Genomic DNA, 112,725 nt, shown 5'->3' with positions numbered 1-112,725 from the left:
CATAACCCCGGTATTCGTCGATGAACTCGCGGCGGTTGATACGAGCCTGGTCGGCCAGCTTCACCATCGCGCTGTCGATCTGCATGATCTTGCGGTTGATGCCATACAGCTGGTCGATCAGCGCCTCGATCCGGTTGTTGTGCAGGTGCAGCTCGTTCACCAGCTCGACGATTTCGCTGCGCAGCTGCTGATAGGCGGTTTCTTCCTTGGCGGTGAAACTGTCGTCTTCGTTCAGCGTGGCCGACATCCGCAGATCCTGCATCTCGGCCAGTTCGACGTAATCACGGGCGATGCGGTCCAGCGTTTCCAGCACGCGCGGCTTCAGCGCGGCCTCCATCGCGGCCAGCGACATGTTCGCCTGCTCGTCGTCATCCTCGTCATCGTCGTCGTCCGAACGGATCGGGTTGCCGTCGGCGTCCAGCTCGGGCTCGTCGCTTTTGCTGGCCGCGGCGCTGTTGGTGGCAGAGCTGTCAACACTCAGCCCGTCGACGACCGGATCCTCGTCCTCGTCATCCTCCATCGAGCGGCCGAAGGTGGTTTCAAGGTCGATCACATCGCGCAGCAGGATGTCTTCGTTCAGCAGTTCGTCGCGCCAGATGGTGATGGCCTGAAAAGTCAGCGGGCTTTCGCAGAGGCCCGCGATCATGGTGTTGCGGCCGGCCTCGATGCGCTTGGCGATGGCGATCTCGCCTTCGCGCGACAGCAGCTCGACGCTGCCCATTTCGCGCAGATACATGCGCACGGGGTCGTCGGTGCGGTCAAGTTTTTCGGTCTCGGTGGTGGAAACCGCCACCTCGCGCGAGGTCGAGGCCTGGGCCACCTGGGTGCCGGATTTCTGGTCGTCGTCCTCGGCCTCGTCCTCTTCGATGATGTTGATGCCCATCTCGCTGAGCATCGACATCACGTCCTCGATCTGTTCCGAGCTGACCTGATCGGGGGGCAGAACCTGGTTGAGCTGCTCATAGGTGATGAACCCACGTTCGCGCGCCTCGGCGATCATCTTCTTGACCGCGGTCTGGCTCATGTCCAGCGAGATCTCCTGATCCTGATCGTCCTGTTGCTTGCTGTCGTCGGTATCTTTGGCGGCCATTCTCTGCTCCTTGCGGCGGGGTGCTGATTCGTCCCACTCCGGAAACGAATCAATAGCGCGAATCACGCGGATGCACACCCGTGTAGCGGTGATTCTTTCATCATTTCTGCTATCGGCGTCACGGTCATCGTTGCCCCGGCTTGCCAAAACCGATCTTGGTCAGCAGCGCGTCAAAGGCGTTTCGCTCGTCCCGGCTGAGACGGGCGCCGTTGGGGGCGAGGTCGTATTCTCCCTTGTCTTCGGTGTCACCGCGACCGGCACGGTGGCGCGCCTCGGCCACCTGGCCCAGGCGCCATGTCAGGCCCTCATCGACCAGCCCCTGCATGTCATGCACCGCCTCTTCGATCTCTCGCGCGGCGCCGCGTTCGGCATCCAGCTTGGCCAATTCCTCGGCCAGGCACATCACGGCCTTTTCGGTATTGGCGGGATCCTGCATCGGGGGCGCAATCCGCACATGGCTAAGCGACATCAGCTTTTCAAGGGGGGCCGGGCCCAGTGTGGCGTCGATGGCCTGTCTCAGCCGCTCGGGGTCGGTCTCGCCGACATGGGTCAGCAGAGCGGTTTGAATGCGCCGATGATCGGGCGTGAGGCATTCCATGCGCTCGAGCTCGCCCAGGAAATCCTCCATCAGCGCCGGATGGGTGATCAACGTCGCCAGGATCACCGCCTCGCGCAATTCCTGGGTAAAGGCTTCGTTCGCGGCCACAAGGGCCGAATGCTTGGTCGAGGGCATTGCTCTCGCGGGGTCGGCCTTTGCGCCTCGCCGCCCCGGGCGCGTCCCGGGCTTGCGCTGTCCGAACAGTTCCCACCGCAGTTGCTTGATTTCGTCGGCGTAGTGGCCGCGGATCGAGGCATCGCTGATCCGTTTCAGCGCGGCGCGCAGATCCTTGTCGAGTGCGGCCTTGCGTTCGGGGCTGTCGAACACGCGGCCTTCGGTTTCCCGCTGCCACAGCAGGCGCACCATCGGTTGGGCGGCGTCCAACAGTTTCTGCATCGCCCCTGCCCCGCCGGCGCGGATCACATCATCGGGGTCTTGGCCCGCGGGCATGATGGCAAAACGCAGGCTTTGCCCGGCCTCCAGCAGCGGCAGCGCAAGGTCCATCGCGCGCATCGCGGCGTTGGTCCCGGCCTTGTCGCCGTCCAGCGCCACGATCGGTTCGGGCGCGACGCGCCACAGCATGTGCAGGTGGTGGTCGGTGATCGCGGTGCCCAGCCCGGCCACGGTGGCGCCAAACCCCGCCTCGGACAGGGCGATCACGTCCATATAGCCCTCGGCCACGATCAGCGGCTGACCCTTGCCGGCGGCCTCGCGCGCGGGGCCGTAATTGAACAGGGTGCGGGACTTGTCGAACAGGTCTGTTTCGGGGCTGTTGAGGTATTTGGCGTTGTCGTTGGGGTCCATCGCGCGGCCGCCAAAGGCGATGGCGCGCCCGCGCGGGTCGCGGATGGGGAACATGATCCGGTCGCGGAACACGTCATAGGGGTTGCGGCCCTTATCGGACGGTTTCGCCAGCCCGGCGGCCAGGATCAGGTCGGGCGCGACGCCCTTGCCGGTCAGGTGATCCCACAGGTTTTGCCAGCCCGGCGGCGCAAAACCGATTTCCCAGCGATCAAGTGCGGCATCCGACAGGCCCCGGCGTTGCAGATAGGCGCGCGCCTCGGCCCCGGCGGCGGTTTTCAGTTGCAGGCGAAAGAATTTGACCGCCTGTTCCGTCACCTCGATCAGCTGGCTGCGGCGGTCGGCCTTTTCGGCGGCACGCGGGTCGCGCGCGGGCATCTGCATCCCGGCCTCGCCGGCCAGGATCTCGATCGCCTCCATGAACTCGACGTTCTCGGTCTCGCGGACAAAGCTGATCGCGTCGCCCTTGGCGTGGCAGCCAAAGCAATAGTAATAGCCCTTGCGGTCATCGACGTGAAAGCTGGCGGTCTTTTCCTGGTGAAAGGGGCACGGCGCCCACATGTCGCCCTTGCCGGGGTTCGACTTGCGCTGATCCCACATGACCTTGCGGCCCACGACCTGAGACAGGGACGTGCGCGTACGCAGTTCATCAAGGAATCCGGGGGGCAGGCTCATGCCGCATTATATCGGTGCAGCGGCCGCCAAAGTCCAGTGGATCGGCGGCCGCGGCGGGTGCTAAAGCCCCTTGGCGCGATAGCTGCTGGCAACCCGGCTGATGCCCACGATATAGGCCGCCGTGCGCAGGTCGGGCACGTCATCACGGCCATGCCAGACCTCGCGCATCGACTGATAGGCGGTGCGCATCGTGTCATCCAGACCCGAGCGCACCAGCTCCAGCTCGTCGGCGCCGCGCAGGTATTTCTCTTTGAAATGCGGGGTCAGGGACCAGGCATCGTTCAGGTAGCGGTCAAGCCGTTCCAGCTCGTCCACAAGCAGTTGGTGGCGCGCCTCTTCCTGGCGTCGCTGCATGCGGCCGAAACGAATGTGGCTGAGGTTCTTGACCCATTCGAAATACGACACGGTCACGCCGCCCGCATTGGCGTAGAGGTCGGGGATGATCACCGTGCCCCGTTTGCGCAGCACCTGGTCGGCGCCATAGGTGATCGGGCCGTTGGCGGCCTCGATGATCAGCTGCGCCCTGATGCCGTCGACATTGTCCAGGTTGATCACGCCCTCGATCGCAGCGGGGATCAGGATGTCGCACTCCATATGAAACAGCGACGCGCCATCGGCGATGAACTCGCCCGCGGGGCAGCCCGAGATACCGCCATGCTGGCGGATCCATTGCGACACCATGTCGACATCCAAACCGTCAGGATTGATCAACCCGCCGTCATGTTCGATCACCGCGATGATGCGGGCGCCATCCTCTTGCGACAGGAACTTGGCAGCGTGATAGCCGACATTGCCCAGCCCCTGCACGATGACGGTTTTACCGTCCAGCGTTCCGGTCAGGCCGGCGATCGCCTTGTCCTCGGGGTGGCGGAAGAATTCGCGCAGGGCGTATTGGACGCCGCGGCCGGTGGCCTCGACCCGGCCCTGGATGCCGCCGGCATTGGCGGGCTTGCCGGTGACACAGGCATTGGCGTTGATATCGGTGGTGTTCATGCGTTTGTACTGATCGGCGATCCAGGCCATTTCGCGCTCGCCCGTGCCCATGTCGGGGGCGGGCACGTTCTGGCTGGGATTGATCAGGTCGCGCTTGGCCAGCTCATAGGCGAAACGGCGGGTGATCTGTTCCAGCTCATGCTCTTCCCAGGCGCGGGGATCGATGCAGAGGCCGCCCTTTGACCCGCCAAAGGGCGCCTCGACCAGCGCGCATTTATAGGTCATCAGCGCGGCCAGGGCCTCGACCTCGTCCTGGTTGACGGCGGTGGCGTAGCGGATGCCGCCCTTGACCGGTTCCATATGTTCGGAATGAACCGATCGGTAGCCGGTGAAGGTGAAGATTTGACCGCGCAACCGCACCCCGAAGCGCACGGTATAGGTGGCGTTGCAGACCCTGATCTTTTCCTCCAGCCCCGGCGGCAGGCGCATCAGCGCCACGGCGTGGTTGAACATCAGGTCGACGGATTCCCGGAAACTGGGCTCTTTATGTACTGCCACGATCATCTCTCCCTAATCTGGTGAACACAGACTCACCCGATGAGCCTAACCAAAAAACGTTAATGTCTAAGCCTTTTCGTAGCTGGCTTTGCGGCCCAACTGTTTCCGCCAGGGCGTCAATGGCCGCCGATCCCCCTCGCTGATGCCACCCCGAAAGCATCGGCGCAGTTTCTGCACTGGCGCGCCCCAATTTGGTCACATGTTCCATGAATATCATGCGGAGCAGGCCAAGTGTCTGTTGTGGGGTTGTCGCCACCAGTTACCGAGGAACAGCGAAATGTCTGGAAAATTCGAACGCAAACTCATTTCCGCAAGGAATATGCGACGGCAAATCGACGCCTTCAGGCAAGACGAAGGCGGTTCGATCCTGCTGTTCGCCCTGTGCATGCTCATCCTGATGTTGTGGGGTGGCGGCATGGCGGTGGACATGATGCGCCTTGAGTCGCAGCGCACCCACCTGCAAAACACATTGGACCGCGCCGTTCTGGCCGCGGCCGACCTGACCCAGGACGAAGACGCCAAGGCGGTCGTGACCGACTATTTCGACAAGGCGGGCCTGTCGGGCTATCTGACCGACGTATCCGTCACCACACCGAACGTCAGCGGCAGCGCTAAATCCCTGTCCTATCGCAAGGTGACGGCCTCGGCGACGATCCCGGTCAACAGCTTCTTCATGGACATGCTGGGCTATGACACCCTCTTCGCCGCCGCGGGTGGCGCGGCCGAACAGGGTATCGAGAAACTGGAAATCTCGCTGGTCGTGGACGTGTCGGGCTCGATGGGCGATCCGTCGACCGCATCCGGCAAGACCAAGCTCTTTGACCTGCAAGAGGCGGCCAAGCAGTTTGGCTTCCACATGCTGTGCAACCCCCACGCCCCGGTCAGCAGCAGCGGTAACTGCAACGTCGAACAAGGCACCGTGTCGATCTCGCTGGTGCCCTACGCCGAGCAGGTGACCGTGCATAACGACGTGTTCGATGCCGTGAACGAGGCAGAAAACTCGCGTTATGACATCAGCCGCGAACACCGCTATTCGGCCTGTGCCACCTTCGATTCCGAAGACTTCGGCACCGCCGTGCTGTCGGTTTCGGACGACATCAAACGCACCGGCCACTTCGACCCGTGGAACAATGCCGACGAGCCTGTCGAAGATCTGGTCTGCAAGACCGACGACTGGCGCATCGTGCGCCCGATGGTCGCGCACCATTCTGACCTGAACCACCTGATCAACAACCTGCGTGCAGGCGGCAACACCTCGATCGACCTGGGCATGAAATGGGGCGCCGGCCTGCTGGACCCCGACCTGCGCCCGGCTATGCAGCTGATCGCTGACCCGGCGCGCGCTGGCGGCGCGGTCTCGGTCGACCCCGAATTCACCGACCGGCCCTACAACTATGAAACGCCCGGCTCGATGAAGATCGTCGTGCTGATGACCGATGGTGCCAACACCACCCAGCACCAGCTGAAACAAAACTATCGCTACGGCGACTCGCCGGTGTGGCGCTATGTCGACAACTCGAACAAGTCGTCCTACTCGATCTACAACGCCGAAATTGACAAGTATTACTACACCGGCGACGGCGAATGGTATGACGATGCCTATGGCAAGGGCACCGAATACAGCGTTGTCACCGTGACCTGCACGGGCAACTGGTGGCGCGGACGCACCTGCAAAGAGACCACCAGCTCGGGCACCGTCACCAACGGCAGTATCGCGGTGCAAATGACCTACCCCGAGGTCTGGGAAACCTTCCCGATCGACTGGTACACCGGCTGGAGCTGGCTGGAAGATCCGCTGGATTATGTCTATCGCACCGAAAAGGACGAGCGCCTGCTGAACGTCTGCGCCGCGGCCAAGCGTGAGGGTGTGCATATCTACACCATCGGCTTCGAGACCACCTCGGCCACCAACACCCTGCTGGCCCAATGCGCCAGCACGCCGGGCCACCACTTCTCGTCTGACGGGGTGGATATCTATCAGACCTTTGCCGTGATCGCGAGCTCGATCAACAAACTGAGGCTGACCCAATGATGGACGCAAAACATATCCTGCGAAAGGTGTGCGCACCTTTCCGGCGGCTTGTCCGCAACCGGGAAGGGTCTGCCACAGTAGAGTTCGTCGTCTTCGTGCCGGTGTTTGTGTTCATGTTCGTCAGCTCGTTCGAGGTGGCCGTGATCAACATCCGCCAGGGCATGCTGGACCAGGCGCTGGACAAGACGGTACGAGAGTTGCGGCTGGGCACCTGGCCCAACCCGACCCCCGCCATCATCAAGGCCGACCTGTGCGGCCGCACCGCGGGCATCATCGCCAATTGCGAAAGCCAGCTGATGCTGGAGCTGACCCCGGTTCCGCGCGACAGCTGGACCGTTCCCGCCGCCGGCGCCAACTGCGTTGATCGTGGCAGCACCGTCGAACCGACCGTCTCGTTCAATCAGGGCGGCGAGAACGAGATGATGATCGTGCGGGCCTGCCTGCTGATCGACCCGTTCTTCCCCGGCACCAAGCTGGCCTTGATGCTGGAAGAGAACGAGGGCGACGGCATCGCGCTGATCGCAACCTCGGGCTTCGTCAACGAGCCCATTCTGGGAGAACTGTAAGCCATGTGGACCGGAATCAAATATGAGCTGACGAGGTTTTGGCGCGAAGAAGACGCGAGCATGATCGCCGAGGGCGTGATGACCCTGCCGATCCTGGCCTGGTGGTATGTCGGCAGCTTGACCTTCTTTCAGGCCTACGAGGCCAAGAACGTCAACATCAAGGCCGCCTACACGATCAGCGACATGCTGAGCCGCGAGGACAAGTTTGTCGACGACAGCTATATGGATGGCCTCTACAAGGTCTTCAAATACCTCACCGACGACGAGGGTTTCGACCAGGCCATTCGCGTAACTCAGGTTTATTGCTCGAAGAACTGCAACACCAGCGGCGACAGCCGTGAACTGAGCGTGGATTGGTCCTATGGCACCACGGGCCGCGCCGTCGTCACGGCCGAGGGCGTAATGTCCTTTAACAAGTATGTGCCGATCATGACCCTGGGCGACCGTGCGGTCATCGTCGAGACCTGGTCCAGCTACTCGCCGCCGTTCAACGTGGGCCTCAGCGACGAGGATTTTCAGAATATCGTCGTCACCCGCCCGCGTTTCGTGCCGACCATCTGCTATCTGGGCGTCAACTGCGAAGACCTCGGTCTGGTCAACACGATGTAATAACTAGCCACCCGCGCGCAGCATGGCCTCGATCGTTTCGGCCAGCGCGCGGGTCTGCGCCGGGGCGGTCACGCCGCCAACCCCTACCCTGTTCCCCAGCCGCCACCACATCCCCGGAGCCCAGCGCCGGGGCATCGGCTGTTTGAGAACCAGAACAAACCCGTTCGACGGCTTGGCGGCAAATGTGCCGCGGCTGACCTTGTCGATCTGGTTCAGCGCCGCGATCACATTGCCGTCGCCATCACGCAGCCCGTCTTCGGTCAGCTCGATCCGGCCGGCGGTGGCGCGGCGCATGAATTCGCCCATCATCACACAGACCAGCCCAAAGACGATCAGGAACATCTGCCAGCCTGGCGCGGCATGACCCCGCCCCAGCCCGACGGCCAGCAGCAAACCGCCCAGCAGCATCAGGCAACCCACGCCGAACCAGCGGCGCATGGGCGAAACGGACAGGGTGGCAATCGGGGTGTCGCTCATCAGAGTCTCCTGCAATTCAGACCCGTTTAGCAGAGATCTCAGCCGCCGCCCACGTGAAAGCGATGCTGCTGATCCGATGGGATCGGCAGGCGGATCCAGATCGGCATGTGGTCCGAGAGATCATGCTCGAACCGGGGATAATCGGGGCTGCCATCGGGGGATTTTCCCGGTCCGGCATCAACGAAGAGAGCAGAAAAATCGAACATTCCAAAGTCGAACTGATCCGGGCCCAGCGTTCCGGCCAGATCGTTATGACGCCCGCGCGGCAGCCGCGTGTCCTCGGCCACCCATGCGATATGGTCGAATGTTTCGTCCTTGCGGGCGTTGGTTTGATAACCCCGGTCAAGGAAAGGGAAATTCACCTTGGCGTCCAGCCCCCTCTCGGCGTTCAGATCGGTGACATAGGTCTCGATTCCGCGCTTGCGCTTGTCGATGCTGGACTCGAAATCGAGGTTCAGGTCGGCCAGCAGCAGGTAGATCTTGCCCCGTTCGACCACCGTTTTCGGGCTGTCCAGCAATAACCATTCCAACAATGCAAAGAATTCCTGTGATCTTTCGCGCTTGCTTTCGCCCGACACCAGATGCGCGTTGACGCAATAGATCTCATAGGCCCCGCCGGGGCCGTCGATGATGAATTCGGCCACATGCGGCGCGCGGATGAATTGCACAAAAGACTTGATCCGCGCCCCCGCCAGCCGCGTCGTGCCCGAGATCCACTGGATCGCCTTTTCCAGAAAGCCGGGGTCGTCTTGCGGCGGCAGTTCCTTGGCGATCGAGGCGGCCATGGCGGCATTCACGCGATCCACCACCGCCGAGCGGTCATAGGACAGATCCGACGCCATCTCGCCCCGCCGCACCCGCGCGGTGTTGTAGAGAAAGGCAAAGCGTTCCGACATGCCGTCATAGCCCGGCACCCGGCCCGTGACGTCGGAATAGAGGATCTCATACACCCCGCCGCCGGCGTTCAACCGGTCGCGCAGCGCCTCGATCGAGGCGGTGTCGGCCTGCACCTCCTGGATCGCCACCAGGTCGCAGGCCGCGCAGAGCCGTTCGATCATGGCAAAGGCGCCGGCGCTTTTCTTGGGGCCGTCCTGATCTGCCAGCGCGCCGAACTTGCGGATGTTCCACGACGCGATCACCACCGACCCGGCGCGGCGTTCGGGCATGCCATAACCGGCAGGGTTGGCATCAAGATGGGCGTTGATCTGCTGCCATTCGGCGGGCGAAAACTGTTGGGCCACGGGATATTCCTGCTCAAGACAGGCCCAGCATGCCCCAAGCGGCGATTCCCGAAAAGGTTGTGTGCGTCAGGCGGCGACGGCCTTGCGCACCATGTTCCAATAGATCCGCTCTACCCGATCGCGGCTCAGGCGGCCATCGTCGCGATACCAGGTCGTCACGCCGGTCAGCATGGCGATCACTGCCAGCGTGGCCAATTTCGTGTCGGGCAAGGTGAACTCGCCCGCCTCTTTCCCGGCGCGCAGGATGTCTTCCAGCGTGGTTTCATAGGTTTTGCGCAGCCCCTCGATCACCGCGAAATTGTCGGGTTCAAGGTTGCGCAGTTCCATATAGGCGATGAACACCGCGTCGGGCCGGTCAAGGTGATACGAGATGTGGAACCGGCAAAAGGCCTCTAGCCGATCCGTGGCGGTGTCGCCTTTCGGGGTCTCTTCCCAGGCGGCAAGCAGCTCATCCAGATGGGTCTTCATCAGGTCGAACAGCAGGCTTTGCTTGTCGGCGGTGTAATTATACAGCGCCCCGGCCTGCACCCCGACCTCGGCCGCGATCTGGCGCATCGAGACGGCCGCAAAGCCATGGCGCGCAAACAGCTTTTCCGCCGCGCGCTGAACCGCCGGGCCAGTGATCTCGGAATGCGAACCAGTCTTTCGTGCCATGCCCCCAGACTATATGAACGTGCGTTCAGTTCAATCCCCCGCGCAGCGCTTGCCGAGGATTGCGCCCGGGTCTAGGGTGCGGCCATGCAAAAGGGGAACATGATGCGCGCGGCCGGGTTGGTTTTGATAGTTGCGATGCTGGCGGGCTGTGCCGATTTTCCGCAGGTCGATGCCGCCATGCGCGATACCGGCACCACCGGCCCCTACCCCGAATTGATCCCGATCGAGCATGTCATGGGCGACCTGCACGACCCCCGGCTTGACGAGGACTCGGGCAGCGATCTGCAGCGGCGCGCGGCCGGGCTGCGGGCGCGGGCGGCGGCACTGCGCAAGATCAGCCCGGAATAAGCGCCGCGACACGTTGCAAGCTTGCGCATGACAGGGTAACAGACGCGCGGAATTCTGTTGATCTGGAGCCCTCCATGACCACCCCTCTGCGCCTTGGCATTGCCGGGCTTGGCACTGTCGGCATCGGCGTCGTGAAAATCATTCAGGCCCATGGCGATCTGCTGGCCGCCCGTTCGGGCCGCCCCGTGGTGATCACGGCGGTCTCGGCGCGGTCGCGCGACAAGGATCGCGGCGCCGATCTGTCGGCCTATGCGTGGGAGGACGACCCCGTCGCCCTGGCCACCCGCGATGATGTGGACGTGTTCGTCGAGCTGATGGGCGGCGCCGAGGGCCCCGCCAAAGACGCCACCCAGGCCGCCATCGCCGCCGGCAAGGATGTGGTCACCGCCAACAAGGCGATGCTGGCGCTGCACGGGCAGGACCTGGCCGAACAGGCCGAGGCCGCCGATGTGGTCATCCGGTTCGAGGCCGCCGTCGCTGGCGGCATCCCGGTGGTCAAGGCCCTGACCGAAGGCCTGGCCGGCAATGCCATCCGCCGCGTGATGGGCGTGATGAATGGCACCTGCAACTATATCCTGACCCGGATGGAAAGCTCGGGCCTGCCTTATGCGGACGTTTTTGAGGAGGCCAATCAGCTGGGCTATCTCGAGGCCGACCCCACGCTGGACGTGGGCGGGATCGACGCCGGGCACAAGCTGTCGCTGCTGGCCTCGGTGGCCTTTGGCACCCGCGTGGCCTTTGACGCGGTCGAGCTGGAGGGGATCGAGCGGATCTCGATCCAGGATATCCGCCACGCCGCCGACATGGGCTTTAAGATCAAGCTGCTGGGCGTGGCCCAGATGACCGGGCGCGGCCTGGAACAGCGCATGTCGCCCTGCCTGGTGCCCGACACCAGCCCGCTGGGCCAGCTGGACGGCGGCACCAACATGGTCGTTCTCGAAGGTGACAGCGTCGGCCAAATCGTGCTGCGCGGCGCCGGAGCCGGCGAAGGCCCGACCGCCAGCGCGGTGATGTCCGATGTGATCGACATTGCCCGAGGCATCCGCGTGCCCACCTTTGGCGTGCCCGCCGCGCAACTGGAACCCGCGCCCCCCGCCAAGGCCGCCGTGCCCGCGCCCTATTACCTGCGGATGCGCCTGTTCGACAAACCCGGCGCTCTGGCCAAGGTCGCCGCCGCCCTGGGCGAGGCCGGGATCTCGATCGACCGGATGCGCCAGTATGGCCACTCGAACGAGACCGCCCCCGTGCTGATCGTCACCCATAAAACCACGCGCGACGCGCTGGATCATGCCATGGCCGGCTTTGCCGCCACCGGCGTGGTCGAGGGCGAACCCGTGGCCATCCGCATCGAAGAGGTCTGAGCCTCGCCGCCTTGTGTCACCGGCCCGACACGGGCTAGGAATACTTAACGATTTATCAAACCGACCCAGACAGGATTTTCCCATGCCCGATACCGCCGCCTTTAACGACCGCATGCTTTCGCTGGGTCTGGCCCGTGTTTCCGAGGCGGCCGCGATGGCCTCGGCCAAGCTGGTGGGCCGCGGTGACGAGAAAGCCGCCGACCAGGCCGCCGTCAACGCCATGCGCGACCAGCTGAACCTGCTGGATATCTCGGGCGTCGTCGTCATCGGCGAGGGCGAGCGCGACGAGGCGCCGATGCTCTATATCGGCGAAGAGGTCGGCACCGGTTACGGCCCCGCGGTCGATATCGCGCTGGACCCGCTGGAAGGCACCACCCTGACCGCCAAGGACATGCCGAACGCGCTGACCGTCATCGCGATGGCGCCGCGCGGCACCCTGCTGCACGCGCCCGACACCTATATGGAAAAGCTGGCCATCGGGCCGGGCTATCCCACCGATGTGGTCAGCCTGGACATGAGCCCCTCTGAGCGCGTGCGCGCCCTGGCCAAGGCCCGCGGCTGTGACGACAGCGACATCACCGTCTGCGTGCTGGAACGTCCGCGCCACGAAGACATGATCGCCGAGATCCGCGAAACCGGCGCCGCGATCCGCCTGATCACCGATGGCGACGTGGCCGGCGTGATCCACTGCGCCGAGGCCGACATCACCGGCATCGACATGTATATGGGCACCGGCGGCGCGCCCGAGGGCGTGCTGGCGGCCTCGGCCCTGAAATGCATGGGCGGCCAGATGTGGGGCAAGCTGGTCTTCCGCAACGAAGACGAGGTCGCCCGCGCCCGCCGCGCCGGCATCCAGGATCTCGACAAGGTCTATGCCCGCGACGAGCTGGTCACCCAGGACGTGATCTTTGCCGCCACCGGCGTGACCGACGGCTCGGTCGTGCGCGGCATCAAGCGCGAGCCCGGCTATCTGACCACCGAAACCATCCTGATGCGTTCGAAAACCGGATCGGTGCGGCGCATGGTCTACCGCAACCCGGTGAAGTGACGGCCAAACCCGCCTTTCTGGGGGTCGAGGCTTCGGCCACGGGGCGGCGCTGGGTCGGCCCCGATGCCGAACAGGACCGCCAGGCCGAGGCCATGGCCCAGATCACCCGCCTGCCCGCCCCGGTCTGCCGGGTGCTGGCACAGCGTGGCGTCGCGCCCGACGCGGCCGAGGCCTATCTGGCCCCTGCCCTGCGCGACCTGCTGCCCGACCCGCTGACCCTGCGCGACATGGGCAAGGCGGCGGAACGGTTCGTGGCCGCGCTCAAGGCCCGCGAACGCATCGCCGTCTTTGCCGATTACGATGTCGATGGCGGCGCCTCGGCGGCGCTGATCCTGACCTGGCTGCGCGAGATGGGCCACCGCGCAACCCTCTACATTCCCGACCGCATCGACGAGGGCTATGGCCCCAACGTGCCCGCCATGCAGGCGCTGGCGCGCGATCACGACCTGATCATCTGTGTCGATTGCGGCACGCTAAGCCACGAGCCCATCGCCGCCGCCGAAGGCGCCGACGTGGTGGTGCTGGATCACCACCTGGGCGCCGAAACCCTGCCGCCCGCGCTGGCAGTCGTGAACCCCAACCGTCAGGACGAAAGCGGCGATCTGGGCCATCTCTGCGCGGCGGGCGTGGTATTCCTGATGCTGGTCGAGGCCGGGCGGCAGCTGCGTGCCGACGGCACGACCGGGCCGAATATGCTGGGCTATCTCGACCTTGTGGCGCTGGCCACCGTGGCCGACGTGGCGCCTCTGATCGGAGTAAACCGCGCGCTGGTGCGCCAGGGGCTGACGGTGATGGCACGTCGCGCGCGACCGGGGCTGGTGGCGCTGGCGGATGTGGCACGAATGGACACCGCGCCCACGCCCTATCACCTGGGGTTTCTGCTGGGGCCGCGCGTCAACGCGGGCGGGCGGATCGGCCAGGCCGATCTGGGTGCGCGGCTGCTGTCCACCGCCGACCCGCACGAGGCCGCTGCGCTGGCCGAACGGCTGGACCAGCTCAACACCGAACGCCGCGAGATCGAAAACGCCGTGCGCGACGCCGCCCTGGCCCAGGCCGAGGCACGCGGGCTTGATGCGCCGCTGGTCTGGGCGGCGGGCGAAGGCTGGCATCCGGGCGTCGTGGGCATCGTCGCCAGCCGCCTGAAAGAGGCCACCAACCGTCCCGCCGTGGTCATCGGGCTGGACGGGGACGAGGGCAAAGGCTCGGGCCGGTCGATCTCGGGCGTCGATCTGGGCGCATCGGTGCATCGGCTGACAGCCGAGGGGTTGTTGCTCAAGGGCGGCGGGCATCGCATGGCGGCCGGCCTGACCGTGGCGCGCGATCAGCTGGAACCGGCGATGGCGCGGCTGGCCGAACTGTTGGAAAAACAGGGCGCGGGCGACGCGGGCCCGGCGGATCTGCGCCTGTCGGGGATGCTGATGCCGGGGGCCGCCACGATCGAGCTGATCGAACAGATCGAGGCCGCCGGACCCTTTGGCGCCAGCGCCCCCGCCCCGCGCTTTGCCTTTGCCGACATGCAGATCGGCTTTGCCAAGCAAGTCGGTGAAACCCATCTGAAAATCGCCTTTGGCGACGGGATGGGGCCGCGGCTGGATGCGATTGCCTTTGGCGCCTTCGACAGCGGGCTGGGACCGATGCTGATGGGCCATGGCGGCGCACGATTCCACCTGGCCGGGCGGCTGGAAATCAACAGCTGGGGCGGCCGGCAGCGGGTGCAACTGCGGCTGGAAGACGCCGCGCCCGCCCAGTGACCAACCCCCGCGAATTTTTCCCAGAATCCTCTTGCGCTGCTGCGGCAATTTCCCTAATTACCGCGTCACGCCTTGATATGGCCCGTTCGTCTATCGGTTAGGACGCCAGGTTTTCAACCTGGAAAGAGGGGTTCGATTCCCCTACGGGCTGCCACCTTTCACAAGGTTTTCCGGGCATAGGATGTGGCCCGTTCGTCTATCGGTTAGGACGCCAGGTTTTCAACCTGGAAAGAGGGGTTCGATTCCCCTACGGGCTGCCACTCCCCTGTATTACCCCAAAGTACCCCAGCCGGCCGTCGCCTGTTCCTGCCCATTTGCCATGCTCAGCCGCGCGCGACCGGCACGTTTCGACGCGTAAAGCGCCATATCGGCGTCATGCAGCAGTTGCTCGGGTTCCGGGTGGTCGTAATCCGACGACAGGGCCGCGCCGATGCTGGCCGAGATGCGGCACAGGTTTCCCTCGAACGGGATCGGTTCCTGGAGCCTTTCGATGATCCGTTGGGCGATGGCGCGCATTCTGGCCATGGTCATCGGCCCGTCGAGCAGCAGCACGAATTCGTCGCCCCCAAGCCGGATAACCGTATCGCTCGCGCGCGTTTCCTGCTGCAGGATCTGCGCCGCCTGTTGCAGCACGTGATCGCCGGCCGCGTGGCCATGGGTGTCGTTCACCTCTTTGAAATAATCCAGGTCGACATGCATCACGCCAAAGGCGGCGGGCTGTTCCAGCAGCCGCGCCATGACCGGCTGCAGCGCGCGGCGGTTTTTCAGCCCGGTCAGCGTGTCGGTATAGGCCTGTTCCTCTGCCGCGATCCGGGCCAGTTGCAGGCGCTGCGTCAGGCGGCGGGTTTCGGCCTCGACCGCGGTTTTCGCCTCGACCAGATAGAGCATCTCGACCGCCAGGTCGGTTGCGGCAAAGTCACCCAGCGTCAGCCCGAACTGCGCCACGGCGTCGACCACCGAGATGCCGAAAGACAGGTTGATCAGCACGCCCCGCCCCTTGCCCAGCCCGATCGCCAGCCCCTTGAGCGCTGTGCCCGACGTGCCGCGAAAGGCCAGTTGCACCCGCATCGTGGCCCCGTCGCCCAGCCGCCAGATCGGACCCGCATCGCGCGGGCGGCGCAGGTCGAACAGATCGTCGAACTCGCCCCCCGGCATCTCGATCCCGGGGCGCAGCTTTTGCAATGTCGGCCCGACCTGGCGGATCATGCCATCAGGCGTCAACCACAGATGCAGCGGCATCAGCCGCGCCACGGCATCGGGGTGCAGAATCAGGCGATCAGGCATTGGCAGCCCCCGTCTTGCGGGCCAGATCGAACTGGCGGCCTTCGGCATAGGCGCCATCCAGCAGCTCGATCCGGACATAGGGGCGATAGCCGTATTCGACATCCAGGACCACCAGCGCGCCGTAGTCATCGGCCATGGCCCGCAGGATGCCGCTCATCAGGTTGCAGGCGCCCGGAAAGCGCCAGTTGCAGACCAACCGAAAGCACGATGCGCCATCTTCGCGCACCTCAAGCTCGGGCAGTTCGAGGTCGGGCACGGCAAGTCGGGCGCGGCCGGGCAGATCCTCGAGTGAATGCAGGAATTCAAGAAAATCCTCACCCCCGAACCGTAGCAGGCGGCGCGTGGCCTCGAGCCGGGGATTGGCGACAAGATAGGTTCCCAGATCCTCAAGCAGCACATCCAGCGGCTTGGACAGCCGCTCGGACAGGCATTCCAGCATGTTTGTGGTCACCACATCGTCATAGCGCAGCATCGCCTCAAACCCGTCGGGCGACACCTCGGCCGCCTCGGCGACCTGCTGCCAGGCCTGCGCGCCATAGGTATCCTGCACAAAACACTGGATGGACCTGTTGATCAGACCGTGCATCCCAAACCTCGAAACCGTACTGGATCAGCCTAGGGACGAGGCGTTAACAAATGTTAAAGATCAGCGGCCAAAGAACAGATCCGTCCCATCAAGGCGCAGCATTCGGGCCGGAACCGGGGCCAGCTCGAACTGACCTTCGAACAACAGGTCCAGCGCATCCGGGTTTTTGATGGAGTTGTGGCCATGTGTGTCGAAACCGCCCGCGCCATTGGGATAAAGCGCCCGAACCAACAGTTCGCCGGGCCTGCCGATATAGGCCAACACGATCTCGTCGCCCTCATGCGTATCCGTCAGATCAAGGAAGATCGCCAGACAGCCCGGATTGCCGGCAGGCGTGGGCTTGGCGCAGCTTTCGACGATGTTATTCACATCCCATCGGTTCAGCGTCAGCAGGGCCTCGTCCGGCAGGCTGAGACCCTCGGGCAGAACAGGGATCAGCTCGTGCAGGGCCAGGGCGGCCTTTTCGTTCTTCGGCTGGGCCTCGGCATCGTGAAAGGCGTATTTGTTGTCGGCCTCGGCCAGGGCGGTCAGGCGCTGTTTCAGCTGATCGGCATCCGAACCCTCAAGTGCAGCCAGACGATCCAGCCCGGCCTCGCCGGCGCGACCCCATTCGCGGCCGATGCTCCACAGGTCGATATCTTCGGCACTGACCTTGCCGGCCTCGTAGCGGGCGATCTGGCTGTTGGTGGCAATGCGTTCGGGGTTCATCACCGGGCTCAGCCACAGCACCGCCACCGCGACCAGCACCAGCGCCATCCAGGTATTGGCGGCACGAATCCGGGCGCCCCAGTTGCGGCGCAGCGCCACCGCCAGCGCGTAGGACAGGCCATAGCCCATGACCAGCGCCGCGCTCGTGGCCGCCAACAGCCGGGTCGGCGTCCAGCCGTATTGGGCCACGCGCATCCAGATCGCCGCGACCGCCAGCGCCCCGAGCGCCGGAATAACCAGCGCGGTCAGCTGTGTCATGGCACGCATCGCGGGTGACCGCACGGCATGGGTCTCGTCTCTATCCAGCGCCGTGGTCACCAGGGTCGCCGCGCCCATCGCCATGGCCATCAGCGTGCCCGCCGCCGAAAAGGCGCCAAAGAGCTGTGACAGGCCACGGATCGGCAATGCGATCAGAAAGACCACGCTGACCACCAGCACCACCGGCAGCAGCAGCCGCAACAGGCGCAGCACCAGGAAGGGCGACACGTAATCCGACAGCTCGTTCACCACGGCCAGGCCAAGGCCCAGGATTGCGCCAGTCAGCATGAAGGGCACCGGGTCCAGGTCGAGCAGTTGCTCGATCGCGTCGATGCCGATGAGCTGAAACAACGCGTCCGACAACATGATCACGCCCCAGACCACGCCAACGAACACCCAGGACGCCGCATAGCGCACGACGATGTTCCAGCTGTGATTGAACAGGCCGGAGTAGTCGAGCCAGCGGCCTTCGACCCGGCGGGTGATGATGAAGGGCAGCGGTATCAGCGCGATGATGGCGGAAGCGGCCAGTGCGTAGGGCGTTTGCAGAAAATCATCGAGCTGTTCAAAGCGCAGGCTGGCCCAGGTCAGCAACCCCGCAACCGCCAGCGCCTGCCATGTCGACCACAGCGCCGCCGGGCCGATGCGCAACGGGCCGATCAACGCCAGAAGCGACACGAAGAACACACCGTAATTTGCTGTAATAAACAACAAAAGCGTCAAGTTGTCCGACAACAGATCGGTCAGTATGTCGATCAGATACCACTGGCACAAACCGGCCAGCGCGCCGATCGTTGCCATGGTGATACGCCCCTCGGCGACCTTGTCGGACATGGGCCTGCTCCTTCTTGCTGCTCGTTGTCAGCAAGTTAAGGGCGCGCCCTTGGGGATTCCAGACAGGAAACCCCGCCCCGTCGCGTCACATCGCGCGGTGTCTCAGGCTGCCATGGCGAAGAGGTGCTCGGGCAGATGGCCGATATCGGGCAGGACCAGATCGGCATAGGGCCGCAGTTCGGCCTCGGTGGCCAGGCCGGTCAGCACGCCCACGGTGCGCATGCCCGCCGCGTGGCCCGCCGCCAGATCATGGCGGCTGTCGCCCACCATCAGCACCTGCGCGGGGGGCAGGCCCATATAGGCGGCGCAGGCCAGCAAGGGGCCGGGCGCGGGCTTGGCGCCATAGCCGCTGTCGCAACCGGCGATGAAATCGAACCGGTCGGTGATGCCGGTGGCGCCCAGATGCGCGCGGGCGGGGCCTTCGGCATCGTTGGTGACCACACCCAGACGCAGCCCCTGCCCGGCCAGCCGATCCAACAGCGCCGCCAGCGGCACCGCCTCTTGCATCGGCGCCTCGGCCGCGGCCACGTTCATCCGCATGATCAGCGCCGCGGGCGTTGCGCCGGGCACATGGGGCAGCAGGCATTCGGCAACCTCGTGCGGGGTGCCGGCGATTGCGGGGCTGTCGGGGGCAAAGGCGCGGGCCTCGGTGTCGAACCCGATCGCGCCGCCCAGAACCTGCGCGCGGGCCGGATCGCCGCAGGCCAGCTCTGTCAGAAACGTCACGGCCCAGGCTGTCCAGGTCGCGTTGAAATCGAAAAGCGTCCCGTCCTTGTCGAAAATGATTCCGCCGACATCATGCATTGTTGATCCTCCCCACTATTGGGTATGCGGGATGAAACGCACCGGGGTCAACGAATTCCAACCGACAGATTGACACATCCGCCGTCACGGCGGAAATTCGCCCAATGACTGCGCATTCCAAGTACCGCCTGCACCACTCGATCGGCTATCACTTGTCCCTTGCGGCCCGCCTGCAAGAACGGCGGCTGGATGGCTGGATGCGACCCATGGGCCTGACCCGCACCACTTGGTGCATCCTGCTGGCCGTGGCGAATGAGAATCTGACCCGCCCCTCCGAGATTGCCGACTTTGTCGGCATCGACCGCACCGCCACCTCGCGCGCGCTGCGCCAGATGGAGGCCGAGGGGCTGATCTCACGCAAGTCGGCCTCGACCGACCGGCGGATGACCGAAGTGTCGCTCAGCCCCAAGGCGCAGCAGCTGGTGATCGAGGGCACGCCGCTGGCCGAGGAGAACAACAGCCTGATCACCGACAGCCTGGATGAGACCGAACGGGCGGAGCTTTACCGTTTGCTGCGGAAATCGGTGGAGGGCAAAGAACGCGGCCTGACGCAGATCTGATCTAGGTCCAGTTGATCTGTGCGCCGCCCGGCAGCGCCTGCCGCGCCATCATCGGAGCCTCGTATTTCAGGCCATGCGCATCGCAGAACGCGATCACCCAGGCGTCGTCCATCGTCAGGAAATCCAGCACCGCGCCCTGAAATTCGGCCGAGGCCGCCTGGGCTGCCAGATCACCCACCGATGCACCGCTGGCGCCCAGGAACACGCCCAGCAGATCGTCCTGCCCGGCCAGCCAGGCCAGGGCCTGCAACGCGATGGTTTCCGCCTCGATCCGCTGCATTCGTTTCAACTCCGCTGTAAACGCTAAAGGGTTTGTTAAGACTTCTTGGCCATATCTGAACTGGATACGAGCACCAGAAATCAGAGGCAAGGAGTGACCTCAATGCCGGGGAGAATCCTCGTCGCAGACGATATCGCGACAAACCGCATCGTGATGAAGGTCCGGCTGAGCGAGGCGTGCTATGAGGTGCTGCAAGCCAGCGGCGGGCAGGATGCGCTGGCGGTGGCGCGGCGCGAGCGGCCCGATCTGATTCTGCTGGATATGATCATGGCCGATATGGATGGAATCGAGGTCTGCCGCCGCCTTCGCGCCGATGCCGAGACCGCCGATATCCCGATCATCATCTTCTCGGCCGATCGCAACCCGGGCCAGAAGATGCGCGCGCTACAGGCCGGCGCGGATGAGTTTCTGCCCAAGCCGCTGGATGAAACCACCCTGCTGGCGCGTGTGCGCAGCCTGCTTCGGGCGCGCGAGACCACCCAGGAACTGGCCCTGCGCGACAGCACCCGCCGGGTGCTGGGCTTTGCCGAACCGCCCGAAACCTTTGCCCGGCAGGGGCGCGTCGCCCTGGTTGCGGCGCGGCGGGAACAGGCGCTGGCCTGGAAGACCGCGCTGCGTTCACAGGTGCATGCGACGCTAGAGGTAATGACGCGCGCACAGGCCCTGGGCGATGCCGGGGCCGCGCCCGATCTGTTCGTGATCGCCGCCGATCTGGACCGGCCGGGCGATGGTCTGCGGCTGTTGACCGACCTGCGGGCCCGCGCCGCGACGCGCCACAGCGCGGTTCTGATCGTGGTGCCCGAGACCGCCCATGACACCGCCGCCATGGCGCTGGATCTGGGCGCGAATGACCTGCTGGCCACCCCGTTCGACCCGGCCGAGCTGGCGCATCGGCTAGAGGTGCAACTGCGCCGCAAGCATCAGGCTGACAGGCTGCGCGCCTCGGTCAAGGACGGGCTGCGCATGGCGGTGACCGACCCGCTGACTGGGCTGTTCAACCGCCGTTACGCGCTGCCGCATCTGCAACAGATGGGTGATCGGGCGGCGCAGACGGACCGCAGTTTCGCGGTGATGCTGCTGGATATCGACCATTTCAAGGCCGTGAATGACCGCCACGGTCATGCCGCCGGCGACACGGTGCTGGAACGGGTGGCGCGGCAGATCACCGCCAATCTGCGGCCCTCGGACCTGGTGGCGCGGATCGGGGGCGAGGAATTCCTGGTGGCCATGCCCGACACCGCGCCCGATCTCGCCCGGCGCATGGCCGAACGGCTGCGCCAGACCATCGGCACCCTGCCGATCCTGCTGCCCGAGGGGCGTGGCTCGATCACTGTGTCGGTCAGCATCGGCATGGCCATCAGCCCGACCGGGCTGGAGCGCGACGTGGATCGCCTGCTGGCGCTGGCGGACGGCGCGCTTTACCGGGCGAAATCCGAGGGTCGCAACAAGGTGCGCAGCGCCCCCAACGCCGCCTAGTCGTCGTCGCGGTCGTGACCGTGGCGCGCACCCCGGCGCAGCATCCGTTCCAGACGTTCCGCGAATTCATGCCGGTCGTGGTCATCCATGGCGGCGATCTGGGCCAGCATCTCGGCGCGGATCTGGCGGGCATGGGCATCGACGCGGGCCTGCTGAGCCTCAAGCGCGGCCTCAAGCGCGGCCGCATCATAGGGGCGCGCGCGCAGGGCCGTCAGGATCAGCTGGAAATCACGGCGCACGGCGGCGCGGTTCTCGCGCCAGGTGTCGGCGCTCTGGCCCAGCCGGTCACGCAGATGTTCGCGCTGTTCGTGATCCAGCGCGCGCGCATAGGGGCCGCTATAGCCCAGGAAATCGACCTGCCCCGCAGCGCGTGATGGCGGGCCGCCATGTTTCAGGATCGCGCCGCCGATCAGCCCGAACACCAGCAGGTTCAGCCCCAGCGACAGCACCAGAACCACCCGCCCCCAGCGGAACTTGCCTGCCGGTTTTCCGCCTTCGCCGCTCATACGCCACCCTCCGTCAGGTATCCGTCCAGCGACGGGATCATTTCCACCAAGTCATAGCCGGCCGCATCACCCTGCCAGACCGTATCGGTCAGCCCGTCCAGCCCGGCGGGCTGGGCATAGCCGATCCAGACCCCGGCCAGCGTGGCCGTGGCCAGCCCCGCCAGGGCGGGCCAGCCGCCGATCTGGCGCATGGCGCGGGCCAGCAGCCCGCCTTCGGGGCGTATGAGCGCGGGTGCGGGGCGGGCCTGTTCGGCCTCGGCATCCGCCAGAACGCGGGCCAACAGCCCGTCCGACGGCACCGGCGCCGCGTCGCGCGCAGCGGCGAACAAGAGCTCCAGCTCGTCCGTATCGGTCATCCGTTCATCAGCCATCGTCATACCCCAACTCTTCGCGCCGCCCGGCCAAGGCCGCGGCCAGCGCCCGTTTGCCCCGGGCAGTCAGACTTTCCACCGCCTCGACGCTTATCTCAAGTATTTCGGCAATCTCGGGGTTTGCCAGCCCCTCGATATGCCGCAAAACCACGGCCTGCCGCTGTCGTTCTGGCAGCTCTGCCAGCGCCCCGTCCAGTGCCGCCAGCCGCGCCGCCTGTTGCAGCTGCGCCTCGGCGCCGGGGCTGTCATCGGCGGGCTCGGTCACGGCGTCGATATCGGCCATCCGCCCCTTGCGCAGCCGGTCGGTGCACAGGTTGGCCACCACGCGATAGAGCCAGGTCGACACCTTGGCCTCGCCCTGCCGCCACTCGGGCGCGATGCGCCACAGCCGCAACATGGCCTCTTGCGCGACGTCCTCGGCCTCGGCCGGATCGCGCAGCACCCGCGTGGCATAGGACAGAACCCGGGGCAGCAGCCGGGCCGCCAACGCACGCGCCGCCCTGTCATCGCCGTTGCCATAGAGCACCAGCAATGCCTCGTCGGAAAACTCGCTTTGCGCGTCCAGAGCCATGTTCATCGTGCCCAAAGGCCTAGCCTGTCCTGCGGGGTTTCACAATCGGCCCGCCCGTGGGGTCGGGCCGATCGCTGTTTTCGTTACTGGGCGGCGGGGCGCTTGGCGGCCTTGAATTCCTCAAGCGTCACATTGCCGTCGCCATCGGCATCGAGCCGCGAAAAGGCGCGTTCGGCATTGGGGCCGGCGGACAGTTCCTCGGCGCTGAGGGCGCCGTCACCGTCGGCATCCATCATCGCGATCATGCGCTGCGCCCGATCGGCACGGTCCTCGGGGGTCATGCGGGCATGGTCGCGCATGTGCTTCATGTGCTTGCGGCCATAATCGTCGTCATCGTCGTCATAGCCACGACCCATGCGCTCGCCGCGCTCGCATTCCATATCACCGCCCTGCATGCCCATCGGGCGGGCAGAGGCCAGTTCTTCGGCGCTCAGCACGCCATCGCCATCAGAGTCAGAGGCGGCAAAGCGGTCCTGCATCGGGGTCAGGAATTCCTCGCGGGTGATCTTGCCGTCATTGTCGGCGTCAAAGCGCTGCATCATCATGGCGCCCATCTGGCCGCCTTTGGGGCCGCTGGCCATGGCCGGCAGGGCCGTCACGGCCGCCGCGCCACCAAGGGCCAGAACCGACAGGGTGGTGAGAATCGTCTTGCGGGTCATGTCTTGTATCTCCTGTATGATCACCGGGCCGGGCTGCCCGTCTTCACAGGTATCAACGCGCCACTGCGCGGGTTCCGTCGCCGCAACCGCGAATATTTTGCGACATCGCGCCGCAATCGTCCCGCCCCCCCTGTAACAGATGGCCGGAATGTATATTATGGCCGGGTTGCGCATGGAGGGATGCGCAGAAAACGGGAAACACACATGACGACGCAAACCACCCAAGACCGGCCCGTGGGCCCCGCCCTGATGCGCGGATGGAAACGCCGCTGCCCCAGCTGCGGCTCTGGCCCGCTGCTGCGTGGCTATCTGAAAGTGCGCGAAAGCTGCCCGGTCTGCCACGAAGAGCTGCACCACCAGCGCGCCGATGACGGCCCGGCCTATATGACGATCCTGGTCGTCGGGCACCTGATGGCGCCGCTGATCCTGTGGGTGTTCACGGCCTACCGGCCCGATCCGCTGATCCTGGCGACCGTGTTCTCGGTCGGTTGCGTGGCGCTGTCGCTGTATCTGCTGCCGCGCTTCAAGGGCGCCTTTGTCGCCCTGCAATGGGCCAAGCGGATGCATGGGTTCAGCAGTGTGAGATCGTGACCGTGACCATCGACAAGACCGCCATCCGCGACGCGTCCAGCGTCATCCTGCTGCGCGATGCCGAGACCAACCCGCGTGTTCTGATGGGCCAGCGCGGGGCCAGCGCGGCGTTCATGCCCAACAAGTTCGTCTTTCCCGGCGGGGCCGTTGATCCGGCCGATGCCGCGATTCCGGTCGAGCCGCCCTTGCCCGCCGCCTGTTCGCAGCGGCTGGACATGCATGCCGATACCGGCCGCGCCCGCGCGCTGGTGGCCGGGGCGATCCGCGAGGTCTGGGAAGAAACCGGCCTGATCCTGGGCACGCCCGGCACCTGGCCCGGCGAGCCGCCGCAAGACTGGCACGACTTTGCCCAGACCGGCCACCTGCCCAGCGCCGAGGGCTTTCACTTCATCTTTCGCGCCATCACCCCGCCGGGACGCCCGCGCCGGTTTGACGCGCGGTTCTTCCTGGTCGAGGCCGATCGCGTCGTCGGCGATCTGGATGATTTCAGCCGCGCCGAGGATGAGCTGAGCCACCTGCAATGGATCCCCCTTCCCGAGGTCCGCAGCTACAACCTGCCCTTCATCACCGAGGTGGTGCTGGCCGAGGTGACCGGGCTGGTCAGCAAGGGCTTGCCGCCGCCCAGCGTGCCGTTCTTCGACAATTCGGGCGAGCGGTCGCAATTCATGCGGCTGGTTTAAGCCCGTCAGAAAAATGAGGCGGGCGCGGTTTTTCCTCTTGCGGCCCCGCGCCGCTGCCGCTAAATCACCGCTCACCCAAAGGATGCGGGCGTAGCTCAGGGGTAGAGCATAACCTTGCCAAGGTTAGGGTCGTGAGTTCGAATCTCATCGCCCGCTCCAATTTCTCCCTCACGGGAGCTTTCGAAAAACGCGGGCCTGGCCCGCGTTTTTTCGTTTTCGCCTCGCAGATCCGCCCCCGGAAATTTTTCGCGTACCCCCTCTTGCACCCCCCGGCGCGGGGCGCTAAATCACCGCTCACCCACGGACGCGGGCGTAGCTCAGGGGTAGAGCATAACCTTGCCAAGGTTAGGGTCGTGAGTTCGAATCTCATCGCCCGCTCCAATTTCACCACCATCACCGGCTTGCGGTGCCCCTTCGGGGCGCCTACACCTTTGGGACGACCTCAAGGAGATCCCATGACCGAGCAGCCCCCCAAAGACCTGCAACCCGTGATCCGCACCATCGCCATGCCCGCGGATACCAACGCCCAGGGTGATATCTTCGGCGGCTGGCTGATGTCGCAGATGGACCTTGCGGCCGGGTCGGTCGCGCTGCGCACCTCGCGCGGGCGCGCGGCGACCATCGCGGTCGATGCGATGCAGTTTCACCGCCCCGTCAAGGTCGGCGACGAGGTCACGCTTTATGCGCGGCTCTTGTCGGTCGGGCGCACCTCGATGAAGGTCGAGGTCCGGGCCTGGCGCCGGCTGGCCTCTGACGAGGTCAGCGAACAGGTCACATCCGGCATTTTCACCTTTGTCGCCATCGACGAGCACGGCAACCCGCGCCCGGTTCAGCAACAGGCCGGCTAAAAACGCCGCCGCCCTCTTGGCCGAACCGGACACGCGGCGTATAAGCCGCTGAAACCACAAGCGGAGGCCCCCATGCGGACGGCAAAGATCACGCGCAAGACGGCAGAGACCGAGATCACCGTCGAGATCAATCTCGACGGCACCGGTGCCTATGACAACCAGACCGGCGTGGGGTTCTTTGACCACATGCTGGACCAGTTGTCGCGCCACTCGCTGATCGATTTCACCATCCGCGCCAAGGGCGACTATCACATCGACGACCACCACACCGTCGAAGACACCGGCATCGCGCTGGGTCAGGCGCTGGTGCAGGCGCTGGGCGACAAGAAAGGCATCCGCCGCTATGGCAGCTGCCTGTTGCCGATGGATGACGCGCTGGTGCGCGCCGCGCTCGACCTGTCGGGCCGGCCCTATCTGGTGTGGAATGTCGATCTGCCCACTGCCAAGATCGGCACGTTTGACACCGAGCTGGTGCGCGAATTCTTCCAGGCGCTCAGCACCCATGGCGGCATCACGCTGCATGTCGACGCGCTGCACGGCATCAACAGCCACCACATCGCCGAGGCGGCCTTCAAATCCGTGGCCCGCGCCCTGCGCGACGCGGTCGAGACCGACCCGCGCAAGGCCGACGCCATCCCGTCGACCAAGGGGGCGCTGTAACCGGCATGCTGACCGCGATTGTCGATTACGAGTCAGGCAACCTGCACTCGGCGCAAAAGGCTTTTGAGCGCGTCGCCCGCGAGCTGAACGCGGGCGACGTGATCGTCACCTCGGAACCCGACACCATCCGCAAGGCCGACCGCGTGGTCCTGCCCGGCGACGGCGCCTTCCCGGCCTGCCGCAAGGAACTCTTTGACCATCGCGGCGTGTTCGAAGCCATCGAAGAGGTGGTGATCCGAAACGGCCAGCCCTTCATGGGCATCTGCATCGGCATGCAGATGCTGGCCACGCGCGGGCTGGAATATGAACCGACCCCCGGTTTCGACTGGATCGGCGGCGAGGTGGTGAAAATCACCCCCAGCGACGACACGCTGAAAGTGCCGCATATGGGCTGGAACGATCTGGTGATCGACAACCCGCACCCGGTGCTGGATGGCGTATCGACGGGCGACCACGCCTATTTCGTGCATTCCTACCACTTCAAGGTGGCCGACCCCGCCCATCTGGTCGCTCATTGCGATTACGGCGGCAAGATCACCGCCATCGTCGGCCGCGACAACATGGTCGGCGCCCAGTTCCACCCCGAGAAAAGCCAGGCCGTCGGCCTGCGCATCCTCGGCAATTTCCTGACCTGGCGCCCGTGAGCGCGCCCCGCGCGGCCCTGTCCTGGTCATCGGGCAAGGATTGCGCCTTTGCCTTGCATGAGACGCGCCGCCAGGGCCTGGCCGATGTGGTGGCCGCGCTGACCACCACCCATGACGCCACCGGCACCGTCGCCATGCACGGCACCCGCAACGAATTGCTGACCCGGCAGGTGGCCGCGATGGGGCTGGAACAGATCACCGTGCCCCTGCCCTGGCCGTGCAGCAACGCCGACTATGAGGCGCGGATGGAAACCGCCGTGGCCCAGCTGAAATCGCACGGCATCACCCATATGATCTTTGGCGATCTCTTTCTCGAAGACGTGCGCCAGTATCGCGAGGCCAAACTGGCCGGCACCGGCATCACCCCGCTCTTTCCGCTCTGGGGCCGCGACACGGCCGCTCTTGCCCGCGAGATGATCGCCCAGGGCTTTGACACCCGCATCGTCACTGTCGACCTCGCCAAGCTCGACGCCTCATTCGCGGGCCGCAAATTCGACGAAAGCTTCCTGGCCGACCTGCCCCCCGGCATCGACCCCTGCGGCGAAAACGGCGAATTCCACACCGCCGTCGTGGCCGGCCCGATCTTTGACGCCCCCATCCCGGTGCAAACCGGCGAAACCACCACCCGCGACGGTTTCGCCTATGCCGACCTCATCCCCTGCTAGGCCCGCATTGCATTCCGCGCCCCAAGATGCATAACGACGCCCAAGCAACCATCGGAGACCGACCATGATCCTCTACCCCGCCATCGACCTCAAAGACGGCAATTGCGTGCGCCTCTACAAAGGCGAAATGGATCAGGCCACGGTGTTCAACGACAACCCCGCCGCCCAGGCCAAGGCGTTCCAGGACGCGGGCTGCGAATGGCTGCACTTGGTTGACCTCAACGGCGCCTTCGCGGGCGAACCCGTCAACGCCGCCGCGGTCGAGGCGATCCTCAAAACCGTCAGCGTCCCCGCCCAGCTGGGCGGCGGCATCCGCGACATGGCCACAATCGAAATGTGGCTCTCCAAGGGCCTGACCCGCGTCATCCTTGGCACCGTCGCCGTCGAAAACCCCGACCTTGTGCGCCAGGCCTGCCGCACCTTCCCCGGCCATGTCGCCGTGGGCATCGACGCCCGCAACGGCATGGTCGCCACCAAGGGCTGGGCCGAAGCAACCAACGTCACCGCCACCGACCTCGCCAAATCGTTCGAGGACGCCGGCGTCTCGGCCATCATCTATACCGACATCAACCGCGACGGCGCGATGCAGGGCCCCAACGTGGCCGAAACCGCCGCGCTGGCCCATGCGGTCTCGATTCCCGTGATCGCCTCGGGCGGCGTCAGCTCGCTGGATGACCTGCGCGCACTGAAAGCCTGCGGCGCGCCGCTAGACGGTGCCATCTCGGGCCGCGCCCTTTACGACGGCGCCATCGACCTGGCCGAGGCCCTGGCGATCCTGAAAGGCTGACCCTTTCATCTTGGCACCAATACCTCGGGGGAGTCGCCCCAGGCGACGGGGGCAGCGCCCCCTTGCGCCACGGCACGTATCAAAGGTAACACGCTTCTATGCTGAAAATCCGCATCATCCCCTGCCTTGATGTCGCCGATGGCCGCGTGGTCAAGGGCGTGAACTTCGTCGACCTGATCGACGCCGGCGACCCGGTCGAGGCCGCCAAGGCCTATGACGCCGCCGGCGCGGACGAGCTGTGCTTTCTCGACATCCACGCCACCCATGAAAACCGTGGCACGATGTTCGATCTCGTCACCCGCACGGCCGAGCAATGCTATATCCCGCTGACCGTGGGCGGTGGCGTGCGCACTGTGGACGATGTGCGCGCCCTGCTGCTGGCGGGCGCCGACAAGGTGTCGTTCAACTCGGCCGCCGTCGCCAATCCCGACGTGATCGCCGAGGCCGCCGACCAGTTCGGCAGCCAATGCATCGTCTGCGCCATCGACGCCAAGACCGTGGCCCCCGGCAAATGGGAAATCTTCACCCATGGCGGGCGCAAGCCCACCGGCATCGACGCGGTGGAATTCGCGAAACTGGTCGTCTCCAAGGGCGCGGGCGAGATCCTGCTGACCAGCATGGATCGCGACGGCACCAAGGCCGGGTTCAACCTGCCCTTGACCCGCGCGATTGCCGATGCGGTCGATGTGCCGGTCATTGCCTCTGGCGGCGTGGGCACGCTTGATCACCTGGTCGAAGGCGTGACCGAGGGCCATGCCAGCGCTGTGCTGGCCGCCTCGATCTTCCATTTCGGCACCTACACCATCGGCGAGGCCAAGCAACACATGGCCGCCGCCGGCATCCCCGTGAGGCTGACATGAGCATTCTCGACCAACTGGCCGCCACGATAGAGGCCCGCAAAGCCGCCGACCCCGACAGCAGCTGGACTGCCAAGCTGCTGGCCAAGGGTCCGGAAAAATGCGCCGAGAAATTCGGGGAAGAGGCGATCGAGGCGATCATCGCCGCCGTCAAGGATGATCGCGAGAACCTGACCTACGAGGCCGCGGATGTGCTCTATCACCTGCTGGTGATGCTGGCTGCGCGCGACGTGCCGCTGTCGGATGTGCTGGCCGAGCTGGAACGCCGCCAGGGCACCTCGGGCATTGCCGAGAAAGCCGCGCGTTAGCGGCTGGTGCGGGCCAGGAACAGCACCGCGACCAACCCCACCCCGATCACCAGCAGCGCCGCAGGCGAGGCGTCGGACAGGTTTTCCAGCGACGCCTTGTCATAGACCCGCGTCGCCAGTGTGTTGAACCCGAAGGGCCGCAGCAGCAGCGTGGCGGGCAGTTCCTTGACGCAATCGACAAAGACCAGCAACAGCGCCGTGCCGACCGATCCCCGGATCAGCGGCAGGTAAACAGCACGCAGCGTGCCCCGCGCCGTACGGCCCAGCGAGCGCGCCGCCATCGGCAGGCTGGGCGTGACGCGGCCCATGGCCCCATCCGCCGCGCCCTGGGCAATGGCAAAAAAGCGCACGCAATAGGCAAAGATCACCGCAAAGGCCGAGCCGGTCATGATCAGCCCGATATCGGCCCCGGTGGCGGCCTCGATCATGTCGGCCAGCGCGTTGTCGGCCGCCGCCATCGGGATCAGCAGCCCCACCGCCAGCACCGCGCCGGGCGCGGCATAGCCGATCGTGGTCGCGGGCATCAGCAGACGCGGCAGCGCGTGGCCGCTGAGGCGCACGCCATAGACCAGGAACAGCGCCGCCAGCACCGTGGCCAGCGCCGCGATCCCGCCGACCATCACCGTATTGCCCAGCGCCGCCAGCAGACCCGGCGCCAGCCAGCCGTCCGAGGCATCCAGCGCATGGCTCAGGATCACGCCCACCGGCAGGGCAAAGCCGATCAGGAACGGGATGACACAGGCCAGCACCGCCAGCACCGCCGGCAGGCCGGTCAGTCTGATGCGCGTCACGGGGCGGCTGTGGCGCGAGGGGTTGTAGAACCTCATCCGCCGCCGGCTGATCTTTTCCAGCACCACCAGCGCAAGGATCAGCACCAGGATCACCACCGCGATCTGCGCCGCGCCGCCGGCGTTGCCGCCCTCTAGCCAGACGCTGAAGATACCGGTGGTCAGGGTCTGCACGGCGAAATAATCGACCACGCCGAAATCATTGACGGTTTCCATCATCACGATGGCCGCGCCTGCCGCGATGGCCGGGCGCGCCAGCGGCAGGCCCACGCGAAAGAACCGCCCGAACGGCCCGGCGCCCAGCGCGCGGGCAACCTCGTACACGCCGCCCGACTGTTCGCGGAACGCGGCGCGGGTCAGCAGGTAGACATAAGGGTACATCGCCGCCGACAGCACCAGCACCGCAGCCCCGCGCGACCGGATCTCGGGGAACCAATAGTCGCGCGCCGATTGCCAGCCAAAGAGCTCGCGCAGCGCGGTTTGCACCGGCCCCGCATATTCCAGGAAATCGACCAGCGCATAGGCGCCCACATAGGCCGGGATCGCCAGCGGCAAGAGCAGCAGCCATTCCAGCACCCGCACGCCCGGAAAGCGATACATCGTCACCAGCCAGGCCGCGCCCGTGCCCATCGAGGCCGACAACAGCGCCACCGCCGCCATCATCACCCCGGTATTTTCCAGGTAACGCGGCAAGGTGGTCGACACGAGATGCGGCCAGATATTGGCCTCGGGCGTGGCGGCCATCCAGACCACCGACAGGATCGGCATCAGAACCAGCGCGGCGATCACCACCGCCCCCACCGACCACGGGTTGGCCAGCTGGCGCAGCAGGCGGGGCATGGCCGGGGCGCCCGGTATCTGAGTGTTTTGCTCGGTCATGAGGCCGGGTTACAGCAAAGCCGTTTTACTGTCCAGAAATCCTCGTATATCCATGGGGAAAGACCGATAGGGGGAAAACGGGGCGAATGCAGGTCGTCTATCATCTTGGGGCGCATTTCACAGACGAGGATCGGCTGCTGAAATGCCTGCTCAAGAATCGCGACACACTGGCGCATCAGGGCATCGTGGTGCCCGGTCCGGGGCGCTATCGGGCGCTTTTGCGCGAGGCGCGGAACAAGCTGCGCGGCCAGCCCGCGCCGCTGGCGCTGCAAGAGGAAATGCTGGATCGCATCCTCGACGATACCGATGCCGGGCGGGTCGTGTTTTCCAACCAGACCTTCCTGTGCATCCCGCCACGGGTGTTGCGCGGCGGTCGGCTTTATGCCGATGCGGGGCAAAAAGCCCTGGCCCTGGCGCAGCTGTTTCCGCAGGCCCAGATCGAGTTCTTCCTGGCGGTCCGCAACCCCGCGACTTTTGTGCCGACCGTGTTCCACAATTCGGGCGAAACCTCGCTCGAGACCTTCATGGATGGCGCCGACCCGCGCGAGTTGCGCTGGTCAGAGGTCGTACGCGACCTGCGCGAGGCCAATCCCGAGGCCGAGATCACCGTCTGGAGCAACGAGGACACGCCGCTGATCTGGGGGCAGTTGCTCGCCGATCTGGCCGGGCACGAGCCGCAGACGATGCTGGATGGCATCGACGATTTCGTCGCCTCGCTGATGGCGCCAGAGGGGTTCAAGCGGATGCAGGCCTATCTGGCCGGCCACCCGCCCGAGAATGAGATCCAGCGCCGTCGCGTCATCGCGGCCTTTCTGGACAAATACGCCCTGACCGACGAGATCGAGATGGAGCTGGACATGCCCGGCTGGACCGAAGACCTGGTCGAGGACATCACCGAGCTTTACGAGGAAGACCTGTTCGAGATCGAGCGGATGCCGGGCGTGACCTTCATCACGCCCTGACCGTTCAGCCGTCGAACCGATAGCTGGATGCGGTGACCCCGCCAAACAGGCCCTCGTCATGATAGACCTGCGTGGCGCGTGCGCCCTCGGCGGCGCCCAGTGCGGCGAACAGCGGCACCAGGTGGTCTTCTTCGCGGTGGCAGACCCGCGCATAGGGGGCCTCTTCCCAGTTCAACAGGGCCTGTGTGCGGGCCTCGGGGTCGCGGGCCAGAACCTCTTGCAGCCACGTATCAAACGCGGTCGAGGGATCCTTGGCACCGGGGCCGAACAGGCGCAGGTTGTGATAGCTCAGCCCCGATCCGACAATCAGCACGCCCTCGTCCCGCAACGGCGCCAGCGCCCGGCCCAGCGCGAAATGCGCCTGCGGGTCATAGCCGTGCTGCAACGACACCTGGTAGACCGGCACATTGGCCTCGGGATACATGATATAGGCTGGCACAAAGGTGCCGTGGTCAAAGCCCTGCGCCGCGTCCAGCCGCGTGGGCAGCCCCGCCTGCGCCAACAGATCGGCGGTGCGTTGCGCCAGATCGGGCGCGCCGGGCGCGGGATAGGTGATGTCATAGGTATGGGCCGGAAAGCCGGAATAGTCATAGACCATCGGCGGTTTCGGGCTGCTCATTACCGCGAATTCGGGGGCCTCCCAGTGACCCGATACCATCAGAATGGCCTTGGGGATTTCGCCGATCTCTTCAGGCATCCGCGCCAGCGAGGCCTCGAGGTTGACGAACATCTTGCGCATATCGGGAATCCAGGGCCACGGCCCGCCCCCGTGCGAGATGAAATAGGTCGGCAATCTGGACATGATGGGTCTCCGGTTTTGTTGCCCGGAATGTGCGCCTTGCCGCGGTTTCGGTCAACGCGCGGGCGTGAACAGCATATGTGCGAAAATCAAAGATGTCATGGCATGACTGCGCAATGACGCACAAGGAACAGCATCAACCCGCCTGCCACGCTGCGCCAACCTCGGCCCGGATGATCCGCGCGATCAAGGCGCAGTCCTCCGCGGAAAATGTCAGCGGCAACCGCATGTCGATCAGCCCCGCCAGCACCCGGTCGGTCTGCGGCAACTCGGGCGGCGCGGCATAGCGCCAATGCGCATAGCGCGAGGTGAACCCGACCGGATCTTCGGCCCCGAACCATTTCAGTTCGACCCCGCGCGCGGCACAGCGCGCCAACAGATCGCGCACCCGCCCCGCAGGCCAGTCTGGCAGCAAAAACTGAAACGACGACCCCACGAATGCCTCGGCACCAGGCCGCGCGATCAGGCGCAGACCGGGCAGATCGCGCAACCCCTCCTCGACCACCGCATAAAGCGCATTCCACCGTGCCACCTGGCCCGGCAACGCCCGCAACTGCGGCCGCAGGATGGCCGCGCGCAGATTGTCCATCCGCCCCGATATGTTCGGCACATCCAGCCGCAACCCCTCGAACGCCTCGGGGCCCGGCGCGGCCAGATGCCGGTCATACAGCATGTAAGACCCCGACAGCAGAATGGCCCGCGCCATCACCTCGGCATCATCCGACACCAGCAGCCCGCCCTCGCCCGAGTTCATATGCTTGTAGGTCTGGGTCGAATAACAGCCGATCACCCCGTGCCGCCCCGATGGCACATCCCCCCAGCGAGCCCCCATCGTGTGGGCGCAATCCTCGATCACTCGCACGCCCGCGCCATCGCACAGCGCCATCAGCGCCTCCATGTCGCAGATATGCCCGCGCATGTGGCTCAGCAGCAGAACCCGCGCCCCGCTCTGCGCGATCGCGCGCTCCAGATGCGCCAGATCGATCACCAGATCCTCGGTCACCTCGACGAACACCGGCACGGCGCCGACACTGGCGATCGCCCCCGGCACCGGCGCCAGGGTGAACGCGTTGGTCAACACCCTGTCGCCGGCACCAACCCCAAGCGCCCGCAAGGCGCAGCCCAAAGCATAACCGCCCGACGCCACCGCCAGGCAATAGCGCGCCCCGGTGAACGCCGCGAATTCGCACTCCAACAGCGCGACCTCGCCCGCCTCTCCATCGGCCAGGTTATAGCGATGCAACCGCCCGTGCCGCATGACCTCCAGCGCCGCCGCGATCCCCTCGTCGGGGATCGGCTCCTGCTGTGTGAAACTGCCTGTGAACCGCTCGCTCATGCGCCCACCTTGTCCGATCCGCCAACCCGCGCGCAAGCGTGAACTGCCCCCTTCATCTTGGTACAAATACCTCCGCCGGAGGCGCCTGAGCGGCCCCCCGGGGCCGCGAGGACCAGACCGCGCCGCAGGCGCTCATCCTGCTCAGGGTAACAGCAGGCCCACAACCCGCCCCAGATCGTCGTAGTGATCCAACAGCGCCTCAGGCGCCAGATCGGCCACCGCGCGCCCCTCGGGGCCAAAGGTGACCAGCACACAAGGCACCCCCGCATTGCGTGCGGTGTCGCGGTCGGTGACCGTGTCTCCAATCAGCACCGAGCGCTCAAAGATCCCGCCCGCGCGCTCGACCGCCGCGCGATAGGGCGTCGGGTCGGGCTTGCGCTGCGGCAGGGTATCGGCCCCCACCAGCGAGGCGAACACATCCCGCACCCCCAGCCGCTGCAACAGCTTTTCGGCCAGGTATTCGGGCTTGTTGGTGCAGATACCAACCGCCGTGCCCTCGCGCCGCAGGGCCTCGATCGCGTCCATCACCCCCGGATACAGAACCGTGTGCCGGTCGATCTCGGCGTCATAGGCGTCCAGCAGCAGCGGAAACTGCCGGTCGATATCGGCCTCGCCATAGCCGGGACCGATGCGGTCGAACCCCAGGCGCAGCATCGCCCGCCCGCCGTGAAAGGCCGTGGACTGATCCCGCACCGGGTCCAGCGGCGTGCCCAGACCCAGCCCCTGGAAACAGGCATTGGCGGCGGCGATCAGGTCGCCACTGGTGTCGGCCAGCGTGCCGTCGAGATCGAAGATTACCGTGCGCATGGCACCCTTTCCCGGCAACACTTTGCCGACAGGTTGAAATCTGGCGTAACGCCTTTTGATCGGCTTTCCCTTGCGAATGCCCATATCCCCGATAAAAGGTGCAAAGCCAAAGGAAAAGGGGCTGCACGCATGTCGACCGCGCTGATCGTTCTGGCCGCGGGCCAGGGAACCCGGATGAATTCGGACCTGCCCAAGGTGCTGCACCCGCTGGGGGGCGCACCGCTTTTCGCCCATGCGCTGGCCGCTGGTGCCGCGCTGGACCCCGCGCGCGCGGTGCTGGTGGTGGGCCATGGGGCCGACGCGGTGCGCGCGGCCGCTGCTGACTATGACGACACAATCGCCATCGCCGAGCAATCCGAACAGCTGGGCACCGCCCATGCCGTGGCCCAGGCGCGCGCGGCGCTGGACGGGTTTGCGGGCGATGTGTTCGTTCTTTATGGCGACACGCCCTTTATCCGGGCTGAGACGCTGATGGCCATGGCCGAGGCCCGGCGCGATCACGCGGTGGTGGTGCTGGGGTTTGAGGCCGGCGATCCGGGCCGCTATGGGCGGCTTGTGATGGATGGCGCGCGGCTTGACCGGATCGTGGAATTCAAGGACGCCTCTCCCGAAGAACGGGCGATAACACTTTGTAATTCAGGCGTTATCTGTGCTGACGCCGATACACTCTTCAGCCTGATCGACGCGGTCGGCAACGACAATGCCTCGGGCGAATATTACCTCACCGACATCGTCGGTCTGGCCAATGCGCGCGGGCTGTCGGCCACCGCCGTCACCTGCCCCGAGGCCGAGACCTTGGGCATCAACACCCGCACTGAACTGGCCGCGGCCGAAGCCATCTTTCAGGCTTTCAAACGCGCCGAGGCGCTGGACAACGGCGTCACGCTGATCGCCCCCGAGACCGTGCATTTCAGCCATGACACCTATATCGGCCGCGACTCGGTGATCGAGCAGAACGTCGTCTTCGGCCCGGAGGTCACCGTGGAAAGCGGCGCGCGCATCCGGGCGTTTTCGCATCTGGAGGGCTGTCACGTCTCGCGCGGGGCGACCGTCGGCCCCTATGCCCGCCTGCGCCCCGGTGCCGAGTTGTCGGAAAACGTGCATGTCGGCAATTTCGTCGAGATCAAGAACGCCACGCTGGACCAGGGCGCCAAGGTCAACCACCTCAGCTATATTGGCGACGCATCGGTGGGCGAGGCCACCAATATCGGCGCGGGTACGATCACCTGCAATTATGACGGGGTGTTCAAGCACCACACCGCCATCGGGGCGCGGGCCTTTATCGGCTCGAACACCATGCTGGTGGCGCCCGTGACGGTGGGGGACGAGGCGATGACGGCCTCGGGCTCGGTCATCACCAGCGACGTGCCCGAGGGCGCGCTGGCGGTGGCCCGGACGCGACAGGATAATAAACCGGGGCTTGCCCGGAAAATGTTTGATAGGCTGCGGGCACAGAAGGCGCGCAAGCAGAAAGAGGCAAAGTAGTTCATGTGCGGTATTGTCGGTGTTCTGGGCGATCACGAGGTTGCGCCCATTCTGGTCGAGGCGCTGAAGCGGCTGGAATATCGCGGTTATGACAGCGCTGGCATCGCGACGGTGAACAATGGCACGCTGGATCGGCGGCGCGCGGTGGGCAAGCTGGTCAATCTCAGCGACCTGCTGGTGCATGACCCGCTGGCCGGCAAATCCGGCATCGGCCATACCCGCTGGGCCACCCATGGTGCGCCCTCTGTCGGCAACGCGCATCCGCATCGCTCGGGTCCGGTGGCGGTGGTGCATAACGGCATTATCGAGAATTTCCGCGAACTGCGCGAGGAACTGGCCGAGGTTGGTCTGACCTGCGAGACCGAGACCGACACCGAAACCGTGGCCCTGCTGGCGCGGCATTACCTCGATCAGGGCCTGGCCCCGCGCGATGCAGCCGCCAAGACGCTGACCCGGCTTGAGGGCGCCTTTGCGCTGTGTTTCCTCTTTGATGGCGAAGAGGATCTGCTGATCGCCGCCCGCAAGGGCAGCCCGTTGGCCATCGGCTGGGGCGTGGGCGAGATGTTCGTGGGGTCGGATGCCATTGCACTGGCGCCGCTGACCGATCAGATCACCTATCTGGAAGAGGGCGACCGGGCCGAGATCACGCGCGAAGGCGCCCAGATCTTTGACGCCGAAGGCCGCCCCGCCAACCGCGAGATCCGCCGCATCCAGATGGCCGAGGCCCGGATCGAAAAGGCCGGTCACAAGCATTTCATGGCCAAGGAAATCGCCGAGCAGCCCGCCGTTCTGGGCGACGCGATCCAGCATTACCTGGGTTCTGACCTATCGCTGAAACTGCCCGAGGGGCTGGATTTCACCCGGTTTGACCGGATCACCATGGTGGCCTGCGGCACGGCCTATTTGGCCTGCTACACCGCGAAATACTGGTTCGAGCAACTGGCTGGCCTGCCCGTCGATCTGGATGTCGCGTCCGAGTTCCGTTACCGCGAGCCACCCCTGCCCGGCCGCACCCTGGCGGTGTTCGTCAGCCAGTCGGGCGAAACCGCCGACACGCTGGCGGCGCTGCGCTATTGCGCGGGTAAGGCCGATGCGATCCTGTCGATCGTGAACGTGTCGGAAAGCTCGATCGCGCGTGAAAGCGACATTGCCCTGCCGATCCTGGCGGGGGTCGAGGTCGGTGTGGCCTCGACCAAGGCGTTCACCTGCCAGTTGGCGGTTCTGGCGCTGCTGGCGATCAAGGCGGCGGGCGATCTGGGCCGGATGGATGCCACCGCCCGCACCGCCCATCTGAACGATCTGCGCGCCCTGCCCGGGCTGATGAGCGGCGCGCTGGCGCTGGAGGATGAGATCCACGGCGTGGCGCGCAAGCTGTCCGAGGCCCGCGACGTGCTGTTCCTGGGCCGCGGCGCGATGTATCCGCTGGCGCTGGAAGGCGCGCTGAAGCTTAAGGAAATCAGCTACATCCATGCCGAAGGCTATGCCTCGGGCGAGCTGAAGCACGGGCCGATCGCGCTGGTCGACGAACATGTGCCGGTGGTGGTGTTGGCACCCCATGACCGGCTGTTCGACAAGACCGTTTCGAACATGCAAGAGGTTCTGGCGCGCGGCGGTCAGGTGCTGCTGATCACCGATGCCAAGGGCGCCCAGGCGGCCGGCGACGGGGTGTGGCACGTGCTGCAGATGCCCGATGTGCCCGACCTCTTTGCGCCGCTGCTTTATGCCCTGCCCGCGCAGCTGCTGGCCTATCACACGGCCGTGGCCAAGGGCACCGATGTCGACCAGCCGCGCAACCTGGCAAAATCCGTCACAGTGGAGTGAGTTATGGCCAAACAGTTTGACGCCTTCGAAGACCACCACATCGCATTCATCGAGAAACAGCACATGTTTTTCGTGGGCAGCGCCGCGCCCGAGGGGCGGGTGAATGTCTCGCCCAAGGGGATGGACAGCCTGCGCATTCTGGGCCCCAATCGCCTGTTGTGGCTGAACCTGACCGGCAGCGGCAATGAGACCGCGGGCCATCTGTTGCAGGCCAACCGGATGACGGTGATGTGGTGCTCGTTCACGACCCAACCGATGATCATGCGGGCCTATGGCACCGCGCGCACCGTGCATGTGGATGACGCGGGTTTTGCCGAACTGGCCGCGCATTTTCCGGGTTTCATCGGCACCCGGCAGATTTTCGACATGTCGGTCGAGATGGTGCAGACCTCTTGCGGGTTCGGGGTGCCGTTCTTCGACCATGTGGGCGAGCGCGACACGCTGCAAATCTGGGCCGAAAAACGCGGCCCCGAGGGCGTCCGCGCCTATTGGGAAAAAAATCGCGAAACCCTCGACGGCGCGCCGACGGGCATTCCGGTTCCCGAATGACGCTGGACGAGGCGCTGGACGCGCTGCACCAGCATATCGAGCCGGGCCGCGCCGATGGGGCGGCCGCCTATCACAAGGCGACGCGCGTCTATCTGGGCGTGCCCAACCCGGCGCTGAATGATCTGACCAAGGACTGGCGGCAGGCGCTGTCTGTCGATCAGCGCGTGGCGCTGGCCGAGGCGCTGTGGGGCACCGATATCTTCGAGGCCCGCATCGCCGCCGCCAAGCTGCTGACCCAGGCGCGCATACGGCCCGATGATGCGGTGTGGGATCTGATCACCCGATGGGTGCCCGATTTCGACAGCTGGGCGATAGCCGATCATGTCTGCATGGCCGGGCAGAAACGCCTGCTGGCCGACCCGGCGCGGGTGGACCAGGTTGCGGACTGGACGACCTCGGACCACCTGTGGACCCGCCGCGCCGCGCTGGTGATCACCCTGCCCTGGGCCAAGATGAACACGCCCAAGCCCGCCGATCTGGCGATCCGCGAGCGGGTGCTGGGCTGGGCCGCCACCTATGTGGATGACCGGCAGTGGTTCATCCAGAAAGCCGTGGCCTGGTGGCTGCGCGACCTGTCCAAGCATGACGCCGATCGGGTGCGCGCTTTTATCGCGGCCCATGGCGACCGGATGAAACCCTTTGCCCGCAAGGAAGCGGCGAAATACCTGTAGGCCGCCGCTTGCCGTTCCGCGCGCGCGGGCTTACCTTTGTCCTATGACTCCACAGCTGATTGATCCCTTTCAACGCGCGGTCACCTACCTGCGGGTATCGGTCACCGACCGGTGCGATTTTCGCTGCGTCTATTGCATGTCGGAAAACATGACCTTCCTGCCCAAGGCGGAACTCTTGACGCTGGAAGAGCTGGACCGCATGTGCAGCGCCTTTATCGGGCTGGGCGTGGAAAAGCTGCGCATCACCGGGGGCGAGCCTTTGGTGCGCAAGGGGATCATGACGTTCTTTGACGCCATGTCGCGGCATCTGGACAGCGGCGCGTTGAAAGAGCTGACGCTGACCACCAACGGATCACAGCTGGAACGCTATGCGGCCGATCTTTATGCCGCCGGGGTGCGGCGGGTGAACGTGTCGCTGGATACGCTGGATGACGAGAAATTCGCCCGTATCACCCGCTGGGGCCGCCTGCCGCAGGTGCTGCGCGGGATTGATGCGGCCCAAGCGGCGGGTCTGCGGGTCAAGATCAACGTCGTGGCGCTGAAGGATTTCAACGAGGACGAGCTGTTCCGCATCGCCGAATGGTGCGCCGAGCGCGACATGGACCTGACCTTTATCGAGGTCATGCCGATGGGCGATCTGGGCAACGAGGACCGCGTGGGCCAGTACTGGTCACTGGCGGATGTGCGGGCGGAACTGGCGGGGCGCTATACGCTGACCGATCTGGCCGAGCGCACCGGCGGCCCGGCCCGCTATGTGCGCCTTGAGGAAACCGGGCAAAAGATCGGGTTCATCACGCCGCTGTCGCATAATTTCTGCGAAAGCTGCAACCGCGTGCGCATGACCTGCACCGGGCAGCTATACCTGTGCCTGGGCCAGGAAGACATGGCCGACCTGCGCGCGCCCCTGCGCATCAGCGAAGACGACAGCGCGCTGATCGAGGCCATTCACAAGGCGATCGGGCTGAAACCCAAGGGCCATGACTTCGACTATTCCCGCCAACAGGCCGACGGCCAGGTCAGCCGCCACATGAGCCACACCGGCGGGTAGTCCGGTCAGGTTGCGAAACTGCTCTTGCCCAGAACGAGGTCGAATTCGTAATCCGGGCCCGCTTGCAGATTGATCGGTTTGCAGGTTGCCAGCACCAGTCTCGGGTGGTCGCGGGCAGTGATGCGAGTGAAAAAATTGATGTCGTTCGCAACTGGCCTGCCATTGGCCGTCAGACGTATGTTGCGCAACAGCTCACGCTTGATGCCTGCATCAAGGTTCGAGCTGATCTTGCTGACGCCGCACAGCTCTAACTGACCGTCGAACTCGACGACCTTGTAAAGTGCAAGATACGCTTCGCGGTCGGTGGAAGAGGCTAGCCCGAAGGAGGTGAATGTCTCATCCCACGGCACCTGCCGCTTGGCCTGCTGTCCGCCACCTGTTGCCGTATCCTGCATGCAGCCAGCAACGCCGAAAACGCACAATGCGACGGTCAAGCTTTTTATCAAACGCATAAGTTCCCACTCCCGTTAATCCACAAGGCGATATTTTATCACCACGCTCAACTAATGGTATTTTTTCCTGCGGGGCAACAGCCGAAGCCGCACGGCGTCAGTTCTCGTATCGCGTATAGTCAAAGCCCACATCGACCCTGCCCCTTCGCCGCGACATGGGTGGGGCGGCAGGCGGCGTCAGAGGCCTGGCGGCTCTGCCAGTTGGGGATGGGGGCGAAATGACCATTGCCAGAAACAGAGATCACCCTCCACGGGCCGGAACACTCCCCGGGCAAGCCGCACCTCAGGCGGTGACGTATCGTTTCACGAAATTGCGCAGGATCAGCTCGGGCACATGCACGTCAGCGGCCCGGCACATGGCGATCAGGCTGTCGGCCTCTTCGGGCGGGAAATAGCCCTTGTGCTTGTAGATGCGGATCCGGGTTTCGAACCCGTCGCCATCGGCCTCGGGGTGAAACTGGGTGGCATAGACGTTCTGGCCGTAGCGGATCATCTGATAGGGGCATGTGGGCGAGGACAGCAGGTGCACCGCGCCTTCGGGCAGGTTTTGCACCGCCTCTTTATGGCCCACGAAAGCATCGAACCGGCCCGGCAAACCGGCCAGCAGCGGGTCATCGCGGCCGGCATCCGTGACACTGCAATCGGCGGTGCCGACCGGTTCGCCATATTGGGTCTTACTCACCTCTGCGCCCAGATGGTGGGCCAGCACGCCAATGCCATAGCAACAGCCCATGAAGGGGATGTCGCGCGCAGTGATCTGCGGCATCAGCGCCAGGATCTCGGCCTCGATCTTGGCCTCTTCGGGGGTTTTCTTGGCCGGGTCATCCGACACGCAGCCCGGACCGCCGCCGACAATCACGCCGGAATAGTCGTCGAGGTTCAGATCGGCGGGGATATCCTCGCGCTCTAGCCGGATGCGATGGGTGTCGGCCTCGGCCAGCCCGCCCTTGCGCAGGAAGGCCTGGTATTCGTCATCCGAGGCCTCGGCCTCGGGGCGCAATTGCAGGATCAGAAACGGTTTCATGGCGCTGTCTTAGCGGCGCGCGGGCACGGGATAAAGCCCCAGATTGCGTGGCCCGATGTCGCGTCAGCCCAGCGGCATGCGCTGCTCGATCAGACTGGCGAACCAGCTGCACCCATAGGGAATGGCCTCATCGGCGAAATCATATTCGGGATGGTGCAGCATCGCGCTGTCGCCATTGCCCAGGAAGATATAGGCGCCGGGCCGCGCGTTCAGCATATAGCTGAAATCCTCGGCGGCCATCATCGGGTCGGCCTCGGTGTCGATCTCACCAGCCACCCCGCGTGCCACCTCGGCGGCGAATTCGGTCTGCTCAGACGCGTTCACCGTGACCGGATAGCCGTAGTTGTAACTCACCTCGGCACGGGCGCCGAAACTGGCGGCGATGCCCTGGGCGACCTCATGCAGGCGCTTGACGATCAGGTCGCGGGTGGTCTCGTCCATGCTGCGGACGGTGCCGCGCAAGACCGCGGTTTGCGGGATGACGTTATAGGCGGTGCTGTCGGTGTGAAAGGCGCTGACCGTCAGGACGGCCTCGCGCAGGGGGTCGGTGTTGCGGCTGACGATGGATTGCAGCGCCACCACGATATGGCTGGCCACCAGCGTGGTATCGACCGTCGCCTGCGGCTTGGCGGCATGGCCGCCCCGTCCGGTGACGGTGATGTGGAATTCATCCGCCGCGGCCATGATCGCGCCGGGGCGAATGGCGAACTGCCCCACGGGCAGGCCCGGCAGGTTGTGCAGGGCATAGACCTCGTCGATGCCGAACCGGTCCATCAGCCCGTCCTCGACCATCTCGCGTCCGCCGCCGCCGCCCTCTTCGGCGGGCTGAAAGATCACCACGGCGGTGCCGTCGAAATTACGGGTTTCGGCCAGGTATTTCGCCGCGCCCAGCAGCATCGAGCTATGGCCGTCATGGCCGCAGGCATGCATCTTGCCCGGCTCGGACGAGGCATAGGCCGCGCCGGTGGCCTCGGTGATGGGCAACGCATCCATGTCGGCACGCAGGCCGATCACCTTGCCCGAGGCGCCATTGCGCCCGTGGATCACCCCCACGACGCCGGTGCGCCCGATGCCGGTGGCCACTTCGTCACATCCCATCGCCGTCAACAGCGCGGCCACGCGGGCCGCCGTACGGTGAGTGTCGAACATCAGTTCGGGATGGGTGTGGAAATCATGCCTCCAGGCGGTGATTTCATCGTGCAGCTCGGCAAAGCGGTTCCTGACCGGCATTTGGGGGGTATTCCTTGACGTGTTCCGCCGCACAGGGTGATCGCCCGCGCCCGCAAGGTCAAGCACCATCGGATTGGCCTGTTCGGCGCCTCCTGGCGCGGATCGCGCTAATAAGGACGGCCCGACGCCGTGGCGGGAAATTCGACCACCAGCGTTGCCCCCAGCCCCCGGAGGGCAAGACACGAGACCACGCCAACCGGTTATGGCAGGAAATCGTTCTGCTCGAGGCGCCCAATACGCATTCGCATAACTTGATTCATCCGCGATTCGGCCCCAGATGGGACAAAATTCTTTCGCGCGCGAGGACGCTGCCATGTTCGAGACCCTTGGCTTTGAAAATCTGACTGCCCCGCAGGCCGCCATCTGGCTGGGCCTGCTGCTGGGGTTGGCCTTTGGCCTGCTGGCCGAGGTCACGGGGTTTTGTTTCCGTCGCGCCGTGACCGGTCCCGTGGCCGAGCGCAAGCGCGCCGGCGGTATCTGGCTGGCCGCGCTGGTGACGGCGTTGATCGGCACCCAAGGCGCCGTGGCGGCCGGGCTGATCGCGTTTGACGACCACCGCTTTCTGGCGGGCGATCTGCCGGGTCTGGCCATCGTGGCGGGCGGGCTGCTGTTTGGCGCCGGCATGGTGCTGACGCGCGGCTGTGCCTCGCGGCTGACGGTTCTGGCCGGGTCGGGCAACCTGCGTGCCGTGCTGGTGCTGATCGTGTTCGCGCTGGCCGCTCATGCGACGATGAAGGGCGTTCTGGCCCCTGCCCGCGTGGCGCTGGCAGAGGTGACCCTGCCGCTAGGTGATGTGACGTCGCTGGCCGCCCTGCCCGGTGGCGCGGTGTTCTGGACGGCTATCGTGGCGGCGCTGGCGCTGGCTGGTATCGCCGGGTCGGGTGCCGCGCGCGGCAAGCTGGCCCTGGCCGCGGCCCTGGGCCTGCTGGTTCCGCTGGGCTGGGTCGGCACCGGGTTTGTCCTCTATGACGATTTCGACCCGATCGCCTTTGAAAGCCTGGCCTTCACCGCCCCCGCCGCCGATACGCTGTTCTGGAGCGTGGCCGCGACCTCGATCAGTGCCAAGTTCGGCACCGGCCTTTTCGGCGGCGTGCTGGGTGGCGCGCTGGTGTCGTCGCTGCTGGGCCGCCGGTTCAAGTGGCAGAGCTTTGAAAGCCCCGCTCAGACCGGCCGTTACCTGGCGGGTGCCGTGCTGATGGGTGTGGGCGGCGTGATGGCCGGTGGCTGCACCGTGGGCGCGGGCCTGTCGGGCGTGCCGACGCTGGGCCTGTCGGCCATTCTGGCGCTGGCTGCAATCGGCCTGGGCGGCTGGGCCACCGACCGCGCGCTTAATGCACGCCTTTCCGGATCCGCCGCACCATCATCCACACAAGCAGCACAACAACCGGTGTGATTATCGCCGTCATCAACCCCTTGCTGAGCCCAAGCGGCTCGGCCAGGGGATAGGCGGCATAGCCGACCAGGCTGACGGCGTAATAGCTGATCGCCACCACCGAGAGCCCCTCGACGGTTTCCTGCAACCGCAGTTGCAGATCGGCGCGGCGGTCCATGCTTTCCAGCAGTTTCTGGTTCTGGGCCGAGCGCGCCACGTCGACCTGCGTGCGCAGCAGCTCGGCCGCGCGGGCGGCGCGTTCGGTCATGGCACGCAGCTGGCGCTCGGTCGATTTGACGGTGCGCATGGCCGGGTCATAGCGGCGCATCATGAATTCGCGGAAGGTCTGGCGCCCGCCGAACCGTTCCTCGCGCAAGACCTCGATCCGTTGCGTGACCAGCGCCTCGTAGGCGCCCGTGGCCCCAAAGCGAAAGGCCGATTGAGCCTGCAGATGCTCCAGCTCGGCCGAGATGCTCAGCAGCTCGTGCAGGGCCTCTTCGGGGCTGTGATCGCCGGTGGTGAGGTTCTCGACCAGGCGGGTCAGCTTGGGGTCGATCCGGCCCATCTTGCGCGACAGATCTCGCGCCCGCGGCAGGCCCAGCATGGCCATGGTCTTGTAGGTCTCGATCTCGGTCAGGCGCTGGACAATGCGGCCCACGCGCTGCGGCCCGGTCCCCTGCGGCACGAACAGCGCGAACCGCACATGGCCAGCCGCATCGATGCGGAAATCGCTGGCAATCAGGGCGTTGCGGTCCAGCACCTCGGAACAGGCCAGGCTTTCCGGTACGAACCAGTCCGCCAGTTTGCGAATGACCACATCCTGCTGGCCGGGCAGCTGTTCGACCCGGATCAGGGCCGAGGTGACGCGCACGCCGGGCGCCTCGGCCAGCCATTCCTGGGGAAAGACATCAAAGGCCGAATGATCGAACGGCCGCTCGGCCACCCCATCGGCAAAGATCGTGTAGGTCACGAATTCGGTGTGGCTTTCCCATTTGAGCCGATAGCGGCCGATCTGGCCAAAGTAATGCGTGGCGTCCGGTTGCGGGTGCTGTGCCCCGAACCGGTCGAGCAGCGCAATCAGATGCGCGCGGTCGGCCTGACGATCGCGGCTGGCGGCGTTTTCCGCCCGTTTGATGGCCACGAAGGCCGCCCGGCAGGGCGGCGTCAGCGACGGGAACGGACGGGCGTGCAGCTCGTTCGAGAGGTCATAACGCAGCGGATGGTCTGTCAAAGCGGTCATGGGTGGCCCTGTGAGTGTGATTCCGCGGTATTAATCCAGTTTTACCCAAATGCAAAAGAAAAAATTCAATGAATTCCATAGCTTAGCGGTATACCGTTGTGCACAAGGTCGCGCAGTCGCTTAAAAACCCCTGTGTTCTCAACACCAACGCAAACAAAAAGCCCCGCCAAGATGGCGGGGCTTGATGTGATGTTTTTTGGCCAGATCAGGTGATCTTGGTCAACAGGGTGTCGAGGCTGGCCTTGGCGTCGCCGTAGAACATGCGCGTGTTCTCTTTGTAGAACAGCGGGTTCTCGATGCCCGAATAGCCGGTGCCCTGGCCGCGTTTCGACACGAACACCTGTTTCGCCTTCCAGCATTCCAGAACCGGCATGCCGGCGATGGGGCTGTTGGGGTCTTCCTGCGCGGCCGGGTTCACGATGTCGTTCGAGCCGATGACGATCGCCACGTCGGTATCCGGGAAATCGTCGTTGATCTCGTCCATCTCCATCACGATGTCATAGGGCACCTTGGCCTCGGCCAGCAGCACGTTCATGTGGCCCGGCAGACGACCCGCAACGGGGTGAATGGCGAAACGCACGTTCTTGCCCTTGGCGCGCAGGCGGCGGGTCAGTTCAGCCACGTTCTGCTGAGCCTGAGCCACGGCCATGCCATAGCCGGGGATGATGATGACGCTGTCGGCCTCGTCCAGAGCCTGGGCCACGCCGTCGGCGTCGATCGCGATCTGTTCGCCCTCGACCTCCATCGCGGGGCCCGTGGTGCCGCCAAAGCCGCCCAGGATCACGCTGACGAACGAGCGGTTCATCGCCTTACACATGATGTAGGACAGGATCGCACCCGACGAACCCACCAGCGCACCGACCACGATCAGCAGGTCGTTGCCCAGCGAGAAACCGATCGCCGCCGCGGCCCAACCCGAATACGAGTTCAGCATCGACACCACGACCGGCATGTCGGCGCCGCCGATACCCATGATCAGGTGATAGCCGATGAACAGCGCGGCGAGGGTCAGGATCAGCAGCGGGAAGATACCGCCGCTGTTGAGATACCAGATCAGGCAGAGCAGCGAGAGACCCGCCGCGCCCGCGTTCAGCATGTGGCCACCCGGCAGCTTTTGCGCCGCCGAGGTCACCTTGCCCGACAGTTTGCCATAGGCGATGACCGAACCGGTAAAGGTCACGGCACCGATCCAGACGCCCAGGCTAAGCTCGACCAGCAGGATGTTGATCTCGACCGGGGTCTTCTTGGCGATGAGCTTGCCAAAGCTGCCCAGTTCCTTGACGGCGTCGCCACCCATGGCCACGGCCTCGGCCGCGTTGCCGATCTCGAAATGGGCGTTAAAGCCGACGAAGACCGCCGCCAGACCGACCAGCGCGTGCATCCCGGCGACCAGTTCCGGCATCTGGGTCATTTCGACCTTCGATGCCAGCTGATAGCCGATCACGCCACCGCCGAGGATCAGCGGAACCGACAGCCACCACAGGCCCGAACCGGGGCCGATCAGCGTGGCGGCAACCGCCAGGCCCATGCCAACAATGCCGTACCAGACGGCGCGTTTCGCGCTCTCCTGCCCCGAAAGGCCACCGAGCGAGAGAATGAACAGAACAGCCGCAACAACATAGGCGGCAATCGTGAAGCCAAATTCCATTGTCCCGGCCTCCTTAAGATTTCTGGAACATGGCGAGCATGCGCCGGGTTACGAGGAAGCCGCCGAAGATGTTGATCCCGGCCATGAAGACAGACAGTGCAGCCAGCAGGATCACGATGAACGAGCCGGACCCGATCTGCATCAGGGCGCCAAGGATGATGATCGACGAAATGGCGTTGGTCACGGCCATCAGCGGGGTGTGCAGCGAATGCGACACGTTCCAGATCACCTGGAAGCCGACAAAGACCGCCAGCACGAACACGATGAAGTGCTGCATGAAGCTGGCCGGCGCATAGAGCCCCACCAACAGCAACAGCGCCCCACCGATCGCCAGCAGGCTGACCTGTTGCTTGGTCTGCGCCTTGAACGCGGCCACTTCCTGGGCGCGTTTTTCCTCGGGGGTCAGTTCCTTGGGTTTTTCCTTCGACTTGGCCGCGATCGCCTGCACTTTCGGCGGCGGCGGCGGGAAGGTGATCTCGCCCGCATAGGTCACGGTGGCGCCACGAATGACGTCGTCTTCCATGTCGTGGTTGATCTGACCGTCCTTTTCGGGGGTCAGGTCGGTCATCATGTGGCGAATGTTGGTGGCATAAAGCGTCGACGACTGCGCCGCCATGCGCGACGGGAAGTCGGTATAGCCGATGATGGTCACGCCATTGTCGGTGACGACCTTCTCGTCCTTGACGGTGCCTTCGACGTTACCGCCCTTTTCGGCCGCAAGGTCAACGATGACCGAACCCGGCTTCATCGCCGCAACCATATCGGCAAGCCACAGCTTGGGCGCCTCGCGGTTGGGGATCAGGGCGGTGGTGATGACGATATCCATCTCGGGGGCCAGCTCGCGGAACTTGGCCAGCTGGGCCTCGCGGAATTCCGGCGAGGAAACAGAGGCATAGCCACCGGTGGCGGCGCCGTCGGTCTGCTCTTCCTCGAAATCCAGATAGACGAACTGGGCGCCCATGGATTCGACCTGCTCTGCCACTTCGGGGCGCACGTCGAAGGCATAGGTGATCGCACCCAGCGAGGTCGAGGTGCCGATGGCGGCCAGACCCGCCACACCGGCGCCCACGATCAGAACCTTGGCCGGGGGAACCTTGCCCGCGGCGGTGATCTGACCGGTGAAGAAACGGCCAAAGTTGTTGCCCGCCTCGATCACGGCGCGATAGCCGGCGATGTTGGCCATCGACGACAGCGCGTCCATCTTCTGGGCGCGCGAGATGCGCGGCACCATTTCCATGGCGATGACATTGGCGCCGGCCTTCTTGGCCGCTTCCATGCCCTCTTCGTTGCCCGCCGGGTTGAAGAAGCTGATCAGCGTCTTGTCGGCGGTCAGGCGCTTCATCTCGGTCGCGTTCGGCTGACGGACCTTGGCGATGATGTCGACCTCTTTCCACAGCGCGGCGGCGGTCTTGATGATCTCGACGCCAGCGGCCTCATAGGCCGCGTCCGAGAACCCGGCAGCAGCACCTGCCCCGGTTTCGACCGCACATTGATAGCCCAGCTTTTGCAGCTGAAGCGCACTGTCGGGTGTCATCGCGACGCGCGCTTCACCCTCGAATATCTCTTTCGGTGCCCCGATTTTCACGTTCCATTTCCCCTTTCTCTCCGGCCTGCCCCATTACTTCACCCTGGCAGGTTTGGACCACATATCACTGCGCAAGATTATTTCGCAAGAACCCACGCAAACTTTTCATTTAATGCTCATGTGACGCTTTGCCTCACAGCCAGCGTCGCACGCGTGCAGCGTAATCATCGAAAGCCGCCCCGAACTCTGCCCGGTTGCGGGCTTCTTCGCCCAGAATGAACCGTTTTTGAATCATCAGGACGAACACCGGAACCAACAGCAGCGTTAGAAACGCATCCCAGCGCAGGATCAACCCAATTAGCACCAAAGTATCGCCCAGGTAGATGGGATTTCGGCTTATTCCAAAGGCGCCAGAGGTCAGCAGGCGGCTGGGACGCTGGCGCGGCACGAAGGTGGTGCGGCTGGTGACCATCTGTGCCAATGCCACCACCATCAGCGCCAGCCCGATCACCACCAGCCCGTTGCCGGCCCACAAGGTGCCGGTGCCGCCGGGCGGGCTGGGCAGCCAGCGCGACTGGGCCCAAGCAATGGCGACAAACCCCGCCAGCCACACGGGCGGCAGGTCGATCTGTCGGATCAGGCTGGGCGAGTTGTCACTCATTGGGGCCTCGGATCGTTTTCGGGCGAGAGTTGAGCGCGATTGCGGCCCGTCTGCAAGTCGATAGTATGCAAGTGCGACATAGCTGAAACACTTGCCCCGATGATTGCCTCTCTAATAGCCCGAAAAGACCGTTTCCCGACCCTTCGGCCAGGCCGCCCCGGCGACGGCGCAAGCTGTTACGCCGTGTTTTACAAGGCGGTTCACCAGGGCGCCGGGGGCGCCTATTCGACCGAGGAATGCGCCGCCTGGGCCCCGTCCGAAACTCCGCCCGCGGGCTGGGAGGCGCGGGTTCTGGCCGGGCACTGCCTGGTCGCGCAAGACCGTTCGGGCGTGATCGTGGGTTTCATGACACTGGGCGATGACGGCTTTCTGGACTTTGCCTATGTCGCCCCCGACTGGATGGGTCGGGGCGTGGCAGCGGCGCTTTACGAGGCGATCGAGGCCACCGCCCGGGCGCGGGGCATTCCCCTGCTCAGCACCGAGGCCAGCCACCTTGCCCGCGCCTTTCTGGCGCGGCGCGGCTGGCAGGTCGAAGCCCGCCAATCGGTCATCCGCAACCGCGTGGCCCTGACAAACTTTCGCATGAACAAGGTTTTCTGAACTCGCCTCATGCCCCATTTTGGCCTGAAATCAGCCACCTAGCTGTCGTTGGCGGCTCATAACCGAGCCTTAATCAATCTCTATCAAGAATGGAAACAATGCTGCGCGCACGCCTGGTGCGTCGTGGCTGTTGCGTGACGCGAACAGGAATTAGTGAAAGATGGCGACGTATCAGGTTCGATTTTACGACTTTGACCCCGATACCCAGATCCCCACGGGAACCGGGAACAGCTTTGTCTGGGAGGGCCCCGCCACGCCCGACGGCAAGGCCACGGTCTATGACACCGAAGCCGGCGTTCAGGGCCTTACGCTGGATGACGACAATGCCGGCGGCGAAACCGCCACCGCCGATGTCACCATCGACGGGCTGACCTCGACCGGCACCAGCGTCGATGCCGAGGCCGTGTGGACGGTGCGCGATACCGTCACCGGCGAGACCTTCCAGATTGCCTCCTTCGATGTCGAGTTCGGCGATGCGCGTGGCGACTATACCCTGTCGGAACAGCCGCTGATCCCCGGTCGCACCTACGAGATCGTCAATTACGATAGCAACCCCGATGTAACCATCGGCGACCCGGCGTTTTCCTCGGTCGATTACGAATCGGCCGACAACATCGTTTCGGGCACCGCGGGCGACGACACGATCGACGCCAGCTATACCGGCGACCCCGAGGGCGACATGGTCGACAGCGGGTTCGGCACCGGCACCGACGGCAATGATGACGTGATCTACGCGGGCGCCGGCAATGACACGATCAGCGCCGGCGCGGGCGATGACACCATCACCGGCGGCGCGGGCCAGGATACGATCGACGGCGGCACCGGCAATGACACGATCTATGGCGACGCGCCCGAGGTGACCGCCCAGACCGAGAACCTGTCATGGGCCGCAGCCGGCAATGACAACCAGTCGCTGGCGGGCGGGTTCAGCCAGGATACCGGCGACATGACCGTGTCGGTGTCGTTCACCAATGACGGTAACAACGCCCCGCTCTACCAGGCCGAGAGCACCGACACGACCTATGTCGGCGGCGGCGAGAGCTTTGACCCCAATTCGAACCTCTACCTTTACGGCACGGGCCAGGGCGACACCTCGACCACGACGATCAACTTTGCCACCAACAGCGACAGCCTGACCGGCGAGGCCAGCAGCGTTTCGTTCCGCATCAACGATATCGACGCCTTCCTCGGCAACCACCAGGACGTCGTGACCGTGCTGGCCTATGACGCCGAAGGCAACGCGGTGCCGGTCACGATCACGGTCAACGGCAATGACAGCCTGTCGCCCGATGGCAGCACGATCACCGCCGCCATGACGCTGGACACCCAAGACAGCATCAACGGTTCGGCCCTGGTGGAAATCGCCGGGCCGGTGGCGCGGATCGAGATCAGCTATTCCAACGCGCTGACGCCCTCGGGCACCTATACCGGCACCCACGCGATCTATGTCAGCGATGTCTATTTCGACACGATCCCGATCACCGGCGATGATGACGTGATCAATGGCGGTACCGGCGATGACATGATCTATGCCGGTGACGGCGCCGATACGATCGTGTTCGAAGACGGGTTCGGCAACGATACGGTCGAGGGCGGCGAAGGCGCGGGCGAAACCGGTATCGACGACGACACGCTGGATTTCTCGGCGCTGAGCACGGCCATCACCGGCAGCTATAGCGCAGACGAGGCCGGCACGCTGGACGACGGGGTCAACAGCGTCGACTTCTCGGAAATCGAGAACCTGATCCTGACCGACTATGATGACGAGGTCGATGCCTCGGCCACCACGTCAGGCGTCAATATTTCAGGCGGCGGCGGAGCCGACGTCCTGACCGGCGGGTCGGGCGACGATGTGCTGGACGGCGGCACCGGCAACGATACCCTCTCGGGTGGCGCGGGCAGCGATACGCTGACGGGTGGCGCGGGCGATGACACGATCACCGTGGCCGAGGGCGACACCGCCACCGGCGGCGACGGCGACGATACCTTTTACGTTCAGGATCTGGCCGAGGCCGGCACCGGCTCGATCACCATCACCGGTGGCGAGGGCAGCGAAACCCTGGGCGACACGCTGAATTTCCAGGGCCTCGCCAAGGCCGCCGACATTACCTACACCAATACAGACGATGCCTCGGGCGGGCTGTCGGGCTATGTCACACTGTCGAACGGCTCGGTGGTCAACTTCTCGGAAATCGAGAATGTGGTGATCTGTTTCGCCGCCGGCACCCGCATCCTGACCCCGCGCGGCGAACGCCCGGTCGAGAATCTGGAGCCGGGCGATCTGGTGATCACCGCCGATCACGGGCTGCAACCGATCCGCTGGATCGGCAAGCGCAGCGTCGCGGCGCAGGATGACCTGGCCCCGGTGCGTATCCGCAAGGGCACGCTGGGCAATACGCGCGACCTGCTTGTGTCGCCCCAGCACCGGATGCTGCTGAGCGGCTATCGCGCCGAACTGTTGTTCGGCGAGACCGAGGTGCTGGCCCCCGCGATCCACCTGATCGACGACCACGCCGTCACCCGCCAGCGGCAAGACAGCGTCACCTATGTGCACCTGCTGTTCGACAGGCACGAGGTGATCTATGCCGAAGGCACCCCAAGCGAAAGCTTCCACCCCGGCCATGTCGGGCTGCGCGCGATCCTTGACCCGGCGCGCGAAGAGCTATTCAAGATCTTTCCCGAATTGCGCGATGGCGCCAATGCCTATGGGCCCACCTCGCGCCTGTGCCTGCGCAAGCACGAGGCGCGGGCGCTGATGACCTATTAAATACCGTTGGCGCGCTGGATCTCGCGGATATAGGTGATGACCTCACCGACCTCGGCGGGGGTGACGCCTTCGACGGGCGGCATGTCACCAAAGCGCCAATGATGCGCCTTTACCCCGTATTGCACCGCCCGCAGAAAGGCGATGTCGCCGTGATGGCCGGGCTCGTAGATCTTGTGGATCAGCGGGGGCGCTTTGCCGTCGCGGCCAACGCCGCTGTCACCATGACAGACCGCGCATTTCGCGGCAAAGATCCGCGCGCCGATCTGCGCCTCGGCGCTGACCTCGGGCACGGTGATCTGCACCAGGGCATCGGTCTGGGGGGCGGGCACGGCCGCGGTTTCGGCGGCGGGCGGCGTGGATTCGGGCGCTAGGGTCAAATAGGCTGCGCCACCCAGCAGGGCGGCGGCTGCGGCGATATAGAGAATCTTCATGAGTGCTTACCTGTTTTTTTGCCCTGCTAGCGGTTCCAGCGGGGGGAAGGTCAAGCGCTTTGCCGCACCGGAACAGGACGGCGCGCATCGGCCCATTCGCGCACGGCCGCGCCAAAGGCCTGGAACAGCGGGCGCGAGACCGGATCGCAGGCGGCGTTGTATTCGGGGTGCCACTGCACCGACAGGGTAAAGCCCGGCGCATCCTTGATATAGATCGCCTCGGGCGTGCCATCGGGGGCATAGCCGTCAATGGCCACGCGGGCGCCGGGGGTCTTGATCCCCTGCCCGTGCAGCGTGTTGGTCATCACCTCGGCCGCGCCGAACAGCCGCGCGAACGGCCCGCCGGGGGTAAAGGTCACCGCATGGCGCAGGGCGAACTTTTCCTCAAGCGTGCCATCGGGCGGCATGCGGTGGTTCATCCGCCCCGGCAGATCGCGGATTTCAGGGTAGAGCGTGCCGCCCATCGCCACGTTCACCTCTTGAAAGCCGCGGCAGATGCCCAAAAAGGGCTGGCCGCGCTCGACCAGCGCCCGGATCAGCGGCAAGGTGATCGCATCGCGCGCCCGGTCAAAGGCGCCGTGGGCCTCGGTGGCCTCTTCGCCGTATTCCTCGGGGTGGACATTGGGCCGCCCACCGGTCAGCAGAAAGCCGTCGCAGATCTCTAGCAGTTCGGGCACCGAGACAAAGCGCGGATCGGCCGGAATCAGCATCGGCAGCGCCTCGGCCACGCCCGACACGGCCTCGGAATTCATCGTTCCGCCGGCATGGGCCGGGTAGTGGTCGTTGATCAGATACTGGTTGCCGATGATACCGACGATGGGGCGCGTCATGGCCTTCCTCTTTTCCTGTCTCCCAAGGATATAGGCGAAATTCCCGCCCGTGAAGAGGCGCCCGGCGCAGATGTGATGTGCGTGTGCGCTCAGGGCTCGCCATGCAGGCCGGCGGCCTCGATCCCCGCCATCCCGGCCAGCGCGTCATTGTCCGAGGCATCCCCCGTCACGCCGACACCGCCCACCACCCGGCCGCGCCCGTCGCGCACCAGAATTCCGCCCGGCACCGGCACCAGCCGCCCGCCATAGGCCCCGTTGAGCGCGGTCATGAAATAGCCCTGCGCCTCAGCCCGGGCCATCATCGCGCTGCCGGGCATCCCGGTCAGAACCACGCCCGCGGCCTTGCCGTTGGCAATCGCGAACCGGCCCGGAGGCGCGCCATCCTCGCGTTCAAACGCGATGACGTGGCCGCCATCGTCGACCACCACCACCGACAGCGGTTTCAGCCCCATCTCGTGGCCCTTTTGCAGGGTCTTGCGGATGATCGTGCGGGCCTTGCGCAGTGAAATGCTTGCCATGTCTTGTCCTCAGCTATGGGCCTTGAGTTCGCGGCGCCGCGAATGCAGCACCGGTTCGGTATAGCCCGAAGGCTGTTCGCGCCCCCGGAACACCAGGTCGCAGGCCGCCTGGAAGGCGATACCGTCGTAACCGGGAGCCATAGGGCGATAGGCGGGGTCGCCCGCGTTCTGGGCATCGACCACCTTGGCCATGCGGCGCATCGCCATCAGCACGGTCTGTTCGTCCACCACGCCGTGATGCAGCCAGTTCGCCAGGGCCTGACTGCTGATCCGGCAGGTGGCGCGGTCCTCCATCAGGCCGACATCGTGGATATCGGGCACTTTGGAACAGCCCACGCCCTGATCGACCCAGCGCACCACGTAGCCCAGAATGCCCTGGGCGTTGTTCTCGATTTCCTCGCGGATCTCATCATCGGACCAGTTGACCCCATGCGCCACCGGGATGGTCAGCAGGTCATCCAGCCGCGCCGGGCGGGCCAGCTTTGCGATTTCGTCCTGACGCGCCAGCACATCAACCTGATGATAATGGGCTGCGTGCAAAGTGGCCGCCGTCGGGCTGGGCACCCAGGCGCAGGTGGCCCCGGCCATCGGGTGGCCGATCTTGGCCGCCAGCATCTCGGCCATGCGGTCGGGCATGGCCCACATGCCCTTGCCGATCTGCGCCCTGCCCTTCAACCCGCAGGCCAGGCCGATGTCGACGTTGCGATCCTCATAGGCCGAAATCCAGGGCTGGGCCTTCATGTCGCCCTTGCGCACCATCGGTCCGGCCTCCATCGCGGTGTGGATTTCATCGCCGGTGCGGTCGAGAAAGCCGGTATTGATGAACGCCACGCGGTGGGTCGCGGCGCGGATGCATTCTGCGAGGTTCACGCTGGTGCGGCGTTCCTCGTCCATGATGCCCAGTTTGACGGTATATTGCGGCAGGCCCAGCGCCGCCTCGACGGCCGAAAAGACCTGATCGGCAAAGGCCACCTCTTCGGGGCCGTGCATCTTGGGTTTAACCACATAGACCGAGCCCGTGACCGAATTGCGTGCACCGCCCTCTTTGCGCAGGTCATGCATGGCGATCAGCGTCGTGACCATCGCGTCGATCAGCCCCTCGGGCAGTTCGGCCCCGTCGGCATCCAGAATCGCGGGGTTGGTCATCAGGTGGCCCACATTGCGCACCAGCATCAGCGCACGGCCCTTAAGCGCAGCCGCGCTGCCATCGGCGGCGGTATAGGCGATGTCAGCGTTCAGCGCGCGGGTAAAGCTTGTGCCGCCCTTGGACACCTCTTCGGTCAGGTCGCCGCGCATCAGGCCCAGCCAGTTGGCATAAGCGATGACCTTATCCTCGGCATCGACGGCGGCTACGGAATCCTCACAGTCCATGATGCTGGACAGGGCCGATTCCAGCACGACATCACTGATATGCGCCGGATCGGTCGCGCCGACGGGGTGGTCGCGGTCGATGACGATGCGGATATGCAGGCCGTTGTTGCGCAGGATCACCTCGCGCGGGTGATGCGGGTCGCCCACATGGCCGACGAACTGGTCGGGGTCGGCAAGCGCCGCGCCATGCAGCGCACCCATCGCCACGCCCAGCCCAGCCACATCGGCCCAATGGCCCGCGGCCAGCGGCACGGCCTGATCCAGAAACGCCTTGGCCCATGCCACCACACGGGCACCCCGCGCCGGGTCATAGCCCCCGCCCGCCGGCAGATCGCCCAGGGCGTCGGTGCCGTAAAGCGCGTCATAAAGGCTGCCCCAGCGGGCATTGGCGGCGTTCAGCGCATAGCGCGCGTTCATGATCGGCACGACCAGCTGCGGGCCGGGCTGCGCAGCGATCTCGGGATCGGTGGGGCCGGTCTGGATCGTGAAATCGGGGCCTTGGGGCAGCAGATAGCCGATCTCTTGCAGGAATACCTTATAGGCGGCGGCGTCAAAGGCCCGGCCGCGATGGGTGCTGTGCCAGGCATCGATCTGTTCCTGCAACGCGTCGCGTCGCGCCAAAAGCGCCGCATTCTGCGAGGCAAAACGGTCGATCAGATCGGCAAAGCCCTGCCAGAACGCATCTGCATCGATGCCGGTTCCGGGCAGGGCCTGCTCTTCGATGAACTCGGCCAGGCGGGTGTCCACCCGCAATCCGGCCCGCTGTGTTCGCTGTTCCATCGCCCTCTCCTTGCCGTGATACGCGCAGGCATGTTGCGGAATGCCCGGCGCCATGTAAAGGGATTGGACACCTTGTTTTACCAATTTGGCCAAAAACACCTTCGCCCCTGCCCAAACAATCGGCTCTGACACCGCTTGCGGCCAGCCCGGCCCCGCCCTAGGTTTCGCCCATTGGCAAGCAGGAGATCCCGATGACCGACGGCGCGCAACAGCCCATCTATCTGGCCGACTACACCCCGTTTGGCTGGCTGATCGACCAGGTCGAGCTGACCTTTCGCCTGTCGCCTGATGCCACCCGCGTGACCTCGCGCATCCGGTTCCGGCCCAATCCCGATGCGCCGGGGCAAGAGTTCTTTCTGCATGGCGAACAGCTGCGCCTGATCCGCGCGGCGATTGATGGGGCCGAGGTGACGCCGGCGCTGTCCGACACCGGCCTGACATGCGCCGTGCCCGATGGCCCTTTCACATGGGAGGCCGAGGTCGAGATTGCCCCGAACGCCAACACCGCGCTCGAGGGGCTGTATATGTCGAACGGCATGTATTGCACCCAGTGCGAGGCCGAGGGCTTTCGCAAAATCACCTATTACCCCGACCGCCCCGACGTGATGGCGCCCTTTACGGTGCGGGTGGAAAGCGATCTGCCGGTGCTGCTGTCGAATGGCAACCCAGCAGGCGCTGAAGCGGGCTGGGCCGAATGGCATGACCCGTGGCCAAAACCGGCCTATCTGTTCGCGCTGGTCGCGGGCGATCTGGTAGCGAAAAGTGGTGACTTTACAACCGCCTCTGGGAAAAACGTAAAGCTGAACATTTGGGTGCGCCCAGGGGATGAGGATAAATGTGATTACGCGCTGGATGCGCTGATCCGCTCGATGCGCTGGGACGAAGAGGTTTACGCCCGCGAATACGATCTGGACGTGTTCAACATCGTCGCCGTCGATGATTTCAACATGGGCGCGATGGAAAACAAGGGCCTGAACATCTTCAACTCGAAATACGTTCTGGCCAGCCCCGAAACCGCAACCGACGACGATTTCGCCCGGATCGAGGCCATCATCGCGCATGAATATTTCCACAACTGGACCGGCAACCGCATCACCTGCCGCGACTGGTTTCAGCTGTGCCTGAAAGAGGGGCTGACCGTGTTCCGCGATCAGCAGTTCTCGGGCGACATGCGCAGCCACGCGGTGAAACGGATCGAGGATGTGTTGATGCTGCGCGCCCGCCAGTTCCGCGAAGATAACGGCCCGCTGGCGCATCCGGTGCGGCCCGAAAGCTATGTCGAGATCAACAACTTCTATACCGCGACGGTCTATGAAAAAGGTGCCGAGGTCATCGGGATGCTGAAGCGGCTGGTGGGCGATGAGGGCTATGCCCGCGCGCTGGATCTCTATTTCGACCGCCATGATGGCGATGCCGCCACGATCGAGGATTGGCTGAAGGTGTTCGAGGATGCCACCGGCCGCGATCTGGGCCAGTTCAAGCGCTGGTATTCCCAGCCGGGCAGCCCGCGCCTTAGCTATACGGATCACTTCAATAGTGGACGTTATGAAATTCATTTCAAACAGGAAAATCAAGATACTAAATCGCACCCAAACAAGCAGCCGCAGGTGATTCCGATCGCGATCGGCCTGTTGGGGCCAAATGGCGACGAGGTGCTGCCGACGACCGTGCTGGAAATGACCGAGGCCCGCCAAAGCTTTGCCTTTGACGGGCTGGCGGCGCGACCGGTGCCGTCGATCCTGCGCGGGTTCTCAGCGCCGGTGATCCTTGATCATGACACGACGGCCCAGGAACGCGCGTTCCTGCTGGCCCATGACACCGACCCTTTCAACCGGTGGGAGGCCGGCCGCGCGCTGGCCAAGGATGTGCTGATCCGCATGGTGGCCGACGGGGCCGCGCCCGACGCGACGCTGCTGCACGGGATCGGTCGGGTGCTGACCGATGACGACCTTGATCCCGCCTATCGCGCGCTGGTGCTGCGCCTGCCGTCCGAGGATGACATCGCCCAGGCGCTGTTCGATCAGGGCCGCACGCCCGACCCGCTGACCATTCACCGCGCCAGCGGCGCGCTGAAAGACGCCATCGCCAGCCATCTGCGCCACGATCTGGGCGCGGCCTATGAGGCCATGACCTGCCCCGGCCCCTATTCGCCCGAGGCGGTGGATGCCGGGCGGCGGGCGCTGCGGCTTGCTGCGCTGGGGCTGCTGACGCGGCTGGATGGCGGCGCGCTGGCCACCACGCATTTCACGGATGCCGACAACATGACCGATCAACAGGGCGCGCTGACGGCCTTGCTGGCCGTGGGCGCGGGCGAGGATCAGGCGGCGGCCTTCTACGACCAGTGGCGTCATGACCGGCTGGTGCTGGACAAGTGGTTCATGCTGCGGGCCGCGCTGGCCGGGCCGGACAATGCCGCAGAGGTTCTGACCACCCTGACCCGACACGCTGATTTCGATTGGAAAAACCCCAACCGCTTCCGCTCGGTCATCGGGGCCTATTCGGGCAATGCGGCCGGGTTCCACCTGGCCGATGGCAGCGGCTATGCGCTGGTGGCCGACTGGCTGATCCGCATGGATGGCGTCAACCCGCAGACCGCGGCGCGCATGTCCACGGCCTTTGACACCTGGCGCCGCTATGACGCCGACCGGCAGGGCCAGATGCGCGAGGCGCTGGAACGCATCCAGGCCCATTCGGGGCTGTCGCGCGACATGTCCGAGATGGTGGCGCGGATGCTGGGCGACTGACGGGAATAATCTTGAAATTCCCGTGCTGCACCTGCATAACGGCGGCTCATGCGAACAGGCTCTGAGGGGGATGCCGCCATGAAGAAATTCGTTACCGCCAAGCTGCACGGCATCACCGTGACAGAGGCCGACCTGCACTATCACGGCTCGATCACGCTGGACCCCGACCATTGCGAGGCCGCCGGCATCCTGCCGATGGAATTCGTCGAGATCTGGAACAAGCAATCGGGCGCGCGGCTGAGCACCTATGTGATCTATGGCGAGCGCGGCGCGCGTCAGTGCGTGCTGAACGGCGCGGCGGCCCGCACCTGCCAAAAGGGCGATCAGCTGATCATCTGCACCAGCGAATACCTGGTCGCCAGCGAGGTCACCCGGATCAAGCCCAAGGTGCTGACCTTTACCCCCGAGAACGAAGTGTCGGAAATTCTGACCTACAGCGCCCATCCCGACGATCAGGGGCGTCTGACCTTCGACATCCTCAAGGATGACGAACCGCAAGACATCCCCTATCGCGAAGAGACCTTTTAGGGCCTAGCCCGGCTGGCAATAGCTTTGCGCGCGGGTCCATTCGGCGATATCCGCGCGCTTGGCCGACGAATGGAACGGCCCCCAATCGGCGGCGATGCCGCGCCCTCCGGCCGACACGACACCGTCGCGCGCCACGGTATGGGCGGCGATGCGCACTGCGCAGCTCAGGTTCTTTTCGCCCTGTTTCAGGTCTTCGCCAGTCTTGGCCGCGCAGCCATAGCCGCGTGCGGTGGCAGGTGCGATCTGCACCAGCCCAAACCACAGCCCGCCGCCGCCGACGGCCTGCGGGTTCCAGGTGCTTTCATGTTTCGCCAGCGACGAAAACAGCCCCGCCCAAAAGGCACGGCGGTCAGCCTCGCTGGCCTCGGGATAAGCCGGGCAATAATTCGCGATGTCGGCCGGCACGATCGTCACCAGATCGGCGCCGTGGCTGTCGAGCGCGGCCAGGGTGGCGCGGGTCCAGCGTTCGGCCTGTTCGGCGGGGCGGTGCGCGTCCCAGCGCATGGTCGGCAGTTCGGCGGCCCGGCTGGCCACGTCATCGCCCGATCCGCAGGCCATCGGCAACAGCAACAGAGCAAGAGCAAGGGCGCGTGTGCGCATCTTTGACATCCACGATTTCACCGGGTCAGGCCCCGGAACCGCGGGCGAGTATCTTTGCGGACGCAGCATTAGGCAATCGTCCTGATTCAGCACCGGCAAAAGATCGCCGGTGACGCGGCTCTTGCCCACCTGCCGGACCTGCCTTAGAACCGCTGCAACCCGCCACAGGACCGGATCAGATGCTCGACCTCACCTATACCGCCCCCGCCCCGAAAGTCATCGCAGGCGCCAAAGACGACTGGGAACTTGTGATCGGCATGGAAATCCATGCGCAGGTCTCGTCGAACGCCAAGCTGTTTTCGGGCGCCTCGACCACATTCGGCGCCGAGCCGAACAGCAACGTGGCCTTCGTGGATGCGGCCATGCCGGGCATGCTGCCGGTGATCAACGAGTATTGCGTTGAACAGGCGGTGCGCACCGGGCTGGGCCTCAAGGCCGAGATCAACCTGTTCTCGGCCTTTGACCGCAAGAACTATTTCTACCCCGACCTGCCGCAGGGCTATCAGATTTCGCAGCTGTATCACCCGATCGTGGGCGAAGGCGAAGTACTGGTGGAAATGGGGCCGGGCGTGGCGCGTCTGGTGCGGATTGAACGCATCCACCTGGAGCAGGACGCGGGCAAGTCGATCCATGACATGGATCCGAACATGTCGTTCGTTGACCTGAACCGCACCGGCGTCGCGTTGATGGAGATCGTCAGCCGCCCCGACATTCGCGGCCCCGAAGAGGCCGCCGCCTATGTGACCAAGCTGCGCCAGATCCTGCGCTATCTGGGCACCTGCGACGGCAACATGCAAAACGGCAACCTGCGCGCCGACGTGAACGTGTCGGTCTGCCGCCCCGGCGCCTATGAGAAATACCAGGCAACCCAGGATTTCGGCCATCTGGGCACCCGCTGCGAGATCAAGAACATGAACTCGATGCGGTTCATCCAGCAGGCGATCGAGTACGAGGCCCGCCGCCAGATCGCGATTCTGGAAGACGGCGGCTCGGTGGTGCAGGAAACCCGGCTTTATGACCCGGACAAGGGCGAAACCCGGTCGATGCGCAGCAAGGAAGAGGCGCATGACTATCGCTATTTCCCCTGCCCCGACCTGCTGCCGCTGGAGATCGAACAGGGCTGGGTCGATGACATCGCCGCCAGCCTGCCCGAGCTGCCCGACGAGAAAAAGGCCCGCTTCATGGGCGATTTCGGCCTGACCGATTATGACGCCAGCGTGCTGACCGCCGACACCGCCAATGCCGCCTATTTCGAGGCCGTGGCCGAGGGCCGCGACGGCAAGCTGGCCGCCAACTGGGTCATCAACGAGCTGTTCGGCCGCCTCAAGAAAGAGGACCACGACATTTCGGAAAGCCCGGTCAGCCCGGCGCAGCTGGGCGGGATCATCGACCTGATCACCAAGGGCGACATTTCCGGCAAGATCGCCAAGGACCTGTTCGAGATCGTCTATACCGAAGGCGGCGACCCCGCGCAGATCGTCGAAGCCCGCGGCATGAAGCAGGTCACCGACACCGGCGCGATCGAGGCTGCGGTGGATGACATCATCGCCGCCAACCCCGCGCAGGTGGAAAAGGCCAAAGCCAACCCGAAACTGGCCGGCTGGTTCGTCGGACAGGTGATGAAAGCCACCGGCGGCAAGGCCAACCCCAAGGCGGTGAATGATATCGTATCGGCCAAGCTGGGGCTCTGACGCCCCGGCCCCATCAGGGGACGTGTGATGAGTCATTACGAGTATAAAGTGATCGCGGCGCCCAACCACGCCGAACGGGTTCGGGGCGCCAAGACGACGGCGGATCGCTTTGCCCAGACGCTGGGCGCGGTGCTGAACGAGATGGGGGCCGAGGGCTGGGAATATCAGCGCGCCGAATCCCTGCCCTGCGAGGAACGCAAGGGTCTGACCGGCAAGGCCACGCATACCCAACACGTTCTGATCTTTCGCCGGGCGGTGCAGCCGGTGCCGGTCTGGGCCGAAACGGTCGTCGATGACGAAGGCGCCGACGAGGCATAACACCGAATGCAAGCGGAATATTGCCGCGTGGGGGCAGAAAATCTGCAAGAAACCCCTTCATTCCCCGGACCAAAGCTCTAAACTCTCACGTCCGAGTCGAAGAGGTGGCAACCAATGTCAAAGAGTGATCCTTTCGGGTTTGATATCTCCGTATCGGCGGACAAGAAGAAACGCACGCGCGGCCGGCGGGGCATGTCGGGTGCGTTCGAGACATCAACCCGTATCTGCGAACATCCCGGCTGTCAGGAGACGGGCCAGTATCGTGCGCCCAAATCGCCCGATCACCTGGACGAATACCTGTGGTTCTGCAAGGACCACGTGCGCGAATACAATCTGAAATGGAACTTCTTCAACGGCGCCACCGAGGAAGAGCTGAACGCCCAGTTCGACAAGGACCGCGTGTGGGAGCGCGAGACCAAGCCCTTTGGCCGCACCGCCGAGGAACAGCGCGCCTGGGCGCGTCTGGGCGTCGATGACCCGCATCAGGTGCTGGGCGACAATGCGACGCGCAATCCCGGCCGTTCGGGCGGCACCACCACGCGCCGCCTGCCTCCGACCGAGCGCAAGGCGCTGGAGATCCTCGAGGCCAAGGACCACTGGACCAAGGCCGAGATCCGCAAGCAATACAAATCGCTGGTCAAGGATCTGCATCCGGACATGAACGGCGGCAACCGCGCCGACGAGGACCGCCTGCAAGAGGTCGTCTGGGCCTGGGACCAGATCAAGGACAGCCGCAACTTTACCGCCTGAGCCCCGAAACGGGCCGGCACGCGCGAAAACGCCCCCGCCAGTCACAGGCGGGGGCGTTTCGGTCTTGCGGGTGGGGGATCAGGCGGTTGCGGGTTTGAACACCAGGCTGACACCGTTCAGGCAGTGCCGTTTGCCGGTGGGCTGCGGCCCGTCGTCGAAGATGTGGCCCAGGTGGCTGCCGCAGCGGCGGCAATGCACCTCGGTGCGAACCGTAAACAGTTTGCGGTCGGGCTTGGTGTCGACCGCGTTCGGCAGCGCCTGCCAAAAGCTGGGCCAGCCGGTGCCGCTGTCATATTTTGTGGCGGCGTCATACAGGGCCAGGTCACAGCCGCGGCAGTGGAACACGCCCTCGCGTTTCTCGTCATTCAGCGGGCTGGTAAAGGCGCGTTCGGTGCCTTCCTTGCGCATGACCTTGTATTCAAGATCGCTCAGCATGGCGCGCCATTCGGCATCGCTGTGCGTCACCTCGAAGGCCTGCGCGGCGGGGGCCACGGCGATCAGCGACAGGGCAGCACCCCCTAGCATCAGTTCACGACGGTTCATTCCCTGGTCTCCTTTGTCGGTTGACCAAGACTATGCCGCCACGAGGCGAAATGTCATTTCACGATCGCTTGGGCAGGTTGTGATCGCTCGGACGAAGGCGTGTCATCGGCGATCTGCCCCAGCAGGTACAGCCCCACCCCGGCGGCCAGCACCATGCCCGCGATCACCCGGCGCGCCGACTGGCCCTTGTCGAACTCGCGCACCGGCGCCCCGAACAGCCGGGTTTCCAGCCTCCGCACGCCCGATGTGCGGGGCGCGCGCGCCGGGCAGAGCGCGGCCAGATCGGCCAGGTCGTATTCCCATCCCAGAACCTCGTCGCGCAGGGCGGCGCTGGTGTCCAGTTCGGCCTCGAACGCGCGGCGGCTGGCGGCATCGCCCAGCCCCAACACGTATTCTGCGGCGCCAAGCGCGTGCTCTTGCGATATCTGCGGCACCAGCGTCATTGCGCCAAGGCCTCGCGCAGGCGCAGCAGGCTGACCCGCAGGGCCGGGCGCAGCTGCGATTTACGCAAGCCCATCCGGGCCGACAGCGTGTCATAGCCCTCGCCATAGACATAGGCGCGGGCGATCAACTGGCCATGGCCGCGCGGCAACAGCGACAGCGCGTCGCCCAGCGGGCCTTCGGGCAGGGTCAGGTCGGGGCCGTCGGGGTCATAGTCGCCGCCCTCTGCCTCGATCGCGCGGCGCAGGTCCAGCGCATGATGGCGGGCGATCGAGCGCAACCACGCGCGTGGCGCATAGCGCGACTGCGCCTGCCCGGCAGCATTGTGCCAGATCTTGACAAAAACATCCTCAAGCGCGGCCTCGGCGGCCTCTTGATCGGCAAGGATCACGTCGCAGATACCCAGCAGCTCTGCCCCGACTGCCGCCCATAGCGGGCGCAGCGCGTCGCGTTCGCCTGCCGCGAGGCGGGCGATCAGCGTGGCGATCTCGGCGTCCGATGCGGTTTCCATAGGGCCCCATGCGCATTCCCGCGCGACAGAGTAGCGTTTTGCCAGACAAATAGAAGAAAAATCCCGTAACGGCGATTTTCGCCGCAAAGCCTTCCCCTTGAACCCCGGCGGGATATGTTCCACTAAAAGCCCGACGCTCAGCAAAACGGACAGCCCGATGGAAACCACAGCCAAGCCCACCGAAGAGATCTCTGTCCGCGAGGTCTTCGGCATCGACAGCGACATGGTGGTCAAAGGTTTCGCCGACCGCACCAACCGCGTGCCCGAGATCGACAGCACCTACAAGTTCGACCCCGACACCACGCTGGCCATCCTGGCGGGGTTCAGCCACAACCGCCGGGTGATGATCCAGGGCTATCACGGCACCGGCAAATCGACCCATATCGAACAGGTCGCCGCCCGGCTGAACTGGCCCGCCGTGCGCGTCAACCTCGACAGCCATATCAGCCGGATCGACCTGATCGGCAAGGATGCGATCAAGCTGCGCGAGGGCAAGCAGGTGACCGAGTTCCAGGAAGGCATCCTGCCCTGGGCGCTGCGCAACCCGACCGCGATCGTGTTCGACGAATATGACGCCGGCCGCGCCGACGTGATGTTCGTGATCCAGCGCGTGCTGGAACATGACGGCAAGCTGACCCTCTTGGACCAGAATGAGGTCATCACGCCCCACCCCTATTTCCGCCTCTTTGCCACGGCCAACACCGTGGGCCTAGGCGACACCACGGGCCTTTATCACGGCACCCAGCAGATCAACCAGGCCCAGATGGACCGTTGGTCGCTGGTGGCGACGCTGAACTATCTGTCGCATGACGCCGAGGCCGCGATCGTTCTGGCCAAGAACCCGCATTACAACACCGAAAAGGGCCGCAAGACCGTCAGCCAGATGGTGACCGTCGCCGACCTGACCCGCACCGCGTTCATGAATGGTGACCTGTCGACCGTCATGAGCCCGCGCACGGTGATCACCTGGGCGCAAAACGCCGCGATCTTCCGCAATGTGGGCTATGCCTTCCGCCTGTCGTTCCTCAATAAATGCGACGAGCTGGAACGCCAGACCGTGGCCGAGTTCTACCAGCGCTGCTTTGACGAAGAACTGCCCGAAAGCGCCGCCAGCATGAGCTTGGGGTGAGAGGCAATCTCTCTTGGCCCCTGTCGGCGGGGCTATCGGTTCTGCTGATGATTGGGGCGTGCGCACCTATCAGGCCACCGGCAGTGGCCTACTTGCCTACGCGCGAAGACCCGGTTTGCGTCATCACAGAGGTCGTGGATGGGGACACAGTAAAGTTGCACTGCGAAAGCCCGCCGCCGATTTCGGCCAGATTGACGGGGTTTGACACGCCCGAAACCCATCGCCCGCGCTGTCGCGCCGAAGCTCGATTGGGTCATGAGGCAACACGCTATCTCGAAACACGTCTGCGCGGCGCACGCACCATTCTGCCCAAACTGCATGGCACCGATAAATATCGGCGGGCGCTGGTGGAGCTGACCGTGGACGGAGCGCCGCTCGCCGACATCATGATCGACGCGGGGCTAGCGGTCCGATACGATGGCGGAAAGCGGATCAACTGGTGCGCAAGGCTAAGCCGATAGGGCGCACTCACCACGTTTGACCTCAAACCTCGGGCTGACATCTGGTCATCAAGACCGCTTCATCCTAGGGTGAGTTACATCAGAACCCACGACATGATCCCATGACCAAACCCAGCGACAACCCTGCCGATCCGTTCAAAAAGGCCCTGGCCGAGGCGACCAAGGTCATGGCCAACGATCCCGACCTGTCTGTCAGCTATACGGTTGATCCCTCGGGCGTATCGGGCGACACGATGCGCCTGCCGCAGGTCAGCCGCCGGATGACCCGCGAAGAGGTCCTGCTGGCGCGCGGCACGGCCGATGCCCTGGCGCTGCGGCACAAGTTTCACGATGACGCGACACACGCGAAATACGCTCCTCCGGGCGAGATGGCGCGCGATCTGTTCGAGGCGATGGAAACCGCCCGCTGCGAGGCCGTGGGCGCGCGCGTCATGCCCGGCACCGCCAGTAATATCGACGTGATGATCGCCGATCAGGCCGCGCGCCTGGGCTATGACCGTATCACCACCGCCGCGGATGCGCCGCTGGCGGTTGCGGCGGGTTATCTGGTGCGTCACCTAGCCACCGGCCGCCCCCTGCCCGCCGGTGCACAGAACGTGCTGGACCTGTGGCGCGGCTTTATCGAGGAACAGGCCAGCGGCACGCTTGACGACTTGTCGGATGTTCTGGCCGACCAAGAGGCGTTTTCGAAACTGGCGCGCAAGGTCATCGCCGATCTGGGCTATGCCGATCAGCTGGGCGACGATCCCGATACCAGCGACGACGACCAGGACGATCAATCCGAAGAGGCGCAGGACGAGGAACAGCCCGAATCCGAAGGCAGCGAAGAGCAAGAGGATGACCAGGCCGACGCCGATCCCGAGCGCGACCAGGATCGCAGCCCCGACATGGCCGAGGCGCAGGTCAGCATGGACGATCTGGCCGATGACGAGATGTCGGACGAGACCGAGCTGCCCCAGGGCGAGGCCCCGCTGGAACCGCCCCCGCCGCCGCCCCATTCCGAGGCCGATCCCGACTACCGGGTCTTTACCACGGCCTATGACGAGGAAATCGCCGCCGAGGATCTGGCAGAACCCGCCGAGCTGGAACGCCTGCGCGCCTATCTCGACCAGCAGCTCGAGCCGCTGAAAGGCGCGGTCAGCCGTCTGGCCAACAAGTTGCAGCGCCGCCTTCAGGCCCAGCAGAACCGCAGCTGGGAATTCGACCTCGAAGAGGGCATCCTGGATGCCGGGCGTCTGGCCCGCGTGGTCGCCAACCCCACCACGCCGCTGTCGTTCAAGGTGGAAAAGGATACCGAGTTCCGCGACACGGTGGTGACGCTGCTGCTGGACAATTCGGGCAGCATGCGCGGGCGGCCGATTTCCATCGCCGCCATCTGCGCCGATATTCTGGCGCGCACGCTGGAACGCTGCAACGTCAAGGTCGAGGTTCTGGGCTTTACCACCCGCGCCTGGAAAGGTGGGCAATGCCGCGAGCAATGGCTGGCCGATGGCCGGATGCAGCTGCCCGGCCGCCTGAATGACCTGCGCCACATCATCTACAAATCGGCCGACGCGCCGATGCGCCGCACACGGGTCAACCTGGGCCTGATGATGAAAGAGGGCCTGCTGAAAGAAAACATCGACGGCGAGGCGCTGGAATGGGCGTATCGGCGAATGCTGGGCCGGCCCGAGGCGCGCAAAATTTTGATGGTGATTTCCGACGGGGCGCCGGTCGATGATTCAACTTTGTCGGTCAACCCCGCGAATTACCTGGAAAAACACCTGCGCGATGTGATCGCCCTGGTCGAGAAACGCAAGCAGGTCGAACTGATCGCGATCGGCATCGGCCATGACGTGACGCGCTATTACGAACGCGCGGTCACGATCACCGATGTGGAACAGCTGGCCGGCGCGATGACCGAACAGCTGGCCAGCCTGTTTGACAGCGACCCGCGCGCGCGGGCGCGATTCTCGGGCCTGAAAAAGGCGATGTAAGCAGGCCTAATTCCCGGGCACCATCTTGCCCGGGTTCATCAGGTTGCCCGGATCCAGCGCGCGCTTGATCTCGCCCATCACGTCCCAGGCGGCCCCATGTTCGGCGCGCATGTAGGGCAGTTTGCCCATGCCCACGCCGTGTTCACCGGTGATCGTCCCACCCATTTCCAGCGCGCGGTCCACCATGCGGGCCGCGATTGCCTTGGCCTCGGCCAGCTCTTCGGGGCTGTCGGGGTCGACCAGCAGCAGCGAATGGAAATTACCGTCGCCCACATGGCCCAGGATCGGACCGGGGATCGAGGCGCGGGCGATGTCCTCATGGGCGGCGGTCACGGCCTCGGCCAGGCGCGAGATCGGCACGCACAGGTCGGTGACCAGCCCCATCGCGCCGGGACGCGAGGACAAAACCGCCCAATAGGCCTTGTGCCGGGCCTCCCACAGGGCCGTGCGTTCTTCGGGTTTCGACGACCATTTGAACCCCTTGCCGCCCATCTCGTCGGCGATCTCGCCAAAGCGTTCGGCCTGTTCGGCGACGCCCGCGGTTGAGCCGTGGAACTCGACCATCAGATGCGGGGTTTCGGGCAGGCCCAGCTTCGACATGGCGTTGACGGCGGCAACGGATGCGCCGTCAAGGAATTCGATCCGCGCCATGGGAATGCCCATCTGGATGGTGGCGATCACGGTTTCCACCGCCGCGCCGATATCGTCAAAGGCACAGACGGCGGCGCTGATGGCCTCGGGCTGGCCATGCAGGCGCAGGGTCAGTTCGGTGATCAGGCCCAGCGTGCCCTCGGCGCCTACGAACAGGCCGGTCAGGTCAAAGCCCGCGCTGGATTTGCGGGCGCGGGTGCCGGTGCGGATGATGCGGCCATCGGCCAGCACGACCTCTAGCCCCAGAACGTTGTCACGCATCGTGCCATAGCGCACCGCCGTTGTCCCGCTGGCCCGGGTCGAGGCCATGCCGCCGATGCTGGCATTGGCACCCGGATCGACCGGAAAGAACAGCCCCGTCGCGCGCAGATCGGTGTTCAGCGCCTCGCGGGTGATGCCCGGTTGCACCCGCGCATCCATGTCCTGGGCGTTGACCTCGATCACCCGGTTCATGCGGGCGAAATCGACCACCACCCCGCCCTGAACCGCCAGCGCATGCGCCTCTAGCGAGGTGCCCGCCCCATAGCCCACCACCGGGCAGCCATGGGCCGAGCAGATCCGCATGATCTGCGACACCTCGGCCGTGTCTTGCGGATAGGCGACCGCATCGGGCGGGGTGACGGGGAAATGGGCCTCGTTCTGGCCATGGGCGTCCAGATCGGCCTTGGACAGGCTCAACCGATCGCCTAAGACTTGGGACAGTTCCTGAATGGCCGAAGCGATGGACATGGATGATCCTTTCGGTCTGAGGGGTCTTTGCGGCACCCTAAGCCAGTTGGGCAGCGCGGGGAATGTCGAAATTATATTTGCCCTGCAACGGGATGTCGCGGGTGAGCGAGCCGCTGAAACGCCTTTTGAACCGCCAGTTCGCCGATGGTCGCGCCGAGCTGCGCCGCGCCTGGTCGGTGCTGCGCACCAAGGGGCCGTCGCAGATCCAGTTCTGGTTCATCGCGCTGGCGGTCGGCATCGGGGCGGGCTTTGCCACGGTGGGGTTTCGCCTGGCGATCAACGCACTGCAGACCCGGCTATACGGCGTGGCCGACCCGCGGATGCTGCACAGTTTTGCCGAGACATTGCCCTGGCAATGGATCCTGGTGATCCCGATCTGCGGCGGGCTGGTTGTGGGGCTTATCCTGCATGTCTTTACCGATGACGGCCGGGTGCGCACCGTCGCCGACGTGATCGAGGGCGCGGCCCTGCATGACGGGCGGGTCGACAAGAAGGCCGGGATCGCCTCGGCGGTGTCGTCGCTGATCACGCTCAGCTCGGGCGGGTCATCGGGGCGCGAAGGCCCGGTGGTGCATCTGGCGGCGATCATATCCAGCTGGGTCTCGACCCGGATCAACGCCAGCGGCATCGTCGGGCGTGACCTCTTGGGCTGTGCGGTGGCGGCGGCGGTGTCGGCCTCGTTCAACGCGCCGATCGCGGGGGCTTTGTTCGCGCTTGAGGTGGTGCTGCGCCATTTCGCGGTGCACGCCCTGGCCCCGATCGTGATCGCCAGCGCGGCGGGCACGGTGATCAGCCGGGTGTTTTTCGGAGATATCACCGAGTTCATGCTGCCGGTCGACAATTCGCTGGTGATCTATTTCGAGCTGCCGGCCTTTCTGCTGCTGGGCCTGACCTGCGGGCTGGTGGCGACGGCGCTGATGCGGGCGATATTCTGGGCCGATGACATCGGCAACGCGTTGCAAGCCACGCTGCGCATTCCACGCTGGCTGCGCCCGGCGGTGGCGGGGGCGATGTTGGGCGGCATCGCGATCTTCTTCCCGCATATCATCGGCGTGGGCTATGAAACCACCTCTGCCGCGCTGACGGGCAGCCTGATCCTGCGCGAGGCGGTGGTCTTTGCCATCCTCAAGGCCGTGGCCGTGTCGATCACCATGGCGGGGCGGATGGGCGGTGGGATCTTTTCGCCCTCGCTGATGATGGGGGCGCTGACGGGGTTGGCCTTTGGGCTGGTCGCGACATCCATCTTCGACGGGGTCAGCGGCGACGAGACATTATATGCACTGGCGGGCATGGGCGCGGTGGCGGCGGCTGTGCTGGGCGCGCCGATCTCGACCACGCTGATCGTGTTCGAGCTGACCGGCGACTGGCAGACCGGGCTGGCGGTGATGGTGGCGGTATCGATGTCCAGCGCGCTGTCCAGCCGGCTAGTGCACCGGTCGTTCTTCCTGACCATGCTGGAACGCGCGGGCAAGCGCGTGGCCGCCGGGCCGCAGGCCTATCTGTTGTCGCTGTACAAGGCCAGCGTGGTAATGCGCGGCAAGGACAGCCCCGGCGCCGCCTCGCGCGAGGCCTGTGAGGCGCTGATGGAAACCGGCATGTTCCTAACCCCCGACGCCACGCTGGAAACCGCACTGCCGCTGTTTGAAAGCACCGGCCACAGTTTCATCCCCGTGGTGCAACCCGCCAGTGACAAGGGCGAGGCCACGCTTTTGGGCGCGCTCTTTCATGTCGATGCGCTAAACGCCTATAACCGGGCGCTGGCCGCGACGGCGGCCGAGGAACATTCCTGAACGAAAAAGCCCCGGACGATGCCGGGGCCTGTCGCGGGTAGAGGCCTGTGTTACAGGCGCTCGACCGTCACCGTATCGCTGACGCGAAACGCCAGATAGCCCTTGAGGCGGTCCAGCTCGGCATTGGGCGAGGTCAGGCGATAGGCCGCATCACGCAGCGAATTGCTCTTGGTCTCGATCGAAAAATACTGCGCCTCGCCCAGGGTCGGGCTGGCAATGCGGGTATCGGCCGCCTCGAGGAAGGGCATGGCGATATCAGCTTCGGGGAAGTAGATCACCGGCGGCATATTGGCCTCGGTCAGCTCTAGCGCATTCGAGGTCTCACCCAGCACGGCCCCGCCAGCACGCACTACCCACTTGCCTTCGGCTTTGCGGATCATCATCTCGTTCGTCATCGGGGTTAACCTCTCTTCTCTCCGGCGCATCAATCATGCCGGCGATACATGACAGCTTGGTGTCAGAAAATCCAGCGTTTCATGCAGGCAGTGGCTGCGTCACCTTCGACAGCCAGGTGCGCGCCCCGGCCGAGACCAGCGGGCCCAGTTCGTGCGCGACCCGGGCGTGATAGGCATCCAGCCATTCCCGTTCTTCGGCCGACAGCATATCGGCCACGATCAGCCGCCGGTCGATCGGCGCCAGGGTCAGGGTGCGGAATTGCAGCATCGGCCGCCCGTCGCCCAGATCGGGGGCCTCTTCGACCACGATCAGGTTCTCGATGCGGATGCCAAAGGCGCCTTCGCGGTAATAGCCCGGCTCATTCGACAGGATCATGCCGGGCTGTAGCGGCACGTCGGATATGCGCGACAGGCGCTGCGGGCCTTCGTGCACGCACAGGTATGAGCCGACGCCATGGCCGGTGCCGTGGTCATAATCCTGGCCCGCCAGCCACAGCGGATAGCGCGCCAGCGCGTCCAGATGCCGGCCCTCGACCCCGCGCGGAAAGCGCACGCGCGACATGGCGATCATGCCTTGCAGCACGCGGGTAAAGCATTCCTTTTCCTCTTGGCCGACCTCGCCCACCGGCACGGTGCGGGTGATGTCGGTGGTGCCGTCGCGATATTGCCCGCCGCTGTCGATCAGCAGCAGCTGACCGGGGGTGATCGTACGGTTACTGTCGCGGGTGACGCGGTAATGCACGATGGCGCCGTTCGGCCCCGCACCGGCGATGGTTTCAAAGCTGATGTCGCGCAGGCGGCCGGTGGCGCCGCGGCAGACCTCCAGCTCGGTGACCACGTCGATCTCGGTCAGGCGGCCGCCCGGCAGGGTCATCTCGAGCCAGCTCAGGAATTCGACCATCGCCGCGCCGTCGCGGATATGGGCGCGAATGCTGCCGTCGATTTCAGCCGCGTTCTTGCAGGCCTTGGGCAGGATGCACGGGTCTTGCCCCCATTCCAGATCGACGCCCGCCCCGTTCAGGATCTCGGTCACCGCAAAAGGCGCGCTGGCGCGGTCGACGCGCACGGTGCCGGTCAGGCTGCGCAGGGCCGGTTCGAACGCGGTGGCGGGGCGCAGGGTGATGTCGGGGAACAGATGGGAACGCAGCGCGTCGTCGATCTTGGCCGGATCGGTGAACAGGGTGACATGGCCGTCGGCCTGCAAGATCGCAGTGGCATGGGGCACCGGGTTGCGGGGGATGTCGCTGCCCCGGATGTTCAGCAGCCAGGCGATGGAATCGGGCAGCGTGATCACCGCCGCCCCCTGCCCCGCCTTGTGCAGCGCCGCGCCCAGACGGGCACGTTTGGCGGCGTGGCTTTCGCCGGCCAGATCGTCGGGATGCACGACAATCGCCCCTGTCGGCGGCGCGGGCTGGTCGTGCCAGATGCGGTCGATCAAGTTGGCGGTTTCCGACAAGGTGATGCCGCTGCCTTCCAGCCCTTTCAGCAGCTGGTCGATCTGTTCGAACGTGTGCAGCCAGGGGTCGAACCCCACCGTGCCGCCATCGGGCAGGGCCTCGCGCAGCCAGTCGGCCAGCCCGACCTCGGGCCAATGCACGGGGGCAAAGGCCTCGGGCGCGATCTGCTGGCGCACCTGCACGCGGTAGCGCCCGTCGATGAACACCCCGGCCCGATCCATCAGCGCCGCAGCAAACCCGGCCGAGCCGGTGAACCCCGTCAGCCAGGCCAGCCGATCGTCATGCGGGGCGACATATTCGCCCTGATACATATCGGCACGTGGCACCAGGAACCCGTCGATCCCCGCGCGGCGCATCTCGGCTCGCAAGGCGGCCAGGCGCGGCGGGCCATCGGCGGGCCGGGTCACGGATTCGAAACGCTGAAACATGGGGCACCCCTGATCTGATCCCCCCATAAGAGCGGCATTTGCCGCCCGCCGCAATGGTCAGCCGGCCAAGAGGGCGCGGGCGGCGGCGCGGGCCTCGTCGGTGATGGTGTCGCCGGCCAGCATCCGGGCAATTTCATCGACGCGGTGGGCATCGTCGACGGGGGTGACGCGCGACAGGGTCATGCCATCGTGCACGTCCTTGGCGACGCGCCAGTGATGCGCGCCCAGGGCCGCGACCTGCGGCGAGTGGGTGACGACCAGCACCTGCCCGCCCTCGGCCAGCGCGGCCAGGCGGCGGCCCACGGCATCGGCAGTGGCGCCGCCCACGCCTCGGTCGATCTCATCAAAGATCATGGTCAGATCGGGCGCGTCCTTGGTCAGGCAGACCTTGAGCGCCAGCAGAAAGCGCGACAGCTCGCCGCCCGAGGCGATCTTGTTCAGCGGGCCAGAGGGCGCGCCGGGGTTGGTGGCGACGGTAAAGGCCACGTTGTCCACGCCCTCGGGGCCGGGGTCGGCAGGGGTGATTTCGGTGGTAAAAACCGCGCGTTCCATTTTCAGCGGTGCCAGCTCGGCGCCCATGGCGGCATCCAGCGCCTGCGCGGCGGTGGCGCGGCGGGCGCTTAGCGCGGCGGCGGCAGTGTCATAGCCCGCCTGGGCGGCGGCCACGGATTTGCGCAACCCGTCCAGATCGGCCTCGCCCGCGTCCAGCGCCGCCAGCTTGGCGCGCAGATCCTCAGCAAAGCCGCCCAGATCGTCGGGCTGAACCCCGTGTTTGCGCGCCAGCCCGCGAATGGCGAATAGGCGTTCCTCGACCTGTTCCAGCTCGGCCGGGTTAAAGGCCAGCGCGTCCAGCGTGTCCTCGACCGCCTGCTGCGCCTCGCCCAGTTCGACCTGAGCGCGGCCCAGAGCCTCGATCGCGGGGGCAAGACGGCCCTCGGCCTTGTCGGCCACCCCGTCCAGCCAGCGCGTGGCGTCGCCCATCATCGCCTCGGCCCCGCCATCGGACCCCAGCGCGGCAAAGGCGCGGGTGATGTCTTCGCGGATGCGGTCGGCGGCCTGCATCATGCGGCGGCGGGCGTCCAGATCGGCCTCTTCTCCCGGCTGCGGATCCAGCGTGTCGAGTTCCGCCACGGCGTGGCGCAGGTAGTCCTCTTCGTCGCGCACGGCGGCCAGCGCGGCCTCGGCGGCGTCAAGGGCGCGGCGGGCCTCGGCCACCTTGCGCCAGGCGGCACGGCAGGCGGCGACATCGGCGCCCAGACCGGCGAAATCATCCAGCATCACCCGGTGGCCGCGCGGGTTCAAAAGGCCGCGGTCATCTTGCTGGCCATGCAGTTCGACCAATGTATCAGAGAGGGCGCGCAGCACCTCGCCACTGGCGCGGCGATCGTTGACCCAGGCGGTCTTGCGCCCATCGGCGGAATTCACGCGGCGCAGGATCAGCTCGTCGCCCGCAGGCAGCCCGGCCTCATCCAGAATGGCGCGCGCGGCGTGGCCCTGAGGCAGGTCAAACACGGCGACGACCTCGCCCTGATCGGCGCCCGCGCGCACCAGGTCGGCGCGCCCGCGCCAGCCCAGAACAAAGCCCAGCGAATCCAGCAAGATCGACTTGCCCGCCCCGGTTTCCCCGGTCAGCACGTTCAGACCCGGCTGGAAGGCAAGCTCCAGCCGGTCGATGATCAGCAGGTCTCGGATATCGAGACTGCGCAGCATGGATTTACACCCCCCGGCGCGCGATCAGAGCCATTCGCCCTTGATCATCTGACGATAGATGGATTGCAGCCAGCCGGTGCCAAACAGGCCCGGCTCAAGCCCCTGCCCCTGCAACAGGTCATAGCCATCCTGATACCATTCGCTGGACTGGAAGTTGTAGCCCAGGATCGCGCCGGCGGCCTGGGCATCGGCGGTCAGGCCGAGCGACAGATAGCATTCGATCAGGCGATACAGCGCCTCGGCGGTCATGGTGGTGGTCTTGAAATCCTCGACCACGGCGCGGAAGCGGTTGGCCGCGGCGGTATAGTGGCCGCGTTTCAGGTAATAACGCCCGACCTCCATCTCCTTGGCCGCCAGATGGTTGAAAGCCAGGTCGAATTTCAGAATCGCCGACTGGGCGTATTCGCTGTCGGGATAACGCTCGATCACGGTGCGCAGCGATTGCAGCGCCTGATAGGTCACGCCCTGATCGCGGCCCACAAGGCCGATCTGGTCGTAATAGCTAAGCGCGACGAGATATTGCGCATAGGCCGCGTCTTCGTCAGCCGGATAGAAATCGATGTAACGCTGCGCGGCCGAGCGGCTAAGTTCGTATTCGCGGGCCTGCTGATAGGAATAGGCCTGCATGATCAGCGCGCGTTTCGCCCATTCGGAATAGGGATATAGGCGCTCGACCTCGGCAAAGGTTTCTGCGGCGCGTTCACCCTTGTTGGGGCTTTCTTCCAGCTGGAACTCGGCCAGGGCGTAAATTTCCTCGGCGGAATAGCTTTCCAGCGGGCGTTCTTCCTCGCCCCCGCCGCAGGCCGCCAGAAAGGCCAGCGCCGACACCGCCCCGACAAGAGCCTTGCGCGAAAATCTGTTGCCCATGAACCGCCTACCCTGTCTGTGGTTCCACGGCCTGCCATCGGGCAGACCGTAGCCTTGCCTCGTGTCCTAGCACATAAAATTTCGCGGCAAAACGTCTTTGGCGCGGATTTTGCACCGGTGCGACAGGCTTACGCGACGGCCCGCAGATCGCCGGCCTTGACACCCACGCCCGGCAGGCGACGCGAGGTGGTGTCGTCGCAGACCTCCATCCGCCAAGCGCCCGGCGTGGCGAACAGCTGGCGCAGCAATTCGTTGGTCAGCGCGTGGCCCGCGCGGTGGCCGGTATAACGGCCCAGAATCGGCGCGCCGGCCAGCGCGAGGTCGCCCAGGGCGTCCAGCATCTTGTGGCGCACGGCCTCGTCGTCATGGCGCAGACCGCCGGGCGAGAGAACCCGATCGCCATCGACGACCACGGCGTTTTCCAGCGTGCCGCCCAGGGCCAGACCTTGCGCGCGCATCGCGTCGACATCGGCTTGGCGGCAGAAGGTGCGGCTGTCGCACAGCTCGCGCACGAAGGCGCCGTTGGCCATGTTCAGCACCTTGTCCTGGCGGCCAATGGCCCGGTCGGCAAAGTCGATGTGAAAGTCGATTTCCAGCGTCTCGGCGGGGTCCAGGCGGGCCACGGCCTCGCCCCGGCGCACTTCGACGGGTTTCAGAATGCGGATCGCACGGTCGGCGGTGCCCAGGCCCTGAATGCCACGCTCGATAAAGGTGGCGACAAAGGGCGCGGCCGAACCGTCGAGAATCGGAACCTCGGGGCCGTCGATCTCGATCAGAGCGTTGCGGATGCCACAGCCGGCCAGCGCGGCCATCACGTGCTCGACGGTCGAGACCGATACATCGGCGCCATTGACCAGACGGGTGCACAGCGCGGTCTGTTCGACATAGTCCCAGCGGGCGGGGATCAGCGCATCGCGATCAGTGATATCCGTGCGGCGAAACCAGATCCCGTAATCGGCCGAAGCCGGGTGCACGACCATGCGCGCGGGCGCACCCGAATGCAGACCGACGCCATCAAAACGGGCAGAGGATTTCAACGTTGCTTGCACGAAACACCTGTAAACTGCGCCAGGTTTTTCCTGGCAGCCTCGATCTACGGCGGGGGGGATGCAATAACAACTCAATCTTTGTAACGGCCTGAAACATACCGGCGCCAGGGATCGGCAGATTCCCGCTCAGCCCTTGAATACGCCCCACAAGCAGTTGTTTTACATAAGAAAAAGGGCCGGATACCCGGCCCTTTTCACTGCAATATCTGGTGCAGATGTCAGTTCGCCTGACGCCGCAGGAAGGCCGGAATCTCGATCCGTTCCTGTTCGGGGTCCAGTTCGGGATCTTCGTGATAGCCCTGAACCTGGGGCTGCTGACGCGGCTGGGCGCCACCGCGGGCGGCGGCTTCGTGGCCGGCCATGCGGTTGATCAGCGAACCGATGCCAAAGCGGGCTTTCTCCGGCGCGGGCGCCGCGGCCGGGGCCTGACGGGCCGGCACATGCGGGGCAGCGGCAACCGGGCTGCGCTGCTGCGGCGCCTTGGCGACGGCAGCTTGCAGGCGGGCCAGGGCCTCGGGCGACGGGGTGCCGGGCGCGCGCGGTTTGGGCGCGACAAAGGCCTCGTCAGCGGCCTCTTCGGCGAAACGCGCAACCTCGGGCTGCGGCTCGACGGCGGGCTGATAGGCCGGCGGCGGCAGGTCATCGCTGTCATCCGCAGTGTCAAAGATGTTCTCGGCCTGCTCGTGCGCGGCATCGGCATCAAAGGGGAAGCGCGGCTGCTCGGGCGCCGGGGCGGGCTCGGCAATCTGTTCGACCACGGGCTCTTGCGCGGCCACCTCGGCAGCGGTGGGCTGCAGCGGCTCGGCCAGGCGGCGGCGTGCCACCGGGGCCTCGTGCACCACTTCGCTGGCGTCGATGCCGGTGGCCACGACGGACACGCGCATCGCGCCTTCCATCGAGGTGTCCAGGGTCGAGCCGACGATGATGTTGGCCTCGGGGTCCACTTCCTCGCGGATGCGGTTGGCGGCCTCGTCCAGTTCGAACAGGGTCAGATCGTAGCCGCCGGTGATGTTGATCAACACGCCGCGCGCACCGCGCAGGCTGATCTCGTCGAGCAGCGGGTTGGCGATGGCTTTCTCGGCGGCCTGGATGGCGCGGTCTTCGCCGGTGCTTTCGCCGGTGCCCATCATCGCCTTGCCCATCTCGTCCATCACGGCGCGAACATCGGCAAAGTCGAGGTTGATCAGGCCCGGACGGACCATCAGGTCGGTCACGCCCTTGACGCCCTGATACAGCACGTCGTCGGCCATCGAGAAGGCCTCGGTAAAAGTGGTTTTCTCGTTGGCCAGGCGGAACAGGTTCTGGTTCGGAATGATGATCAGCGTGTCAACGACCTTTTGCAGGGCCTCGACGCCGTCCTCGGCCTGGCGCATGCGCTTGGCGCCTTCGAACTGGAACGGTTTGGTCACGACGCCCACGGTCAGCACGCCCAGCTCACGCGCGGCCTGCGCGATGATCGGGGCGGCGCCGGTGCCGGTGCCACCGCCCATGCCGGCGGTGATAAAGCACATATGCGCGCCGGCCAGGTGGTCGACGATTTCCTCGATGGTTTCCTCGGCGGCGGCGGCGCCGACCGACGGGCGGGCGCCAGCGCCCAGGCCTTCGGTCACCTTCACACCCATCTGGATGCGCGCCTGAGCGGCGGACTGTTGCAGCGCCTGAGCGTCGGTGTTGGCCACCACGAACTCGACACCTTCCAGCTCTTTTTCGATCATGTTGTTGACGGCGTTGCCGCCTGCCCCGCCGACACCGAACACGGTGATACGAGGTTTCAGTTCATCGCGCTCCGGCATGGTAAGGTTCAAAGCCATAGAAAAATCCGCCTGTTGTTTCCGCGGCGCCTGCTGTCCTGCCAGACGCACAATACCCGATACTTCGCGCAATATTAGCTATCGCGCAGGGGGAGGTCACGAAAAAAACGCAAATTCCCCACAAAATATAGATGATATGCAGGTGCAGCGAGCGGTATTTTGCCTATGCCACAGCATATTGCGATCACCAGTTATCCTTAAACCAGCGCATGGCCCGCTTGAGCGACCGCGCCGGATAGCGTTCGGCGGGGATTTCAAAGTCCCACCACTCGTCTTGCGGGTGTGCCGCAAAGAGGCACAGACCGACCGCCGAAGAAAATGCAGGACCTGTCGCAGCTTGAGGCAGCCCCTGCACACGCATAGGGCGACCAAGGCGCACCTGCTGGCCCAGGATGCGGCTGGCCAACCCGTCGAGCCCCGGTATCTGGCTACCGCCACCGGTCAAAACGATCTGCTGGCTGGGCAAATGCTCGAATCCGGCCGCATCCAGCCGCGCGCGGGCATCTTCGAGAATCTCTTCGACGCGCGGACGCATGATTCCGATCAGTTCGGCCCGGCTGACGGTGCGGCGATCGTGCTCGTAATCACCGGTATCACCGCCGATTTCGATCATCTCGCGGTCGTCCATTCCGGTGGCCACGACGCCGCCGTAGAAGGTCTTGATGCGCTCGGCCGTGGCCAGCGGCACCTGCAGCCCTTTCGAGATATCCTGCGTGACGTGATCGCCGCCCAGGCGCACGCTGTCGGCATAGATCATGTGGCGCTTGATAAAGATCGACACGCCGGTCGAGCCCCCGCCCAGGTCGATACAGGCGGCGCCCAGTTCCTGTTCGTCCTCGACCAGGCTGGACACGCCCGACACATAGGCCGAACTGGCCAAGCCGGCCAATTCCAGGTCACAGCGTTTGATGCAATACAGCAGGTTCTGCATGACGTGGGCGTCTGCGGTCAGCACATGCATGTCGCAGGCCAGCGTGTTGCCGATCTGGCCGCGCGGGTCGTTCATGCCGGTGCGGTGATCCAGCGCGAAATTCACGGGCTGCGCGTGCAGCACCTCGCGGCCGTGGCCGAGATCGGGCACGTCGCAGGCAGCCAGCACGCGGGCCACGTCATCCTCGGACACAACGCTGTCGACCAGGTCGATTCGGCCATCCAGCCCATAAGACCGCGGCCGCGCGCCCGACAGGCAGGCGATCACGTGGTCGACCCGCACATTGGCCATCTTTTGCGCCGCCTGCACGGCGGTGCGGATGGCGCGTTCGGTCTCTGGCATGGCGTCTATCTCGCCAAAGCGCACGCCGCGCGACCGGGTCGTCGCCGCGCCGATCACACGGAACGACGACTGCCCCGCCAGCGAGGCCACGCCGTCGCTGCTGCGAAACCGTTCGGGCCCATCAAAGCGCAGCACCAGGCAGGCGATTTTTGAACTGCCCACATCCAGAATGGCGATCACGCCGCGTTCCATCGCCTGTTTGCGCATCCGCCGCATGGCGCGCTGTGACTGATACAGCTCGGTCATCAGTTGCTTGCTCCTGCCTCAAGAGTTCTTATCCGCCGCAGCTCTTCGACCGCGCCCTGCGCCATGCGCAGGGTCGGCCGGGCCGGGTTTCGCATATCCACCGCGATCAGGTCGCGGTCCAACAAATCATCGGCCTGGGCCAGCGCGATCACGCGCTCCAGCGCCCGCACCGCGCCCTGTTCGGGCAGCAGGATGCGTTGGTCGCGGTCCAGCACCACGTCCCAGCGGCGTTCGCCCATCCGCACCAGCCCGCGAAAACGGGGGGCCAGCGGGCCGACCGCGTCGATCAGGGCCAGCGCCTCGGCGACCTCGGCATCGGCGCCGTCGCCGGCAATGACCGGCAGATCGGCGCGCATCGCGCGGGTTTCCAACGGGGCCACGCGGTGGCCCTGGCCATCCAGCAGTTCCAGCCCCTGACGCGAGCGCCAGATGATCGCCGGTTCGCGTTCCTCGACCTTGACCTCAAGAATGCCACCGGGGCGCACATGCATCTCGGCACGCGCCACGGCATCCAGCTCTGACACCGCCAGGCGCATTTCCTCGAGATCCAGATCAAAGGACGAGATCGGGAAATCCAGCGGCAGAACCTCGCGGATATCCTGGTCCAGCTCGGCTGACGCGCCCTGAACCGACATGACCTTGACCATGAATTCGGGGCGCTCCTCGACGGCGCGGCGCATGTCCTGCGCGGCCATCACCAGCCCCTCGCGCCGGTCGGTGTCGGCCAGAAAGATCGCAACGCCCCCGGCCACGGTCAGCACCGGCAGGCCAATCCGCAGAAAGCTGCGAAACAGCGGCGTCAGCCAAAGCCGGTTCATCCGGTAGGTCAGGCGCGTGGGCGCGGGGTCACGGCGCGGGTGGTGGTTCAGCGGTTGCATGATGCATCCTCCACCAGCCAGCGGCACAGTTGCCCGAAGCTGATCCCGCAATGCGCCGCCTGTTCGGGCGCCAGCGATGTTGGGGTCATCCCGGGCTGGGTGTTGGTTTCAAGGATGATCAGCCCGTCCAGCCCGCGGGTTTCATCCCAGCGGAAATCGGTGCGGCTTAGCCCGCGACAGCCCAGCACCTGATGCGAGCGCAGGGCGTATTCCATACAGGCGTCAAAGATCTCGGCCGGGATGTCGGCGGGCACGATGTGGCGCGACCCGCCGGCCTTGTACTTGGCGTCATAGTCATACCAGCCGTCGGTCAGAATGTCGGTGACGGTCAGCGGGCGATCGCCCATCACGGCGGTGGTCAGCTCGCGCCCGGGGGCAAAGGCCTCGACCATGACCATCTCGGGCATGTCGGGCGACAGTTGCGGCGGGCCGTTGGCGGATTCGTGCACGATATACACCCCCACCGAAGAGCCCTCGTTATTGGGTTTGACCACATAGGGTGGCGCCATCACGTGACGGGTGCGCACCTCTTGGGCCAGGGCAATGCAGCTATCAAGCACCGGCAGGTTGGCGGCGCGATAGGTGACCTTGCTGCGCTCTTTGTCCATCGCCAGGGCCGAGGCCAGAACGCCGGAATGGGTATAGGGGATGCGCAGCCATTCAAGGATGCCCTGCACGCAGCCATCTTCGCCCCAGCGGCCATGCAGCGCATTGAAGGCAACGTCAGGACGCAAATCGACCAGCCGCGCAGCCAGGTCCGGCCCCGCGTCCAGTTCGACGACGTTAAATCCTTCTGCCCGAAGGGCGGCCGCGCATTCGCGACCCGTGGACAGGGACACCTCACGCTCGGCCGAGGGGCCACCCATCAATACCGCCACTTTCGGGGCTGCCCTGCTCGACATGCCCGCCTCGTTGCTTCCAGCCTTATGCGGCCTGATTTTTCGTTATGCCTCAGGGGCCGGTTCGCCGACCCTCATGATCTCCCACTCTAGCGTGATCCCGCTGTTTTGGAAAACCCTTTTTCTGACCTCTTCGCCAAGTTGTTCAAGGTCTTGGGCGGTGGCGTCGCCGGTGTTGATCAGAAAGTTCGAATGCTTTTCCGACATCTGCGCGCCACCGATGCGCGCACCGCGCATACCGGCGTCGTCGATCACCTTCCACGCCTTCAATTCATGGGTGTCGTCGTCGCGCCCGGTGCTGGAAAAGCCCGCCGGATTGCGAAAGGTCGAGCCGGCGCTGCGGTCTTTGGTGGGCTGGGTCGCGTCGCGCTTGGCCAGTTGGTCGTCCATGCGCGCGGCCAGCGCATCCGGGTCGCCCGGCGCGCCTTTGAGCGTGGCGCTGATCAGGATCCAGCCCTCGGGCAGATCGGTCTGGCGATAGCGGAAATTCAGGTCGTTCGCGGTCAGCGTCACCAGCTCTCCGCCCCGCGTCACTGCCTGGGCCGAGACGAAATGGTCGGCCACATAGGCCCCGTAGCAGCCCGCGTTCATCCGCACTGCCCCGCCAATCGCGCCGGGAATGGTGCGCAGGAAAGTCAGGTCGACGCCTGCCGCCGCTGCCTTGCGCGCGACCATGCTGTCCAGCAGCGCGGCGCCGGCGGTCACGCGGGTGCCGTCAATGTCGATGCCGTTGAAATTGCGCCCCAGCCGGATCACCACGGCGCGAATACCGCCATCGCGCACGATCAGGTTGCTGCCCACGCCCATGGGAAAGACCGGCACAGACGGGTCGAGGGCGCGCAGGAAATCCTGCAGATCCTCGACATCGGCTGGCTGGAACAGCCAATCGGCCGGCCCGCCCACGCGCAGCCATGTCAGATCGTTCAGCGGGCGCTGCGGCGTCAGCGTGCCGCGCACGGTTGGCATCGTCATTTCTGGGCCCTCCGCCCGATCAGATACAAAACAGCCGACAGTACCGTCACCGCCGCCATCGGCCCGATCAGCGCCATCGGATGCGCCGCCGACAGCGACACCACGACCGACACGCCGGCATAAACCGCCCAGAGCGGCAGAAAGGCGCGGCCCCTGCCCTCTATCCCGGCCAGCATGGCCTGATAGGCCACGGCGGGCGCGGCGGCCCAGACGGCATAGGTCAGCGGAACGGTCAGATTGCCCATCGGCACCCCCTTAGTCGACTGGGGGTTTAGCGCGCAATTTGGCTTTGCACCAGCGGATCAGGTAAATCAGCGGCCAGCGCAGGATCGAACAGCCCGCCGCCAGGAACACCAGCGCCCAGATCGCCCCGTCGGTCAGCGCGATATAGATTAGCAGCGGCAGGCCCAAAGCGATCAGCCCATAGGCCAGGTACCACGACAGCCGCCCGCGCGTCGCGCCTGCGGCCGAGGCCAGCAGCACCCAGATACAGGCAAGGATCAGACCGGTGCTCATAGCCGCGCCCTCAGGTGCCGGACCAGCACCCGCAACGGGCGCCGAAACATCGAGATGATCGCCGCCAGCACCGCCAGCACGATCCAGGGATTATGCTCGCGCCCCAGAAACACCAGCAGCGGCACCGCCGCGACCAGCAGCGCGATGCCCGGCGCGTATTGGTATCGCATCGGCAGCATCGCCACGACCGCCGCCGTCACCACCCACAGGCAGGCCAGTGTCAGCGACAGGGTCACAGCAACTGCCCCAGCGCGGCGGCAAAGGCGGCCAGGCAGGCCAGCAGGCCAAACCAGGGCACGATGGTCCAGACCTTGAACGGCGCTTCGGGGGCCTTGCGTTTCAGCGCGATCAGCGCGGTGTTGACGATGGCGAACACCGCCAGCAGGGCGACCGAGGTCAGCTCGGCCAGCGCCGCCACCGGCAGCAGCAGCGCGCCCGCCACCACGGCCGCCCCGATCAATATCGAGGCCCGCACCGGCGTGCCAAAGCGCGGATGGGCGTGGTGGAACATCGCCAGCGAGGGCGAGCGCCGGCCCAGCCCGAACAGCACCCGCGCCGCCATCACGATCTGCGCCAGCACCCCGTTCAGCGCCGCCGCAACGGCAATGGCCGACAGGAAGGCCGCGCTTTGGCCACGCGCGGTTTCCCAGACCAACGCCAGCGGTCGCTCGCTGACCGCCAGCGCCTCTTGCGGCACGGCGCGCACGGCGGCCATCGACACCAGCGCATAAAGCGCGGCGGTGATGGCCAGAGAGATCAGGATCGAGGCCGGCATGGTAAAGCCGGGGTTCTTGGCCTCTTCGGCCATGTTGACCAGATCGTCAAAGCCGATGAAGGCGAAGAAGGCAAAGATCGAGGCGGCGAAGATGCCCGGCCAATAGGGTGTGGGCGGGTTGATCCAGCCCTCGACCGGCTCGGCCCCGAACCCGGCCCAGATGACCAGCACCAGGCCGACCACCTCGATCACGGTCAGCACGGCGGCAAAGCCCAGCGATTCAACCACGCCGATGACGGCGATGGCGGTCAGCAGGATGCCCAGCAGGATGATCCCCGCCTCGAACGGGATCGGCGTGATCGATGTCAGATAGCCCACGCCCCCGCGTAACACCGCCGAGGCCGCGAACGTGCCCGCGCCCACATTGATCGCGCCCACGACCAACGCCAGCCAGTGCTTGTTCAGCCCGACCTCGACATAGGATGAATCGCCCGCGGCCTCGGGGATGCGGGCGGACAGTTCGGCGAATGACAGCGCGGTCGGCACCGCGACCAGTGCCGCCAACAGGAAGGACACCGGCGCCCAAACGCCCGCCTCGCCCGCGGCGGCGCCCACCAGCACATAGATGCCGGCGCCCACCATGATCCCCACCCCATATGCGGTCAGCAGCCCCAGGCCCAGTTTCCGCTTGAGATGGTCAGCCATGGTTTATCCTTTCAGTCGATCCGGCAGGTTGTTGGCCCAGGCGCTGATCGTGCCCGCGCCCAGGCAGACGACCATGTCGCCGGGGGAGGTTTCGGCGCGCACCAGCGCCTCGAGGTCGTCCTCGACCAGCAGGGCGCTGGCGTGGCGGTGGCCGTGACGGATCAGGCCCGCGACCAGATCGTCGCGCGACGCGCCCTCGATCGGTTGCTCGCCAGCGGCATAGACCTCGGCGATGGCCACGACATCGGCATCGTTGAAGCAGGCGCAGAAATCCTCGAACAGCGAATGCAGGCGCGAATAGCGGTGCGGCTGGTGCACGGCGACGACCCGGCCCTTGGTGGCCTGGCGCGCGGCGCGCAGCACGGCGGCGATTTCCACCGGGTGATGGCCGTAATCGTCGATGATGGTGACGCCGTTCACCTCGCCGACCTTGGTAAAGCGGCGGTTGACGCCCCCGAAGGCCGCCAGCGCCTTGCGGATCTCGTCGCCCTTCATGCCCAGATGGCGGGCGACGGCCACGGCGGCCAGCGCGTTTGATACGTTGTGATCGCCCGGCATCGGCAGGGTGCAGCCCTCGATCACCATGCCCTCGGCCTGAAGCGCGATGTCGAAATGGGCGATGCCGTCTTCATAGGTCAGGTTGATGGCCCGCACATCAGCCTGCGCGTTAAAGCCGAACGTCACCACGCGGCGGTCGGTGACCTTGCCGACCAGCGCCTGCACCTCGGGGTGGTCGGTGCAGCAGACGGCCAGCCCGTAGAACGGGATGTTCGAGACGAAATCCAGAAAGCCCTTGCGCAGGTTCTCGATCGTGCCCCAGTGCTCCATGTGCTCGGGGTCGATATTGGTGACGATAGCGATGGTGGCGGGCAGGCGGTTGAAGGTGCCGTCGCTTTCATCGGCCTCGACCACCATCCATTCGCCCTGCCCCATGCGCGCGTTCGACCCATAGGCGTGGATGATGCCGCCATTGACCACGGTCGGATCAATGCCGCCCGCATCCAGCAGCGTGGCCACCATGGTGGTGGTGGTGGTCTTGCCATGGGTGCCGCCCACGGCCACGTTCGAGCGCAGGCGCATCAGCTCGGCCAGCATCTCGGCCCGGCGCACGACCGGCAGGCCACGCGCGCGGGCGGCGTCGAGTTCCGGATTGCCCGGCTTGATCGCCGACGAGATCACCACGACCTCGGCAAATTCAAGGTTCTCGGCCCGCTGGCCTTCAAAGATGGTCGCGCCCAGCTTTTTCAGGCGGTCGGTGATCTTGGTCGCCTTGAGGTCCGAGCCCTGGACGGTATAGCCCAAATTGAGCAGCACCTCGGCAATGCCCGACATGCCGATCCCGCCGATCCCAACGAAATGGATCGGCCCCACATCGGTGGGCAGCTTGGTGGCGGCGGCAGCGTTCATTCGTTCGTTCCTTGGCGTTCGTGCCCGGCCTCAGGCGGGCTGTTTCTGACCATAGGCCAGGTCTTCGACCACCGCAGCCAGACGTGTCGTCGCATCGGGCAGACCATAGGCCAGCGCCCCATGCGCCATTTTCACCGCAGCCTGCGGGTGGGACAGGATCGCGCCTATTTGCTCGCAAAGCGCGGCGGGTTCAAGGCGGGATTCAGGGATCAGGATCGCGGCCTCGGCCTCGACCAGGCCACGGGCATTGGCGGTCTGGTGGTCCTCGGCGGCGGCGGCAAAGGGGATCAGGATGCTAGGCCGCCCCACGACCGAGATATCGGCCACGCTGGACGCGCCAGAGCGCGAGATCACCAGCTGCGCATCGGCCAGCCGGTTGGGAATATCGGTGAAAAAGCTTTGCACCTCGGCGCGGATGCCGGCGGCGTCATAGGCGGCAGTGACGCGATCCATGTCTTCGGGGCGGGCCTGGTGGGCGACGCGCAGATGGCGGCGGATGTCATCGGGCAGCCCCGCCAGCGCGGTCGGCACGGTGTCGGACAGGATGCGCGCGCCTTGGCTGCCGCCGATGACCAGCACGCTCATCGGGTAGTCGCCGGGCGGAATATAGGGCGCGCCCGCACGCGACAGCACTGCCGCGCGCACCGGGTTGCCGGTGTGAATGCCCTCGATGCCATCGGGCAGCCGGGTCGGCCATGTGCCGCAGGCCACCGCGCTGACACGGCCGGCAAAGGCCTTGTTGACCTTGCCCAGCACGCCGTTTTGTTCGTGGATCATGCGCGGCAGTTTCAGCAGGGTCGCCGCCGTGATCGCCGGAAAGGACGGATAGCCGCCAAACCCCGCCACCACTGCGGGGCGGTCGCGCAGCATCTTGACCGCGGCCGAGATCACCCCTCCGGCCAGGCGGAAGGGCACGCCCAGCTTGGCCAGCGGCCCGCCGCGCGCAAAAGTGGCGCTGGGGATTTCCTCGATCTCAACCGCGTCGGGAAAGCCGCCCGCATAGCGCGCCCCGCGCGCATCGGTCGACAGCTTGACCCGCCAGCCGCGTGCCAGCATTTCCTCGGCCAGGGCCTGGGCGGGAAACATGTGCCCGCCGGTCCCCCCGGCCGCGATCACCAGCAGCGGTGCGCTCATGCCCGGCCCTTTCGCATCAGCAGGTCGCCAATCTCGCCCTGCGGCCTTGTGCGGGTCAGCGCCAGCAGCGCCCCCACCACCACGCCGCCCGCGATCAGGGACGAGCCGCCATAGCTGACGAACGGCAGGGTCATACCCTTGGCGGGCAGCAGCTTGACCGCCACGCCCATGTTGATCATCGCCTGCACGCCAAAGATACAGGCCAGACCGGTACCGGCCAGCCGGGCGAACGGATCACGCTCGCGCGTCAGCCGGTGCAGCGACCGCAGCACGATCGCTGCGTAAAGCGCAATCACCAGCAGCACCAGGATCAGGCCGTATTCCTCGGCCGCCACAGCGATGATGAAATCGGTATGCGCGTCAGGCAGCGATTGCTTGACCTGCCCCTCGCCCACGCCAACGCCCCAGAACCCGCCTTCGCGGATGGCATTGGTGGCATAGCCCAGCTGGGTGCGCGGGTCGATTTCGGGCGACAGGAACCCGTCGATCCGGCGCGCGAAATGCTCCGAGTTGTTATAGGCGACGACGCCGCCCATCACCGTCATGCCCGCCATGCCCGCCAGCAGCAGCATCGGTGCGCCGCCGACGAAATACATCACGCCCCAGGAAAACAGGATCAGCGAGGCCTGGCCGAAATCGGGTTGCAGCGCCAGGAACAGCACCACCGTCACCGCGATCACGAAAGAGAACATCCGCCCCGGAGGGCCGCCGATCTCGGTATTCGCCGCCATCATCCAGGCGGTCAGGATGATGAAACAGGGTTTGAGAAACTCGGACGGCTGCACCGAGGCAAAGCCCAGGCTGTACCAGCGCACCGCGCCCTTGCCGAAATCGGTGCCCAGCACGGGCAAGAGGGCCAGCGCGATGAAGGCCCCCATAAAGCCCAGCACCCCCAGACGGCGCACCATGTCGGGCGACATCATCGAGGTGGCGAACATCACCACCAGCGCCATCCCGCCAAACAACGCCTGGCGTTCGACATAGTGGAACGGGCTAAGGCCGTTGCGCTCGGCCAGTGGCGGCGAGGCGGCCAAGCCCAGCAGCAACCCGATGCCAAACAAAAGAAGAATGCAGGACAACGTCCATTTATCGATCGTGCGCCACCAACGCGGCAGAATGGGTTCCCCCACCCGCATAGGCGCGGCGCCATAAACCATTTCTGTCATGCGAGTACCGCCTCGACTGCCTCAAATCGCCCGTTTGCCGGGTCTGCGGGTGATTCTAACGTGATTTGCCCCCTCAGGCCAGCGATAAGAAAGCCCCTGCGCAGCATCCTGCACAGGGGCGATGATCTTTGGCCTTGGGGTCGATGTCAGATGACGACGACATCCAGCGGCGGGAAGCCGTTGAACCCGACCGAGCTGTAGGTCGAGGTATAGGCGCCGCAGTTGCGGATGATGAAACGGTCGCCCGCTTTCAGGCCCACGGGCAGCTGCACCGGGCGCTTTTCATACAGCACGTCGGCGCTGTCGCAGGACGGGCCGGCCAGGATGCAGGCGCCGGTTTCCTCGTGGTCGCGGTCGGTGATGAACTGATAGCGAATGGCCTCGTCCATGGTTTCGGCCAGGCCCGAGAATTTACCGATATCGAGGTAAACCCAGCGGTGCGTGTCCATGTCCGACTTGCGCGACACCAGCAGCACCTCGGCGGCGATCATGCCGGCCTCGGCCACCAGGCCACGGCCCGGCTCTGCCATGATGCGCGGCACGTCGCCGAAACGGTCGTGGATCAGCTCCATCACGCGGGCGGCGTAGCGGGTCGGGTGGTCGATCTCTTCGCCGTAAAAGGCCGGGAAACCGCCGCCGATGTTCAGCAGGGTCAGGCCGAAACCGGCCTCTTGGGCCTCGTGCCAGATGGCGGCCACCTGATCCAGCGTGCCGATCCACATCTCGGCGCGGCGGGTTTGCGAGCCGACGTGGAAGGACAGGCCGATCGGATCAAGGCCCAGCTCGCGGGCATAGCCCAGCAGGCTCAGCGCCTTGTCACGGGCACAGCCGAATTTGCGCGACAGCGGCCAGTCGGCCTCGTAGTTCTCGACGATGATGCGGATATAGACCTGCGCGCCGGGGGCATGCTCGGCCAGCTTGTCCAGCTCTTCCTCGGCATCGGCGGCAAAAAGCGTGATACCGGCGTGATAGGCGAACACGATGTCGGCGGGGCGTTTGATGGTGTTGCCGAAGGAAATGGTCTCGGGCGCGGCGCCCTGGCTCAGGCACAGCTCGATCTCGCCGCGCGAGGCCGCATCGAAATGCGAGCCCAGGTTAACAAGGGTCTCGATGATCTCGCGGGCGGGGTTCGCCTTGACCGCATAGTGAATGTCGGCATGGCCCAGACCGGCGCGCAGCGCGTGGAACTGGGTGGCAACGGCCTCGGTGTCCAGAACAAGGGTCGGCCGGTCGAACGTGGTCGAACGGATAAAGTTCTCGATACGGGTTGCGGGTGCGACGAATTCACGTCCGACAAAGTCGGTTACAGTAGCGTTCATGGTCATCTCCAATAGACCCGGCCATTTATGACCGCTCACTTCCAAGGGAGACGTTACCGTCGCTACATAAACGCGGAGCTTTAAGGGCTCGGCCAGAGGCGCGTGCGTTGGCGTCTTAAGCCGCGATTTAGGCAATCACTTGAGTCGGTTCAAGGATTTTTTTCGCGCGCCGAAAAATTTTAACAAGCCGCCGCAAAGCCCCCTATTTTGTTGCGTTTTTGAAACAGCGGCGGCGCAGCATTCGCCTGCCCCTTCTGCCCGGCCGCGCCCGGCGCTAGCTAGGGCGCAACTGATCCCACGCTGGTGCCGCATGATCCGCCATATCGTCTTTTTCACCGCCCGCAGCGCCGATGACCTGGATACGGTCTATGACGGGCTGTCGCTGCTGACCGGCATCCCTGACAAGCTGCATCTCGAAGTGGGGCGCAATCTCAAGACCGACCCCCTGCCCGGCGACAGCCCCGATTTCGTGGTCTACGGCGAATTCACCGACGAGGCCCAGCTGGCCGCCTTCAAGGCGCACCCGCTTTACCAGCGCTCGATCGAGATCGTCCGCCCTCTGCGCGACTTGCGCATCGCGGCGGATTACACCTCGGGCTAACCCAGCTGCCCGACGCGGGCGATGAAATCCTCGCCGCGCCGTTCGAAATTGTCATATTGGTCGAAACTGGCCGCCGCCGGCGCCAACAGCACCACGTCGCCCGGCTGCGCCTCGGCCGCGGCCTGCGCTACGGCGCGCTCCATCGACTCGCAGATCTCATGCGGCACCGCCCCCAGCTTCAGCGCGAAACTGGCCGCCTCGCGCCCGATGACATAGGCCTTGGTGACATTGCCCAGATGGGCCAGAACCGGCCCCAGACCGCCCTCTTTCTCCAGCCCGCCACAGATCCAGCGGATATTGGTGAACGCCGCCAGCGCCTTGGCGGCGCTGTCGGCATTGGTGGCCTTGCTGTCATTGATGAACCGCACACCGTTCTTCTCGCCCACCAGCTGGCTGCGATGAGGCAGGCCCTCGAACGTGTGCAGCGCCTGCTCGATCAGCTTGGGCGCCACACCCAGCGCGCGCACGGCGGAATAGGCGGCACAGGCATTCTGATGGTTATGCGCGCCCGGCAGGCCGGCAATCTCGCGCAGATCGATGCTGGCCACCTGACGACCCTTGCGCCACTCGGCCAGAAACCCCTTGCGCGCAAAGACGAACCAACCCGGCCCGGTCAGTTTCTGCCCCGACGACACCCGGATCACCCGGTCATCCGCCGCCCCTTCGGACAGCTGGTTGGCCAGGTACTGCCCCTCGACCTCATCCACACCGATCACCGCACGATCCGGTCCGCCCTCGGCAAAGAGCCGCCGCTTGGCCGCGAAATAACCGCCCGGGCCGCCATGACGATCCAGATGATCGGGCGACAGGTTGGTGAATACGGCGATATCCGGCGTCAGCGCCCGCGCCAGATCGGTCTGATAGCTCGACAGCTCCAGAACAACCACGCCACCATCGCCGGGCGGATCAATGTCCAACACCCCGCGGCCAATATTGCCGGCCAGCTGACTTTCGCGGCCCGCATGCTGCAAAATGTGATGGATCAGCGCGCTGGTCGTCGACTTGCCGTTCGACCCCGTCACCGCAACCACCCGGGGCGCGGTCTCGTAGTTGTCCCACTCAGGCACGGCCAGCGACCGAAAGAACAGCCCGATATCGTTATCGACCGGCACACCCGCAGCCCAGGCCGCGGCAATCACCCGGTTGGGCGCAGGATAAAGATGCGGAATACCGGGCGATGTGATCAGCGCCGCCATCCCCTCGAACCCGTCGCCGCGCGTCGGGTCAGCCACAACAAACCCCTCAGCCTCGGCCTTGGCGCGCGCGGCCTCGTTGTCGTCCCAGCAAACGGCCTCGGCCCCGCCCGCCCGCAACGCGCGCGCCGTCGCCAGACCCGACCGGCCCAGCCCCAACACGCCCAGCTTCGCGCCCTCAACTCCCCGAACCGGTATCATGGCCAAATGCCCCTGCCTGTTTCTTCTTCGACAAAATATCCCGGGGGATGAGCGCGCCGCAAGGCGCGTGAAGGGGGCAGCGCCCCCTTTACCGCAGCTTCAGTGTCGCCAGACCGATCAGAGCCAGGATCAGGCTGATGATCCAGAACCGGATCACGATCTGCGGCTCGGCCCAGCCCTTCTTCTCGAAATGGTGGTGAATGGGCGCCATCAGGAACACCCGCTTGCCGGTGCGCTTGAAATAGGCGACCTGGATGATCACCGACAGCGCCTCGACCACGAACAGCCCGCCCACGATCGCCAGAACGATCTCGTGCTTGGTGGCCACCGCAATCGCACCCAAGGCGCCACCCAGGGCCAGCGACCCGGTATCGCCCATGAACACCGCCGCCGGCGGCGCATTGTACCACAGAAACCCCAGCCCGCCGCCGATCAGCCCGGCGGCAAAGATCAGGATCTCGCCGGTGCCCAGCACGAAATGCACGCCCAGATAATCAGCGAAATTGGCGTGGCCCACCAGATAGGCAATCACCCCCAGCGTGCCCGCCGCGATCATCACCGGCATGATCGCCAGCCCGTCCAGACCGTCGGTCAGGTTCACCGCATTGGCGGCGCCCACGATCACGATCATGGCGAAGGGGATGAACAGATAGCCCAGGTTGATCAGCGTGTCCTTGAACACCGGCAGCGCCAGCTGAAAGGTCAGGTTCTCGGGATGCACCATCGAGGCCGCGACCGAGGCAAAGAGCGCGATCAGCAGCCCCAGCCCCATGCGCATCCGGCTGGACACGCCCTTGGTGTTGTTTTTCGACACTTTCGCATAGTCGTCGGCAAAGCCGATCAGGCCGAACCCCACGGTCACGAACAGCACGATCCAGGTATAGGGATTATCAAGCCGCGCCCACATCAGCGTCGACAGCACCAGCGCCGACAGGATCAGCAAGCCGCCCATGGTGGGGGTGCCGGCCTTGGTGAAATGGCTCTCGGGGCCGTCGTCACGGATGGGCTGGCCCTTTTTCTGCTTGCGGCGCAACAGGTTGATCAGCGGTCGGCCAAAGATGAACCCGAACAAAAGCGCGGTGAAAAACGCCCCGCCCGCCCGGAAGGTGATATACCGGAACAGGTTGAAGACGTCGCCGCCATCGGAAAACTCGGTCAGCCAAAACAGCATATGTACATTCCCTCGCGCCTAGCTGGCGCCCGCTTGGCCCAATTTGCGCAGCGCGTCAACCACGCGGGAAACCTTGCTGCCCTTTGACCCTTTTACCAAAATCACGTCGCCCGGCCCGGCCAGCGCGGCGGCGCGCGTCGCCAGATCATCGGCCGTGTCGACCCATTCGCCCCGCTGTGCCGGCGGCAGCGCGTCGTAAAGCGCCCGCATCCGCGACCCCACGCAATGCACCAGATCGGCGGCTTGCAGCCCCGGATCATCGGCCAGGGCGCGGTGCATTGCGATCTCATCCTCGCCCAGTTCCAGCATATCGCCCAGCACCGCCACCCGACGCCCGTCGGGGGTGGCCGAGGCCAGCACCTCAAGCGCCGCCTGCATCGATGCGGGGTTGGCGTTGAACGCGTCATCAATCAGCTCGAACCCACCGCCCGGCAGGGCGACCACCTCGCGCGCGCCGCGCCCGGCGGGCGGCAGCCACAGCGACAGGTCGCGGGCGATTTCGTTCAGCGGCAGGCTCAGAGCCTGTGCCGCGCCAATCACCGCCAGCGCGTTCATGGCGAAATGCTTGCCGGCGGTGGTCAGGGTGAATTCCAGCGCCGTGTCACCGGCCCGCGTCACCACAACGGTGGTGTCGCCCTGCAAATCCGCGCGGATCATGCGGATATCCGCGCCCTCGCCCGCGCCAAACTGCAAAACCCGCGCGTTCAGAGCCGCGGCCTTGCTCATCAGGATATCCGAGACCGCCAGATCGCCATTCAAAACGGCGACACCATCGGGCGTCAGCCCCTCAAGAATCGCGGCCTTTTCATGGGCGATGCCCTCGAGCGCGCCGAATGCCTCTAGGTGCGCGGCAACGACCGTGGTGATGATTGCCACATGCGGGCGGGCCAGACAGGTCAGTGGCGCGATCTCGCCGGGATGGTTCATGCCGATCTCGATCACCGCGAATTCGGTGTCAGTTGGCATACGCGCCAGGGTCAGCGGCACGCCCCAATGGTTGTTATAGCTGGCCTCGGCGGCGTGGGTGCGGCCCTGCCCCGCCAGCACGGCGCGCAGCATTTCCTTGGTCGAGGTCTTGCCGGCAGAGCCCGTCACCGCGATCACCCGCGCCGCGCTGCGGGCCCGGGCGGCGATGCCCAGCCGTTCCAGCGCGGGCAGCACATCGTCAACGATCAGCAGCGGCGCGTCGGGCGCCACGCCCTCGGGGATGCGCGACACCAGCGCGGCGGCGGCGCCTTTCTCTAGCGCCTGCGCGACGAAATCATGGCCATCGCGCAGGTCTTTCAGCGCCACGAACAGATCGCCCGGCTGTAGCGTGCGGGTGTCGATCGACACGCCATTGGCGCGCCAGTCGGTCGTGGCGCGCCCGCCGGTTGCGGCGGCTGCCTCTGGTGCCGTCCACAGCGCGGTCATACCAGCTTGCCGTCCAGTGCGGCCACGGCGATCGAGGCCTGCTCGACATCGTCAAACGGAAAGACATCATCGCCGACGATCTGGCCGGTTTCATGCCCCTTGCCCGCAACCAGCAGCGCATCACCCGGCCCCAGCGCATCGACCCCGCGCAAGATCGCCTCGGCCCGGTCGCCCACGTCATGGGCTTCGGGGCACGCAGCCAGGATCGCGGCGCGGATATCGGCGGGCACCTCGCTGCGCGGGTTGTCGTCGGTGACAAAGACCAGATCGGCGTTTTCGGCGGCGGCCTGGCCCATCAGCGGGCGCTTGCCCTGATCGCGGTCACCGCCCGCGCCAAACACCACCACCAGGCGGCCCATCACATGCGGGCGCAGCGCCTGGAGCGCGGTTTTCAGGGCATCGGGCGTGTGGGCGTAATCGACAAACACCGCCGCCCCGTTTTCGCGGGTGGCGGCCAGCTGCATCCGGCCGCGCACGCCATAAAGTTCGGGCAGCACCTCGAACACATCGCGCGGGGCATCGCCGCTGGCAATCGCCAGCCCGGCGGCCAGCAGCACGTTTTCGGCCTGGAAACCGCCGATCAGGTTCAGACGCACCTGAAACGCGTCGCCCGCCCAGCCAAAGCGCAGCTCTTGCCCGGTGGCGTCAAAGCGTTGACCCAAAAGTTGCAGATCAGCCTGCACGCCGCGCCCCACGCCGATGACGGCCTGCCCGCGTTGGGCGGCGATCTCGGCCATGGCGGGGCCCTTGGGGTCGTCAAGGTTGATCACAGCGGCGCCATCCTCGGGCAGGACACGGTCGAAGAGCCCGGCCTTGGCGGCGAAATATTCCGCGAAATCAGCGTGATAATCGAGGTGATCCTGGGTGAAATTGGTGAAACCGGCGGCCGACAGGTTGACCCCGTCTAGGCGACGCTGGGCCAGGCCGTGGCTCGAGGCCTCCATCGCGGCATGGGTCACGCCCTCGGCGGCCATGCGCGACAGCAGGTTGTGCAGGGTGATCGGCTCGGGCGTGGTGTGGTTCAGCGGCGCGTGAAAAGCGCCCTCGACGCCGGTGGTGCCCAGATTGGCGGCGACATGGCCCAGGCGGTTCCAGATCTGGCGGGTAAAGGTCGCGACCGAGGTCTTGCCGTTGGTGCCGGTGACGGCGACCATCGTGCGCGGCTGCGCGCCGAACCACAGCGCGGCGGTATAGGCCAGGGTCTGGCGCGGGTCTTCGGCGATGATCAGCGCGGCCTGAGACTGGGCCAGATCGGGGGCGGCGATGCGCGCGCCCTCGGCGTCGGTCAGGATCGCAGCCGCGCCCATGCGCAGCGCGTATTTGATGAAGGTGGCGCCGTGGGTCCGCGTGCCCGGCAGCGCCGCAAAGAGGTGGCCATCCTTTGTATAGCGGCTGTCGACCGACAGGCCGGTAACCCGCGCCTCGCGCCCGCCGCGTGCGGTCAGGCCCAGTTCCGCTAGTGATCGTGTTCCTGCCGCCATGTGATTTGCCCCCGGCCCTAGTTGCTGGTGAGTGTTACCCCAAAGGTCGAGGCGGGTTCAATGTCCGGCCGCAGGCCCAGCAGAGGCGCGGTGCGGCGGATGATCTCGGCAGCGACGGGCACGGCCGTCCAGCCGGCAGTGCGGCGCGGTTCGGTGCCGGATGTTTCCTCGGGCTCGTCCAGGGTGACGATCAGTACGTATTTGGGCTTATCGGTGGGGAAAACGCTGGCAAAGGTGGCGATCACCTTGTCCTCGTAATAGCCGCCGGTGGGCTTGGGCTTGTCGGCGGTGCCGGTCTTGCCGCCCACCGAATAGCCTTCGACCTCACCAAAGCTGGCGGTGCCGCGCACAACGACCTGGCGCAGCATGTCGCGCAGCGCGGCCGAGGTTTGCTCGGACACGATGCGCTCGCCGGTGCGCGGACGCCCGCCGGCCAGCAGCGAGGGCTGCACCACGTAGCCGCCGTTCAGCACCGAGGCATAGGCCGAGGCCAGGTGCAGCGGGCTGGCCGACAGGCCATGGCCATAGGAAATGGTCATGGTCGACAGTTCCGACCAGTTCGGCGGCAACAGCGGTTTCACCCCCGGCGCCTCGACCAATTCGACCGGCGACGGCGACAGCAGGCCCAGACGGCCCAGGAAGTCGCGCTGACGCTCGGCGCCGATTTCCATCGCGATGCGGGCGGTGCCGATGTTCGACGATTTCACCATCACATCGGTCAGCGACAGCTGCGGGCCGTAGTTGTGGAAATCATTGATGCGGAACTTGCCCCAACGCAGCGGGCCCTTGGTGTCGATCATGGTATCGGGCGTCATCATCCCGGTTTCCAACGCCTGCGCGGCGGCAAAGATCTTGAAGGTCGAGCCCAGCTCGTACACGCCCTGCACCGCGCGGTTAAAGAGCGGGCTGTCAGAGGCATCGCCCTGCGCCAGCGGGCGGGGGCGTTCATTGGGGTCGAAATCGGGCAGCGAGACCAGCGAGATCACCTCGCCCGTATGCACATCCATCAGGATGGCGGTCGCGCCCTTGGCGTTCATCAGCTTCATCCCGCCTTCCAGCACGCGGCGGATGGCGGTCTGCACGGTCAGGTCCAGCGACAGGCGCAGCGGTTGCCCGCCATTGGCCGGGTCGCGCAGGTATTGATCGAATTCCTTTTCCACGCCCGCAACGCCAACCAGTTCGGCCGAGCGCACGCCCTCGCGGCCAAAGCTGGTGCCGCCCAGAACATGCGCGGCAAGGCGGCCATTGGGGTAAAGGCGCATCTCGCGCGGGCCGAACAGCAGGCCGGGGTCGCCGATATCGTGCACCTGCTGCATCTGCTCGGGGCTGATGCGTTTCTTGATCCAGATGAACTTGCGGTCACCGGTGAACTGGCGGGTCAGGCGGTCGACCTCGAGGTCGGGGAAGATCGCAACCAGTTCCTGCGCGGCACGCTGCGGGTCGACCATCAGCGGCGGCTGGGCATACAGCGAATGCGTGGCCAGGTTGGTGGCCAAGAGGTTGCCGTTGCGGTCGGTGATATCGGCACGCTGGGCCACGATGGCCGAGCCCGACACCGCGACCTGCGGCTCTTGCGGCTCAGACGCGGCCAGCACGCCCATGCGCATGCCGATCATGCCATAGGCAAACATGAAGGCCAGCGCCAACACCCACAGCCGGCTTTCGGCGCGGGTGCGCGACTGGTCGCGCATCTGCTCGTGGCGCAGGCGCAGGTTTTCCTTTTCGATCGCGTCGGGGTTCTCACCCTTGGCGCGGGCTTGCAGGATACGGGCCAGCGGGCGCAGCGGTGTGCGGATCATTGCGCAACCCCCAGATCAAGCCGGCCGACCACCTCGATGGGGCGCGACAGGGCGGGAAACACGTCTTCCTGGGTCGGAAAGGCCACCTGGTCGATACGGCCGAATTGCTCGGGCTGCATTTCCAGCAGACCAAGGCGACCAAAGTTCAACTCGGCCAGTTCGCGCAGGCGGTCGGGGCGGTTGAGATAGGCCCATTCGGCGCGCAGCATGGCGCGGGTGGCGCGCATGTCGCCGATCTCGCGGTTCAGCGCCTCGGTTTGCTCGATCGCCTGGCGGGCGGCATAGTTTTCTCGATAGGCCCAAAAGGCCAGCCCCATCACCGCGATCGCGCCCAGCACGTAAAACAGCCCACGCATTACCTTTCACCCTTGTTCATCAGCGCCGGCAGACCCAGCGCCTTGCGATCCACATCCCCCGCCGGTGCGGTCGTGCGCGTGGCGACGCGCAGCTTGGCCGACCGGGCGCGGGGGTTTTCGTCCAGTTCCTGTTCGTCGGGGCCTATAGCCTTGCGCGACTTTTGCTGGAACTGCGGAATTTCCTCTTGCTGCTCGGGGGCATAGCGGTTGGCCCGCCCGCCGCTGCCCGAACGGACCTGCAAGAACCGTTTGACGATCCGATCCTCGATCGAATGAAAGGTCACGACCGCTAGCTGCCCGCCGGGTTTCAGCGCCCGCTCGGCCGCGCAGAGGCCCGCGACCAGCTCGCCCAATTCGTCGTTCACGGCGATGCGGATCGCCTGGAAACTGCGGGTGGCGGGGTGGCTTTGGCCCGGCTTGGGGCGCGGCAGGCATTTCTCGATCACCGCGACCAGCTGGGCGGTGGTTTCAAACGGCTGCACGGCGCGAGCCGCCACGATGGCGCGGGCGATGCGGCGCGAGGCGCGCTCTTCGCCGTAGTGATACAGAATGTCGGCAATGTCTTGTTCGTCGGCGGTATTGACCAGATCGGCGGCCGAGGGGCCGGACTGGCTCATCCGCATGTCCAGCGGGCCGTCTTTCATGAAGGAAAAGCCGCGTTCCGCCATGTCCAGCTGCATCGAGGACACGCCCAGATCCAGCACCACGCCGTCAAGCGGCTGATCCGCGTATTCGTCAAGACGCGAGAACGTGCCTTCGACCAGGGTCAGGCGGTCGCCATAGGCCTCGGCCCAGTCGGCGGCCATCTCGAACACCATCGGGTCGCGGTCGACACCGATCACACGGTCTGCACCGGCCTCCAGCAGGCCGCGCGCATAGCCGCCCGCGCCGAACGTGCCATCCAGCCAGACACCCGACACGGGCGCCACGGCGGCCAGCAACGGGCGCAACAAGACAGGGATATGAGGTGCATCAGCGGGCGGGGTGTGGGCCTCGGCCGCCATCATTCAAGCGCCCCCGCGCCATCCAGCAGGGTCAGCGGGTCGAAATCGTCGGGCAGATCGTCCAGCCAGGCCTCGGTCTTGGCCAGCTCTTCGGTCTCGTAGGTTTCGGGGTTCCAGATCTGGAACGTGTCACCCGAAGCAATAAAGAATGCCTCTTTGTCCAGGCCGATCTTGTCGCGCAGCTTTTGCGGCAGAACCAGACGGCCATCGCCATCAACCTCGGTGGGGTACGACTGACCGTGGAACAGACGTTCCAGCATCCGGCGCTGCATCGAGCCGCGCGGCAGGTCGGCGATCTTGCCGTCAACCTCGTCGATGGCCTCGATCGTGTAGCATTCAAGGAATTTGCGGCGGTGGTCGCCATAGACGATCACCAGTTGCGGGCGCAGGCCATCTGTCCAGTCGGGGTCTCCGGCTTCCAGCACACGGCGAAACAGGGCCGGGATCGAGACCCTGCCCTTTGCATCCACCTTGTGGTGGCTTTCGCCTCTGAACCGACGCGCCACTGTCCGACGCTCCTTTTGCCTTTGCGCCAGGCTGAGATGAAAACGGCGGATTGAGCTGCTGCCACTGCCCAATCCGCCGCCCTCGTCCCATCTCTGGGGTTGTCCGGCTGCGCAGGCCACCTGGGGGGATGTCTGCTCGCGTGCGCGCCGGCCCTTTTATTCGGAGAAAGCGGGTGCCTGTATGAAACCTGACTTGGTGCCTCTGGGGTTCTTTTGATGCCCCTTGTAAGCCCGTCCTCTGCCGATGACTTAGGGATGCCATGGGAATTCATGGAAATCAACTGGTTTTTTCACTGACCCAGCACAAGATCCTGCTTCTCGCACCTCTCCAGAACAACATATAGGGAGATTTTCACTGCCAACACACCACCAATCGACATGAATTATAGCGATAACACTATATATAGACATCCAGCCATTAGTGCTGATGGTTCCCGTGATTTCCCAAAAATATTGGAAACACTCTGTTGATTCACACGGCACAGGCAAATTGACCCCGTGAATCATCAGGGCCACCCCGGTTTCCCGGCGTGGCCCCAGCTGCTTCCCATCATTTCCCGTAGGAGATCAGGCCAGCCCACCCGCGACCAGCCCGGCAGCCAGCCGGGCATAGGCATCGGCCACCGGCCCCTCGCCCGCCGCCACCGGCGTGCCGGCGTCGCCCGCCTCGCGCACTTCCAGCGCCAGGGGTAGCTCGCCCAGGAAGGGCACGCCCAGCTTTTCGGCCTCGGCCCGCACGCCACCATGGCCAAAGATATGCGCCTCATGCCCACAGTTCGGGCAGACATACATTGACATGTTCTCGATCAGGCCCAGAACCGGGGTTTTCAGCTTGTTGAACATGTCGATCGCCTTGCGCGCATCCAACAGCGCCACGTCCTGCGGCGTGGACACGACCAGCGCCCCGCTGAGCGGCGCTCGCTGGCACAGGGTCAGCTGCACATCGCCCGTACCCGGCGGCAGATCGACGATCAGCACGTCCAACTCGCCCCAGGCCACCTGCCCCAGCATCTGTTGCAGCGCCCCCATCAGCATCGGCCCACGCCAGACCACCGCCTGATCGGGATCGACCATCAGCCCGATCGACATCATCGTCACCCCGTGCGCCTGGGGCGGCTCGATGGTCTTGCCATCGGGCGAGGCCGGGCGCTTGCTGACGCCCATCATGCGCGGCTGGGACGGGCCATATATATCTGCATCCAGCAGGCCGACCTTGCGCCCCTGCCGCGCCAGCGCCACGGCCAGGTTCGACGACACGGTCGATTTTCCGACCCCGCCCTTGCCCGAGGCCACGGCCAGGATGCGCTTGACGCCGGGCACCTCGATCGCGCCGGGCGTGGGGTGCCCCCCGACCTTGAGCGCGGGCGCCACCGCCCCTTTCGCCGCGGGCGGCTGACGGGTCGCGCCGCCATGGGCGGTCAGCACGGCAGACACCTGCGAGACCTCAGGCAGGGCCATCAGCGCCGCCTCGGCGGCCTTGAGGACCGACTCATAGGAACGCGCCTGGGTGGCATCGGCCACTTCGATCACGAACTTGACCACGCCCGACTCGACGCTCAGCGCCCGAACCAGGTCACGCGACACCAGATCGCCACCGTCGGGCAGGGAAACGCGCCCCAAAGTGTCAAGAATGACGCGGCGTGACTGATCCATGGGTTTTCTCCTTGTGTTGCCCGCCCAACATGACCATCCGGCGCGCAAGAGCAAGGCCCTGCGACAATCGGCTTATTTCAAGGGCATTTCGACCAAATTTCCAGCCATCACGCACGTATGCGCTTTCTGCATAGCAGCATTTCGCAAACGTTCATTGTGCAGTCGCAGCATCGACGTATCTTTGACTGGAACGCGGCGCTAACACCGCCGCAATTGCAGAACCAGGAAAGTGTGAAACATGGCACACGCACATCACATCGGGGCAGAATATGCCGGCCATTCCGCCCTTGGCGAATGGATCCGTCGCGTAGCCGACGTGACCCGTGAAGAGCTGAAGTATCGCCGCCAGTTCAAGCGCACCATGCGCGAGCTGGCCGCACTGGACGACGCACAGCTGGCCGATATGGGCCTGAATCGTTCGATGATCCGCAGCGCCGCCATCGAGGCGACCTACGGACCTCAGGAATAAGAACCAGAAGGCCCCTCCTCCTCCCTGGGCCTTCTGTAAATTGCGGCGGCATCGACCTCCTCCCTGATGTCGCCGCCTTTTTATACCGGGCCTGATCGGCCCAACAGAATACGCGGGCTTCTCCTCCTCCTTTGCCCGCGTTGACATGACCGGCGGCGCCTTCCTCCTCCCTGGTGCCGCCGGCCATAAGAACCCGGGGCTATCGCCCCAACGACATGCGCAGGCCTTCTCCTCCTCCCTGAGGCCCTCGCAGACCAGAGCGGCAGCATCCTCCTCCTCCCTGATGCTGCCGCTCGCACTTTCCGGTTCGGGCCGGATCCCGAACCACACGACGCATCGGCCCCTTCCTTCCTCATCCGGGGCCCGCGAAAGGAAACGGCGGCGCACAGATCCCTGTGACGCCGCCGTTTTTCGTTTCCATGCAGGGCCAGTGTCAGAACGGCACGTCGCCCGCCCGGTCGGCCTCGACCACGAATTTCGCCATCAGCTTTTTCGCGCCGGCCTTGTCGAATTCGACATCCAGCTTGTCGGCCTCGACCCCCATCACGGTGCCATAGCCGAATTTCGTATGGAACACGCGCGCGCCGGGTTTGAACACCGGTGTCGCCGCGCCGTCGATCACATAGCCGCCGCCGCGCGGGGCATGGGTCTGGCTGCGGCTTTGCAGGCGTTTCCAGCCCGGAGAGCTGTAGACATCGGCCCGCGCCGCGCGATCCTCGACCGTGCTGGCCATGCCCGCCGCGCCGTATCCGCCGCCATGCAGACCGGGCGGGGTTTCCACCTCGACATGATCGGCGGGCAGTTCATCGATGAACCGCGACGGCATCTGCGATAGCCACTTGCCATAGACGCGCCGGTTTGAGGCGAATGAAATCGCGCAGATTTCCTCGGCCCGGGTGATGCCGACATAGGCCAGGCGGCGCTCTTCCTCGAGGCCCTTGGCGCCAGTTTCATCCATGCTGCGCTGGCTGGGAAAGAGGCCATCCTCCCACGCCGGCAGAAACACGACCGGAAATTCCACCCCCTTGGCCGCGTGCAGGGTCATCAGCGTGACCTTTTCGGTCTCGGCATCTTTCTCGTTGTCCATGATCAGCGCGATATGTTCGAGGAACCCTTGCAGGTTAACGTGTTCCTCCAGCGCCTTGACCAGTTCCTTGAGGTTCTCCAGCCGGCCCGGCGCCTCGAGTGTCTTGTCGTTCTGCCACATGGCGGTATAGCCGGATTCATCCAGAATGATCTCGGCCAGTTCGATATGGTTGGTCTCGGGACGCTGCACCATGTCGTGCCAGCGCGCCAGGCTGTCGATCAGGTGCCGCAGCTGCCCCGCGCCCTTGCCGGTGATGCCGCCCTCGGCCAGCAGGATGCGCGCGCCCTCGACCAGCGGCACGCCATTGGCGCGCGCGATGGTCTGGATGTTTTGCTGGGCCTTCTCGCCCAGCCCGCGCTTGGGCGTGTTCACGATCCGCTCAAAGGCGAGATCATCGCTGGGGCTGGTGACGACGCGGAAATAGGCCATCGCGTCGCGGATTTCCAAACGCTCGTAAAAGCGCGGGCCGCCGACCACGCGGTAGGGCAACCCGATCGACAGGAACCGATCCTCGAACGCGCGCATCTGGTTGCTGGCGCGGACAAGGATGGCGATCTGGTTCAGCGATTTGGGCGCCGCGCCACGGGTGCCGCGCTGCATAGCCTCGATCTCTTCGCCGATGCTGCGGGCCTCTTCCTCGCCGTCCCAATAGCCGGTCAGGCGCACCTTTTCGCCCTCTTCGGCTTCGGTCCAAAGAGTTTTGCCCAGACGATCTTTGTTGCCCGTGATCACGCCGCTGGCAGCGGCCAGGATATGCGGGGTCGAGCGATAGTTCTGCTCCAGCCGGATGACCTTGGCGCCGGGGAAATCTTTCTCAAAGCGCAGGATGTTGCCCACCTCGGCCCCGCGCCAGCCATAGATCGACTGATCATCATCGCCCACGCAGCAGATATTGCTATGCGCGCCCGCCAGCAGCCGCAGCCACAGGTATTGGGCGACGTTGGTGTCCTGATATTCGTCAACAAGGATATAACGGAACCGGCGCTGGTAGTCGGCCAGCACATCGGGGTGGATTTGAAAGATCGTCACCACATGCAGCAGCAGGTCGCCGAAATCGACGGCGTTCAGCTCCAACAGGCGTTTCTGGTAGGCGGCGTAAAGATCGACCCCGCGCCCGTCAAAGGCCGAGGCCTCGGCCACGGGCACATGTTCGGGCGTCCAGGCGCGGTTCTTCCAGTTGTCGATGATCCCCGCCAGCGCGCGGGCGGGCCAGCGTTTTTCGTCGATATTGGCGGCAGTGATCACCTGTTTCAGCAGGCGGATCTGATCGTCGGTGTCGAGGATGGTGAAGTTCGACTTCAGCCCCGCCAGCTCGGCGTGACGGCGCAGCAGCTTGACGCAGATGGCGTGGAACGTGCCCAGCCACGGCATCCCCTCGGCCGGCTCCCCCAGCTGGGCCCCAACCCGCAGCTTCATCTCGCGCGCGGCCTTGTTGGTAAAGGTCACGGCCAGGATCTGGTTGGGAAAGGCAGTGCGTGTATGCAGCAGATGGGCGATCCGCGTGGTCAGCGCCTTGGTCTTGCCGGTACCCGCGCCCGCAAGCATCAGAACCGGCCCCTCCAGCGTTTCGACCGCAAGGCGCTGTTCGGGGTTCAGCCCGTCCATGTACGCACACGCCTGACCCGATGGCTGGCGCGCCATCGCCATCTGGGACAAGGAAGGTTTGGGGGCCAAAGGATTGGTATCGCTGCTCATGGCGGCAATCTAGCGCCGGGTTTGGTCGAGGGAAAGAAGTGTTCCGCTATTGTTCGCACCTCGCCCCCGGAAATCGCGGAACGAATGACTAAAAGGTCACAATTGGATAGATTTTCTGACCTATTTGGCCTGCAAATGTAACAAAAAACTTTCAATCTCGGGTTATGCTGAATAATCGTCGGCCAACACGACCCCCCGCGCACCCGCGCAATACTCAGTCAGGAGAGCTTCCTTCGATGTCGGATTTCAAGAAGATTCTCGTCGCCAACCGCAGTGAGATTGCCATCCGCGTTCTGCGCGCCGCCAACGAGATGGGCAAACGCACCGTGGCCGTCTATGCCGAAGAGGACAAGCTGAGCCTGCACCGGTTCAAGGCTGACGAGGCCTACAAGATCGGCGAGGGGTTGGGGCCTGTGGCCGCCTATCTGTCGATTCCCGAAATCATCCGCGTGGCCAAGGAAAGCGGGGCGGATGCGATTCATCCGGGCTATGGGCTGTTGTCGGAGAACCCCGATTTCGTCGATGCCTGCGATGCGGCCGGGATCACCTTTATCGGCCCCAAGGCCAAGACCATGCGCCAGTTGGGCGACAAGGCCAGCGCGCGGCGCGTGGCGATCGAGGCTGGCGTGCCGGTCATCCCCGCGACCGAGGTTCTGGGCGATGACATGGACGCGATCCGCGCACAGGCGGCGCAGGTGGGCTATCCCTTGATGCTCAAGGCCAGCTGGGGCGGTGGCGGGCGCGGGATGCGTCCGATCATGTCCGAGGCCGAATTGGCGGAAAAGGTGCGTGAAGGCCGGCGCGAGGCCGAGGCCGCCTTTGGCAACGGCGAGGGGTATCTGGAAAAGATGATCCTGCGCGCGCGTCACGTCGAGGTGCAGATCCTGGGCGACAGCCACGGCCATATCTATCACCTGTGGGAGCGCGACTGCTCGGTCCAGCGGCGCAACCAAAAGGTGGTCGAGCGCGCGCCCGCCCCCTATCTGACCGACGCCCAGCGCACCCATCTGTGCGAGCTGGGCAAGATGATCTGCCAGCATGTGAATTACGAATGCGCCGGCACGGTCGAATTCCTGATGGATATGGACAGCGGTGAATTCTATTTCATCGAGGTGAACCCCCGCGTGCAGGTGGAACATACCGTTACCGAAGAGGTCACCGGCATCGACATCGTGCGCGCGCAGATCCTGATCGCCGAGGGTAAATCGCTGGCCGAGGCCACGGGCGTCGCCACGCAGTCGGATGTCACCCTGTCGGGCCATGCGCTGCAATGCCGGATCACCACCGAAGACCCGCTGAACAATTTCATCCCCGATTACGGCCGCATCACCGCCTATCGCGGCGCCACGGGCATGGGCATTCGACTGGATGGCGGCACCGCCTATTCGGGCGCGGTGATCACGCGCTATTACGACAGCCTGCTGGAAAAGGTCACCGCCTGGGCCCCCACACCCGAGGCCGCGATCGCCCGGATGGACCGCGCCCTGCGCGAGTTCCGCATTCGCGGCGTGGCGACCAACATCGCCTTTGTCGAGAACCTGCTGAAACACCCGATGTTCCTCAACAACGAGTATCACACCAAGTTCATCGACCAGACGCCCGAGCTGTTCCAGTTTCAGGCGCGGCGCGACCGGGCGACCAAGATCCTGAATTACATCGCCGATATCTCGGTCAACGGGCACCCGGAAACCATGGGCCGCCCGAAACCGCCCGCCGAGGCCAAGCTGCCCAAGGCGCCGGCGCGCCGCGTCGACACCCCGCCCGCGGGCACCCGGCAGATCCTGCTAGAGCGTGGCGCGCAGGGTGTGGCCGACTGGATGGCGGCGCAGAAACAACTGTTGCTGACCGACACCACGATGCGCGACGGGCACCAGTCGCTCTTGGCGACGCGGATGCGTTCGATCGACATGATCGAGGTGGCCCCCGCCTACGCCGCCAACCTGCCGCAGCTGTTCAGCGTCGAATGCTGGGGAGGCGCGACCTTTGACGTGGCCTACAGGTTCTTGCAGGAATGCCCCTGGCAGCGCCTGCGCGACCTGCGCCGCGCCATGCCGAACCTGCTGACGCAGATGCTGCTGCGGGCCTCGAACGGGGTGGGCTATACCAACTATCCCGACAATGTGGTGCAGGCCTTTGTGGCGCAGGCGGCCGACACGGGCGTCGATGTGTTCCGCGTGTTCGACAGCCTGAACTGGGTGGAAAACATGCGCGTCGCCATGGATGCGGTGGTCGACAGCGGCAAGATCTGCGAAGGCACGATCTGTTACACCGGCGATATCCTGGACCCGGCGCGCGCCAAGTATGACCTGAAATACTACGTGGGCATGGGCAAGGAGCTGCGCGATGCGGGTGCGCATATCCTGGGCCTGAAAGATATGGCGGGCCTGTTGAAGCCCGCCGCCGCCAGTCTGCTGATCAAGGCGCTGCGCGAAGAGGTCGGCCTGCCGATCCATTTCCACACCCATGACACCAGCGGCATCGCCGGCGCCACGATCCTGGCCGCCAGTGCGGCCGGGGTCGATGCGGTCGATGCGGCGATGGATGCGTTCTCGGGCGGCACCTCGCAGCCCTGCCTTGGCTCGGTGGTCGAGGCGCTGCGCCATACCGAGCGTGACACCGAGCTGGACATCAAGGCGATCCGCGAGATCAGCGATTACTGGGAGGCCGTGCGCACCCAGTACACCGCCTTTGAAAGCGGCACCCGCGCGCCCGCGTCCGAGGTTTACCTGCACGAGATGCCCGGCGGGCAGTTCACCAATCTCAAGGCGCAGGCCCGCAGTCTGGGGCTGGAGGAACGCTGGCACGAGGTGGCGCAGATGTATGCCGACGTGAACCAGATGTTCGGCGATATCGTCAAGGTGACGCCCTCATCCAAGGTGGTGGGCGACATGGCGCTGATGATGGTCAGCCAGGGCCTGAGCCGCGCCGAGGTCGAAGACCCGAAAACCGATGTCGCTTTCCCGGACTCGGTCGTGGACATGATGCGCGGCAATCTGGGCCAGCCGCCGGGCGGCTTCCCCGAGGCGATCATCGACAAGGTGCTCAAGGGCGAGCGCCCCAATACCGAGCGCCCCGGCAAGCACCTGCCCGCCGTCGATATCGAGGCCACCCGTGCCGAGCTGGTGAAAAAACTGGACGGGTTCGAGGTCGATAACGAGGATCTGAACGGATACCTTATGTATCCCAAGGTGTTCCTCGATTACATGGGCCGTCACCGCGACTATGGCCCGGTGCGCACCCTGCCCACCCATACCTATTTCTACGGCATGCAGCCGGGCGAGGAAATCAGCGCCGAGATCGACCCCGGCAAGACGCTGGAAATCCGCATGCAGGCCATTGGTGAGACCAACGAGGATGGCGAGGCACGGGTGTTCTTTGAACTGAACGGCCAGCCCCGCGTGATCCGCGTGCCCGACCGCAAGGCCAAATCCGCCGTCGCCAAACGGCCCAAGGCCGAGCTGGGCAATGCCAACCATATCGGCGCGCCGATGCCGGGCGTGGTGGCCAGCGTTGCCGCCACCGTGGGGTCGCGGGTGAAACAGGGCGACCTGCTGTTGACCATCGAGGCGATGAAGATGGAAACCGGTATTCATGCCGACCGTGACGCGGTGATCAAGGCGGTGCATGTCACCCCCGGCGCCCAGATCGACGCCAAGGATCTGCTGGTCGAACTTGACTAGCGCAGAGCTGCGAAAAAATAGATATCCGGGGCACTAGCGGCGCCCCGGATCTTTATTATGTCTGCGCTGCGTATCGCTTTGAGGGACAGAGCATGTTCGAATTGCTGACCGACCCCGCCGTCTGGGCGTCGTTTCTGACGCTGACCATTCTGGAAATCGTCCTGGGCGTGGACAACGTGATTTTCATCTCGATCGTCGCCCAGCGCCTGCCGGCCGAGCAACGCCGCCGCGCGCGCTATATCGGGCTGACCGGGGCGCTGGTCTTGCGGCTGGGGCTTTTGGCCTCGATCGCCTGGATCGTGTCTCTGGCCGAACCTTTCATGTCGATCATGGGCTTTGATCTGTCCTGGCGCGACATCATCCTGCTGGCGGGCGGGCTGTTCCTGATCTGGAAGGCCTCGACCGAGATCTTCGAAGAGGTCGAAGGCCCCGCCAACCATGGCCCATCAGCCGCGCAGGCCACTTTCAGCGCGGTGATCATGCAGATCATGGTGCTGGACCTGGTGTTCTCGCTCGACAGCGTGATCACCGCCGTGGGTATCGCCGATCACCTGCCGGTCATGATCGCCGCCGTGGTAGTGGCGGTGATCGTGATGATGCTGGCCGCCCAACCCATCGCCGATTTCGTCGAGGCCCACCCGTCGACCAAGATGCTGGCGCTGGCCTTCCTGGTGATGGTCGGCATGGCGCTGGTCGCCGATGGCCTGCACCACCATATCGAGCGCGGGTTCATCTATGCCGCCATGGTGTTCTCGGGCGCGGTCGAGGGGCTGAACCTGCTGCGCGCCAAACGGCGGCGGGCGGGTTAGATCTACCTGACCCGTATCGCCCGCCCGATGCGCGCGTCGCGCGGCAGGTCGGCATGCAGCGCCTCGAGCCGGGCCATGTTGCCGGCCACCGGCTCCAGCGGCGGTGCGCCCTTGCGGGTGGCCAGGTCGACATGGATCATCACCTGCTCGGCCGTGGCCAGCAGGCGGTCGCCGGCGCGGATTTCCTGCCAGACATGCAGCACCTTGCCGCTGCCTTTCAGGCAGGTGACCGCGCAGGTGATCTCGGTGCCGACATGCACCTCGCCGGTATGGCAGACATGGGTTTCGGCGGTGAAGAAACTGTTGCCCGCCGCGATATAGGCGGCGTCACAGCCGATCAGCTCCATGATCACCTCAAGGCTGTCGGCGAACATCTTGAGGTAACGCCATTCGGTCATATGGCCGTTGAAATCGGCCCAGTCCGGCGCGACCGGGCAGGCGAATGTGATGACGGGCTGGGGCTGGCTCAGGGCCTCGGGTTGCGTGGTGGTGCGCATCAAAGCCTCAATACGGCATGGGGTGGCCCTTGTGGGCCTCTTCGATCGCGTCCTGAACCTCGTCGCTCAGGGTCAGATCGGCGGCCCCCAGCGCGGTTTCCAGCTGATCCATCGAGGTGGCGCCGATGATCGGCACCACCGGGAAGGGGCGCGCCATGATCCAGGCTATGGCCATCTGTACGGGGTCCAGCCCGTGATCATGGGCGATGCCCAGATAGGAGGACACGGCCTCCCACACACGGGGGGTGATGCGGCCATGCAGCGTGGGGTGCAACGAACGGCGCGAGCCCTCGGGCGTGACGTCACCCGCGTATTTGCCGGTCAGCAGCCCCCCCGCCAGAGGCGAATAGGCCAAGAGCGTGACCTGTTCGTTATGACCCAGCTCGGCCATATCCAGATCATAGAACCGGCACAGGAGCGAGTATTCGTTCTGCACCGACTGCGCCCGCGGCCCGGCGCCCTGCCCGGCCAGGCGCAGCCATTGCGCGGTGCCCCAGGCGGTTTCGTTCGACAGGCCAAAAGCGCGGATCTTGCCCTCGGTCACCAGCGCGGCCAGCGTTTCCAGACAGGCCTGCATGTTGTCCAACGTGGCGGCGCGATCCTGCCCGGACGGGTCATAGGCCCAGTTCTGACGGAAATGATACGACCCACGGTTCGGCCAGTGAAACTGGCAGAGATCGATGTAATCGGATTGCAGCCGCCGCAGCGACGCTTCGGTGGCCGCACGGATGCGGTCGGGCGTGATGGCGGGGCCGTCCTTGACAGTGGCCGAGCCCTTGCCCGTGACCTTGGTCGCCAGCACCACGTCGCCGCGACGCCCGGTGCGGGCGAACCAGTTGCCGATGATTTCCTCGGTGCCACCGGCGGTTTCCAGGCTGGCCGGGTTGACCGGATACATCTCGGCGGTGTCGATGAAATTGACGCCGCGATCCAGCGCGCGGTCGATCTGGGTGTGGCCCTCGGCCTGGGTGTTCTGGGTGCCCCAGGTCATCGAGCCCAGGCAAATCGCCGAGACCTTGATACCGCTGTCGCCAAGGATCGTCCTGCGCATGTCCGCCTCCGCTGGTTGGTTGCCGTCAAAGACTAGCCCCCTGCCCGGCGCGCGCAACCCCCCTGCCCGCAATCAGCCTCTGGCCCTTTGCGGATCGTGGCGTTAAACCCATGCGCAAACCGGGACAAAAGGCATTCTTTCATGGCACGCATCCTCATCACCTCGGCCCTGCCCTATATCAACGGCATCAAGCATCTGGGCAATCTGGTCGGCTCGCAGCTGCCGGCCGATCTTTATGCCCGCTACATGCGGAACCGCGGCCACGAGGTGATGTTCATCTGCGCCACCGACGAGCACGGCACCCCGGCCGAGCTGGCCGCCGCCAAGACCGGCGAAGGTGTGGCCGAATACTGCGCGCGGATGCATGGCGAGCAGGCCGAGCTGGCCAAGGGCTTCCGGCTGTCGTTCGACCACTATGGCCGCTCGTCCTCGGGGCGCAACCACGCCATCACCCAGCATCTGGCCAACAAGCTGGCCGAAAACGGGTTCATCGAAGAAGTCGTTGAAAAGCAGGTCTATTCCAATGCCGATGGCCGCTTTCTGCCCGACCGCTATATCGAGGGCACCTGCCCCAACTGCGGCTATGACAAGGCCCGCGGCGACCAGTGCGAGAACTGCACCAAGCAGCTGGACCCGACCGACCTTATCGAGCCGCGCTCGGCCGTGTCGGGCTCGACCGACCTTGAGGTGCGCGAGACCAAGCACCTTTACCTGCGGCAGACCCTGCTGAAGGACGAGATCGACCAGTGGATCGACAGCCAGGCGGGCTGGCCGATCCTGACCACCTCGATCGCCAAGAAATGGCTGCATGATGGCGACGGGCTGCAAGATCGCGGCATCACGCGCGACCTGAACTGGGGCATCCCGGTCACCAAGGGCGATGCGCCCTGGCCGGGGATGGAGGGCAAGGTGTTCTACGTCTGGTTCGACGCGCCCATCGAATATATCGCCGCCACCGCCGAATGGGCCGATGCCAA

Annotated in this window: 106 protein-coding genes and 4 tRNA genes (2 of these 110 cut by a window edge); 45 read left to right on the top strand and 65 right to left on the bottom strand. The window is 65.2% G+C overall.

All coding sequences use genetic code 11. The features are described from left to right. The 3 genes from rpoD to OE856_RS05195 all read right to left on the bottom strand — a co-directional run. Window positions 1-1,090, bottom strand: the 5' portion of a protein-coding gene (gene rpoD / locus OE856_RS05205) for an RNA polymerase sigma factor RpoD (protein WP_263714992.1). Its footprint begins 917 nt before the window's first position; only the first 1,090 of its 2,007 coding nucleotides appear in the window; it begins with the start codon at window positions 1,088-1,090; the stop codon falls past the left edge of the window. 124 nt (window positions 1,091-1,214) lie between these two features. Continuing rightward, window positions 1,215-3,164 carry a DNA primase gene (gene dnaG, locus OE856_RS05200; protein WP_263714991.1) on the bottom strand — a complete coding sequence of 650 codons (1,950 nt, stop codon included), beginning with the start codon at window positions 3,162-3,164 and terminating at the stop codon, window positions 1,215-1,217. A gap of 60 nt (window positions 3,165-3,224) precedes the next feature. Continuing rightward, the gene (locus tag OE856_RS05195; protein WP_412174858.1) at window positions 3,225-4,661 is read right to left on the bottom strand and encodes a Glu/Leu/Phe/Val family dehydrogenase; all 1,437 of its coding nucleotides are present in this window, start codon (window positions 4,659-4,661) and stop codon (window positions 3,225-3,227) included. A 313-nt stretch (window positions 4,662-4,974) separates the two neighbouring features. Between OE856_RS05195 and OE856_RS05190 the strand changes: the two genes are divergently transcribed. The 3 genes from OE856_RS05190 to OE856_RS05180 are packed head-to-tail and all read left to right on the top strand — an operon-like array spanning window position 4,975 to window position 7,862. Then, window positions 4,975-6,687, top strand: coding sequence for a TadE/TadG family type IV pilus assembly protein (locus OE856_RS05190; RefSeq protein ID WP_263714989.1), 1,713 nt, complete (start codon window positions 4,975-4,977; stop codon window positions 6,685-6,687). Then, window positions 6,684-7,253, top strand: a complete 570-nt coding sequence (locus tag OE856_RS05185) for a TadE/TadG family type IV pilus assembly protein (RefSeq protein WP_263714988.1) — start codon at window positions 6,684-6,686, stop codon at window positions 7,251-7,253. The genes OE856_RS05190 and OE856_RS05185 overlap by 4 nt, the downstream gene beginning before the upstream one ends. Window positions 7,254-7,256: 3 nt before the next feature. After that, window positions 7,257-7,862: a TadE/TadG family type IV pilus assembly protein gene (locus OE856_RS05180; RefSeq protein WP_263714987.1), complete on the top strand. Its 606-nt coding sequence runs from the start codon at window positions 7,257-7,259 to the stop codon at window positions 7,860-7,862. Between the two features lie 3 nt (window positions 7,863-7,865). On the opposite strand, the gene OE856_RS05175 is transcribed toward OE856_RS05180, so the two are convergent. From OE856_RS05175 to OE856_RS05165, 3 genes are all read right to left on the bottom strand, one after another. Then, window positions 7,866-8,339 carry a hypothetical protein gene (locus OE856_RS05175; protein ID WP_263714986.1) on the bottom strand — a complete coding sequence of 158 codons (474 nt, stop codon included), beginning with the start codon at window positions 8,337-8,339 and terminating at the stop codon, window positions 7,866-7,868. A 38-nt stretch (window positions 8,340-8,377) separates the two neighbouring features. After that, on the bottom strand, window positions 8,378-9,580 hold the full coding sequence (locus tag OE856_RS05170) for a hypothetical protein (protein WP_263714985.1): 1,203 nt from the start codon (window positions 9,578-9,580) through the stop codon (window positions 8,378-8,380). Between the two features lie 66 nt (window positions 9,581-9,646). Next, window positions 9,647-10,234, bottom strand: coding sequence for a TetR/AcrR family transcriptional regulator (locus OE856_RS05165; protein ID WP_263714984.1), 588 nt, complete (start codon window positions 10,232-10,234; stop codon window positions 9,647-9,649). Window positions 10,235-10,318: 84 nt separating this feature from the next. On the opposite strand from OE856_RS05165, the gene OE856_RS05160 reads away from it, so the two are divergent. The 6 genes from OE856_RS05160 to OE856_RS05135 all read left to right on the top strand — a co-directional run bounded on the left by OE856_RS05160 (window position 10,319) and on the right by OE856_RS05135 (window position 15,002). Continuing rightward, a complete protein-coding gene (locus tag OE856_RS05160) occupies window positions 10,319-10,582 on the top strand; it encodes a hypothetical protein (RefSeq protein WP_263714983.1) in 264 nt (87 codons plus the stop codon). Between the two features lie 74 nt (window positions 10,583-10,656). Next, entirely contained in the window at window positions 10,657-11,943 is a 1,287-nt protein-coding gene (locus tag OE856_RS05155) for a homoserine dehydrogenase (protein WP_263714982.1), read from the top strand. 82 nt (window positions 11,944-12,025) lie between these two features. Further along, a complete protein-coding gene (gene glpX / locus OE856_RS05150; RefSeq protein WP_263714981.1) occupies window positions 12,026-12,991 on the top strand; it encodes a class II fructose-bisphosphatase in 966 nt (321 codons plus the stop codon). After that, a complete protein-coding gene (gene recJ / locus OE856_RS05145; RefSeq protein ID WP_263714980.1) occupies window positions 12,988-14,742 on the top strand; it encodes a single-stranded-DNA-specific exonuclease RecJ in 1,755 nt (584 codons plus the stop codon). The genes glpX and recJ overlap by 4 nt, the downstream gene beginning before the upstream one ends. A 79-nt stretch (window positions 14,743-14,821) precedes the next feature. Next, window positions 14,822-14,896, top strand: a tRNA-Glu gene (locus OE856_RS05140). A gap of 31 nt (window positions 14,897-14,927) precedes the next feature. Then, a tRNA-Glu gene (locus OE856_RS05135) sits at window positions 14,928-15,002 on the top strand. A 10-nt stretch (window positions 15,003-15,012) separates the two neighbouring features. Here OE856_RS05135 and OE856_RS05130 read toward each other — a convergent pair. From OE856_RS05130 to OE856_RS05115, 4 genes are all read right to left on the bottom strand, one after another. Continuing rightward, complete coding sequence (locus OE856_RS05130; RefSeq protein ID WP_263714979.1) at window positions 15,013-16,026, bottom strand: GGDEF domain-containing protein; 1,014 nt, start codon at window positions 16,024-16,026, stop codon at window positions 15,013-15,015. Next, entirely contained in the window at window positions 16,019-16,612 is a 594-nt protein-coding gene (locus OE856_RS05125) for a heme NO-binding domain-containing protein (RefSeq protein ID WP_263714978.1), read from the bottom strand. The genes OE856_RS05130 and OE856_RS05125 overlap by 8 nt, the downstream gene beginning before the upstream one ends. 60 nt (window positions 16,613-16,672) lie before the next feature. Next, entirely contained in the window at window positions 16,673-18,412 is a 1,740-nt protein-coding gene (locus OE856_RS05120) for a DUF4153 domain-containing protein (RefSeq protein WP_263714977.1), read from the bottom strand. Window positions 18,413-18,514: 102 nt separating this feature from the next. Further along, entirely contained in the window at window positions 18,515-19,216 is a 702-nt protein-coding gene (locus tag OE856_RS05115) for an HAD family hydrolase (RefSeq protein ID WP_263714976.1), read from the bottom strand. Between the two features lie 104 nt (window positions 19,217-19,320). On the opposite strand from OE856_RS05115, the gene OE856_RS05110 reads away from it, so the two are divergent. Beyond that, on the top strand, window positions 19,321-19,776 hold the full coding sequence (locus OE856_RS05110; protein ID WP_263714975.1) for a MarR family winged helix-turn-helix transcriptional regulator: 456 nt from the start codon (window positions 19,321-19,323) through the stop codon (window positions 19,774-19,776). 1 nt (window position 19,777) lies between these two features. Here OE856_RS05110 and OE856_RS05105 read toward each other — a convergent pair whose 3' ends face one another. Then, window positions 19,778-20,056 (bottom strand): DUF3572 domain-containing protein, encoded by a 279-nt coding sequence (locus OE856_RS05105; RefSeq protein WP_263714974.1) that lies wholly within the window; start codon window positions 20,054-20,056, stop codon window positions 19,778-19,780. A gap of 102 nt (window positions 20,057-20,158) precedes the next feature. On the opposite strand from OE856_RS05105, the gene OE856_RS05100 reads away from it, so the two are divergent. Further along, window positions 20,159-21,532, top strand: a complete 1,374-nt coding sequence (locus tag OE856_RS05100; protein WP_263714973.1) for a diguanylate cyclase — start codon at window positions 20,159-20,161, stop codon at window positions 21,530-21,532. Here OE856_RS05100 and OE856_RS05095 read toward each other — a convergent pair. From OE856_RS05095 to OE856_RS05080, 4 genes are all read right to left on the bottom strand, one after another. Beyond that, the gene (locus tag OE856_RS05095; RefSeq protein ID WP_263714972.1) at window positions 21,529-22,038 is read right to left on the bottom strand and encodes a periplasmic heavy metal sensor; all 510 of its coding nucleotides are present in this window, start codon (window positions 22,036-22,038) and stop codon (window positions 21,529-21,531) included. The genes OE856_RS05100 and OE856_RS05095 overlap by 4 nt on opposite strands. Further along, on the bottom strand, window positions 22,035-22,415 hold the full coding sequence (locus tag OE856_RS05090) for a dihydroorotate dehydrogenase (RefSeq protein WP_263714971.1): 381 nt from the start codon (window positions 22,413-22,415) through the stop codon (window positions 22,035-22,037). Before OE856_RS05090 ends, OE856_RS05095 begins: the two co-directional genes overlap by 4 nt. Continuing rightward, entirely contained in the window at window positions 22,402-22,986 is a 585-nt protein-coding gene (locus OE856_RS05085; protein ID WP_263714970.1) for an RNA polymerase sigma factor, read from the bottom strand. The genes OE856_RS05090 and OE856_RS05085 overlap by 14 nt, the downstream gene beginning before the upstream one ends. A gap of 77 nt (window positions 22,987-23,063) precedes the next feature. Continuing rightward, window positions 23,064-23,639, bottom strand: coding sequence for an EF-hand domain-containing protein (locus tag OE856_RS05080; protein ID WP_263714969.1), 576 nt, complete (start codon window positions 23,637-23,639; stop codon window positions 23,064-23,066). 204 nt (window positions 23,640-23,843) lie between these two features. Between OE856_RS05080 and OE856_RS05075 the strand changes: the two genes are divergently transcribed. From OE856_RS05075 to OE856_RS05025, 11 genes are all read left to right on the top strand, one after another. Beyond that, window positions 23,844-24,230, top strand: a complete 387-nt coding sequence (locus OE856_RS05075) for a DUF983 domain-containing protein (RefSeq protein WP_263714968.1) — start codon at window positions 23,844-23,846, stop codon at window positions 24,228-24,230. Window positions 24,231-24,232: 2 nt separating this feature from the next. Continuing rightward, window positions 24,233-24,910 carry an NUDIX hydrolase gene (locus tag OE856_RS05070; RefSeq protein ID WP_263715174.1) on the top strand — a complete coding sequence of 226 codons (678 nt, stop codon included), beginning with the start codon at window positions 24,233-24,235 and terminating at the stop codon, window positions 24,908-24,910. Window positions 24,911-24,994: 84 nt separating this feature from the next. Further along, a tRNA-Gly gene (locus OE856_RS05065) sits at window positions 24,995-25,069 on the top strand. A gap of 147 nt (window positions 25,070-25,216) precedes the next feature. Next, a tRNA-Gly gene (locus OE856_RS05060) sits at window positions 25,217-25,291 on the top strand. A gap of 74 nt (window positions 25,292-25,365) precedes the next feature. Further along, window positions 25,366-25,758 carry an acyl-CoA thioesterase gene (locus tag OE856_RS05055; protein ID WP_263714967.1) on the top strand — a complete coding sequence of 131 codons (393 nt, stop codon included), beginning with the start codon at window positions 25,366-25,368 and terminating at the stop codon, window positions 25,756-25,758. Window positions 25,759-25,830: 72 nt separating this feature from the next. After that, a complete protein-coding gene (gene hisB / locus OE856_RS05050) occupies window positions 25,831-26,418 on the top strand; it encodes an imidazoleglycerol-phosphate dehydratase HisB (RefSeq protein WP_263714966.1) in 588 nt (195 codons plus the stop codon). Window positions 26,419-26,423: 5 nt separating this feature from the next. After that, entirely contained in the window at window positions 26,424-27,062 is a 639-nt protein-coding gene (gene hisH / locus OE856_RS05045) for an imidazole glycerol phosphate synthase subunit HisH (RefSeq protein WP_263714965.1), read from the top strand. Beyond that, window positions 27,059-27,727 (top strand): adenine nucleotide alpha hydrolase, encoded by a 669-nt coding sequence (locus tag OE856_RS05040; RefSeq protein ID WP_263714964.1) that lies wholly within the window; start codon window positions 27,059-27,061, stop codon window positions 27,725-27,727. The genes hisH and OE856_RS05040 overlap by 4 nt, the downstream gene beginning before the upstream one ends. 64 nt (window positions 27,728-27,791) lie before the next feature. Then, window positions 27,792-28,514, top strand: coding sequence for a 1-(5-phosphoribosyl)-5-[(5-phosphoribosylamino)methylideneamino]imidazole-4-carboxamide isomerase (gene hisA / locus OE856_RS05035; protein WP_263714963.1), 723 nt, complete (start codon window positions 27,792-27,794; stop codon window positions 28,512-28,514). A gap of 98 nt (window positions 28,515-28,612) precedes the next feature. Next, on the top strand, window positions 28,613-29,374 hold the full coding sequence (gene hisF / locus OE856_RS05030) for an imidazole glycerol phosphate synthase subunit HisF (protein WP_263714962.1): 762 nt from the start codon (window positions 28,613-28,615) through the stop codon (window positions 29,372-29,374). Beyond that, window positions 29,371-29,679, top strand: a complete 309-nt coding sequence (locus OE856_RS05025) for a phosphoribosyl-ATP diphosphatase (RefSeq protein ID WP_263714961.1) — start codon at window positions 29,371-29,373, stop codon at window positions 29,677-29,679. The genes hisF and OE856_RS05025 overlap by 4 nt, the downstream gene beginning before the upstream one ends. On the opposite strand, the gene OE856_RS05020 is transcribed toward OE856_RS05025, so the two are convergent. Next, window positions 29,676-31,307: an ABC transporter permease gene (locus tag OE856_RS05020; protein ID WP_263714960.1), complete on the bottom strand. Its 1,632-nt coding sequence runs from the start codon at window positions 31,305-31,307 to the stop codon at window positions 29,676-29,678. The genes OE856_RS05025 and OE856_RS05020 overlap by 4 nt on opposite strands. A 125-nt stretch (window positions 31,308-31,432) precedes the next feature. Between OE856_RS05020 and OE856_RS05015 the strand changes: the two genes are divergently transcribed. Further along, window positions 31,433-32,308 carry a hypothetical protein gene (locus tag OE856_RS05015; protein ID WP_263714959.1) on the top strand — a complete coding sequence of 292 codons (876 nt, stop codon included), beginning with the start codon at window positions 31,433-31,435 and terminating at the stop codon, window positions 32,306-32,308. A 4-nt stretch (window positions 32,309-32,312) separates the two neighbouring features. On the opposite strand, the gene OE856_RS05010 is transcribed toward OE856_RS05015, so the two are convergent. The 3 genes from OE856_RS05010 to OE856_RS05000 all read right to left on the bottom strand — a co-directional run bounded on the left by OE856_RS05010 (window position 32,313) and on the right by OE856_RS05000 (window position 35,250). After that, entirely contained in the window at window positions 32,313-33,110 is a 798-nt protein-coding gene (locus OE856_RS05010; RefSeq protein ID WP_263714958.1) for a DODA-type extradiol aromatic ring-opening family dioxygenase, read from the bottom strand. A gap of 133 nt (window positions 33,111-33,243) precedes the next feature. After that, entirely contained in the window at window positions 33,244-34,443 is a 1,200-nt protein-coding gene (locus OE856_RS05005; protein ID WP_263714957.1) for a DegT/DnrJ/EryC1/StrS family aminotransferase, read from the bottom strand. Window positions 34,444-34,584: 141 nt separating this feature from the next. Continuing rightward, window positions 34,585-35,250 carry an HAD-IA family hydrolase gene (locus OE856_RS05000; RefSeq protein ID WP_263714956.1) on the bottom strand — a complete coding sequence of 222 codons (666 nt, stop codon included), beginning with the start codon at window positions 35,248-35,250 and terminating at the stop codon, window positions 34,585-34,587. Between the two features lie 129 nt (window positions 35,251-35,379). Here OE856_RS05000 and glmU point away from each other — a divergent pair, with 129 nt between their 5' ends. From glmU to moaA, 5 genes are read left to right on the top strand one after another with little or no spacing between them, the layout of a single operon-like run. Then, on the top strand, window positions 35,380-36,735 hold the full coding sequence (glmU, locus tag OE856_RS04995) for a bifunctional UDP-N-acetylglucosamine diphosphorylase/glucosamine-1-phosphate N-acetyltransferase GlmU (RefSeq protein ID WP_263714955.1): 1,356 nt from the start codon (window positions 35,380-35,382) through the stop codon (window positions 36,733-36,735). A 3-nt stretch (window positions 36,736-36,738) separates the two neighbouring features. Further along, entirely contained in the window at window positions 36,739-38,556 is a 1,818-nt protein-coding gene (gene glmS / locus OE856_RS04990) for a glutamine--fructose-6-phosphate transaminase (isomerizing) (protein ID WP_263714954.1), read from the top strand. A gap of 3 nt (window positions 38,557-38,559) precedes the next feature. Continuing rightward, complete coding sequence (locus OE856_RS04985; protein ID WP_263714953.1) at window positions 38,560-39,105, top strand: pyridoxamine 5'-phosphate oxidase family protein; 546 nt, start codon at window positions 38,560-38,562, stop codon at window positions 39,103-39,105. After that, window positions 39,102-39,776, top strand: a complete 675-nt coding sequence (locus OE856_RS04980) for a DNA alkylation repair protein (protein WP_263714952.1) — start codon at window positions 39,102-39,104, stop codon at window positions 39,774-39,776. Before OE856_RS04985 ends, OE856_RS04980 begins: the two co-directional genes overlap by 4 nt. A 43-nt stretch (window positions 39,777-39,819) precedes the next feature. Further along, window positions 39,820-40,824, top strand: coding sequence for a GTP 3',8-cyclase MoaA (gene moaA, locus OE856_RS04975; RefSeq protein WP_263714951.1), 1,005 nt, complete (start codon window positions 39,820-39,822; stop codon window positions 40,822-40,824). 5 nt (window positions 40,825-40,829) lie between these two features. On the opposite strand, the gene OE856_RS04970 is transcribed toward moaA, so the two are convergent. From OE856_RS04970 to OE856_RS04960, 3 genes are all read right to left on the bottom strand, one after another. Continuing rightward, window positions 40,830-41,276: a hypothetical protein gene (locus tag OE856_RS04970; RefSeq protein ID WP_263714950.1), complete on the bottom strand. Its 447-nt coding sequence runs from the start codon at window positions 41,274-41,276 to the stop codon at window positions 40,830-40,832. Between the two features lie 283 nt (window positions 41,277-41,559). Beyond that, window positions 41,560-42,300: a glutamine amidotransferase gene (locus tag OE856_RS04965; protein WP_263714949.1), complete on the bottom strand. Its 741-nt coding sequence runs from the start codon at window positions 42,298-42,300 to the stop codon at window positions 41,560-41,562. A gap of 63 nt (window positions 42,301-42,363) precedes the next feature. Next, window positions 42,364-43,530, bottom strand: a complete 1,167-nt coding sequence (locus OE856_RS04960; RefSeq protein WP_263714948.1) for a M20 aminoacylase family protein — start codon at window positions 43,528-43,530, stop codon at window positions 42,364-42,366. Window positions 43,531-43,843: 313 nt separating this feature from the next. Between OE856_RS04960 and OE856_RS04955 the strand changes: the two genes are divergently transcribed. Further along, window positions 43,844-44,923: a YeeE/YedE family protein gene (locus tag OE856_RS04955; protein ID WP_263714947.1), complete on the top strand. Its 1,080-nt coding sequence runs from the start codon at window positions 43,844-43,846 to the stop codon at window positions 44,921-44,923. Here OE856_RS04955 and OE856_RS04950 read toward each other — a convergent pair. The 4 genes from OE856_RS04950 to OE856_RS04935 all read right to left on the bottom strand — a co-directional run bounded on the left by OE856_RS04950 (window position 44,859) and on the right by OE856_RS04935 (window position 49,976). Beyond that, window positions 44,859-46,142: a DUF3422 family protein gene (locus OE856_RS04950; RefSeq protein ID WP_263714946.1), complete on the bottom strand. Its 1,284-nt coding sequence runs from the start codon at window positions 46,140-46,142 to the stop codon at window positions 44,859-44,861. The genes OE856_RS04955 and OE856_RS04950 overlap by 65 nt on opposite strands. A 205-nt stretch (window positions 46,143-46,347) precedes the next feature. Next, window positions 46,348-47,790 carry an NAD(P)(+) transhydrogenase (Re/Si-specific) subunit beta gene (locus OE856_RS04945; RefSeq protein WP_263714945.1) on the bottom strand — a complete coding sequence of 481 codons (1,443 nt, stop codon included), beginning with the start codon at window positions 47,788-47,790 and terminating at the stop codon, window positions 46,348-46,350. Between the two features lie 13 nt (window positions 47,791-47,803). Continuing rightward, entirely contained in the window at window positions 47,804-49,375 is a 1,572-nt protein-coding gene (locus tag OE856_RS04940) for a Re/Si-specific NAD(P)(+) transhydrogenase subunit alpha (protein WP_263714944.1), read from the bottom strand. Between the two features lie 133 nt (window positions 49,376-49,508). Next, the gene (locus OE856_RS04935) at window positions 49,509-49,976 is read right to left on the bottom strand and encodes a methyltransferase family protein (RefSeq protein WP_263714943.1); all 468 of its coding nucleotides are present in this window, start codon (window positions 49,974-49,976) and stop codon (window positions 49,509-49,511) included. Window positions 49,977-50,159: 183 nt separating this feature from the next. Here OE856_RS04935 and OE856_RS04930 point away from each other — a divergent pair, with 183 nt between their 5' ends. Next, window positions 50,160-50,576 carry a GNAT family N-acetyltransferase gene (locus OE856_RS04930; protein WP_263714942.1) on the top strand — a complete coding sequence of 139 codons (417 nt, stop codon included), beginning with the start codon at window positions 50,160-50,162 and terminating at the stop codon, window positions 50,574-50,576. A 160-nt stretch (window positions 50,577-50,736) separates the two neighbouring features. Continuing rightward, window positions 50,737-53,343 (top strand): Hint domain-containing protein, encoded by a 2,607-nt coding sequence (locus tag OE856_RS04925; RefSeq protein ID WP_263714941.1) that lies wholly within the window; start codon window positions 50,737-50,739, stop codon window positions 53,341-53,343. Here OE856_RS04925 and OE856_RS04920 read toward each other — a convergent pair. The 4 genes from OE856_RS04920 to OE856_RS04905 form a co-directional block, all read right to left on the bottom strand. Next, window positions 53,340-53,774 (bottom strand): c-type cytochrome, encoded by a 435-nt coding sequence (locus OE856_RS04920; RefSeq protein WP_263714940.1) that lies wholly within the window; start codon window positions 53,772-53,774, stop codon window positions 53,340-53,342. The genes OE856_RS04925 and OE856_RS04920 overlap by 4 nt on opposite strands. Before the next feature lie 50 nt (window positions 53,775-53,824). Continuing rightward, window positions 53,825-54,604, bottom strand: a complete 780-nt coding sequence (locus OE856_RS04915) for a gamma-glutamyl-gamma-aminobutyrate hydrolase family protein (protein ID WP_263714939.1) — start codon at window positions 54,602-54,604, stop codon at window positions 53,825-53,827. A gap of 89 nt (window positions 54,605-54,693) precedes the next feature. After that, window positions 54,694-55,122, bottom strand: a complete 429-nt coding sequence (locus tag OE856_RS04910) for a GlcG/HbpS family heme-binding protein (protein ID WP_263714938.1) — start codon at window positions 55,120-55,122, stop codon at window positions 54,694-54,696. Window positions 55,123-55,131: 9 nt separating this feature from the next. Then, window positions 55,132-57,273: a malate synthase G gene (locus OE856_RS04905; protein WP_263714937.1), complete on the bottom strand. Its 2,142-nt coding sequence runs from the start codon at window positions 57,271-57,273 to the stop codon at window positions 55,132-55,134. A 191-nt stretch (window positions 57,274-57,464) separates the two neighbouring features. Between OE856_RS04905 and pepN the strand changes: the two genes are divergently transcribed. Both pepN and panD read left to right on the top strand, forming a co-directional pair. Beyond that, the gene (gene pepN / locus OE856_RS04900; RefSeq protein WP_263714936.1) at window positions 57,465-60,017 is read left to right on the top strand and encodes an aminopeptidase N; all 2,553 of its coding nucleotides are present in this window, start codon (window positions 57,465-57,467) and stop codon (window positions 60,015-60,017) included. A 78-nt stretch (window positions 60,018-60,095) separates the two neighbouring features. Then, window positions 60,096-60,545 (top strand): aspartate 1-decarboxylase, encoded by a 450-nt coding sequence (panD, locus tag OE856_RS04895; protein ID WP_263714935.1) that lies wholly within the window; start codon window positions 60,096-60,098, stop codon window positions 60,543-60,545. A 3-nt stretch (window positions 60,546-60,548) separates the two neighbouring features. Here panD and OE856_RS04890 read toward each other — a convergent pair whose 3' ends face one another. Further along, window positions 60,549-61,145: a lytic transglycosylase domain-containing protein gene (locus tag OE856_RS04890; protein WP_263714934.1), complete on the bottom strand. Its 597-nt coding sequence runs from the start codon at window positions 61,143-61,145 to the stop codon at window positions 60,549-60,551. A gap of 179 nt (window positions 61,146-61,324) precedes the next feature. On the opposite strand from OE856_RS04890, the gene gatB reads away from it, so the two are divergent. The 3 genes from gatB (at window position 61,325) to OE856_RS04875 (ending at window position 63,904) form a co-directional block, all read left to right on the top strand. Then, window positions 61,325-62,836 (top strand): Asp-tRNA(Asn)/Glu-tRNA(Gln) amidotransferase subunit GatB, encoded by a 1,512-nt coding sequence (gene gatB, locus OE856_RS04885; protein WP_263714933.1) that lies wholly within the window; start codon window positions 61,325-61,327, stop codon window positions 62,834-62,836. A gap of 27 nt (window positions 62,837-62,863) precedes the next feature. Further along, window positions 62,864-63,154: a DUF4177 domain-containing protein gene (locus OE856_RS04880; RefSeq protein ID WP_263714932.1), complete on the top strand. Its 291-nt coding sequence runs from the start codon at window positions 62,864-62,866 to the stop codon at window positions 63,152-63,154. 114 nt (window positions 63,155-63,268) lie between these two features. Further along, window positions 63,269-63,904: a J domain-containing protein gene (locus OE856_RS04875; RefSeq protein WP_263714931.1), complete on the top strand. Its 636-nt coding sequence runs from the start codon at window positions 63,269-63,271 to the stop codon at window positions 63,902-63,904. 78 nt (window positions 63,905-63,982) lie between these two features. Here the strand turns inward: OE856_RS04875 and msrB are convergent, their stop codons facing one another. From msrB to OE856_RS04860, 3 genes are read right to left on the bottom strand one after another with little or no spacing between them, the layout of a single operon-like run. Next, window positions 63,983-64,447 carry a peptide-methionine (R)-S-oxide reductase MsrB gene (msrB, locus tag OE856_RS04870; protein WP_412174857.1) on the bottom strand — a complete coding sequence of 155 codons (465 nt, stop codon included), beginning with the start codon at window positions 64,445-64,447 and terminating at the stop codon, window positions 63,983-63,985. 53 nt (window positions 64,448-64,500) lie between these two features. Further along, window positions 64,501-64,890 (bottom strand): hypothetical protein, encoded by a 390-nt coding sequence (locus OE856_RS04865; RefSeq protein WP_263714930.1) that lies wholly within the window; start codon window positions 64,888-64,890, stop codon window positions 64,501-64,503. Further along, the gene (locus OE856_RS04860) at window positions 64,887-65,399 is read right to left on the bottom strand and encodes a sigma factor (protein WP_263714929.1); all 513 of its coding nucleotides are present in this window, start codon (window positions 65,397-65,399) and stop codon (window positions 64,887-64,889) included. The genes OE856_RS04865 and OE856_RS04860 overlap by 4 nt, the downstream gene beginning before the upstream one ends. A 157-nt stretch (window positions 65,400-65,556) precedes the next feature. On the opposite strand from OE856_RS04860, the gene cobS reads away from it, so the two are divergent. From cobS to cobT, 3 genes are all read left to right on the top strand, one after another. Further along, window positions 65,557-66,528, top strand: coding sequence for a cobaltochelatase subunit CobS (gene cobS / locus OE856_RS04855; protein WP_263714928.1), 972 nt, complete (start codon window positions 65,557-65,559; stop codon window positions 66,526-66,528). A 47-nt stretch (window positions 66,529-66,575) separates the two neighbouring features. Then, the gene (locus OE856_RS13730) at window positions 66,576-66,989 is read left to right on the top strand and encodes a thermonuclease family protein (protein ID WP_412174861.1); all 414 of its coding nucleotides are present in this window, start codon (window positions 66,576-66,578) and stop codon (window positions 66,987-66,989) included. Window positions 66,990-67,090: 101 nt separating this feature from the next. Further along, the gene (cobT, locus tag OE856_RS04850; protein ID WP_263714927.1) at window positions 67,091-68,965 is read left to right on the top strand and encodes a cobaltochelatase subunit CobT; all 1,875 of its coding nucleotides are present in this window, start codon (window positions 67,091-67,093) and stop codon (window positions 68,963-68,965) included. Window positions 68,966-68,971: 6 nt separating this feature from the next. Here cobT and OE856_RS04845 read toward each other — a convergent pair whose 3' ends face one another. Further along, window positions 68,972-70,345, bottom strand: coding sequence for an FAD-binding oxidoreductase (locus OE856_RS04845; protein ID WP_263714926.1), 1,374 nt, complete (start codon window positions 70,343-70,345; stop codon window positions 68,972-68,974). Between the two features lie 92 nt (window positions 70,346-70,437). On the opposite strand from OE856_RS04845, the gene OE856_RS04840 reads away from it, so the two are divergent. Then, a complete protein-coding gene (locus OE856_RS04840) occupies window positions 70,438-72,135 on the top strand; it encodes a chloride channel protein (RefSeq protein WP_412174860.1) in 1,698 nt (565 codons plus the stop codon). A gap of 50 nt (window positions 72,136-72,185) precedes the next feature. Here OE856_RS04840 and OE856_RS04835 read toward each other — a convergent pair whose 3' ends face one another. From OE856_RS04835 to OE856_RS04750, 18 genes are all read right to left on the bottom strand, one after another. Beyond that, on the bottom strand, window positions 72,186-72,530 hold the full coding sequence (locus OE856_RS04835) for a DUF427 domain-containing protein (RefSeq protein ID WP_263714925.1): 345 nt from the start codon (window positions 72,528-72,530) through the stop codon (window positions 72,186-72,188). A gap of 79 nt (window positions 72,531-72,609) precedes the next feature. Next, window positions 72,610-74,415, bottom strand: a complete 1,806-nt coding sequence (locus OE856_RS04830; protein WP_263714924.1) for an aminopeptidase P family protein — start codon at window positions 74,413-74,415, stop codon at window positions 72,610-72,612. A 57-nt stretch (window positions 74,416-74,472) separates the two neighbouring features. Continuing rightward, on the bottom strand, window positions 74,473-76,125 hold the full coding sequence (gene recN / locus OE856_RS04825; RefSeq protein ID WP_263714923.1) for a DNA repair protein RecN: 1,653 nt from the start codon (window positions 76,123-76,125) through the stop codon (window positions 74,473-74,475). Between the two features lie 24 nt (window positions 76,126-76,149). Continuing rightward, window positions 76,150-76,992, bottom strand: a complete 843-nt coding sequence (locus OE856_RS04820) for an outer membrane protein assembly factor BamD (RefSeq protein WP_263714922.1) — start codon at window positions 76,990-76,992, stop codon at window positions 76,150-76,152. A 128-nt stretch (window positions 76,993-77,120) separates the two neighbouring features. Then, on the bottom strand, window positions 77,121-78,041 hold the full coding sequence (lpxC, locus tag OE856_RS04815) for a UDP-3-O-acyl-N-acetylglucosamine deacetylase (RefSeq protein ID WP_263714921.1): 921 nt from the start codon (window positions 78,039-78,041) through the stop codon (window positions 77,121-77,123). A gap of 218 nt (window positions 78,042-78,259) precedes the next feature. After that, the gene (ftsZ, locus tag OE856_RS04810) at window positions 78,260-79,852 is read right to left on the bottom strand and encodes a cell division protein FtsZ (RefSeq protein ID WP_263714920.1); all 1,593 of its coding nucleotides are present in this window, start codon (window positions 79,850-79,852) and stop codon (window positions 78,260-78,262) included. Between the two features lie 184 nt (window positions 79,853-80,036). After that, complete coding sequence (gene ftsA, locus OE856_RS04805; RefSeq protein WP_263714919.1) at window positions 80,037-81,371, bottom strand: cell division protein FtsA; 1,335 nt, start codon at window positions 81,369-81,371, stop codon at window positions 80,037-80,039. Then, window positions 81,371-82,249: a cell division protein FtsQ/DivIB gene (locus OE856_RS04800; protein WP_263714918.1), complete on the bottom strand. Its 879-nt coding sequence runs from the start codon at window positions 82,247-82,249 to the stop codon at window positions 81,371-81,373. The genes ftsA and OE856_RS04800 overlap by 1 nt, the downstream gene beginning before the upstream one ends. Then, the gene (locus tag OE856_RS04795; protein ID WP_263714917.1) at window positions 82,237-83,151 is read right to left on the bottom strand and encodes a D-alanine--D-alanine ligase; all 915 of its coding nucleotides are present in this window, start codon (window positions 83,149-83,151) and stop codon (window positions 82,237-82,239) included. Before OE856_RS04795 ends, OE856_RS04800 begins: the two co-directional genes overlap by 13 nt. 42 nt (window positions 83,152-83,193) lie before the next feature. Beyond that, window positions 83,194-84,120, bottom strand: coding sequence for a UDP-N-acetylmuramate dehydrogenase (gene murB, locus OE856_RS04790; RefSeq protein ID WP_263714916.1), 927 nt, complete (start codon window positions 84,118-84,120; stop codon window positions 83,194-83,196). Beyond that, entirely contained in the window at window positions 84,117-84,365 is a 249-nt protein-coding gene (locus tag OE856_RS04785; protein ID WP_263714915.1) for a hypothetical protein, read from the bottom strand. Before OE856_RS04785 ends, murB begins: the two co-directional genes overlap by 4 nt. 10 nt (window positions 84,366-84,375) lie before the next feature. Continuing rightward, window positions 84,376-84,636 carry a DUF2484 family protein gene (locus tag OE856_RS04780; protein WP_263714914.1) on the bottom strand — a complete coding sequence of 87 codons (261 nt, stop codon included), beginning with the start codon at window positions 84,634-84,636 and terminating at the stop codon, window positions 84,376-84,378. Then, window positions 84,633-84,872, bottom strand: coding sequence for a DUF2484 family protein (locus tag OE856_RS04775; RefSeq protein ID WP_263714913.1), 240 nt, complete (start codon window positions 84,870-84,872; stop codon window positions 84,633-84,635). The genes OE856_RS04780 and OE856_RS04775 overlap by 4 nt, the downstream gene beginning before the upstream one ends. Beyond that, window positions 84,869-86,056 carry an APC family permease gene (locus tag OE856_RS04770; RefSeq protein ID WP_263714912.1) on the bottom strand — a complete coding sequence of 396 codons (1,188 nt, stop codon included), beginning with the start codon at window positions 86,054-86,056 and terminating at the stop codon, window positions 84,869-84,871. Before OE856_RS04770 ends, OE856_RS04775 begins: the two co-directional genes overlap by 4 nt. A 3-nt stretch (window positions 86,057-86,059) precedes the next feature. Continuing rightward, on the bottom strand, window positions 86,060-87,463 hold the full coding sequence (murC, locus tag OE856_RS04765; protein WP_263714911.1) for a UDP-N-acetylmuramate--L-alanine ligase: 1,404 nt from the start codon (window positions 87,461-87,463) through the stop codon (window positions 86,060-86,062). A gap of 30 nt (window positions 87,464-87,493) precedes the next feature. After that, window positions 87,494-88,597, bottom strand: coding sequence for a UDP-N-acetylglucosamine--N-acetylmuramyl-(pentapeptide) pyrophosphoryl-undecaprenol N-acetylglucosamine transferase (locus OE856_RS04760; protein WP_263714910.1), 1,104 nt, complete (start codon window positions 88,595-88,597; stop codon window positions 87,494-87,496). Then, window positions 88,594-89,763, bottom strand: coding sequence for a putative lipid II flippase FtsW (gene ftsW / locus OE856_RS04755; protein ID WP_263714909.1), 1,170 nt, complete (start codon window positions 89,761-89,763; stop codon window positions 88,594-88,596). The genes OE856_RS04760 and ftsW overlap by 4 nt, the downstream gene beginning before the upstream one ends. Window positions 89,764-89,909: 146 nt before the next feature. After that, on the bottom strand, window positions 89,910-91,082 hold the full coding sequence (locus tag OE856_RS04750; RefSeq protein ID WP_263714908.1) for a type III PLP-dependent enzyme: 1,173 nt from the start codon (window positions 91,080-91,082) through the stop codon (window positions 89,910-89,912). A 310-nt stretch (window positions 91,083-91,392) separates the two neighbouring features. On the opposite strand from OE856_RS04750, the gene OE856_RS04745 reads away from it, so the two are divergent. Next, complete coding sequence (locus tag OE856_RS04745) at window positions 91,393-91,683, top strand: Dabb family protein (protein ID WP_263714907.1); 291 nt, start codon at window positions 91,393-91,395, stop codon at window positions 91,681-91,683. On the opposite strand, the gene murD is transcribed toward OE856_RS04745, so the two are convergent. From murD to OE856_RS04700, 9 genes are all read right to left on the bottom strand, one after another. Further along, window positions 91,680-93,077 carry a UDP-N-acetylmuramoyl-L-alanine--D-glutamate ligase gene (gene murD, locus OE856_RS04740; RefSeq protein ID WP_263714906.1) on the bottom strand — a complete coding sequence of 466 codons (1,398 nt, stop codon included), beginning with the start codon at window positions 93,075-93,077 and terminating at the stop codon, window positions 91,680-91,682. The two genes, OE856_RS04745 and murD, sit on opposite strands and share 4 nt — an antisense overlap. 88 nt (window positions 93,078-93,165) lie before the next feature. Beyond that, a complete protein-coding gene (gene mraY / locus OE856_RS04735) occupies window positions 93,166-94,248 on the bottom strand; it encodes a phospho-N-acetylmuramoyl-pentapeptide-transferase (RefSeq protein WP_263714905.1) in 1,083 nt (360 codons plus the stop codon). An 18-nt stretch (window positions 94,249-94,266) separates the two neighbouring features. After that, complete coding sequence (locus tag OE856_RS04730) at window positions 94,267-95,661, bottom strand: UDP-N-acetylmuramoyl-tripeptide--D-alanyl-D-alanine ligase (RefSeq protein WP_263714904.1); 1,395 nt, start codon at window positions 95,659-95,661, stop codon at window positions 94,267-94,269. Then, window positions 95,658-97,142: a UDP-N-acetylmuramoyl-L-alanyl-D-glutamate--2,6-diaminopimelate ligase gene (locus OE856_RS04725; protein WP_263714903.1), complete on the bottom strand. Its 1,485-nt coding sequence runs from the start codon at window positions 97,140-97,142 to the stop codon at window positions 95,658-95,660. The genes OE856_RS04730 and OE856_RS04725 overlap by 4 nt, the downstream gene beginning before the upstream one ends. Before the next feature lie 17 nt (window positions 97,143-97,159). Further along, complete coding sequence (locus tag OE856_RS04720) at window positions 97,160-98,941, bottom strand: peptidoglycan D,D-transpeptidase FtsI family protein (protein WP_263714902.1); 1,782 nt, start codon at window positions 98,939-98,941, stop codon at window positions 97,160-97,162. Continuing rightward, window positions 98,938-99,297, bottom strand: a complete 360-nt coding sequence (locus OE856_RS04715; RefSeq protein ID WP_263714901.1) for a cell division protein FtsL — start codon at window positions 99,295-99,297, stop codon at window positions 98,938-98,940. The genes OE856_RS04720 and OE856_RS04715 overlap by 4 nt, the downstream gene beginning before the upstream one ends. Further along, window positions 99,297-100,301: a 16S rRNA (cytosine(1402)-N(4))-methyltransferase RsmH gene (rsmH, locus tag OE856_RS04710; RefSeq protein ID WP_263715171.1), complete on the bottom strand. Its 1,005-nt coding sequence runs from the start codon at window positions 100,299-100,301 to the stop codon at window positions 99,297-99,299. Before rsmH ends, OE856_RS04715 begins: the two co-directional genes overlap by 1 nt. Next, a complete protein-coding gene (mraZ, locus tag OE856_RS04705) occupies window positions 100,301-100,807 on the bottom strand; it encodes a division/cell wall cluster transcriptional repressor MraZ (protein ID WP_263714900.1) in 507 nt (168 codons plus the stop codon). The genes rsmH and mraZ overlap by 1 nt, the downstream gene beginning before the upstream one ends. Window positions 100,808-101,374: 567 nt before the next feature. Next, window positions 101,375-102,460, bottom strand: a complete 1,086-nt coding sequence (locus OE856_RS04700) for an Mrp/NBP35 family ATP-binding protein (protein ID WP_263714899.1) — start codon at window positions 102,458-102,460, stop codon at window positions 101,375-101,377. Between the two features lie 238 nt (window positions 102,461-102,698). Here OE856_RS04700 and OE856_RS04695 point away from each other — a divergent pair, with 238 nt between their 5' ends. Then, window positions 102,699-102,929 (top strand): DUF1127 domain-containing protein, encoded by a 231-nt coding sequence (locus tag OE856_RS04695; protein ID WP_263714898.1) that lies wholly within the window; start codon window positions 102,699-102,701, stop codon window positions 102,927-102,929. A gap of 433 nt (window positions 102,930-103,362) precedes the next feature. Here the strand turns inward: OE856_RS04695 and OE856_RS04690 are convergent, their stop codons facing one another. After that, window positions 103,363-105,711 carry an ATP-dependent helicase gene (locus OE856_RS04690; protein ID WP_412174856.1) on the bottom strand — a complete coding sequence of 783 codons (2,349 nt, stop codon included), beginning with the start codon at window positions 105,709-105,711 and terminating at the stop codon, window positions 103,363-103,365. A gap of 236 nt (window positions 105,712-105,947) precedes the next feature. On the opposite strand from OE856_RS04690, the gene OE856_RS04685 reads away from it, so the two are divergent. Next, window positions 105,948-109,391 carry a pyruvate carboxylase gene (locus OE856_RS04685; RefSeq protein ID WP_263714897.1) on the top strand — a complete coding sequence of 1,148 codons (3,444 nt, stop codon included), beginning with the start codon at window positions 105,948-105,950 and terminating at the stop codon, window positions 109,389-109,391. Between the two features lie 92 nt (window positions 109,392-109,483). Then, a complete protein-coding gene (locus OE856_RS04680) occupies window positions 109,484-110,200 on the top strand; it encodes a TerC family protein (RefSeq protein WP_263714896.1) in 717 nt (238 codons plus the stop codon). Window positions 110,201-110,202: 2 nt separating this feature from the next. Here the strand turns inward: OE856_RS04680 and OE856_RS04675 are convergent, their stop codons facing one another. Both OE856_RS04675 and OE856_RS04670 read right to left on the bottom strand, forming a co-directional pair. Further along, window positions 110,203-110,697, bottom strand: a complete 495-nt coding sequence (locus OE856_RS04675; RefSeq protein ID WP_263714895.1) for a thioesterase family protein — start codon at window positions 110,695-110,697, stop codon at window positions 110,203-110,205. Between the two features lie 7 nt (window positions 110,698-110,704). After that, on the bottom strand, window positions 110,705-111,748 hold the full coding sequence (locus OE856_RS04670; RefSeq protein ID WP_263714894.1) for an aldo/keto reductase: 1,044 nt from the start codon (window positions 111,746-111,748) through the stop codon (window positions 110,705-110,707). 141 nt (window positions 111,749-111,889) lie between these two features. Here OE856_RS04670 and metG point away from each other — a divergent pair, with 141 nt between their 5' ends. Then, on the top strand, window positions 111,890-112,725 hold the beginning of the coding sequence (gene metG / locus OE856_RS04665) for a methionine--tRNA ligase (protein ID WP_263714893.1). Its footprint extends 883 nt past the window's final position; 836 of the gene's 1,719 nt are visible here — the first part of the coding sequence; its start codon is at window positions 111,890-111,892; its stop codon lies off the right edge, out of view.

Origin of the sequence: Actibacterium sp. XHP0104 (assembly GCF_025751515.1) — a bacterium.
Lineage (GTDB): Bacteria > Pseudomonadota > Alphaproteobacteria > Rhodobacterales > Rhodobacteraceae > Actibacterium_D.
The sequence above is the reverse complement of the archived record's forward strand: the minus strand, read 5'-3'. Positions and strand labels throughout refer to the sequence as shown.

What these genes read in the sequence shown, in the direction of transcription:
- dnaG (WP_263714991.1), bottom strand. Translation starts at nt 3,164, where the DNA reads ATGAGCCTGCCCCCCGGATTCCTTGATGAACTGCGTACGCGCACGTCC.
- OE856_RS05195 (WP_412174858.1), bottom strand. Translation starts at nt 4,661, where the DNA reads ATGATCGTGGCAGTACATAAAGAGCCCAGTTTCCGGGAATCCGTCGAC.
- OE856_RS05190 (WP_263714989.1), top strand. Translation starts at nt 4,975, where the DNA reads ATGCGACGGCAAATCGACGCCTTCAGGCAAGACGAAGGCGGTTCGATC.
- OE856_RS05185 (WP_263714988.1), top strand. Translation starts at nt 6,684, where the DNA reads ATGATGGACGCAAAACATATCCTGCGAAAGGTGTGCGCACCTTTCCGG.
- OE856_RS05180 (WP_263714987.1), top strand. Translation starts at nt 7,257, where the DNA reads ATGTGGACCGGAATCAAATATGAGCTGACGAGGTTTTGGCGCGAAGAA.
- OE856_RS05175 (WP_263714986.1), bottom strand. Translation starts at nt 8,339, where the DNA reads ATGAGCGACACCCCGATTGCCACCCTGTCCGTTTCGCCCATGCGCCGC.
- OE856_RS05165 (WP_263714984.1), bottom strand. Translation starts at nt 10,234, where the DNA reads ATGGCACGAAAGACTGGTTCGCATTCCGAGATCACTGGCCCGGCGGTT.
- OE856_RS05160 (WP_263714983.1), top strand. Translation starts at nt 10,319, where the DNA reads ATGCAAAAGGGGAACATGATGCGCGCGGCCGGGTTGGTTTTGATAGTT.
- OE856_RS05155 (WP_263714982.1), top strand. Translation starts at nt 10,657, where the DNA reads ATGACCACCCCTCTGCGCCTTGGCATTGCCGGGCTTGGCACTGTCGGC.
- glpX (WP_263714981.1), top strand. Translation starts at nt 12,026, where the DNA reads ATGCCCGATACCGCCGCCTTTAACGACCGCATGCTTTCGCTGGGTCTG.
- OE856_RS05130 (WP_263714979.1), bottom strand. Translation starts at nt 16,026, where the DNA reads ATGCCTGATCGCCTGATTCTGCACCCCGATGCCGTGGCGCGGCTGATG.
- OE856_RS05125 (WP_263714978.1), bottom strand. Translation starts at nt 16,612, where the DNA reads ATGCACGGTCTGATCAACAGGTCCATCCAGTGTTTTGTGCAGGATACC.
- OE856_RS05120 (WP_263714977.1), bottom strand. Translation starts at nt 18,412, where the DNA reads ATGTCCGACAAGGTCGCCGAGGGGCGTATCACCATGGCAACGATCGGC.
- OE856_RS05115 (WP_263714976.1), bottom strand. Translation starts at nt 19,216, where the DNA reads ATGCATGATGTCGGCGGAATCATTTTCGACAAGGACGGGACGCTTTTC.
- OE856_RS05110 (WP_263714975.1), top strand. Translation starts at nt 19,321, where the DNA reads ATGACTGCGCATTCCAAGTACCGCCTGCACCACTCGATCGGCTATCAC.
- OE856_RS05105 (WP_263714974.1), bottom strand. Translation starts at nt 20,056, where the DNA reads ATGCAGCGGATCGAGGCGGAAACCATCGCGTTGCAGGCCCTGGCCTGG.
- OE856_RS05100 (WP_263714973.1), top strand. Translation starts at nt 20,159, where the DNA reads ATGCCGGGGAGAATCCTCGTCGCAGACGATATCGCGACAAACCGCATC.
- OE856_RS05095 (WP_263714972.1), bottom strand. Translation starts at nt 22,038, where the DNA reads ATGAGCGGCGAAGGCGGAAAACCGGCAGGCAAGTTCCGCTGGGGGCGG.
- OE856_RS05090 (WP_263714971.1), bottom strand. Translation starts at nt 22,415, where the DNA reads ATGACGATGGCTGATGAACGGATGACCGATACGGACGAGCTGGAGCTC.
- OE856_RS05085 (WP_263714970.1), bottom strand. Translation starts at nt 22,986, where the DNA reads ATGAACATGGCTCTGGACGCGCAAAGCGAGTTTTCCGACGAGGCATTG.
- OE856_RS05080 (WP_263714969.1), bottom strand. Translation starts at nt 23,639, where the DNA reads ATGACCCGCAAGACGATTCTCACCACCCTGTCGGTTCTGGCCCTTGGT.
- OE856_RS05075 (WP_263714968.1), top strand. Translation starts at nt 23,844, where the DNA reads ATGACGACGCAAACCACCCAAGACCGGCCCGTGGGCCCCGCCCTGATG.
- OE856_RS05055 (WP_263714967.1), top strand. Translation starts at nt 25,366, where the DNA reads ATGACCGAGCAGCCCCCCAAAGACCTGCAACCCGTGATCCGCACCATC.
- hisB (WP_263714966.1), top strand. Translation starts at nt 25,831, where the DNA reads ATGCGGACGGCAAAGATCACGCGCAAGACGGCAGAGACCGAGATCACC.
- hisH (WP_263714965.1), top strand. Translation starts at nt 26,424, where the DNA reads ATGCTGACCGCGATTGTCGATTACGAGTCAGGCAACCTGCACTCGGCG.
- hisA (WP_263714963.1), top strand. Translation starts at nt 27,792, where the DNA reads ATGATCCTCTACCCCGCCATCGACCTCAAAGACGGCAATTGCGTGCGC.
- hisF (WP_263714962.1), top strand. Translation starts at nt 28,613, where the DNA reads ATGCTGAAAATCCGCATCATCCCCTGCCTTGATGTCGCCGATGGCCGC.
- OE856_RS05025 (WP_263714961.1), top strand. Translation starts at nt 29,371, where the DNA reads ATGAGCATTCTCGACCAACTGGCCGCCACGATAGAGGCCCGCAAAGCC.
- OE856_RS05020 (WP_263714960.1), bottom strand. Translation starts at nt 31,307, where the DNA reads ATGCCCCGCCTGCTGCGCCAGCTGGCCAACCCGTGGTCGGTGGGGGCG.
- OE856_RS05015 (WP_263714959.1), top strand. Translation starts at nt 31,433, where the DNA reads ATGCAGGTCGTCTATCATCTTGGGGCGCATTTCACAGACGAGGATCGG.
- OE856_RS05010 (WP_263714958.1), bottom strand. Translation starts at nt 33,110, where the DNA reads ATGTCCAGATTGCCGACCTATTTCATCTCGCACGGGGGCGGGCCGTGG.
- OE856_RS05005 (WP_263714957.1), bottom strand. Translation starts at nt 34,443, where the DNA reads ATGAGCGAGCGGTTCACAGGCAGTTTCACACAGCAGGAGCCGATCCCC.
- OE856_RS05000 (WP_263714956.1), bottom strand. Translation starts at nt 35,250, where the DNA reads ATGCGCACGGTAATCTTCGATCTCGACGGCACGCTGGCCGACACCAGT.
- glmU (WP_263714955.1), top strand. Translation starts at nt 35,380, where the DNA reads ATGTCGACCGCGCTGATCGTTCTGGCCGCGGGCCAGGGAACCCGGATG.
- glmS (WP_263714954.1), top strand. Translation starts at nt 36,739, where the DNA reads ATGTGCGGTATTGTCGGTGTTCTGGGCGATCACGAGGTTGCGCCCATT.
- OE856_RS04985 (WP_263714953.1), top strand. Translation starts at nt 38,560, where the DNA reads ATGGCCAAACAGTTTGACGCCTTCGAAGACCACCACATCGCATTCATC.
- OE856_RS04980 (WP_263714952.1), top strand. Translation starts at nt 39,102, where the DNA reads ATGACGCTGGACGAGGCGCTGGACGCGCTGCACCAGCATATCGAGCCG.
- moaA (WP_263714951.1), top strand. Translation starts at nt 39,820, where the DNA reads ATGACTCCACAGCTGATTGATCCCTTTCAACGCGCGGTCACCTACCTG.
- OE856_RS04970 (WP_263714950.1), bottom strand. Translation starts at nt 41,276, where the DNA reads ATGCGTTTGATAAAAAGCTTGACCGTCGCATTGTGCGTTTTCGGCGTT.
- OE856_RS04965 (WP_263714949.1), bottom strand. Translation starts at nt 42,300, where the DNA reads ATGAAACCGTTTCTGATCCTGCAATTGCGCCCCGAGGCCGAGGCCTCG.
- OE856_RS04960 (WP_263714948.1), bottom strand. Translation starts at nt 43,530, where the DNA reads ATGCCGGTCAGGAACCGCTTTGCCGAGCTGCACGATGAAATCACCGCC.
- OE856_RS04955 (WP_263714947.1), top strand. Translation starts at nt 43,844, where the DNA reads ATGTTCGAGACCCTTGGCTTTGAAAATCTGACTGCCCCGCAGGCCGCC.
- OE856_RS04950 (WP_263714946.1), bottom strand. Translation starts at nt 46,142, where the DNA reads ATGACCGCTTTGACAGACCATCCGCTGCGTTATGACCTCTCGAACGAG.
- OE856_RS04945 (WP_263714945.1), bottom strand. Translation starts at nt 47,790, where the DNA reads ATGGAATTTGGCTTCACGATTGCCGCCTATGTTGTTGCGGCTGTTCTG.
- OE856_RS04935 (WP_263714943.1), bottom strand. Translation starts at nt 49,976, where the DNA reads ATGAGTGACAACTCGCCCAGCCTGATCCGACAGATCGACCTGCCGCCC.
- OE856_RS04925 (WP_263714941.1), top strand. Translation starts at nt 50,737, where the DNA reads ATGGCGACGTATCAGGTTCGATTTTACGACTTTGACCCCGATACCCAG.
- OE856_RS04920 (WP_263714940.1), bottom strand. Translation starts at nt 53,774, where the DNA reads ATGAAGATTCTCTATATCGCCGCAGCCGCCGCCCTGCTGGGTGGCGCA.
- OE856_RS04915 (WP_263714939.1), bottom strand. Translation starts at nt 54,604, where the DNA reads ATGACGCGCCCCATCGTCGGTATCATCGGCAACCAGTATCTGATCAAC.
- OE856_RS04910 (WP_263714938.1), bottom strand. Translation starts at nt 55,122, where the DNA reads ATGGCAAGCATTTCACTGCGCAAGGCCCGCACGATCATCCGCAAGACC.
- OE856_RS04905 (WP_263714937.1), bottom strand. Translation starts at nt 57,273, where the DNA reads ATGGAACAGCGAACACAGCGGGCCGGATTGCGGGTGGACACCCGCCTG.
- pepN (WP_263714936.1), top strand. Translation starts at nt 57,465, where the DNA reads ATGACCGACGGCGCGCAACAGCCCATCTATCTGGCCGACTACACCCCG.
- panD (WP_263714935.1), top strand. Translation starts at nt 60,096, where the DNA reads ATGAAGAAATTCGTTACCGCCAAGCTGCACGGCATCACCGTGACAGAG.
- OE856_RS04890 (WP_263714934.1), bottom strand. Translation starts at nt 61,145, where the DNA reads ATGCGCACACGCGCCCTTGCTCTTGCTCTGTTGCTGTTGCCGATGGCC.
- gatB (WP_263714933.1), top strand. Translation starts at nt 61,325, where the DNA reads ATGCTCGACCTCACCTATACCGCCCCCGCCCCGAAAGTCATCGCAGGC.
- OE856_RS04880 (WP_263714932.1), top strand. Translation starts at nt 62,864, where the DNA reads ATGAGTCATTACGAGTATAAAGTGATCGCGGCGCCCAACCACGCCGAA.
- OE856_RS04875 (WP_263714931.1), top strand. Translation starts at nt 63,269, where the DNA reads ATGTCAAAGAGTGATCCTTTCGGGTTTGATATCTCCGTATCGGCGGAC.
- msrB (WP_412174857.1), bottom strand. Translation starts at nt 64,447, where the DNA reads ATGAACCGTCGTGAACTGATGCTAGGGGGTGCTGCCCTGTCGCTGATC.
- OE856_RS04865 (WP_263714930.1), bottom strand. Translation starts at nt 64,890, where the DNA reads ATGACGCTGGTGCCGCAGATATCGCAAGAGCACGCGCTTGGCGCCGCA.
- OE856_RS04860 (WP_263714929.1), bottom strand. Translation starts at nt 65,399, where the DNA reads ATGGAAACCGCATCGGACGCCGAGATCGCCACGCTGATCGCCCGCCTC.
- cobS (WP_263714928.1), top strand. Translation starts at nt 65,557, where the DNA reads ATGGAAACCACAGCCAAGCCCACCGAAGAGATCTCTGTCCGCGAGGTC.
- OE856_RS13730 (WP_412174861.1), top strand. Translation starts at nt 66,576, where the DNA reads ATGATTGGGGCGTGCGCACCTATCAGGCCACCGGCAGTGGCCTACTTG.
- cobT (WP_263714927.1), top strand. Translation starts at nt 67,091, where the DNA reads ATGACCAAACCCAGCGACAACCCTGCCGATCCGTTCAAAAAGGCCCTG.
- OE856_RS04845 (WP_263714926.1), bottom strand. Translation starts at nt 70,345, where the DNA reads ATGTCCATCGCTTCGGCCATTCAGGAACTGTCCCAAGTCTTAGGCGAT.
- OE856_RS04840 (WP_412174860.1), top strand. Translation starts at nt 70,438, where the DNA reads ATGTCGCGGGTGAGCGAGCCGCTGAAACGCCTTTTGAACCGCCAGTTC.
- OE856_RS04835 (WP_263714925.1), bottom strand. Translation starts at nt 72,530, where the DNA reads ATGACGAACGAGATGATGATCCGCAAAGCCGAAGGCAAGTGGGTAGTG.
- OE856_RS04830 (WP_263714924.1), bottom strand. Translation starts at nt 74,415, where the DNA reads ATGTTTCAGCGTTTCGAATCCGTGACCCGGCCCGCCGATGGCCCGCCG.
- recN (WP_263714923.1), bottom strand. Translation starts at nt 76,125, where the DNA reads ATGCTGCGCAGTCTCGATATCCGAGACCTGCTGATCATCGACCGGCTG.
- OE856_RS04820 (WP_263714922.1), bottom strand. Translation starts at nt 76,992, where the DNA reads ATGGGCAACAGATTTTCGCGCAAGGCTCTTGTCGGGGCGGTGTCGGCG.
- ftsZ (WP_263714920.1), bottom strand. Translation starts at nt 79,852, where the DNA reads ATGGCTTTGAACCTTACCATGCCGGAGCGCGATGAACTGAAACCTCGT.
- ftsA (WP_263714919.1), bottom strand. Translation starts at nt 81,371, where the DNA reads ATGACCGAGCTGTATCAGTCACAGCGCGCCATGCGGCGGATGCGCAAA.
- OE856_RS04800 (WP_263714918.1), bottom strand. Translation starts at nt 82,249, where the DNA reads ATGCAACCGCTGAACCACCACCCGCGCCGTGACCCCGCGCCCACGCGC.
- OE856_RS04795 (WP_263714917.1), bottom strand. Translation starts at nt 83,151, where the DNA reads ATGTCGAGCAGGGCAGCCCCGAAAGTGGCGGTATTGATGGGTGGCCCC.
- murB (WP_263714916.1), bottom strand. Translation starts at nt 84,120, where the DNA reads ATGACGATGCCAACCGTGCGCGGCACGCTGACGCCGCAGCGCCCGCTG.
- OE856_RS04785 (WP_263714915.1), bottom strand. Translation starts at nt 84,365, where the DNA reads ATGGGCAATCTGACCGTTCCGCTGACCTATGCCGTCTGGGCCGCCGCG.
- OE856_RS04780 (WP_263714914.1), bottom strand. Translation starts at nt 84,636, where the DNA reads ATGAGCACCGGTCTGATCCTTGCCTGTATCTGGGTGCTGCTGGCCTCG.
- OE856_RS04770 (WP_263714912.1), bottom strand. Translation starts at nt 86,056, where the DNA reads ATGGCTGACCATCTCAAGCGGAAACTGGGCCTGGGGCTGCTGACCGCA.
- murC (WP_263714911.1), bottom strand. Translation starts at nt 87,463, where the DNA reads ATGAACGCTGCCGCCGCCACCAAGCTGCCCACCGATGTGGGGCCGATC.
- OE856_RS04760 (WP_263714910.1), bottom strand. Translation starts at nt 88,597, where the DNA reads ATGAGCGCACCGCTGCTGGTGATCGCGGCCGGGGGGACCGGCGGGCAC.
- ftsW (WP_263714909.1), bottom strand. Translation starts at nt 89,763, where the DNA reads ATGACAGAAATGGTTTATGGCGCCGCGCCTATGCGGGTGGGGGAACCC.
- OE856_RS04750 (WP_263714908.1), bottom strand. Translation starts at nt 91,082, where the DNA reads ATGAACGCTACTGTAACCGACTTTGTCGGACGTGAATTCGTCGCACCC.
- OE856_RS04745 (WP_263714907.1), top strand. Translation starts at nt 91,393, where the DNA reads ATGATCCGCCATATCGTCTTTTTCACCGCCCGCAGCGCCGATGACCTG.
- murD (WP_263714906.1), bottom strand. Translation starts at nt 93,077, where the DNA reads ATGATACCGGTTCGGGGAGTTGAGGGCGCGAAGCTGGGCGTGTTGGGG.
- mraY (WP_263714905.1), bottom strand. Translation starts at nt 94,248, where the DNA reads ATGCTGTTTTGGCTGACCGAGTTTTCCGATGGCGGCGACGTCTTCAAC.
- OE856_RS04730 (WP_263714904.1), bottom strand. Translation starts at nt 95,661, where the DNA reads ATGACCGCGCTGTGGACGGCACCAGAGGCAGCCGCCGCAACCGGCGGG.
- OE856_RS04725 (WP_263714903.1), bottom strand. Translation starts at nt 97,142, where the DNA reads ATGGCGGCAGGAACACGATCACTAGCGGAACTGGGCCTGACCGCACGC.
- OE856_RS04720 (WP_263714902.1), bottom strand. Translation starts at nt 98,941, where the DNA reads ATGATCCGCACACCGCTGCGCCCGCTGGCCCGTATCCTGCAAGCCCGC.
- OE856_RS04715 (WP_263714901.1), bottom strand. Translation starts at nt 99,297, where the DNA reads ATGCGTGGGCTGTTTTACGTGCTGGGCGCGATCGCGGTGATGGGGCTG.
- rsmH (WP_263715171.1), bottom strand. Translation starts at nt 100,301, where the DNA reads ATGGCGGCCGAGGCCCACACCCCGCCCGCTGATGCACCTCATATCCCT.
- OE856_RS04700 (WP_263714899.1), bottom strand. Translation starts at nt 102,460, where the DNA reads ATGGATCAGTCACGCCGCGTCATTCTTGACACTTTGGGGCGCGTTTCC.
- OE856_RS04695 (WP_263714898.1), top strand. Translation starts at nt 102,699, where the DNA reads ATGGCACACGCACATCACATCGGGGCAGAATATGCCGGCCATTCCGCC.
- OE856_RS04690 (WP_412174856.1), bottom strand. Translation starts at nt 105,711, where the DNA reads ATGAGCAGCGATACCAATCCTTTGGCCCCCAAACCTTCCTTGTCCCAG.
- OE856_RS04685 (WP_263714897.1), top strand. Translation starts at nt 105,948, where the DNA reads ATGTCGGATTTCAAGAAGATTCTCGTCGCCAACCGCAGTGAGATTGCC.
- OE856_RS04680 (WP_263714896.1), top strand. Translation starts at nt 109,484, where the DNA reads ATGTTCGAATTGCTGACCGACCCCGCCGTCTGGGCGTCGTTTCTGACG.
- OE856_RS04675 (WP_263714895.1), bottom strand. Translation starts at nt 110,697, where the DNA reads ATGCGCACCACCACGCAACCCGAGGCCCTGAGCCAGCCCCAGCCCGTC.
- OE856_RS04670 (WP_263714894.1), bottom strand. Translation starts at nt 111,748, where the DNA reads ATGCGCAGGACGATCCTTGGCGACAGCGGTATCAAGGTCTCGGCGATT.